The organism is Brevibacterium aurantiacum, assembly GCF_007558825.1.
In the GTDB taxonomy this organism is placed as follows: domain Bacteria; phylum Actinomycetota; class Actinomycetes; order Actinomycetales; family Brevibacteriaceae; genus Brevibacterium; species Brevibacterium aurantiacum_A.
In genome coordinates, this window is record NZ_VLTK01000011.1 from 1 (window position 1) to 115343 (window position 115343).

Sequence of the window (115343 nt, forward strand, 5' to 3'; positions counted from 1 at the left end):
CAGTTTCATGTTCGAGACTGGGCGTGTTTGTAGTCGACATGATTCTCTCCTCTGGGCGTCCGTCGCTTGCAGGAAAACTTCGTTGTTGCTTCCCGCTGTCCCTGGTTGCTCGGAGCGCCTTCATTTTGAGATTTTGTGCGATCTCAATCACATTGTCATTGCTTACTGTATACGGCTCGTATATTGCACGCAAGAGTTCTACGCGACTCACCGATAGTCCCGCGTAGCCAGTGGTCGCGCCTCACAGGGTCGCGCGGGACTACATTTTCTGTATTGAGGTCTTCGCGGAGCGCCACCCGTAAAGATTCCCTGCGCGGGATAGTATTGACCCATCACGACCGGTTCCGCCTACTTCGGTAGGTCCAGGACCGGTCCTCATTTTTCTCCGGTGGTGCACTTGGGAGTGGGATGTGTCCGCACCCCCAATTTGGCTCCGCCTCACTGTCGCAAATGCCCGATAGCACAGGGCCTATGTCAAAGTAGACGGTACTGATCTAAGTGAAGGGCTACTCAGGCCGTGGTGGCCGAGGCCTATATATCAGGACCGGATATCGCACAGTTCGACGAATATTGGCCAATGGAAGAATAGGCCATAGCGCCGATGTGCGCGCGAGGAGAGTGAGAGACGATGCAACGAGAGGGCGGCTGGAGCCGGATGCCCGACCCACCCCGAACCTAGGCCCAGCGGTGAGGCCCGGTCGACTGCCGGTGCGGAGTCCGAGCATCTAGAGCCGTTGTCGTCGTGCGCCCGATCCCACTGGAGGCCTTCGAGGCCGGAGCCAAAATCGCCGCTTCCATAGATGCACTTATGGACGAATTGGAAACGAAGCAAAGTCTCCCGTGCAATCATCCCGAGAAGCAGTAATACAGGGAGCGGGGAAACATCCCCGCATCGATACCCCATGCGCCCTCCTGAAGTAGTCGCGTTCCAGTCCACAAGATCCTCCGACTGGAACCCTAGGCATGCATGTACGAGAAGCTAAGGTAATTCCATGAGCGAAGAGGACCACCCCGACCACTACGAAGAGAGTCATGCCGCGGACGGCAAAGAGGCATCAAAAGTGGGAGCCGGGCCAAAGGGTTTCCACGTAGACGAGGTCCGAGCAGAAGCACGGAAGAAGATCGGGGCAGCGGCGAAGTCAGAAGGGATGTCCATTGAAAGATATGAGAATATCCAGAAGGCGATAAGGGACGGCCGAAGCGAGGATTACACCGACGACGAGTTTGATTCCGTAGGAAGAATCCAAGAAGATTTCAGAGCACAAACCCTGTCGCAAATTCAGAGCTTGTTTTCGAAACCATGGCTCCAGACTTCTGCAACTAGAGGTTTGTTAAAAACGGCTATTCGCAGCGACATCTCGGACACTACGAATAACTTTTCAAAGACTTTCGTCCCCCAATGGGATTTCGGAACACTCCAGTCTGCAATTGCTGCAGTGAATCCGCCTGAGGTAGCCATCAACCCCGAGACCATGAACGCATTCCGCAATGCCATGGCGCACAACCAACTCCCCGTTGATATGGAAGGCCTCAAGGTCCTGCAGGACGAGATACAAAAAGTTGCCCGTGCCGCACTAACGGCAGGGTTTGCCACTCGGACCCAGAGTTTCCTCTCCAACGATGACAAGCTTCGTTACCGGTGGAATCATCCGGTCTGGCACTACACTAACGGGCGTGCCTTGCTCTCTATTCTGGGAAACGGCGAACTGTGGGCCTCCAGTCCCGAGAATCTCAACGACTCTTCCGAATTGAAACACGGTTTTGAAATCATCCTAGGAGTCTTCGAAGAACGGGCGAGGGAAGCTGAATCCCACGACCACAAACAGGCTGATTGGCAATCCGTTCTGTCCAATGTTCTGAACAAGGACTATATCCAGAACATCATTAACGAGGTCTACATTATTTCTGCTTCCACGGAAAGGGACAGCCTGACGCTGTGGAGAAACTATGCCGATGGTGACGGATTCGCCTTAGGTATTGATGCCGGTATCGAATTGTCTGCAGACGGAATCGCTGTGGACGAAGCCGAAAACGCCGAGAGCATCCGCAGCGACGTACCTCTGATTAGCGGCTGGTACCGCGTCAGTTACAAGGACGCCGAGAAACTAAACCTTGCGCGTTCGTTCATACAGAACGCGGTGGAGGACATTCGCCGCACTTCCAAAAAGAGTTGGCCGGCATTGATAGCGGAGCTGCGGAAGCAGGTCGTGATTCTGGCATCAGTCATGAAAGATGTTGCCTTCCGTGATGAGAAGGAAGTTCGGTGGATAACCACGAACTTCACAACTTTCGATCCCGTGTATTACGAACATGGGCGCAGATCCATCGTGCCGGTGTTGCACATCAGAACTTCTGCGGAGGAGAACGAACTCCTGCCGCTGAAGGGGATCCGCTGTTCTCCAGTACCCGATATGAGCATCGTTCGAACATTGGAGGGGCTACTGAAGCAGCGGGGGTACGACCGTGCAGCCAACAACGTAGAGCAATCTCAACAACCATTCAAGGGCTAGATGGTATCCACAGAGGAACAATTTGAGATTGACAGGGTTGCCAAGACGGGCGGCATCTTCACCAATCCGGTTATGCGATCGCAATGCTAAAAAATGCTCCGCGAGCTAGAAGGCGAACTGGTCCCGAAAAGCGCCTGCGGTTGGCATAGTCCCGCAGAGTCATGGTCAGCTCCGAGAGCCCGAAGTCCGCACGGTAGCAATCAGCGTAATTCTCACATCCTCAACGCGAACCTCGACCGCGAACACTAGCGCAGTAATGCAGGCGTGGCCGCCGTTACGCTTCGACGCGCAGCCGAGGCTTGGTCGGGAGACCGAGACGTTGTCGGATGGCTCGATGCTCGCGCCGAGCTCATTGACACGATTGGCATGTTGGACAAAAAGAGGTGGCCATAAGCAATCAGAGAATGAGGTAAAAACGACTTGGAAGCATCACGGTGTCGATGCGTTGAAACATCAATAAAAAATCAAGCTGGTCAGACATTGTCAACTACGTTCGGATATGAAAATCTCGGGTACAAACCATTCGTGAGTGAATTCGCTCTCACCTTTAAGCACTCGGTCGAGACACAAACGGGCGATGGCCGCCCCAAATTCTTTCGCACGGATGTTTAGTGCCACGTCGCAGTCTATGAGTCTGGTTTCAATTTCATTCGTTGTCAGTACGGCTGTACGAGCTGATTCCAGGTCAATGAGTTCGGTGTATAGCTTCTGGGAGCGTGCCGCCATCGACAACAGTGTTCCTCCGTGAACAATCAGATCGTACGACTTTCGATCGATGATTCGTCGTGAGAAGTCTTCAGAGAATGACCATGAATTCGGGTCAGGAGAGACAGTGAGCACGTCTGGCTCCAACCCTCTCACGGTGCACCAATTGACGAATGAGCTGATGAGCATCTGAGACCACGAATACTTGTCCAGAGGTTCGAATGCAATGAGGAACGGTGATGTCACTGCACGCTGCTGTTCCAGTCCATCGAGTGCCTCCGTCAGCATCTTCCAATAGTCGATCTCGATCAGGCCGGCCAATCGACTGGTCGGCAGCCCCTCAATTCGGCCGGCCGTAAATACTGTTGATCCATTATCGAGATTCTCGCGAAGAGGGCCATCGCTCAGACACGCATCGACAACAATCACTGCAGCGAACTGCGTCCACCGACGCGGATCTTTAGCGTCGGAAATGATCGTCAGGTCATAACCGTATTGTCCCAACTCGTCCGCGACCGACATCGCAAACGCCATGTAGAACTCCATCCCGAGCACCCGCCTGGGAATGTAGATTCCGACGTTGAGGCTCGACCCGCTGCGAAGCGACTGCGCAGGTCGGTTCGGCGAGTAACCCAACTCGGCTGCACCCTCGAGAACCTTGGCACGCGTAGCCTCGGCAACTCTCCCCCGACGTCGCAACGCATCGGACACCGTTGTCACGGACAATCCGACGTGAGCAGCGAGATCATGCAGCGTGGGCGACGGTCGTTTCATACGGGAACAGTACCAGCCCGAATGAAAGGGACCGGGTCGAGGGTTCATTGCCCATTTAGTCGATTACGGAGGCCCGACCCCTTGACACGGAACCAACGTATATGGCTACACTCTTTCAATGCCGGAACGTTCCGGCATGACGCAATCCAACGTTTTGAAGGTTGTTGTTCATGTCAAAGAAGACAGGTACCACTCGAACAGTCAGAGCAATCATTGCGATTGCCGCCGTCCTCATACTATTCCCTCCCCTGCACTGGATCTTCGGCCAAGGCTGGTGGTCATTGGCCTACATCGTCGGCAGTTCCACACTCGTCGCGGCAATGATTCTCGCACTCAACAAGATTACGCTCACTGCCGAGGGAGGCGATTGAGCATGTGGATCACATTCGGCATGATCGCTGCCTTCTTCATCTTCGTCATCATCGTCATGGAACGCTCCACTGCCAAGGACGCTTCCTTTTCCGACTACGCGACCGGAGGCCGGTCGTTCAACTCCGTCTACGGGACAGCTGCGTTCATCAACACCTGGCTGCCAGGTACCGTCTTCATTTCGTTCGCAGGACTTACCGCCGGCAGTGGAGTGACTGGGTTCTATCTCGTCCAGTACAGCGTCTTCGCTGCCATCATCATGTTCCTGTTGGCCAAGCCAGCCTACCTCTGGGGCACACGGTACGATCTCCGCACCCAGGCTGACTTACTCGGTCTCCGCTACGGCTCGACAACAGTCCGCGTCATCGCAGCGATCATCGGGGTCATCGCATCGATCCCATGGGTCGTTCTGGGAATGCAGTCACTGGCGCTCATCTTCAGTTTCTCATCCGACGGGGCCATCGGACCCGTCTTTGCTGTCGTCCTCGGCGTCGTCGTCCTGACGATCCGACAAATCTGGACCGTGAAATTCGGTATGCGAGGAGTGATGATTTCGGATCTGATCCAAGGAATCGCTGCCTACTTGATCGGATTCCTCGTCATCTTCGGGCTTATTGTCTGGCTCATCGCCAACAACCATGGATTCGACCAAGTCGACCCGGCGCTCCTCATCCTGCCCGGGCCAGGAAGCGAGCTTGGTCCTCTCTATCTGTTTTCGCTGGTCCTCACCGGCGCATTGGGCGGCTGGTGCTGGCCGGACATCTTCGTCCGCCTCTTCACACAGAATGGTGTCAGCACCATCCGTCGCACCTCCGTCCAAGCAGTCCCGATCCTGCTCGTCTTCGCCACCGCACTCAACGTGCTGGCACTACTGGCATCATCAGTGCCAGAGGTCGCCGCGGCACCGGACACTGTGTGGTTCGTCCTGGCCTCATTCGGAGGCCCATTGCTCCTCGGCCTGGCCGGCATCTGCGTACTGTGCGGCTCCATGGGCAACGTCGGCGCGAACCTCCAGGCAATCGGAGCCATGACCGCCAATGACATCATCGGGCCGATGAAGAAGCAAGAGATTCAGAACGCACGAATCGGCAAGATTTCTGTCGCAGCTGTCACGATCATTTCGTCTCTCGGAGCGCTGGCAACGGCTACGACTACGTCAGGTCTCGTGCTGTGGGCACAAGTCTCATATCAAGGAATCTGCCAACTCGCACCGACGCTGTTCCTCGGCATCTTTTGGCGACGAACGACTGCGCTCAGCGCCATTCTAGGAATGATTCTCGGTTTCGGTACCGCCGCGATCGTGCAGATTTTCTACCCGATTTCAGTGCCATGGCTGGGCGGAATGACCTCAGGCATAGCGGGGCTGATCATCAACACTGCCGTTATGGTGGCCGTCAGCCTGCTCCTGCCCAATAGCGCAAAAGAACAGACCCGAGTCGACAACCTCTTTGCCGAACTCAACCAGAAGCAGAAGGACGAGAAACAAGCATCATGACCAACGCAGAACGCACAAATTCACGCAACACCGGTTACATCTGGCACGAACGATTCGGATGGCACGACACTTCTACCCACGTCGGCTTCCTCCCTGCAGGCGGTTTGCTCCAACCTCTCGAGCACTTTGAAAGCTCGGCGTCCAAGACACGAATGGCGAGTCTCATCGAAGTCAGCGGCCTGCGAAAAAGCCTGACCGACCTGGAATTCGCCCCTGCCACAAAAGAACAAATCCTTTCGGTGCACACGAACGATTACGTCGACCGGATCATCAAACAGAGCAGTTCCAGAGGCGGTGACGCCGGCGATGGCACTTCGCCCTTTGGCCCCGGCAGCTACGAAATCGCGCAGATGGCCGCTGGCGCAACGACATCGGCGCTGCTCAACGTGCTCGACGACACCGTCGACAACTCCTACGCACTGGTGCGTCCACCAGGCCACCACGCGGAACCTCAACAGGGTCGCGGGTTCTGCATATTCTCGAACGTCAGCATTGCGATCAACGAAGCAAGACGTCAGGAAAAGGCGCACCGAATAGCCATCGTCGACATCGATGTCCACCACGGAAACGGAGCACAGAAGATCTACTGGAACGATCCCGAGGTGCTGACGATCTCCGTCCACCAAGACCGTTTGTTCCCGCTTGACTCCGGCATGTTCGACGAAACCGGTGGAGAAGACAGCAATCGGACCAACATCAATCTTCCGCTTCCGGCAGGGTGCGGCAATGGAGCGTACGTCGCCACCGTTTCCGAGAACGTCGTTCCTGCTCTCGAAGCGTTTCGCCCCGAAGTGATCATCGTCAGTTGCGGCTTCGACGCATCGATGGCAGATCCATTGGGTCGTATGTGCGTCACAGCCGCGGGCTATGCGCAGATGACAAAGGTCCTGATGTCCGCGGCAGACTCACTGTGCGATGGAAGGCTTGTTTTCTCGCATGAGGGCGGGTACTCCCCTGCCTATGTTCCATTTTGCGGGCTTTCGGTGGTCGAAACTCTTGCTGGCATCGACGAGCTCACTCCCGACCCGTTCGTTTGGGCATTCGACGAGTACCCCGTACACGAGGTCACGCGTGATCAGCGCGAGGCCATTGATCGCGGATATGAAGTCGTCCGAAAGGCAGTCGGCACAATGCAGTGATTGTCATCTCAGCAGTCAAAAGCACCGTTTGTTCCTGTCGAAAACGGGCCACTCTCGGTCGTCCGAATAATGAGCGATGAAGTCATTCCTGCGAGAAGATGCCGGCTAGGTCGCAGGACTACGAAGCCCCCGTAGGCTAGACCTGTGTCGGAAAATCTACGCAGGGCCCGACAGAATGTTTCCGGCCCCCTGACGCCAAGACGAACATCCCTATGTGAATCTCCAGGAGCATGAGCAACATCGGCACTCAGTCCAGAATGAACAGCCGCGCGATCGGCACTACGCCGGACCCAGCACAGACGGAGACCGGGGGCGAGTACACGTTTGAGCGCGTCGATTGGTCAGTCTGTGATTGAGATCCATGTTTGGATAGTTGAGGCGGGACCGGGGTTCCGTCTCGAATATCCGGGCACTAGTCGGGTGGCGACATCATTTCCGGAGAATTTTTGTACTCATGTTTCAGAGCCAAGTCTCGCAATAGACTCTGGCCAAGAAAGGCCAAGGAGATCAAGCGTAGAAGCACCCTGGCGCAATTGCTCCCGTTGTCCTATCTCCTTCGCTTCTCTGGCTTCAGCGGACTTCAGCGCCGCCTGCCCTTCCACCCCCGGTACTCTGACCAGCCCATCAGCATCTCCAACGATGATGTCTTTTGGCACGACCTCGATGCCGCCGATCGTGACCGGGACGTTGATCGCTCCTATCTGCCGTTTCGTGGTGCGACGAATGCACACTCCGCGGGTAAAGACAGGGAACCCGGACTCGACAATGTCGCGGCTATCACGAACCGCCCCATCGATGACGAGGCCAGCAACCCCTCTTTCCTGTGCAGCCAATGTCAATACGTCTCCCCAAGGGCCAGCGTCCGTGTAGCCTCCGATGTCAACAACGAGGACATCACCGGGACCTGCGTGCATGAGTCCCACGTGGATAAACCAGTTATCGGCCGGATCGAGCTTGACGGTGACAGCTCGACCGGCGAGCACTGAGGTTGGATCAAGTGGTTTGATCGCCGGATCGATGGCCCCTTTCTGCCCGTGTGCTTCATAAACTGTCGCCGCGCCCAGTTCTCCCAATCGGGCGAAAACCTTCTCTTCGAGTGCCATTGCTATGTCCTCCCGTTGTGTACTACTGGTTTTCGTGATTGCCGAAGCGTCTATTCTTAATTCCGGTGCAACGGTCAGGCGGACAAGCCCTCAAGCACCTGGCCGAAGCGACGCAGTCCTTCTTCTATACTTGCCTCGTCAGCGGCAAAAGAGATGCGCACATGCCCTTCGCCTGAGGCTCCGTACTCGGAACCGGCGCGCACCAGTACTCCGCCTTTCGCGAACTCCTCGACCAACTGTTCCGAGGTCAGTGAGCTGTGAATCTTCGGAAATGCATAGAATGCCCCCCGGGGCGCATTGACTGACACTTTCGGCATGGACGACAGTGCATCGATGACCAGGTCCCTACGCCGTTGGTAGTCGTCGCGCATCTTGCTGAGCACATGTTGAGGAGTCTCCAGCGCTGTGATCGCGGCGTCTTGAACAAAGGTGTTAAGTGCACCGTTGATCGTTCGGTGCACGAGGTCGATCCGCTTCGCAATGTTCACGGGAGCTACGGAATAACCGAGTCGCCATCCGGTCATGGCGTACGTCTTCGAGAATGTGCCGATTATGATCGTCCGACCACGCAGCGAGGTCAGTGACAATGCAGAGACGAATTCCTCATCATCGAAGACCAGGCCGCTGTATGCTTCGTCGGCAACTAACACAGTTTCAGGGTTGTCGGTGAGAAGGGTTTCGAGGTGTGCCATGTCCTCGCCATCCATGACCGCCCCTGTCGGGTTCGATGGATTGCACAGGATGAGCATGCGTGCACCTCTGAGAGCTTCGCCGATGCTCGCGAGATCGTTCGATCCATCCTCGAGGGCAGGGACGTTCACTATCTCAGCACCTACCATCGCCAGTTGGTCAGCGTAGAGCGAATAGGTTGGTTCGGGAACGACGACTTTGTCCCCTGACTCGACCAATGCCAAGGTGACCGCGGCCAAAGCCGCACTGGCACCGTGAGTGAGTATCACTTCGTCGGCAGATGTGTTCCGACCTGTTGTCGCAGATATTCGTTCGGCTAGGGCGACTTTCAGATCGGGAAGTCCGCTGAGCGGGGCATAGTGAGTTCGCCCAGATTCCAAGGAAGCCACTGCGCTCGCGACGATTTCTGGAGCCGTGTCCGCGTTGGGCTCCCCCATCGCAAGAGAAACTACTCCGGGCATTAGTTGACCGAGATTGCTCGGGCGACGTGAGACCTGCGTGATTCTCTCCGTGAGAGCAGAGGACCCAGGAGGAGTGACCGGAATCGTAAATGCTGGCTGTTCCATGTTGCTCCTTACACCTTTACTGGAATCGAATTCGAGGAACGCACTTCTATGCGAGAGGCTTGCGGGCGGTTTCGGCGATGAAGAACGCGGTGAGACCAGTGCCAAGTGCTGTGAGCACCACGTAGTAGGCCGGGATCGAGGTCACACCGGTAGCGGCGATCAAGCTGGTCATGACCAGCGGTCCCGCTCCACCGAAGAGCGCCGTGGAGATGTTGTATCCCAGGGAATATGCTGTGCCTCGCACTCGGGTGGGGAACAGTTCAGCGAGGGTGAGATTTATGGTGGCGGAGTGTCCGCAGAAGGCAGCGGCCATGACCAACGCACCGATAACGGCCAGCCAGAAGCTGCCCTGCGCCAGCAGCCAGTAACTGGGGATGGCAAGCACGGCAGAGGCGACGGCCGACCCGATCAGAACTTTTCGCCGGCCGATTCGGTCTGAGAGCGCTCCCATCGTGGGGATACCTGCCAGCATCACCAGCACGGCAAGAGCCGTAACTCCGAGCCCGTCGCCGGTGCTGAAGTTCAGTTCCCGACTGAGATACGACGGCATGTAGTTGAACAGAACGTAGTAACCCGAGCTGTTGAGCAGAGCCAAGGTGATGGCAAAGAACACACGGCGCAGGGTCTCTTTGTCCTTTAGACTCTCGGATAGCGGATTGGAGACGGTATCCCCCTCTTGTTTCGCCTGTCGGAAGATCACGGTGTCGTGCAAAGTTCGGCGAATCCAGAAGCCGATGAGCCCAATCGGACCAGCGAGAAGGAACGGAATTCTCCATGCCCACTCCTGTAGCGAGTCTTCAGGCAGAAAGGCTGCCATCCCTACTCCCAGACTGGTTCCGCAAAGCATAGCCAAATAGGAACCGAACTGCGGCAGTGACGTCAGGAAGCCACGACGGTGGTCGGGCGAATTCTCGGCGACGAACGAAAAGGCACTAGCGACCTCTCCACCGGCAGAGAATCCCTGGACCAAACGGCAGACAAGAAGCAGGGCTGGAGCCAATAGCCCGACGGTTGCGTACCCGGGCAAGAGCCCGATCGCCACCGTAGAGCCGGTCATCAACATGAGCGAGAGAACAAGAGCAGAACGACGGCCGACTCGATCGGCGAATGCGCCGATCACCATACCGCCCAAGGGGCGAACCAGGAAGGTCAGTGCAAAGATCCCCCACGTCATGATCAGTCCGGCAGTCGGCGATTCAGGAGGGAAGAAGACAATAGCGATGGTTCCGGCGAGGAAGCCGTAGATGCCGTAGTCGAAGAATTCGACGAAGACTCCGGCACTTCCACCCAAAACTGCACGCCGTAGTTGTTTGGGCGAGAGCTCTTCTGGTTTTGATGATGTTGTTGTGGACATGTTCTCTCCTGTGTGGAGTTGAAGGTTTAGATCATGGACGTGGTGCGTGGGCTGAAAAGTCGAGAAGCGGCGAACGCCGTCGAACATTTCTTACGGAGTATGTCGAGCTCATCCCTTCGCCTCTGTGCGACGCATATTGATTGAGCGGGCGTAGTGGGAATGAGGGATACAGTGTCCCCGGGCCGTATCTGAGCTAGTTGTGAGTGCCAACCGCGGGCAACGACTGCTGGCACCGGATAGCCGGCGGTGAGGGGTCTCCCTCGGAGAAGTGCGATCATTCCTCCTGCCGGCGGTACCTCGATTGCGCCGACCGGCACTCCACGGGAGAGGATTTCCGAAGTGCGACTGCGTGGAGCATCCGTGCCTTCCAGTCGTATGCCAGCATGGTCGCTCTGCGCGCCCACTGTGCGCATTTGGCTCGAAATATTGTCGAAGAAGCCGGGGTACTCGTGCAGTTCCGGGCCAGGCATGATGCCTAGCGGAGTATGACGAGAGTAGAGCTCGCGTGGTGCTCTGATGGGAAAACAGGGAGTCATATGCGGAGGCGCTTGGACACAGTGGCCGTCGACTCGGAGCCTTTGGTCGTCGGCAAGCTTGCAGCCTCGGTTAATGAGCGAGTCATAGGCACACGAGCCCATGTACTCATCGCCCTCAATACGGCCGTGAATGGCGATATAGCCGCGCAGTCCCGCTTGGGCCGGCTCTATGCGTATGCAGGCATCTGGCCATGTCACGATCGGTGTACGTGAGGTGAAATTGATTCCATCAATGGTGATGTCTCCGGTCGAACCGGTAATGGAAAACAACACTGGTTCCGGTGTGCACATTTCGAATGGAAGGATCGAAGTAAGTTCGATCACCGGAGAACCTTCACCATTGCCGACAAGAATATTGGCAGCCATTGCCGAGAACTGATCTGCAGCCCCGTTGACCTGGAGGCCCTGATCGGTGAAGCCGTACCGTCCTAGATCAGTCACAACCGATACTCCCGCTTCGCGGATGTTGATCTCTACGGAAGTCATAACAGCTCTCCGATGAAGACGGGTTCGGTTCGGTGGAACTCATCGACAGAGATAGGAACGAATCGGAGTGTGTCGCCAGGGGTCAAAGCGACGAATGGTTGTCCTGAAGGATTGTTCATCCGCAATGGCGTAGTTCCGATGAGCCGCCATCCTCCAGGGGCAGGAATCGTGTAGATAGTGCCCTGGTGTCCCGACACCGCGACGGACCCAGCGGGAATTTTGACCCGAGGGTGGCTCATTCGCGGAATCGGCGTGCCGAAGGCGTCACCTTCGTGCATTGGAGCACCAGCAGGGGCACCATTGAAAGCCAGTCGCCACATGGTCGCGCAGTGCTTCTCGATTACGTCGTTTTCGCTGATTCCGAGGTGGCCAGCAACCGAAGTCAGGTCGGGGCCAAAGTCGCCTCCGTAGACGAGAGGTATCTCGACAAGACGCTCTTCGATCGCAATGTTGCCTGCGGTTGAGAGAGCCTCAGTGAGGCTTTCGCAGAGAGAGAAGACATCTAATCGCAACGGATCATATTCGATGGTCAAAGATTCAAATGTCGGCGTGATGCCTTCTACGCCGACGAGATTCGCCTTTCGAAGCGATGCTGCGAGAGCGTGGGCCATCCGCCATCGTGATTCCTTGTCATCGTCGCTGGGGTGGACGAGCAACGCTGAGTCACCGAACGGTCGCACGTGCACCGTGCGTGCTGCCGAGCCGGAGGGATCTGAAAGAACTATTTCCTTCATACGCTGTTCTTTTCCGAGAGGACTGTCGCCAGTGACGCGAACCCGACACCTGCCGCAGACAGAGCATCGCGAATTCGGCCTGCAGCTTCGACAGCTTCGGCGTTGTCGCCGTGAAGGAGGACCGTGTCGACGTCGATCTCCATCAGAGAACCGTCGTGAGCGACCACGGTTCCATCCGTGACCATACGTACTGCCCGCTCAACGACAACGTCTTCGTCGTGAATGACAGCTCCCTTTATTTTTCGTGAGACCAGTGAGCCGTCCGGGTTGTACGAGCGGACGGCCATCGCAGTGATTGCGACTCGAAGTCCCTCCGAGCGAGCGAGCTTCGAAAGCTGACCCTCTTGAGTGACAATCGGTAGATTTGGATCGAACGCTGCGACAGCTTCCGCTACTCCGCGTGCATAACCTTCATCGGTCACAGACAGATTTCCGAGGCTCCCATGTGGGGTGACGTGGGAGAGTTCCACAGCTTGAGCTTGAGCGATTCCCTGCAACGCGCCAAGTTGATAGAGAACGTCTGTGCGGACCTCATCTGTTGACATCGCGATTGCTCTCCGTCCGAATCCGCGGAGGTCGTTGAACCCTGGATGTGCACCCACCGCCACCCCTCGTGTTCGGCAGGCTGCCACGGTCTTAGTCATGATTTGCGGATCACCAGCGTGGAACCCGCAGGCCACGTTCGCTGAGGTGAGGAGATCGAGCAGGTGTTCGTCATCGCCAAGGCTATAGGGACCAAATGCCTCTCCGACGTCGGCTACTAGGTCAATTGTTCTCGTCATTGGGCTCACCCTTCGAATAGCGCTCCCTCGCGTTCGTTGGCTCACGGCGAAGGGAGTGATGCGCGTCACGTGTCGCTTTTCCAATACGCTAGTCACACCAGCAATAAAATGCAACACCAGTCGCACTTTATCTCCATACGAGCGAAGTACCGTCCAGCTCAGCAATGACTCAAATCGTCACAGTCGCTGGATTGAATTGCCCGTCTTCTTTGTGCTGGTCGGGCGACGGACCACATCCCAAGGCAGATCAGAGTCGACAGGGCTTGCGAAAAACTAGGAGCACTTTTGTGTTTCATGCGAAAATGGCGGCGAATGGGTACCATGAAAAGAAACAGAGGGGGCGTGAATGCTGCAAGTCCAACGCAAGGACGTCGTCAGAAATAACCGCGCGATTCTGCAGGCTGCTGGGGAGATCATGAGGGTCGACCCCGAAGGCGTTACTATTCCCGCCGTCGCTGAGCGTGCTGGGCTTTCTGCACCGACCGTTTATCGCTACTATCCTTCGACAGAGGCTCTTCTCGGAAGATACCTCACCGAAGTCGTCTCCCAAGTACGCGATTTTTCGCACGACTGCAACACACCCGGCACCGCGCTCTTCAACGACGTTCTCGGCGAGTGGGGCAGGGTCGTGGAAATCTATGGTCCGGGCCTTGTGCAGCTGCGCTCTCGACGCGGGTTCTTAGAGCGTTTGCGCTCGGGGGATGAGACCATGCAAGTGGTCCGAGAAGCTTGGGAGCGACCACTTCGACGTGTGATGAAGGCACACTGCATACGCGACGAGCACTTGGAGAATGCCCTCTTCCTATTTAACATGATGTTCGACCCACGAGAGCTTCTGGATCTCAACAAGCAAGGTCTGCCAATGCCATCGGTTCTGACCTTGCTCCAAGGTGCTTATGTGTCTGCGTTGCAAGGTTGGCAGGACGATAGCTCAACGGGCTAAGTCCATCGGAACTTCGCGGGGCAGGTTTATCTCTGGTCGCACAGGTCGGATTCTGCAGCCAGGAGCATACCCAGCAACTTTCCACGAAAGTATGGGGCTATGAGCGCGGGAAACAGGCACCCAAACTAGGGCATGTCTCCCTTATTCAAGAGTTCTGAACTGACACGCTGAATGAGTGACTACAGACCAACGACGCCACGTCTTCACCGACGAACAACGGTTCGACTTTCTCCCACTGCTCGTCCATGAAGACTTGATGGCGGTCGTGCGTAGTCACCCATCCACAGTGCCAGCCCTACAGCCTCGAATAAAGGAGACTTGCCCTAGCTCGCATCGCCGACGAAGAGAACCTTGCGAAGCATGCGGACGAGATAGCGCAGCCTGCTACCGCGTACCTTCGCACGATCGGCGCGACGTCCGCCACCATGCGATCCTCCGGCAAGCTCGTGTCCGACTTCCTAGCGTTCCATCGTTGCGGCACTTAGGGTGCATGCGTCCACCTGCATGCAGGGGCTTCGACCGGCGATTATGCACTGGCGGCACTCAAGGATGCCGGCACGGAGCTTGACAAGACTGTCTTGACGACTTGACTCCGGGCCGCCGAATTGTCGGAGCCGTAGCCGCAGCTACGACTACGACGCGGAGTGCCTCCGCGCGATTCTGCCCGAGCTTCAAAACAAGTATTACCCCGGCCTCGGAATTCAACGAGCATGGCCTCACCACCCATCGGAAACGAACGCTCTTCGCGGAAGCTCAAGCCGACCCTATCGGTGCCTGCCTATGCCCTAGAAAGCCTCCGCCGAGCAGGAGCAATCAAGGCCAAAGGCGCGCCAGCGCTGACATTGGCGCAAGTCGATCGGATCGTTGCCATTCTGCGGGTAGCGACCCTGACAAAGGAACGTCATGGTCGAACCGGCCCACCCAAAAAAACACTAACGCCCGCCACGAAATAACGTGACGGGCGCATGTGCGTGAGAAGCTAAAATCAGGACCGCAGCCTAATTCTCAGCGGCCAGATAGCCTCATATTCGAGCAAATCACTTACTACCGGCAAGTTGCCGAAGCACGTACTGCAGGATGCCGCCGTTTCGGTAGTAATCGGCTTCACCCGGGGTGTCGATGCGGACCACTGCATCGAAGTCGATGGTGGTTCCATCGTCCTTCGCGGCCGAGACCTTGACGGTCTTGGGGGTCTTGCCCTCGTTGAGCTCCGTGATGCCGGAGATCGAGAAGGTCTCCGTGCCGTCGAGGCCCAGCGAGTCTGCTGATTCGCCGACGGGGAACTGCAGAGGAACAACGCCCATGCCGATGAGGTTCGAGCGGTGGATGCGCTCGAAGCTCTCGGTGATGACGGCTTCGACGCCGAGCAGCTTCGTGCCCTTGGCAGCCCAGTCACGAGAGGATCCCGAACCGTATTCCTTGCCACCGAGGATGACCAGAGGGGTGCCGGCATTCGCGTAGTTCACGGATGCGTCGAAGATCGAGGTCTGCGGACCGCCCTCCTGAGTGAAGTCGCGGGTGAAGCCACCCTGGACTCCGTCGAGGAGCTGGTTCTGCAGGCGGATGTTCGCGAACGTGCCGCGGATCATCACCTCGTGGTTGCCGCGACGCGAACCGAAGGAGTTGAAGTCCTTGCGCTCGACACCATGCTCGATGAGGTACTTGCCGGCCGGGGTGTCGGCCTTGAAGGAACCTGCGGGCGAGATGTGGTCGGTGGTGACCGAGTCGCCGAGCTTCGCAAGCACGCGTGCACCCTTGATGTCGGAAACGGGTTCAGCTTCCAGACCCATTCCGTCGAAGAAGGTGGGTTTGCGCACGTAGGTCGACTGATCGTCCCACTCGAAGATTGCGCCTTCCGGTGTCTGCAGAGCCTTCCAGCGATCGTCGCCTTCGAAGATTCGGCCGTACTCCTCGTCGAACATATCTGTCGAGATCGACGAGGCGATGACCGACTCAACCTCTTCCGGCGATGGCCAGAGATCCTTGAGGTAGACGTCGACACCTTCCGAGTCCTGGCCCAAAGGCTGGTTGTCGAAGTCGAAGTCCATGGTTCCGGCCAGAGCATAGGCGATGACCAGTGGAGGCGAGGCGAGGTAGTTCATCTTCACATCGGGGCTGATGCGGCCCTCGAAGTTACGGTTGCCGGAGAGAACTGCACTGACTGCCAGGTCGTTGTCCTGGATGCTCTCCGAAATATGGGAATCGAGCGGTCCGGAGTTGCCGATGCAGGTGGTGCAGCCGTAGCCGACGACGAAGAAGTTCAGTGCCTCGAGGTCCTCAATGAGGTTGGCCTTCTTGTAGTACTCGGTGACGACCTTCGAACCAGGAGCGATGGAGGTCTTGACCCATGGCTTGGAGTTGAGTCCGCGTTTGCGAGCATTGCGGGCCAGGAGGCCTGCAGCCAGCATCACCGATGGGTTCGAGGTGTTGGTGCACGAAGTGATCGAAGCGATCGCCACAGCACCGTTGGCCAGTTCGAAGCTGGATCCGTCGCCGGTGGTGACGGGAGCCGACTTGTTCTCTTCGCCGGGCTTCGCGTAGTTGTGGATGTCCTTGGCGAACTGGTTCTTGGCATCCGTGAGTTCGATGCGGTCCTGCGGGCGCTTCGGTCCTGAGATCGAAGGCACGACGGTGGAGAGATCGAGCTCGATGTACTCCGAGTACTCAACTTCCTTGCTGGGGTCGTGCCACAGGCCCTGGGTTTTGGCATAGTCCTCAACCAGCTGGATTTGTTCGGCCGAACGACCGGTGAGCTTCAGGTAGTCGACGGTGACCTCGTCGATCGGGAAGATCGCAGCGGTCGAACCGAATTCGGGGCTCATGTTGCCGATCGTCGCGCGGTTGGCCAGAGGCACCGCGGAGACGCCCTCGCCGTAGAACTCGACGAACTTTCCGACTGCTCCGTGCTGACGCAGCATATCGGTGATCGTGAGCACGACGTCCGTTGCGGTCACACCGGAAGGGATTTCGCCGGTCAGCTTGCAGCCGACGACGCGAGGGATGAGCATCGAGACGGGCTGGCCGAGCATTGCTGCCTCGGCTTCGATTCCGCCGACGCCCCAGCCGAGCACTCCGAGTCCGTTGACCATCGTGGTGTGGGAGTCGGTGCCGACCAGGGTGTCAGGGTAGGCGCGGAGCACACCGTCGACCTCACGCGGCATGACGACGCGTGCGAGGTGCTCGATGTTGACCTGGTGGACGATGCCCATGCCTGGAGGAACGACCTTGAAGTCGTCGAAGGCCGTCTGGCCCCAGCGCAGGAACTGGTAGCGCTCACCGTTGCGCTTGTACTCCATGTCCATGTTGAGCTCGATCGCTTCGGCAGTACCGAAGTTGTCGATCTGAACCGAGTGGTCGATGACCAACTCGGCCGGAGCCAGCGGGTTGACCTGTTCCGGCTTTCCACCGAGTTCGACGACCTTCTCGCGCATTGTCGCGAGGTCGACGATGCAGGGCACGCCGGTGAAGTCCTGCATGACCACACGGGCGGGGGTGAACTGAATTTCCGTAGCCGGCTCAGCACTGGGATCCCAGCTGCCGAGGGCTTCGATATGCTCCGAAGTGATATTCGCACCATCTTCAGTGCGCAGCAGATTCTCCAACAGCACCTTGAGGCTGAATGGAAGCTTCTCTGATCCTGGGACCTGATCCAGGCGATAGATCTCGTAATCCGTTTCGCCTACGGTCAGGGTGCTCTTCGATTTGAACGTATCGACGTTGCTCATCGTGATTCTCCTGTTTCATCCGACACTCATCCAAGAAACCGGGCCAGCCCGTGAGCCGCGCACCGATTTACGCGACACAAATGTTTCCAAAAGTATCTTGACGTCAAGATAAATTCTATCTCATTTGGTCGCCCTTGACCACCTTCGGAGCATGGCCTGTCGGTGAACTGAGAATCGGGTTTTCCCCAAGTCAAAGTCCGGACAACTCCCGCGCGAAGCGGTGCCGCAAGTCCCTAATCTGGAGTCACATCAGCAGCTGCGAACTAGGAGCATTCATGGACCCGTTCACTCTCGGAGCCGGATTCGGATTCGGGGCACTCCTCGTCGGCATCATCTTCGCCGTCATCTGTCGAACCCTGGCCGATGAGAAGGGCCGCTCCTCGGGATGGTGGGGCCTCTGGGGTTTCCTCACCACCTTCATCGCGCTCATCGTCCTCGTCCTCCTCCCCCAGAGGGCGCGAACCTGAGATCCTCAGACGCCGAGGTGGACGCCGGTTGAGATCTCTCCCTCGCCGAGGTGGGCCTCAGTCCCGATGCGGTCACCGCCTGAGGACGGTGACCGATTCCAGGTGGGCCGTGAGTGGGAACAGATCGAAGCCGCGCAGGCTCTCGATTGAAAATCCCCCGTCGACCAGGACCGCCAGATCTCGAGCCAGCGTGGCTGCGTCGCAGGAGACATAGACGATCGTCTTCGCGCTCGACTCGAGCAGAGCTCGGGTGACTGCCTTCCCCGCTCCGGAACGCGGAGGATCGAGAACGATGACGTCAGAGTCAGGAATCGTCACTCGATCGGCCCGGGACGCGTCGAAGGCGGCGTTGAGGCCCTTTGCATTCACCTTCGCATTCTCGATGGCCGACTTCGCACCCTCGACCCCGTAGAGCCTGGCACCGGTGGCATCGGCGGCGCTGATTCCCAACAGCCCCACTCCGCAGAACAGATCTGTGATCATCTGTGTCTTCTCGCTCAGCACCGCATTGACCTGAGCGCTCAACAGCTTGGGAGCCTGTTCGTGGACCTGCCAGAACCCATCAGCCGCGACTCGGTAGTCACGCCCGGCGACCTTTTCGATCAGTTGGTCCTCTCCCCTGACCACGGAGAGCTTCGTGTGGCCGCCCTTGGTGCTGATCCTCTTCCGGCCGCTTCCGTTTCGCGTATCGGCGAGTACTGACCACTGCGCAGGCAGAGCCTGTGCCAGGTCGGTCAGCGCCGATGGATCACAGTCACCGCGTACGATCACGGCGCCGCGATCACCTGACCAGGCGAACTCGAGTCGATCGGCACCCGGCAGTCGCAGGGAAGTCAGGCCAACCTCGGCGATGGCAGATGTCGCCAACGGAGCCGAGACCAGGGGCACGACATCGTGGGATCGTGGAGCCAGCATACCCAGACGACCGTGTCCGTCGACGGCCAGCTGGACCCGGGTTCGCCAGTTCAGTCCGGTCGTCTCCCCCGGTGCGGCCGCGACATCGACGCTGCGGTCGATATGCCCGATGCGCGACAGCTGGTCGCGCAGGGCTTGAGCCTTGAGCTCACGGCTGTGGGCGAGGTCGACATGGGCGAATTCCATCCCACCGAACAGTCTCGGGTTCTGCGCGTCCTCGGCGAGGAACTGCTCGCGACGGTCTCGAACACGATGTTCGGAGACCTCGAGCACCTCGGTGACGTCGGCGCGGAGGAACTTCGCGGCCGATCCGGCCTCGGTGCGAGCACGCACGGTCTCCCCGGGGATGGCTCCGGTGACGAAGACGACCTGCCCTTCGTGGCGCGCAATGCTGCTGCCGCCGGCGGCCGGGCCCTCGATGTGCAGGGTCAGATCCATGGCCGGAATCGCTTCGGCTGAAGGTGCGCTCATCGGTGTTCAAGCCTGTCTGTACAGTGGATTGTCGTTTTCAGGTCCATCGCCGTCGTACTGCCGGGAGAAGGAACGCAACCGCCAGGGCACGGAGACCACGACGACGTTGGGGACCAGCAGGAGACGAGTGCGCAGCTTCAAGGCTACTTGGTTGTGCAGGATGTGTTCCCACCATCGTCCCACGATGAACTGCGGAATATAGACGATGACGAGGTCACGCGGTGATCGGCGGCGGATCGCGAGCACATGCGCCAACAGCGGCCTGAGGAGCTCCCGGTAGGGAGAGTCGAGGACCGTCAGCGGCACGGGCAGCGCCATCTCGTTCCACTGACGCTGCAGAGCTGCGGCAGAGTCTTCATCGACTGCGACGGTGATCGCCTCGAGTTGACTCGAGCGTGTCACCCGCGCATAGGACAGGGCACGCAGCGTCGGTTTGTTGATCTCATTGACGACGACGATCGCGTGGGTGTTCGACGGGATTGTGCGGGAGCCGCCGTCGGCCTCTGGAGCCAGTTCCCGTGCAACGCGTGAGTAGTGACGATGGATTGCGCCCATGACCAGGAACAGTCCGGCCATGGCCGCGACTGCAAGCCAGGCACCGGCGAGGAATTTGGAGACGATGACCACGAGCAGCACACCAGAGGCGATGATGCAGCCGGCCCCGTTGACGAGTCGGTTGAGGTGCATCCTCACTCGCGCCTTCGAGTCGATGACCAGTCGCAGGCGCTTGTTCCAGTGCAGGACCATGCCGGCTTGCCCGACGACGAAGCTGGCGAAGACTCCGACGAGATAGAGCTGAATCAGCGTCGTCGCCGAGGCCTGCGTCGCAATGACGAGCAGGATAGCGGCGAAGGCCAAGAGCAGGATTCCGTTCGAGAACGTCAGCCGATCGCCCTTCGTCGCTAGCTGTCTGGGCAGGAATCCGTCGCGTGCCAGTCGAGAGGCGAGGCCGGGGAATCCTTCGACCGCGGTGTTCGCGGCCACGATGAGAACGAGCGCTGCGACAAGCACAACGAGGTAGAACATCACGGGTGCATTGTCGAAGATGGCATGGGCCAGCTGCGCGAGCACCGGTTCCTGTTCGTATTCGGCACTGACCGCACTGCCGTCTGGTCGCATCAGGTAGAGGTGCGGATCGTCGACGTATTTGACCCCGGTCACCGACGCCAGATAGGTCAGACCGGTCAGCATCAGGGCCGCCAGCAGGCCGGAGAGCAGCAGGGTGTTGCCGGCGTTCTTGCCGCGCGGCTTCTTGAATGCGGGCACCGCTGTGGCCACCGTCTGCACACCGGCCAATGCCACTGAGCCCGAGGAGAAGGCGCGCAGGACGATGAGGACCGTCGCCAGCCCGAGGGTGGCTTCGTCGTTGACTCCGGTGTGGACAACGGTGTAGTCGGCCGTCTCCGCCTGCGGGAGGTCTCCGGCGCCGACCCGCAGCAGGCCCACGCACATGGTGAGGAATACAGCACCGAGGAACAGGTAGGTCGGTACGGCAAGCAGCACCGGTGTGGCGCGTGAACCACGCAGCCCGGCCAGGGTGATGAGCAGAATCCCGATGATCGCCACTGCGACACGATATGGCGCCAGAAGTGGGAAGGCCGTAGTGATGTAGGCGGCGAAGACCGTCATCGACACGGCCAAGGTCAGCACATAGTCAACCAGCAGGGCCGCGGCGACGACCAGGCCGGCACGTGGCCCGAGGTTCTTCGACGCGACCTCGTAGTCGCCGCCACCCGACGGGTAGGCCTTGACGTTGATGCGGTAGCAGGCGACGATGACCAAGATCACCGCGCCGACGGCTACACCGATCCAGGGCGCCACAGTCAGAGCGACAAGAGATGTCAGGGACAGCGCCAGTAAGATCTCGTCGGGGGCATAGGCCACGGACGAGAGCATGTCGGAAGCGAAGACAGGCATTGCGATGCGCTTCTTCAGCGCAGGCGCACGCCTGTCCTCACTGCGGAAGGGCCGTCCAACGAGTAGTCTTTTGACGGCATCAGAAAAACTGCTGGCCACGGGCACTAATGGTAGATCAATGCGGAGAGGATTACCCATGCACTTCGTGATTATGGGCTGCGGCCGAGTCGGAGCGTCCTTGGCCAAAGCCCTCGACGCCAATGGGCACTCGGTGGCTGTAGTCGATCGCAACCCCGATGCGTTCCTCAAGCTCGGCAGGGAATTCAGCGGTTCCACCATCACCGGCATCGGGTTCGATCGTGAGACCCTTTCCCAGGCGAAGACTGCAGACGCCTACGCCTTCGCTGCCGTGTCCAGCGGAGACAATTCCAATATCCTTGCCGCGCGTGTCGCCCGGGAGACCTTCGGCGTGGTCAACGTCGCGGCCAGAATCTACGACCCCAACCGTGCCCAGGTGTTCGAACGACTGGGCATTCCGACCGTTCCCACGGTGAGGTGGACGGCCGACCAGGTGATGCGCAAGCTCGTTCCGCAGGGATCCATCACCGAATTCCGCGAGCCTTCAGGCAGACTCGTACTCGCCGAAGTCCATCTCGATCCCGGCTGGGTGGCCAGGCCGATCAAGGAGATCGAGACCAGGACCAAGGCACGGGTCGCCTACGTCACCCGCCTGTCCGAGGGCATCCTCGCTCACGAGGATCTGCTCCTCCAGGACGGGGACCTGGTCCATTTGATGTGCCCGGTGGACCGCCTCGGCGAGATCGAGAAGATCCTGGACCAGCCGGTGCGAACAATGGAGGAAGAATGAGAGTCGTCATCGCAGGGGCCGGTTCCGTCGGTCGTTCAGTGGCTCGGGAGCTCATCGACAAGGAGCACGCCGTTCTGCTCATCGACCAGAGTAAGGAGGCTCTGGGCCATGAGCGCATACCGGGAGCCGAATGGCTGCTCTCGGATGCGTGCGAGCTGGCGGGATTGGGTGAGGCCAAACTTGAGGAGGCCGATGTCGTCGTGGCCGCGACCGGTGACGACAAGACCAATCTCGTTCTGTCCCTGCTGGCGAAGACGGAGTTCGGTGTGCCTCGCACCGTTTCGCGGGTGAACAACCCGAAGAACGAGTGGCTCTTCGACGAGAACTGGGGCGTCGACGTGGCAGTGTCGACACCACGACTGATGACCGCACTTGTCGAGGAGGCTGTCGAGGTCGGCGGCCTGGTGCATCTGATGAGCTTCGAACGCGGTCAGGCTGGTCTGATGGAGTTCACCGTTCATGAGTCGTCCGCGCTCGTCGCGTCACGGATCGGCGAAATCGCCTTCCCGCTGGACACGGTGCTCGTCGCGGTCATCCGCAACTCGCGGGCATTCGCGCCCAGCGCCGATGACGTGATCGAGGCCGGAGACGAGCTGTTCTTCCTCTCCTCACCGGATCAGGAAGGCGCGCTGCTCGAACTGCTGCAGGCTCCCGCTCGTTGAGCTCACTCGTGGTCGTCGCGGGTCACTCGAGGCCGGCTCAGTTCACTCGTGGTCGTCGCCGGTCTGAATCAGCTCGTAGACCGGGTTGTGGGACTTCAGCGCTCCGTCATGAGCACAGAAGCGTCCTTCGAGGACGATCAGTGCTCCTGGCCTGATGCCTCTGATCTCGCGGCGGCCCAGGAACTGTGCGTGGACCTCCCCGGTCCCATCGGCAACCGTGATGTGCAGACGGGGGCTGTCGCCGCTGCATGACTGGGTCACTGCGCTGACGACACCGGCGGTCCTCGACATCTTCCGAGGGGTCAGATCCTGCACGCTGATGACGCCGGGAATCTGGGATACCAGTCTCAGATCGGCCCGCGCCTCGGCGTCCCTGGAACCGAAGTCACGCACAAGGCGTGTGATGAGATCCAGCATGGAACTCAGCGGACCTCGGTGATTTCCGGACCGCGTTCGAACGGGTTGAGCTCGTCCTTGTCCTCGTCCGTGGTCTCAGAATCTCCGTCGACCTGTGGCGCGGTGAGCACGATGAGCTCACGCGGAGCCATCGCCTCGTGTCCTCTGTCGACGACGACGCCGCGGAAGAGTGCGCTGAGTTCGGACCGGATCTCTTCGTCGGTGACGGCCTTGCCGGAGAACACCGCGCGAACGAACCAGCGTGGACCGTCGACTCCTGCGAAGCGCATGGCACGCTTCCCCGGGCGGCCGTCCTCGGTCTTGGCAGGAACTTCGACAGCAAGCTCCCTGCCCAGCGAGGTGTGCAGCTCCGAGGCTTCGCCGCCCTGCGAAGTCACTCCGGTCGCCAACTGTTTGCGAACGGTATTCCACAGTCCTTCCGAGCGTGGGGTCGCGAAGGCCTGCAGCTGGATTCCCCCGCCTTCATGGATGAGTGTCACTGCCAGCACTCGCTGGGAATCGTCGTCGGTATCCAAGCGCACCTGCATGCCATCGACGACCGGCACCTTGAGAGCACCCAGATCGAGCCGGTTGAGCTCAGGGAATTCCTCCGCCGCGTCGAACGGGCCCTTCTCGGAACGGTCGAAGGGAGCGGACTTCTCGAGCAGGGCCTCCTCGTCAAGTTCGTCGACGTCTTCGTCATCTGGCGGGCCATCAGAGTCGTCGTCAGCAGTCGAGCCTTCAGGCATGCTCGAATCGGACTCGTCCGAATCGCCTTCGGTTGAGTCCTCGGCATCGGTGTCATCTGTCACAACGTCGTCGACGTCATGTTCCTCATCGACGGTGTCGTCGATCTTCTCAGCGGAGGATTTCTTGGAGAATCGGGAGAACAGTCCCATGGTCGTTCACACCTCTTTCTCGGTCAGACCTGATTGCACTCCACCTGTGGAGCCGAAGCCCCCTGCCCCGCGATCGCTGTCGTCCAACGATTCGACCAGAGTGAAGTCTGCTTGTTTGATTTCTTGGATGACGAGCTGGGCGATGCGGTCTCCGCGCGAGATGCGCAGAGGCGTCCGCGCATCGAGGTTGATCAGCGGCACCTTGATCTCACCCCGATAGCCGGCGTCGATCGTGCCGGGAGCATTGATGACGGTGACTCCGTGTTTGCTCGAGAGTCCCGATCGCGGATGGACGAATCCTGCGCAGCCGACCGGCAGGGCAATCGCGATCCCGGTGGGTACGACCTTCCGTTCGAACGGTTCGAGGACGAAGTCGATCGCCGAGCACAGGTCGGCGCCCGCATCGGTCGCGTGCGCGTAGGAGGGAGGAGTCATACCTGCATCAAGCAGTTTGAGGTCAATCTTCAGGATTTCTGCCACAAAGATGCACTCTAACGCCGAAGCCTGAGCGCTTCCAAAAAGTCCGTTATGGGAGAATGGCCTCATGGCAACGACTCAACCCGAAACACGCGTGGTCTACACGGAGAAACTCGGCCCCTCCATCGGCATGTGGATTCTCATTGTGATCGCGGCGGCTTCGACCGCCCTTATGGTCCTCCCTGTGTGGACGGCCGGCACCATCATCCTTCCGGTGGTCAGCTTCGTCCTGTTGGCGTGGTGGCTGCGTTCGCTCGGAATCTCAATCATCGTCACCGAACGACAGCTCTTCGTCGGTGATGCGCATATCGATCGCCGATACATCACCGATGCCACCGGCTACGACGACGAAGATGCACGGACTGCCCGAGGGACTGGTCTCGACGCTCGGGCGTTCCTCATGCTGCGTCCCTGGGCTAAGTCTGCTGTGCGGATCGACATCCACGATGAGAGCGACCCGACCCCCTACTGGCTGGTTTCGAGCAAACGTCCGCTAGAGCTCGCCGCGGCTCTCAAACCCTGACATTCGCGCCAGCCCTCACACTCACGCGTTATGCAATTTTCTCGACAGAGGAGCTCACGCAACTAAGGAGCTGACGCACCGGGACTGAAACGAGCCGAGACACAGAAACGCGCCCCGACAAGGGCGCGTTCTTGTATCGTTCGGCAGTCGCTTCAGCCAGCACAGTCCGTGCAGATCGGGACTCCACCCTCTTCGCTCGCCAGCTGCGAACGATGGCGAACCAGGAAGCATTCCATGCAGGTGAACTCGTCATTCTGCTTGGGCAGCACTCGAACGGAGAGCTCTTCGTTCGACAGGTCTGCGCCGGGCAGTTCGAACCCTTCGGCAACTGCTGTCTCATCTTCGTCAATCTTGCTTGCCTGCGCCTGCGAGCGTGAAGCCTTCAGCTGTTCAATCGAATCGCTTTTGATTTCATCGTCTTGCTTACGAGGTGCGTCGTAATCCGTTGCCATATGGCTCATCGCTCTCTGTCGGGTGTGCTGAAGAGGGTTTTCAACCCCTCTCGCCAAACGTGTCCCCAGCATTGTGCACTGTATGCTTGCGGTTGGCAAGATCAGATCGTCCATGTTCACAGTGATTCTCGTCACTGATGAGTCGCTTCGTGACGGTTCGCACATACGACTCTCGAAAAGCTCTGCGAGAATACATAAGTCGAATAGCGCCGATAGCATTTTTTCGGCGAATGAAACTGGGTTCGTCCCATGCGTGGGAGACGGCCCGAGGAAGGACGGATACACGATGAGTGAATTCGCAAATCAACTCGATACCAGGATCGACGATGTCCGTCATCGCATTCATGAAGCCCGGTCTGCGGGGGACGACTACCTCGTCGAGACCCTTATCGACGACCTGCAGAATCTCTTGGAGCTGGCCGATCGCAACGATGTCGACACCGGTCCGATCGCGGCGGTCATCACAGCAGAGACCGGTGCGATACCGGTCGTTCCCGCACCTGAAGAGTCCTGACTCCTCGGGACGACCGACACCGAGAATCCCTCCCCTGCGCAACTGGCAGAGGAGGGATTTCTGTTGTCTGAAGAGCGCTCTGGTTCCCGAAGAGCGCTCGGGATACTTGAGCTCAGGCTGGCCAGTTGGGCTCGGTAGCCCGTTCGATGCGTCCGCGGCAGCATTCGATGCTGCACGCACCGCTGCGGGGGACCAGCGCCGTGGAGCCGGTGATAGTCGGCGAAGCCGTCTGTTCGCCGCGCAGCTGTGCGATTCTCTCCTCGACCAGATCGACGAGCCCCGAAACGAACAGTGGGTGCGTCCCGACTGTCGCTGAACGGGTGAAGGCGAAGCCGAGTTCGGCCGCCGTCTCCCTTGCTTCGGTGTCGAGGTCGAAGGCGACCTCCATGTGATCGGAGATGAACCCGATCGGCACGAGAATGACTCCGGTGACGCCGTCTGCGGCGAGTTCCGTCATTCGATCGTTGACATCAGGTTCGAGCCATGGAACCTCTGGAGACCCCGAGCGGGAGCAGTACACCAGCTCTGCCGGAAGCGCTTCGGCCGCAGGCAGCCCATCCACGAGGTGGGCAATGAGCTCTTCGTGCTGTGCGCGATAGCCGCTGGTCGCCACGGCCGAAGCGTCCTGCATGACGTTGGGGATCGAATGTGTGACGAAGAGAATCCGATGCTTCGACGCGTCAAGGGCACCGACCTGCTTCGTGAAGTCGGCAATGCCCTCTCTCAGGAGGATTGCACACGCCTCCGCGTAGCCGGGGTGGTTGTAGAACTGCCGGATCTTATCGATCGTGACGTTCGCACCCTCCGCCGACAACTCCTCGATCGTCTTGGCGAAGTCCTCACGGTATTGACGGCAAGAGGAATACGACGAGTACGCCGAGGTGTCGATGGACAGGAATCGAGTTCGCCCAGCCTGCGCCTCGGCGCGCACCTCGTCGGTCAGGTACGGTTCCCAATTGCGGTTGCCCCAGATGAGAGGAATGCCGATGCCTCGACGCTCGAGCTCCTCGCGCAGAGCTTGCAGAAGTGCTTTGTTCTGATCATTGATGGGCGACTTTCCACCGAAACCGTAATAGTGCTCACCGACTTCTTCGAGTCGCTCCTCCGGTATTCCACGACCGGCGGTGACGTTTTTGAGGAACGGGACGACTTCTTCTGGCGCCTCCGGTCCCCCGAATGACATGAGGACGAGAGTGTCAATGGGTTCAGTGTTGTTCACAGTCACCGATTTTACAGCCTGTAGAGTCTCCGCGCCCGCTGTCCGCACAGTGAGTCAATTCCACTCAGCGTTCAGACTGACTGCCGCCGTCCAGTCCAGGTGCCCACCGAACCGACCCCACCGCTGACCGCACCGACCGACTGTTGACCTGTCAGAGCGGCCATTTCGCGACTCGCGCGCAAATCTGCCCAATGCGCGGCCCCGGACGTGACACGATGCAGGGAGACGCGATAAAGGAGCTTAAGGCATGCGTGAACTGATCTTGAACGGAGTCGACGCCGACGGCACTCATCTGCTGCTGAACGACGAAAACGGGCTGCAGTATCGATTGGCTCTCGACGAAGCTCTGTACGCCGCTGTCCGCAAGGACCGCACCACAGTCAAGCCCGAGACCCCTGTGCGCCCTCGCGACATCCAAGCGATGATCCGGGGCGGGATGAGCGCGGAGGAAGTCATTGCTTCCACGGGTGCCGATATCGAACAGGTCCGCACCTACGAGCGCCCTGCTCTTGCCGAACGCGCACACACCGCGTATACGGCCAGTCAGCATCCGATCTATTCCGATCATGACCCCAACGGCGACCCGACCCCCTTGGTGGAGCTGTGTCAGACCCGTCTGGCGATGCGCGACGTCGACATCGAGACGATGGACTGGGATGCGTGGAAGCAGCAGGACGGCAACTGGTACATCCAGCTCAGCTTCACCGCCGCGGATCGGACCCGCACTGCCGGATGGAGCTACTACCGCCGGTCGCTGACCCCCATCGATGACGAAGCGAAATGGCTCGCCGATTCGGGACCCACGGACACAGGACCGATTCCGAACTACGGAACCGGGGCCGAACGTCAGAAGAACACCGAGGAGATCGAAACCCCGATTGCTCCCCCAGCTCCGAACGATTCGACTCCGGCCGCCCGGGACCACCAGGCAGAGACCGGACGGATCTTGGAGAATCTGCGCAAGCGTCGTCGCCATGAGGACGAGGACGAGCCACGTGGCAGACTTCGCGCAGTCACCGAGGACCCGGAAACGCATCCTCAAGGTGCGCACACCGCGCCAGGACGGCCCGCAGACGCCACCGATGATGAGGTCTTCGCATTCGAGGACCCGGCAGCTGCCGATCAGACGGCCCTCGACCCGGACGAACCTCAGGAGCCGACCCAGGAGGTCGGCAGATTCGACGACGACAATCAGCTGTCCCTGCTCAACGAGCCGGGGGTCAGTGAAGATTCGAATCAGTTCAAGGACACAGAGTCGAAGGCGAAGGCGAAGAAGAACAGTCGCGCATCCATCCCCAGCTGGGACGAGATCATGTTCGGCTCGAAGCGCGACTGAGTTCGCCTCCCAGCTCGACCAGTCGATCGCTGTCTGCGATCAGACTGCGGTCGTGAGTGACCATCACAACGGCGTGTGAGTCCAGACTATCCCGCAGATCACTCACCAGCCGGTGAGCCATCTCATCATCCAGATGTGCTGTCGGCTCGTCGAGTACGAGCACTTCGGCTCCGCTCAGAAGCGTCCGGGCCACAGCCAGGCGCTGACGCTGGCCCCCGGAGATCTCAGCTCCGTGATCGCCGACCCAGAGGTCGAGTCCGGCCGGATCGGCCCATTCGCCTAAGCCCGCGCTGGTCAGAGCCGCGCACATCTCCTCACTGCTGGGTGTGTCTCTGCGCGCGATCGCCAGATTGCCCCTCACCGTCGACCGGAACACATGCGCCTCCTGCGGGCACCACGCGATTCGGCCGGCGAGGTCCTCCGGCGCCAGACCGAGCACGTCCGTCTCGCGTCCTGCATCGTCTTCTGCCCGATAGGAGCCGAACCACGGGTCGAGGAAACGCAGCAGCACACTCAGCGTCGTCGTCTTTCCGGTGCCGCTGTCGCCGTGCAGGACGGTCCACCTGCCCTTCTGAGCTCGCAGATCCACATCGGCGACTACTGGACCGTCGTCCCACCCGACGCTCATATCCTCGAGCTCGAGGACAGTGAACGTTTGCGCATCGGAGACCTTGCCCCTGTGATTATGGGTCGAGGGACTGGACTGGGCAGGTGACAGTGCAGGGATGCGGTCGAGGACAGCACCGAGGGTCGGCAGCGCACGGTATGCGAGCAGTGACTGTGAGAAGACATCTGCAGAGCCCAGTGCAATGAGAACGACGACTGCCCGGATCTCGGTCGGTGCCGACGACGACATCGCGATGAGCACAGCAGCGCCCACCGTACTCAGCTGCAGCCAGAGCTGCGCCAGACCGAAGCGGTTCGAGGAGCGACGCTGGACACTCTGCAGCTCCTGCTCTTCGCGAGCGAGCACTGTCAGCACAGTGGCGTCTGCTCGATTCGTGCGCAGATCCGTTTTGGCGTTCAACGCCCGAGCCAGGACGGAGAGTATCCGGCTGCGGAGCTTTCGGACTCGGCCAGCGAGGCCGCTTTCACTCCAGATCACTGCTGCTGGCACCACGAACAGGTTGATCGCTCCGAGCGCCAGGAACACCGGCAGCGTCGCCGGGTCAAGCGCCCAGGCCGCGATGAGCACGGCGAGAAAGACCAACGACGAGGCGACAGGCGGGAACAGAGTCCGCGGAATCAGGTCCCGAACATCATCGGCATCGGAGACCATGGTGCGCAGCGCGGCATCAGAGGTCAGCAGCTTCCGATCTCCCATGCCGACTGCTTCGAAGTGCTCCCAAAGACGAGAGCGCAGTCTGCCCAACGAAGCGAAGATCGCCGAGTGCAGTTTGAGCCGACTGAGGTAGAGAAGCACTGATCGGCTCAGCCCGAAGAACCGCACGCCGACGATGGCGACCATGAGAATCATGATGGGAGGCTGGTATGACGCTTCGACGATGAGCCAAGCGGAGACTGCAGTCAGCGCGATTGCCGCCAAGCTGGAGGCGCAGGACGAGATCAGAGCAATGATCATGTTCGGGGTGAAGAGAGGCATGCTCGACCGCAGGAGCGACCACCGCCGACGAAGAGCCGCTCCTCGACCTTCTTGTGCCCAGCCGTGGCCCTCGCCCGCTGCATCCGCGTTCTGTGTTCTGCCAGCCGCTGCGGATTCGGAGGGCAGCGCAGGCTCGGTGAGCCTCGTTGGGGCGGTGCGTACCACCGGGGCGGCGAGTGTTGCCGAGTCGGCGTGCGAGGCCGCTGGGACATGATTCCGCGGATCGGATTCCGGATCTGCGCACTGGTCGGCATCCCGATCAGCTTCCTGTGCGCGCGCCCGTGCTGACCGTGCTGCGGGCGTGCCCGGGATGGGTTTCCTGGGAATGATCTCGTCGTCGGCGAGTGCGACGACCCGGTCGTCATGGCTGGCCAGGATGACTCGCACACGAACTGCCGCCTCGGCGATCATGTCGATGATGATCTGCGCGTTGTCATCATCGAGGTGAGCAGTCGGTTCGTCGAGGACGAGGGTCTCCGCGTCGCCGTCAATCAGGTGGACCACCCGGACGAAGGCGAGTCGACGAAGTTGGCCAGGGCTCAGAGCAGATGTCGACAGAGTCGGATCCTCAGGCAGACGGGCTCCGCGCAGTGCAGTCCCCTGTTGTGAGTGTGGGAGACCGTAGACCTCGAGCTCGGCACCGCTCGTCGCACCGAAGATGCGTGGGGCCTGCGGGAGAAAGGCGACTCGGCGCGGTCTCATCGTGGTTCTAGCCTGTGCAGGCAGATGACCGGACAGGGCTGCCAGAATCGTCGACTTTCCTGCGCCCGAAGCTCCTCGAACCGCAGTGATGCCGGGAGAGGTCGGGAAGTCGCCGTTCCACTCGACCGTCGTTCCGTTCGGGTAGACGACGCGGTGTCGGGCGCCAGCATCTGCATCACTGGCAGCACCGACACCGGCTGCAGTGGAACCTGCCGCACCGACACCAGACATATCGTCGCCGTCGGGCCCTTCCGGTGTCGCACTGTTGGTGCCTGCAATCAGCGCGTGGGCACGATCCTGTGCCTCGCGGCCGTTCTCGCTGGCGTGGTATCCGGCGCCGAGTTCGCGCAGCGGAGTGAAGCACTCGGGAGCCAGGAGCAGGACGAAGAGGCCGGAGCTCAGGTCCATGGTTCCGGAGACGAGGCGCAGCCCGATGACGACGGCGACGAGAGCCACAGAGATCGTGGCGATGAGTTCGAGGGCGAGGCTCGAGAGGAACGCGATACGCAGCGTGGCGAGGTTCGCGCTGTGGTACTTCTTCCCTAAAGCACGCAGGGTGCGCGCGTGGTCCCTGGACCGCCCGAGCCCGATGAGCACGGGCAGGCCTTCGGCCAGCTCGGCGAGGTGGTCGGACAGACGTTCGAGTGCTGTGGTGCTGGCAGCTGTCGAAGCCTCCGTGAACCGGCCGATGAGGATCATGAAGACCGGCACCAATGGCAGGCACAGCGCGATGATGACCGCCGAGAGGACATCGGTGAAGACGATCCGTATCAGCAGCGTCAGCGGCACCACCGCTGCGGCGCTCAATGCCGGCACTACGGTCGTGAAGTAGTCGTCGAGGTCGTCGATGCCGCGCGTGACGGTGACTGCCGTGTTCATTCGCGGCTGCCCGCGCCCGGCGAGGAGTGATCGCAGGATCGAGAACCTCAGCCGCTGCTTGTTCGCAGCAGCCAGAGACGTCCCCAAACTATGATCCGTCCAGAGGCTCGCACCTCGCAGAGCCGCTCCCAGGAGCCCCAGCACCGCCCAGACTGCGACGGGGCTTGACCCGATGATCGATCGCACCAGAGCCTCGGCGATGAGCACGATGCCCACGGCCCGAGCCAGGGCGCTGAACAGGGAGAGGCAGAATCCGCGCTGACCGCCCGGCAGGTCGAGCAGAATCCGCAGTGGGGATCTCATGACCTGATCGCCACCGGCACACGGTGCGCTTCGGGGATGTGGGTCTCGGCGATACGGCCCAGGAACATGCGATAGCTGAAGATCTGGTAGCCGATGATGATCGGCAGGCAGATCACGGTCACGACCAGCATCACCGTGAGCGTGTAGTCCGATGAGGACGCCGAGGCGATTGTCAGCGAGTTCGCGGAGTCCGGTGTGGAGGGCAGCACGTTGGGATAGGCCCCGGCGAACACAGCGAAGAGTCCGAACACGAGGTAGAGCCCGTGCAGAGCGAAAGCTGCCTTCTCCGCCCCGGACCGCACAGCGAAGTACGTCGCACCCAGCGCGATCACCGTTGCGAGGACCACAGCAATGAGCCATGGGCGCTGGGTGATGGAGAGACCGAACCAGATGAGGAAGCCGATTGAGCACGGCAGCAGCATCCTCCGTGCCCATCGCTGAGCCTTGTCTCGGATGTCGCCCTGCGTCTTCAGACCCAGGAAGATGAGGCCGTGGACGAGGGCGAAGCCGACTCCGCCCACACCGCCGAAGACTGCGGGCCACCCCATCCAGGCGAATGCTCCGCCGACGATGTCACCGTTGCCATTCAGCGGCAGCCCGCTGGAGGTGATGGCGAGCATGGCACCGATGAAGAATGCGATTCCACCCGACCCCACGGCCATCGCCCAGGTCCAGAAGGACTTCCATGCCCGGCTGTGTCCCTTGCCGCGATATTCGATGGCGACGGCGCGGAAGATCAATGCCAGCAGGCACAACGTCAGCGGTATGTAGAGGGCGCTGAACAGGGAGGCATACCAATGTGGGAAGGCTGCGAACGTGGCCCCGGCCGCGGTGACCAGCCACACTTCGTTGCCATCCCATGTCGGACCGATCGTGTTGAGCAGCACCCGCTTCTGCCGTTCGGTACGGCTCAGCACCGGCATCAGCATGCCGACGCCGAGGTCGAAGCCGTCGAGGAACAGGTACCCCATCCACAGGACGATGATGAGGACGAACCAGATCGTGGCGAGAATTTCCATCGTGTCTTCTCCTCAGTACGCGAACGACAGGACGTCGTCTTCGTCGTTCGTGATCCGCGGGGTGTGGTTGGTCTTCGTGACCTCAGGCATCGCCGAGGCGACCCCTCCCCTGATGTAGACGATGAGCAGCCGCAGTTCGACCACCATCAGAACGCCGTAGACGAGGCTGAGGCTGATCAAGGAGAACAGCAGCATCGCCGGCGTGAGTTGGGGCGACAGTGCAGCCTGGGTGAACATGTACACAGCGTCTTGTCGTGCGGGATTCGGCGCGACCACGAACGGCTGACGTCCCATCTCCGTGAAGATCCAACCGGCAGAGTTCGCGATGAAGGGTGCTGTGATGGACAGGAGCGCCGCACGCATCAGCCAGGCCGAGGCGGGGACGGTGCCCTTGCGCGTCAGCCACAGCGCCAGGGCGCTGACTCCCGCTGCGATCATGCCGAATCCGATCATGAGACGAAAGCCCCAGTAGGTGACGATCATGATGGGCTGGTAGTCGATCTTCTCGCCGGAGTGCTGGCCGTAGCGTTCATCCTCGGGAAGATGGGTGCCGTACTTCTCCTGGTAGTCAGGAAGCAGAGTCGTCACACCGTGGACCGGGGTGTCGAAGTCGCCGTTGGCGAGGAAGGACAGCAGACCGGGGATCTCGAACACGTTCTCAACACCATCACAGTCGTTCGAGGAGGGGTCTCCGATCGTGAGCACCGAGAACTCCGTTCCATCGTGGCAGGCAGCCTCAGCCGAGGCCATCTTCATGGGCTGTTGTTCGAACATGAGCTTTGACTGGATGTCGCCGGTGATCGCCACACCGGCGAAGGCGACGATGCCGACGACCGCGCCGATCCGCAGGGAACGGATCCAGACCTGGTGATCGATGGCATCTCGTCCGGGCACATCGGGAGCGGAGCCGACGACGACCTTTCCGTCGGCTCCGATGGTGTCAATTCCGTCTTTGCGCCGGCGGTACAGGTGATACCAGGAGATTCCGAGCAGGAAGCTGCCGCCGACGGCCAGCGCCCCGCACAGCGCGTGGGTGTAGGCGGCGATCGCCGTGTTGTTCGTCAGCACTGCCCAGACATCGGTCATCACCGGTCTGCCGTCGACCATTTCGACCCCGACCGGATGCTGCATCCACGAGTTCGCGACGATGATGAAGTAGGCGGAGATCCACGACCCGATGACCGCACACCAGAGGCTGCCCAGATGGACAGCACGAGGGATTCTGCCCCAGCCGAAGATCCAGAGCCCAAGGAACGTCGACTCCAGGAAGAACGCGAGCAGCGCTTCCAGCGCGAGCGGCGCACCGAAGACGTCCCCGACGAAACGGGAATACTCGCTCCAGGCCATACCGAACTGAAACTCTTGGACCAGGCCGGTCGCCACACCCATGATGAAGTTGATGAGGAAGAGCTTCCCGAAGAACTTGGTGCTGCGCAGGTACATCTCATTGCCCGTGCGGTGGTACATGGTCTGCAGAATCGCGACCAGCATGCCGAGGCCGAGGGTGAGTGGGACCATCCAGAAGTGATAGACGGTGGTGATGCCGAATTGCCAGCGCCCGATGAGAACCGGATCCAGGTCCATGGGTACTCCGTTCGCGGAAGACCAAATTTCTACAACACGTAGAATTCTACAGCGCGTAGAAGCTATCGCGGCAACATTCCGCCATCTAAGATCTGCCGTCCCAGAACGTGCGTCAGTGCCGGTTTGAGTTCACCCCATTCCCCCGAGATGTGCAGGACACCGATTCGACCGAACAGCGCACCAGCAGCGGCGACGAAGCGAATTGCAGTCGATCTCACATGGAATTCGACAGCTTGTAGAGTTAGACTGAACTGGCAACAAGGACCATCACCTCGAAGGACAAGGACACCGTGGGAACACTGGGCGAACTCGAACGCAGCGTCATGGACGCCATCTGGGTACATGATGATGGGTTGAGCGCGGCCGAACTCCGCGACGTGCTGGCAGCACGCGATCTGGCACTGACCACCGTCCACACCGTCCTCACCCGGCTGGAGAAGAAGGGGTTCGTCACTCGCGACCGCAGCATCCGTCCGCATCGCTACCTCGCAGTTTCGACGCGGGAAGACCATGTTGCAGAGCTGATGACCGAAGTCCTGTCACAGGCCCCGGATCGCCAGGCCGTTCTTGCCCGATTCCTCGGCACCGTATCGGAGGCCGACACTAAGGCCCTGCGTAAGATGCTGGGACGCAATCACTCGACCAACTCCTGACGCAGGTCGTTCCCGAGCATGAGCGTCGTGGGATCCGTCCTCGCGGTACTTGCATTTCTCTTAGCGTGGCCGGTTCCGGCCGCGCTCTCCCGTTTTCGGGGAGATCCCATCTCGCAGGTCATTCTGTGGCAGGCCGTCGGCCTCTCCGGTGGCCTCTCACTTATCGGCACAGCACTGGCTTTTGCCGTTGCTCCGACTTCGCACAGTCTGCCTGAGGGACTCTGGCAGCTCGCCAGAGGACAGTCGCACGCTCATCTCACGGTCTTCGCCTGGATTTTCCTCATCATCGCAATGGCACTCATCGCCCGACTGCTGGGTTGTCTTGCCCTGACGTTCTACTCCGCGCGCAGAACTCGCATTCGCCATGATGAGATTCTGCATCTGCTCAGCGAACCATCCGCGACGTACCCTGATACGCGGATCATCACGACCGACGAAGCTGTCGCCTATTGCCTGCCACAGGGGCCGCGCAAAGGAACTGCAGTGCTCTCAACAGGACTGCTCGAAGTCCTCGGCGAGGACGAGCGCACAGCCGTCATCGCACATGAGAGAGCCCATCTGGACTTCCGCCACGACGTGCTGGTGATTCCCTTCGCCGCGTGGCACCGTGCTCTGCCGTTCTTCTCGGCTACCGCGATCGGCCTCAACTCAGTCAATGGTCTGATTGAACTCATGGCCGATGACCAGGCTCGCGAGCACGTCGACCCGGCGATTCTGGCGAAGGCAGTGCGAGAAGCGGCGGGCATCAGCCCAGAGCATCGCAGCGATCTCTCGACTCAGCGGATCGACCGTCTGTCCCGGCCTCTGGACCCTGCACGGGTACCGGTGCGCGTGACGTCGACGCTTGTGGCGCTGGGCCTGCTGCTGGTCCCCAGCTTGTTGCTCTTCGCCCCCGTCGCTCCCGGATTCTGACCCCTCGCGTCGCCCCGGCTCAGCTGTCGATGCGTTCAGCGTCGAGAACAGCGGCTCCCGAGACGATGAACTCTTTTCGCGGTCCGACAGATGACCCCATCAGAAGCTCGAAGGTGTTCTCTGCTGCCTCGGCGTCGGCCATGGTCACTCGGCGCAGTGTGCGCATGCTCGGATCCATCGTCGTCTCCGCCAGCTGGTCGGCATCCATCTCACCCAGTCCCTTGTAGCGCTGGATGGGTTCCTTGTATGCCTTCTTCGACTTCTCCAGCTTCTTCAGCAGAGCATGGAGTTCTGCCTCGCTGTAGGTGTAGATGACGTCGTTGGGCGTCCCGCGCTTCGTGACCACCTCCACACGGTGCAGGGGCGGCACAGCCGCGAACACTCGACCCTGTTCGACCAGTGGCTTCATATAGCGGAAGAACAGGGTCAGCAGCAGGGTCCGGATGTGAGCACCGTCGACGTCGGCGTCGGTCATGATGATGACACGTCCGTAGCGGGCCGCGTCAATGTCGAAGCTGCGGCCGGATCCGGCCCCGATGACCTGGATCAGTGCAGCACATTCGACGTTGGCCAACATGTCCGACAACGATGCCTTCTGCACGTTGAGGATCTTGCCGCGGATGGGAAACAGTGCCTGGTGGTCGGAGTTGCGAGCGGCTTTCGCCGTTCCCATCGCGGAGTCGCCCTCAACGATGAACAGCTCTGTGTTCTCCACTCCGTTGTCACGGCAGTCGTAGAGTTTGGCTGGCAGGGAGGATGCCTCGAGCGCCGTTTTGCGCCGCTGGTTCTCCTTGTGCGTGCGAGCCGAGATGCGCGACTTGAGCTCCGCGACGACCTTCTCCATGAGGACCGCGGCCTGCTGCTTCTCTGCGCGCTTGGTCGAGGACAGGATGTCGCCCAGTTGCTTCTCGACCGTCTTCGCCACGATCTGCCTGACCGCGGCCGTACCCAGTACTTCCTTGGTCTGCCCCTCGAACTGCGGCTCGGCCAACTGCACCGTGACCACCGCTGTCAGGCCGGCCAGCACGTCGTCCTTCTCGAGTTTGTCCTTGCCCAGCTTGAGCTTGCGGGCGTTGGCCTCGACAGCCTTGCGCATGGCCTTGAGGCTGGCCTGCTCGAAACCTGCCAGGTGGGTTCCGCCGTGCGGAGTGGACACGACGTTGACGAAGGACTTGACCTTCGTGTCGTAGCCGGTCCCCCACCTCAAGGCGATATCGACGCCCACTTCGCGCTCGACCTCTTTCGAGACCAGGTGACCCGAGGAGTCGAGCACTGGGACTGTCTCGCTGAATTTTCCGGTGTCCTGCAGACGCCAGGTGTCCGTCATCGGCGGGTCGATCGACAGATGGTCGACGAATTCGGTGATGCCGCCGTCGAAGCGGAAGACCTCGAGGCGTTCGGCGATGACCTCGCCGGTCTCGTCGCGGGCGACTCCACGGCGATCTTCGATGCGCAGTTCGAGCCCGGGGACGAGGAATGCCGTCTGGCGTGCACGCTCGACGAGGTGCTGGTAGTCGAACTGGGCCTTGGACAGGAATATCTGCGGGTCAGCCCAGTACTGGACTCGGGTACCCGTGACTCCCTTCTTCGCCTTGCGGACGACATCGAGCCCGGTCGGCTCCTGGAACTCCTCGAATGGGTTGTCAGGACCGGGCTGTCCGGAGGAATCGTCGAAGCGCCCCGGCACACCTCTGTGGAAGGACATCTTGTGAACCTTCGACCCACGCGTGACTTCGACATCGAGTCGAGCAGAGAGTGCATTGACGACGGAGGCGCCGACGCCGTGCAGACCGCCGGACGCGGCATAGGAACTGCCGCCGAACTTGCCTCCGGCGTGGAGCTTGGTCAGAACCACCTCGACGCCGGTCAGTCCCGTCTTGGGCTCGATGTCCACGGGGATGCCTCGGCCGCTGTCCGTGACCGCCACTGAGCCGTCCGGTTCGAGTTCGATGAGGATCGACTTGCCGAAGCCGCCCAGAGCCTCGTCGACGGCATTGTCGATGATCTCCCACAGGCAGTGCATCAGCCCACGGGAATCAGTGGTCCCGATGTACATACCCGGACGCTTGCGAACCGCTTCGAGACCCGACAACACTGACAGATGCCTGGCGCCGTAACTTTCCTCTTCCACACGTTTCCTCTCGTTCGATTAAATTCTAATCCCTCAACCGGCTCTGTCTCTGCCATTGCGGTCCGTGTCTCGTGTCGATTCCGCCGAAACCACCTGTTGCCGACATCTTTCCTGGAACAATGGCACTATGTCTCCTCGTCGCAGTGCCCTTGTCCCACTCTTGTGCGTGGTTCTCACCTTGCCGGGCCTCACGGGGTGCAATGCGAGGCCGCCGTCGCAACCCGCTGCGTCCACACCGGCAGAGCCCGAGGCAATGCCGAGTTCGACGAGCCCCGCCGCGCAGGATACCCCAACAACGGATCCTGCGGTCGACCTCAGCGGTCGCACGATCGCCATTGACCCTGGTCACAACGGAGGCAACGCCTCACACCCGAACAAGATCGCCCGCCCAGTTCCGGATGGACGAGGTGGGACCAAAGCCTGCAACACCACCGGAACCGCGACGGATACTGATTATCCCGAGACTGATTTCAACTGGGGCGTTGCACAGAAGCTCGAACGGGAACTCGAAGACGCGGGGGCCGAGGTGGTCATGAGTCGCGACGACAACACGGGCGTGGGCCCCTGCGTCGACGAGCGCGGCACGTTCGCCGATGACGCAGACCTCATGGTCAGCATCCACGCCAACGGCAGCGAATCGGCCACGCCCAAGGGCTTTCATGTCATCGTCGCGGAACCGGGCAGCTCCGAAGCTGTCGAAGACGACTCGAACCGCCTCGCCGATGCTATGAGTAAGGCATTGGCTGACCAGTTCACCCCTAACAGCGCCTACGGGAAGAACGCCATCAGTCGGCGCCCCGACCTTGCAGGACTCAACAACGCCTCGGTTCCTGCCGTCATCGTCGAATGCGGTGAGATGCGCAATCCCGACGAAGCCGAGACCATGGAATCGAAGTCCGGTCAGCAGAAGTATGCCGAGGCTCTGATGCAGGGCATCGTCGACTGGTACTGAACGGGCAGCGATCGAACCTGAACGACCCCGTCTGAGCAGGTCCTGCAACAGACAGATCGCCTGCGGACGCGAATATTCGCGTCCGCAGGCGATCGTCGTCACCGAGCTCATGCCGTGAGGCCGCAGCCATGGCAGGAGACAGCTGTGTCAGTCGAGGTAGTCCCGCAGAACCTGGGAGCGCGAGGGGTGCCGCAGCTTCGCCATCGTCTTCGACTCTATCTGGCGGATACGCTCACGCGTGACTCCGTAGACCTTGCCGATCTCATCCAGTGTCTTCGGTTGACCGTCGTTGAGGCCGAAGCGCATCGACACGACACCGGCTTCGCGTTCGGACAAGGTGTCGAGAACCGAGTGCAGCTGTTCCTGCAGCAGGGTGAAGCTGACCGAGTCAGACGGCACGACTGCTTCGGAGTCCTCGATGAGGTCACCGAACTCCGAGTCGCCGTCTTCGCCCAGCGGCGTGTGCAGAGAGATGGGCTCGCGGCCGTATTTCTGAACCTCGACGACACGCTCAGGCGTCATGTCGAGTTCCTTGGCGAGCTCTTCCGGGCTCGGTTCGCGTCCGAGGTCCTGCAGCATCTGACGCTGGACACGCGCAAGCTTGTTGATGACCTCGACCATGTGCACGGGAATGCGAATGGTGCGAGCCTGATCGGCCATGGCACGGGTGATGGCCTGACGGATCCACCACGTGGCGTAGGTCGAGAACTTGAACCCCTTCGTGTAGTCGAACTTCTCGACTGCACGGATGAGGCCCAGGTTGCCCTCCTGAATCAGGTCGAGGAAGAGCATTCCACGGCCGGTGTAGCGCTTGGCCAATGAGACGACGAGACGCAGGTTGGCCTCGAGGAGGTGGTTCTTCGCAATGCGACCATCGTGGATGATCCACTTGTAGTCCATGGACTCACGGGGTTCGGTGATGCCACCGGCATCGAGCAGGTGCTCGGCGTACATTCCGGCTTCGATGCGCTTGGCCAGATCGACCTCTTCGGCCGCGTTGAGCAGTGCGACCTTGCCGATCTGCTTGAGGTAGTCCTTGACCGGGTCCGCGGTCGCGCCCGCAGAGACGACCTGCTGTGCAGGTGCATCTTCTTCGTCGGCGTCGGAGACGATGAAGCCGCCGGCCTCTGTGACAGCGGCGTTCTTCTCCTTCTCTTCGGAGTTCTTCGTCTCGGTCGCCTCAGCTGGGCTCTGCTCAGTGCCGAGAGCATCAGTTGCCGGCTCGGCTGCCTCGCCCGCCTCGAGCACGTCGTCGGACTTCTTCTTCGCCCCCGCGGCCTTGGTGGGCTTCGTCACCGTCTTCTTAGCGGCGGCGGTCTTCGCCACCTTAGCTGCGGTCGATTTCGTCGCAGCGACTTTGGCGGTCGTGGTCTTTCGGGCCGCGGTGGTCTGCTTGGTCCCGGTCTCCGCTGCGGTCGCTGAAGCCGATGCCTTCGTCGTCTTGGCTCCCTTCGACGCCGCAGTGGTCTTGGATCCAACGGTGGAAGTGTTGGCGGCCGTTCCCTCCGACTCTTCCGTCACCGTCGTGGATTCCTTGTCGACTCTCGGCACGTGTTCACCTTTCGCGAGCGTTGAAACTTCTCGAATGCACCAGGACATTACTAAGACCCATGTCAAGAGGTCCAGATATCTGGCCCGTGGGGAACACAGAGTTCGCCCATGATGCTATGACAGGGTCAACACCCAATTTTCGCACGATATTCCCGGCTTTGCGAATTGGGCCCCGGACGGGGGTTCGGGGCCCTGCGCCAAGCTCTTCGTGAGAGCCGCCACCGTATCGTCGGACTCATCCGGGGCCTCGGCGTGCTGACATCAGCCACCGTGGGAGATACCCCTGTTCCACTGCGTTCAGGATCAGGGTGGCCATCGCATGGTCAGCATCGAGTTCGAGCCCTGCCTGGGCGTAGTGCTCTGCCATGGTCGAGCCTCCCAACGACCATTCGAACCATGCGATCACAGCATATGCGGTGGCCCGAACGTCGGGATGTCCAAAGGGTATATAGGCTTTGAGGAACTCAATGCCCAACTGAACATCACGGGGGCGAGGTGCGCGTGGGGAAAGCCCCACCATCTCCTGTGCGGCCTGCGGGGACCTCGCGTATCTCTGTGCGCGAAGGTGCAGCCGTCCGGGACCGCACTTTTCGATGTCGGCTGGTGCGAAATTCGGGTGATCGAAGCTGAGGATCATTTCTAGTGCGTCCCGGGACCATTTTTCGCTGAGGATCGCGTCGACGGCCATGGTCGTCTGCAGAGTCATCAGCTCTGCGAGGGCAGTCGGGTCGATGCTGTCCTCGACCTCGCTCAGGCGAGCGAGGCGAGGGTAGAGGATGGATAGGACGTCGAAGCCTTCGGCGATGCTCAGCCAGATGTCGCGTTGGCCGTTGCGACTGGCGGTGAATTCTGCTGCCGACACGGGCCTGACCACGAGTTCCCGCGGGGACGCCGCAGGAGAGGAACCCGCCGCGACGAGTTCCGTTGCACACGCCGAGGTCGAGGCGGCTTCGAGCAGCGTGCTGATCTGAGCATCGTCGTCGATGCGGCCGAATCGCTCCTCGCTGACCCACCATGCGCTCAGCGTATCGATGCCTCGGTCCCCCAACGACAGCGCGATCTCATCGATCACCGCCCGGATGAGGTCTCGGTGGACGCGTGGGTACTCGTCGCTGTGCCCGCTGGCTCCTGCCAGAGCCGCCACTGGCAATCCGCTCTGGTACTCCGAGTCGTAGAGGACGAGGAACACCCCTGTCGCCGTGCACGCTCCAGCGATGAGATCGCTGTACCACTGACCACCTTCGGCCACGAGATGGGCCGCTGTCTCCAGGTCGAAGTCGACGCGAAGCGTCGTCGCACATGTCTGGGCGCCGTGTTCGTCGGTGCCCACGATGACGGCCACGAGGCTCTCCCGTGGAATGTAACCGAGAGTGTGGGGCACGATTCCGATGATGTCTTCTGCTGTCTTCGCTGTGGTCTCCATGACAACACTTCAGCTCCTGCCCTGCCAGGTTGACCAGAGTGAGCTGTGCACATGTGGAAACGCTTGCGGCGTCCACACCCCGAACGCACATGAGTGTGGGCCGATCTCCCCAAGCGAAGTCGCACAGAATTGCCACCGCGGCTCAACTGGCATACAAGTGAGGGGTGGCAAAACGACGGATATACACAGCACCTGGCTCACAAGTCGTCGAAATCTCGACCGGCACCGCGCGCCTGGAGAAGGTCGACGGGGAGGTCGACAGCTATATCCTCCATGTCAACGGGGTGCCTTCCTCATCGATCACTCTGAGCGAGCCGACTCGGCTGGACTTCGAATATCTGGATTGGATGTCACGGATCATCGATGTCCAGTTCGCGGCCGGTCCGCTGCGAGCAGTCCACATCGGGGCTGCGGGATGTGCACTTGCCCGGGCCATTCATGCCCAGCGGCCCGGTTCGAAGCAGACAGCGATCGATATCGATCCCCTGCTCCTCGACTACTCACGCACCTGGTTCGATCTGCCGCGCGCACCTGGTCTGGCTCTGCGTGCCGGAGACGGCACGGTCGAAGCCGAAAAGTTCCGTCCCGACACCCTTGACGTGCTCATCCGTGATGCCTTCGATCATGACTCGGTGCCACCTGCACTGCAGACCTCGGTGTTCTTCACCACCTGTGCGCGCATCCTCAAGGACTCGGGTGTCTATATCGCCAACGTCCCCGATGCTGGTGACCACCGCGTCCTCAGAGCAGAACTGGAGCTGCTGAATTCTGCGTTCGACCATGTCGCTGCCGCCGCCGAGCCCGGAATCCTCAAGGGACGCAGACGTGGGAACGTGGTCGTCATCGCCTCCAATTCGCCGCTGCACGTGCACGAGCTCGATAGGAGTCTGCGCACTGCGGCGACAATGGCGACTTTCCTTACGGGGCAAGCGCTGAAGTCGCGACTGGGGCTGTGACGGAACACACCTGGCATGATTCATTGCTTCCAACTACTCCCGGTGAGAAAAGTTCGGCATAATGGAATGCCGATTGGGAAGGTGAGATGACCGAGACTTCAGAAATACGCGTCGAGCAGGTCAAGCTTGACGAGCTCTATGCACGACTCGACGAATTACGAGATGAGGCAACTGCCCGGCTGGGTACGGTGAGGATCTCCGAAGTCGGCGGCAATCATCAGCACCGGAGCGAACGGGATGCGTTCGCCACCCTGTATGAGGACCAGCTGATCCGGCTCAACAGCGCCGAAGACGGGCTGTGCTTCGGCCGTCTCGATTTCAGAACCGACGCCGAGCCCAGCTACATCGGACGGATCGGGCTCACCGACGCCAACCGTCAGCAGATCCTCATCGATTGGCGCGCACCGGCTTCGGAGCGCTTCTACCAGTCGACTGCTGCCAACCCGGCGGGAGTCGTGCGGCGCCGCCACCTGGTGACGAAGAACCGCACGGTCACAGACCTCGAGGACGATGTGCTCGACATCGAGGCTCTCGACGATGCCGACCGATCGAATCTGCAGGGCGAGGGTGCGCTGATCGCGGCACTCACGAATCACCGGACCGGTCGGATGGGCGATATCGTCGCGACCATTCAGGCCGAACAGGATGCCATCATCCGCCAACCCCTCCAGGGTGTGCTCGTGGTTCAAGGTGGGCCGGGAACCGGGAAGACGGCGGTGGCACTCCACCGCGCGGCCTTCCTCCTCTATCGGCACCGTGAGCGGATCGCCAAGTCGGGCGTGCTGCTCGTCGGCCCCTCCGCTGTGTTCCTCAAGTACATCGAGAAGGTCCTGCCCAGCCTCGGCGAGACCGGTGCGCTTCTGCTGACACCGGGCCAGCTCTATCCAGGTCTCGAGACCGAGCTGACCGATGACACGGATGTGGCAGTGATCAAGGGCCGCTCCGAGATGGCCGCGGTGCTGAAGAACCACATCGCGAACTACGAACGGATCCCCGAGCAGGACGAAGAGCTGCGCGTCGGCTCACACACCATCTGGCTGCGCCGCCGCGACGTGCGCGGAGCTCGCGATCGAGCCCGTCGCAGCGGGGATGCTCACAACGCCGCCCGGACCGGCTTCGTCTCAGGTCTGCTCAAGACACTCGCAGAAGATCTGGCCAGGGAGATGGGCCTCGACGGTGCAGGTGAGAGACTGCCGGAGCTGATGGACGAGCTGCGCTCGAGCGTGGATGTGCGCCGAGCTCTCAACCTCGCCTGGTTCCCGATCAGTCCTGCTGCGGCGCTCCGTGCCCTGCTGTCGAAACCGCACAAGCTGCAGGCCGCTGCCAGCCACCTGCTCTCGCCCGAAGATCAGCAGACGCTGATTCGCCCGCCCAATGCCGAGCTCACCGTTGAGGACGTTCCTCTCCTCGACGAACTCGCGGAACTGCTCGGCAGCAGTCCGCAGCAGACTGCTGCCCGCGACGAGTCCGCTCGTGAGTACGCCGAGGCGGTCCTCGATATGACCGACACCTCTGCCCTCATCGATGCCGAGACGCTTGCCGCCAGGTGGGAGGAAGAGGGACCGACTGTCACTCTGGCAGAGCGGGCGCTCGATGATCGCGAATGGACCTACGGCCACCTCGTCGTCGATGAGGCTCAGGAGCTTTCGCCAATGCAGTGGCGTGTGCTCTTCCGGCGAGTTCCGTCGAAGTCCGCGACTGTCGTGGGCGACCTGGCACAGTCCTCGCACGTGGACAACACCCGGACGTGGAATTCCATCCTGTCCGAGTTCGTCGGGGACCGTTACGCACTGCAGGTGCTGACCGTGTCCTACCGGACGCCCCAGTCGGTGATGGACCTGGCCAACCGCTACCTGCACCGTCATTTCCCGCAGCTCGAACTCGTCGAATCCGTCCGGCAGGGCGGCCCTGACCCGCACATGCAGTCGTTCGCTTCGACGCAGGACGCGGTCAATGCCCTCGTGCCCACCGTCACTGATGAGGTCGAATCCGTGGAAGGTGGGAAGATCGCCGTGATCGCGCCTGCCGATCTCATCGATTCCGTCGCCGAGGTGCTCGCCGGCTTCGACATCGGCCGCTCGGTCACCGGCCTCGACCATCAGATCGCAGTCATCACGGCGCAGCAGGCGAAGGGACTTGAATTCGATTCGGTCGTCATCGTCGAACCGGGGCTGATCGCCCCTGACGGTCACGAGGACGGGGTCGGCGCGCTCTATGTATCGCTGACGCGAACCACGGACCGACTCCGGATCCTGGCTGCGGCAGCGACCGAACTGAGCGAGCTCATGGCCGACTGATTTCAGCGCGGCATCTCACGCGTTTACCGGCACCTGCCGGACGCAGACAGAGGGCGCATCGGAGTCATCTCCGATGCGCCCTCTGTTTCAATCTGCGTTTCAATCTGCGTTTCAATCTGCGTTTCAATCTGCGCCGATGGTCGGCCTGCAACCAGGCTGTTGCCATCGTCATGGAGAAAGTAAAGGGCCGCTTAACGGTTCGGCTTCCCCTCCGAACCGCAAGCGGCCGCGCGCCAGAAGCGCGCACTGTCAATGTTACACAAGAATCGGTGCGCTGGACTACTCCGCTCACAGATTTATGGGGTGATTTTCTCAGTCGTGGAAATCTTCGGGCGTCGCCTGCCTGGCATCCCCCGATTTCAGAGCCGCATCCGCACGCAGTGAGTCGATCGCCGTCTCAAAGTCTTCCAGGGAGTCGAAGCCCTGGTAGACGCTGGCAAACCGCAGGTACGCGACCTGGTCGAGCTCACGCAGGGGCTCGAGAATGCTCAGCCCCACCTCATCGGCGTCGATCTCAGCAATCCCCTTGGAACGAATGTCCTCTTCGACCTTCTGTGCCAGTTTCGCCAGATCGTCATCGTTGACCGGTCGCCCCTGACAGGCTTTGCGCACACCAGACATGATCTTCTGACGGGAGAACTCTTCTGTCACACCGGAGCGCTTGATCACCGACAGGCTGGTCGCTTCCATGGTTGTGAAGCGGCGCCCGCAATGGCGGCACTGACGCCTGCGACGGATCGCGGCGCCGTCTTCGCTGGTGCGCGAATCGACGACTCGAGAATCTGATTCACGACAGAACGGACAACGCATATCTACTCCTCGAACCTGATGCTGACGGCTCGACCGTGAGCGGGGAGCTGTTCGCTGCCTGCCAGCACCTCGATGTGGTCGGCAACCTCGGCCAGAGCCGAACGGTCATAGTCGATGACCTGGCTGACCTTGATGAATGAGTGCACGCCCAGTCCGGATCCGTGTGCTGCCGTTCCCATCGTGGGCAGGACGTGATTCGATCCTGCGCAGTAGTCTCCCAGCGACACCGGTGTCCAGTCCCCGACGAACACCGCTCCCCCGTTGGTGATCCGCGCGGCAACCGAATGAGCGTCCGCGGTGTGGACCTCGACGTGCTCTCCGGCGTACCCGTTGACGACATCGATTCCTGCGTCCAGATCATCGACGAGGACGATAGCGGACTGCTTCCCTGCCAGGGCGATGCCGATCCGCTCCTTGTGGGTCGCGGCGGGGACCTGGGCTGCGAGTTGGGCCTGCACCCGTTCAACCAATTCGGTCGAGTCGGTCACAAGGACCGAAGCAGCGAGTTCGTCGTGTTCGGCCTGGCTGATGAGGTCGGCGGCGACGAACGCCGGATCTGCGCTCGCATCGGCGAGGATGATGATCTCGGTGGGTCCGGCGACCGCGTCGATGCCCACATGCGTTCGCATGAGTGATTTCGCGGCGGCGACGTAGGCGTTGCCCGGGCCCGTGATGAGGTCGACAGGTTCCAGCTGCTCCTCATCGTCAAGGCCGTAGGCAAGCGCACCGATAGCCTGGGCACCGCCCATGGCCCAGACTTCATCGACGCCGAGGATGTGGGCTGTGGCGAGCACTGTGGGGTGAGGCAGCCCATTGCTCTGGGGTGGACTGGCGATGGCCAGTGAGGCGGACCCTGCTGCCTGAGCCGGCACGACGTTCATCACGACGGTGGATGGATAGACGGCCAGTCCGCCGGGTACATAGAGGCCGACCCGTTCGATCGGCAGGTGCCGTGTGGTGACGTGGGCACCGGAGGCCAACTCTGTGCGGACATCGGTGGGGCGCTGGTCGTCAGCGACCTTCCTTGCCCGAGAGATCGATTCGACCAGGGCAGCTTTGACGGAAGCGTCCAGTTCGTCTTCGGCGCGTTTCAGCGCGGAGACGGGCACACGCAGAGCCTCGAGTTCGACGGAGTCGAATCTCGCGGTGAATTCCCTCACGGCACGAGTGCCCTCGGCCTGCACCCGGCTCAGCAGATCGGCCACTCGTCGTTCGATATCGGCATGTGTATCGGCGGCACGGGGCAGCCTCTGCTTGAGGAATCTCTTGCTCAGTCTCTCACCGCGGAAGTCCAGAATGTTCACTCGCACCATTCTAGTCCCCGTCCCTTCGCCGCTTGCCTCGGCCTCCGCTGCAGGCGCTCAGGCAATGCCTCAGGCGGTCAGGCAACGAGATCCCAACAGTGCCTTGAGGTCACCGTAGAGGCTGGGATTCGGGTCGACGCGGATGGCGCGGTCGAGCCGCATCACCGTCTGTCTGCCCGGCTGCGAGAGGACCAGGTGCACATCGGTCTGTCCCTTGTGTGATTCCAGGACCCGGAGCAGCTTGGATGCCATCTCCTCCGTCGCCTTCTCCATCGGCAGCATCAGGTTGAGCGGCCGGTCCTTCGGATCGGTGACGTCAGGGATCGTCATCGACATCGCCATCATCGAGGTCGGTCGATCATCGGAGAGCCGGATGCGTCCCGTCAGGCTGATGACGAGGTCGGTGGCCAGCAGGCTCGCAACGGGTTCGTAGGTGTCGCCGAAGAACATCACCTCGACCTCTGCTTCGAGGTCCTCCACGGTCACGATCGCATACGGTTTGCCCGAGTTCTTCGAGACCTTGCGCGCAACCTGGGTGATCATTCCACAGATCTTCACCTGGGAACCGTCGTGGCGATGAGTCTCCGGATCCACCACATCGGCGATGGAGGCCTCCGATTCAGCGGCGAGGACTCCCTCAAGACCGTTGAGGGGGTGGTCGGAGACATAGAGGCCGATCATGTCGCGTTCGAAGGCCAGCTTCTCCTTCTTCTCCCATTCGGGACGATCGGGAATCGCAACGGAGAAGCTCGGTTCATCATCGTCCCCGCCGAGGCCGGCGAACAGGTCGAACTGCCCATTGGCCTCTTGCCGTTTGACGCCGATGACCGAATCCACTGCTTCTTCGTGCACTTCGACGAGAGATCGCCGGGTCTGCCCCAGCGAGTCGAAGCCGCCTGCTTTGATGAGCGATTCGATCGTGCGCTTGTTGCACACATGGCTGGGCACCTTGTCGAGGAAGTCCGTGAACGAGGTGAATGCCCCCCTCTCTTCACGTGCCTCGACGATGCCATCGACGACGTTGGCACCGACGTTGCGCACTGCACCCATGCCGAAGCGGATGTCCTGACCGACTGGGGTGAAGTGCAGAGCCGAATCGTTGACGTCCGGAGGCAGCACGGTGATGCCCAACCGCCGGCACTCGTTGAGGTAGATGGCGAGCTTGTCCTTGTTGTCGCCCACCGAGGTGAGCAGGGCTGCCATGTACTCTGCCGTGTAGTGGGCTTTGAGGAACGCGGTCCAGTAGGACACGAGGCCGTAGGCAGCCGAGTGCGCCTTGTTGAACGCATAGTCGGAGAAGGGCAGCAGAATGTCCCACAGAGCCTGCGCTGCCGGCTCGGAGTAGCCGCGTTCCTTCATCCCTCCGAAGAAGCCCACCTGCTGTTTGTCCAGCTCGGACTTCTTCTTCTTGCCCATCGCTCGACGCAGGATGTCTGCTTGACCCAGCGAGTATCCGGCGACCTTCTGCGCGATCGCCATCACCTGCTCCTGGTAGATGATGAGTCCGTAGGTGGTGCCGAGGATGTCCTCTAGCGGCTCTTCGAGCTCCGGGTGGATCGGTGTGACTTCCTGCAGCCCGTTCTTGCGAAGTGCGAAGTTCGTGTGGGAGTCGGCACCCATCGGGCCAGGACGGTAGAGCGCAATCGTCGCGGAGATGTCTTCGAAGTTGTCCGGCTTCATCAGCCGCAGCAGGGCGCGCAGTCCGCCGCCGTCGAGCTGGAACACACCGAGGGTGTCGCCACGGGAGAGAAGATCGTAGGCCCCGCGATCATCAAGATCCAGGTGCTCCAGATCAAGATCGTAATCACGGTTCGCCTTGATGTTCTCCCCAGCGTCGGAGATGATCGTGAGGTTTCGCAGCCCCAGGAAGTCCATCTTGATCAGTCCGAGACCCTCAGAGGTGGGGTAGTCGAACTGCGTGATGACCTGGCCGTCCTGGAACCGGCGCATGATCGGAATGACATCGATGATCGGATCCGAGGACATGATGACACCGGCAGCGTGGACGCCCCACTGCCGTTTCAGCCCTTCGATGCCTTTAGCGGTTTCAAAGGTCTCACGTGCATCGGGGTCCGAGTCGACGAATGCTCGGAATTCCCCCGCCTCGTTGTAGCGCTTGGATTCTGTATTCTCGATATCGGCCAGCGGAATGTCCTTGGCCATCTCGGCCGGTGGCAGGGCCTTGGTCAGGCGCTCCCCCATCGAGAACGGCTTGCCGAGGACTCGAGCGGAGTCCTTGAGCGCCATCTTCGTCTTGATCGTGCCGTAGGTGACGATCATCGCGACACGTTCGTCGCCGTATTTTCTGGTCACATATTCGATGACCTCGCCACGGCGACGATCATCGAAGTCGACGTCGAAGTCGGGCATGGAGACACGGTCGGGATTGAGGAACCGCTCGAAGAACAGTCCGTGTTTGAGCGGGTCCAGATCGGTGATGCGCATTGCGTAGGCGACCATGGAACCGGCACCTGAGCCACGTCCAGGCCCGACCCGGATGCCGTTGTCCTTCGACCAGTTGATGAAGTCGGCGACGACGAGGAAGTAGCCGGGGAAGCCCATCGAGATGATGACGTCGAGTTCGTAGTCTGCCTGTTTGCGCACATCGTCGGGAATTCCTCCCGGGTACCGATATTCGAGCCCCGTCTGCACCTCTTTGACCAGCCAGGATGTCTCATCCTCTCCGGGCGGGCAGGGGAACTTCGGCATGTAGTTCGCCGAGGTGTCGAAGGAGACTTCGCATTTCTCGGCGATCTCAAGCGTGTTGTCGCAGGCTTCGGGGAACTCGGAGAACAGCGCCCGCATCTCCGCACCCGATTTGAGGTAGTAGCCGGAACCGGAGAAGGCGAAGCGCGAACCGCCCTGGTCGTAGGTGGGTTCGATGAGCTTCGACCCTGACTGAATGGCCAGCAGCGCCTCGTGCGCCTTGGCGTCAGACTCATGGGTGTAGTGCAGGTCGTTGGTCGCGACCAACGGAATGTCCATCTCCTTCGACAGACGGATCAGGTCCTTGGTCACTCGCTTTTCGATGGAGAGGCCGTGGTCCATGAGTTCGACGTAGTAGTTGTCCTTGCCGAACATCTCACGGTATTTGCCGGCCGCGGCCTTGGCCTCTTCGTATTGTCCCAGTCGCAGCCGAACCTGGATCTCCCCCGAAGGGCAGCCTGTGGTCGCGAGCAGCCCATCGGAATAGGTTTCCAGCAGCTCCTGGTCGATGCGCGGCCATTTGCTGAACACCGAATCGAGAGAGGCGAATGACGAGGCCTTGAACAGATTGCGCATGCCGGTGTTATTGCGGGAGAGCAGCGTCATGTGGGTATAGGCACCGCCGCCTGAGAGGTCATCGCGCTTCTGCGACTCATCCGTGCGCCATTTCACCCTCGTCTTGTCGCGCCGGTCCGTGCCCGGGGTGACATAGGCTTCGACTCCGATGATGGGTTTGATGCCGGCGGCGGTCGCCTGCGACCAGAAGTCGAAGGCACCGAACAGGTAGCCATGGTCCGTAGTCGCGATGGCCGACATTCCCGAGGCCTTCGTCGCGGCCATCAGGTCCGTGAGTCGGGCTGCTCCGTCCAACATGGAGTATTCGGTGTGGACGTGAAGATGGACGAAATCGTCTTTCGGCACTGGCAGCCTTCCCTCTGATATGACCTGTGTTGCGACCACCAGCTTAGACCATCCGGGACCCGCAGATCAGATCATTCGAGACTCGCCCGACGGTGCCTGCGCCACCGCCTCGGTGGCCGAAACAGAAACGGCCAGCGAGGAGATGATGCGGTGTTCGGTGCACTCACCTGGCTTGCGTTCAGGGTGTGCGGATGCGATCGATCGCATACTGCAGGTCATCGGGGTATCCGCTCTCGAATTCGACCCATTCGTTCGAGTCCGGGTGATGGAATCCGAGTTTGACGGCATGCAGCCACTGACGTTCCAGGCGCAGATCCTTGGCCAGGCCCGGATCGGCTCCGTAGGGAAGATCACCGACGCAGGGTCGCTTGAGGGCGGAGAAATGAACTCGGATCTGGTGGGTGCGTCCGGTTTCGAGGTGAACCTCCACCAGGGAGGCCCGACGGTGCGCTTCGAGGACCTCATAGTGGGTGATCGCGTTCTTGCCTCCGCTGTGGACGGCATAGAGGCCGTCGTGTCGCGGGTTGCGAGCGATGGGTGCGTCGATCGTGCCGAGCACCGGATCCGGCAGTCCCTGGACAACCGCGTGATAGGTCTTCTCCACGGTTCGTTCCTTGAACGCGCGCTTGAGCACGCTGTAGGCGTACTCGCTCTTCGCGATGACCATCAGGCCCGAGGTGCCCACGTCGAGACGCTGCACGATCCCCTGCCGCTCTGGCGCACCCGAAGTGGCAATCCTGAAACCGGCGGCCGCGAGCCCGCCGACGACGGTGCGCCCCTTCCACCCCAACGCTGGGTGTGCCGCGACGCCGACGGGTTTGTCGACGACGACGAAGGAATCCTCGTCATGGACGATCTTCATCCCCGGGACCGGATCTGGCACGACCTCCAAAGGGCGTGGAGGCTCGGGCATCATGATGTCCAGGCGTGCACCGGCTTCGACGCGGTCTGATTTAGCCACGATCTGTCCGGATAGCTGCACGCCCCCTTCTGCGCAGATGTCGGCGGCTGCTGTGCGGGAGAGCCCCAGCAGCTTCGACAGCGCCGAGTCCACCCGCTGGCCCTCTAGGCCCTCGGGTACCAGGATCGAGCGTTCAGCCATGTGTGTCCTCTCCGACCGTGCTCGGGTGCTTCGAGTCCGATCCGTCCAGTTCAATGCCTTTGAGGCTTGCCACCACAAGGGTGACTGCCGCTGCGGATATCGCAATGTCAGCGACATTGCAGATGAAAAACGATAGGTCGATGAAATCGACGACGGCTCCGTGGAGGAAGCCGGGCTGACGAAACAGCCGATCCACGAGGTTGCCGAACAATCCGCCCAGGAGCAGTCCCAGTCCGATAGCCCACGCCACCGAACCCAACTTCCTCGACAGCATGATGATGCCTGCGAACACAATGATCGCGATCAAGGGGAAGATCCAGGTCACTCCGGAGCCGAGGCCCAGCGCCGCACCAGGGTTCCGGTAGAAGTTGAAGCCCGCCAGTGTGCCGATGACCGAGATCGGCTCCTGACCTTCAAGGAAAGTGACTGCGAGGAGTTTGGTGAACTGGTCCACCGCGAGGACGAGAACGGCTATGCCGAACAACGTCCCGAGCATTCTGCGCCGCCGGGGTCTCGTCTCAGTGGCATCGTCGTTCATTTGGCTCATTCTAACTCACTGTCTGAGGGCACGAGGGCGCCGGCTCTGAAGCTTTGGTCCAACTCAAAAGGGCACGAACAAGGCCCGGGATCTCCTTGGAGTTCCCGGACCTTGCGTGTCTGCTGTGACGAATCAGAGTTTGTGATTCGACGACGAACCGAAGGAGTTCCCGTCCAGGGTCTCCGGTGCCAGACTGGTTGAGTTCTCGAGGTCGCGCAGCTGATCGTTGAGGTAGCTCTTCAGACGCGTACGGTACTGACGCTCGAAGTTCGATAGCTGGTCGATCGAACGCTCGAGAGTCGACTTCTGAGTTTCCAGAGTCGACAGGGTCTCGTCGCGCTTGGTCTCGGCCTTGCCGACGATGTCCTTGGCTTCGGTCTCGGCACTCCTGATGAGCTCGTCGCGACGGCGTTCGCCCTCTGCCACGTGCTCGTCGTGGACGCGTTGAGCAAGCGCAATGAGGCCATGCGCGTCGCCGTCTCCGTTGCCCAAGCTCGATCCGATGCCCAGCCCTGCGGCAGTGCCTGCCGCTGCAGGTGCAGCGCCGTTGGCGGCTGGAGCTGATTGGTTCGCAGGAGGGGTCTGCGAAGCGGGCGATGCTTCCCGGACTGCAGGTGCCGAAGACTGCTCGGTTTTCTCCGGAACAGCAGGTGCCGCAGGAGTCTGGCCCTGCTTCGGCGCATCGGCGTTGTTCCGCGAAGAGGGAGCCGGCACCGCAGCAGGCATAGCCTGAGTGGCATCGATGTCTTGAGCAGGTGCCGCAGCAGATGCCCCGCCGGCGTCGAGTTCCTTGACGCGCTGTTCGGCAGTGGAGAGCTTCTGACGAAGTTCGTCGTTCTCCTGGTAGAGACGGCGGATCTCTACGACAACCTCATCGAGGAAATCGTCGACTTCATCCTGGTCGTACCCGTCGCGGAACTTCACATGCTGGAACCGCTTGTTTACTACGTCTTCAGGCGTGAGCGCCATGAGGTCACCTTTGGTCGATCTACATTCATTACGCTGCCGCCATCAAGACGGCTTCAACGTCACATTAGCGTAACACCTGCAGTTTTGTCCTGCAGAAAAGCCGTGTCGCAATTTTCATATGACGAAGTTGTAATAATCGAGCCTAGCAACACTCGGAACTGTTCAGCGAACTGGGCACCATCTCACGATTCTCACAGTGACGTGTGCATCATTCACGTAACGAAGTGGTAACACGTCGCCTTGCGTCGTCCGAGCAGCTGATGTCAGGCGGTCACCCTCGAGAAGTTGAACAGCACCGATGCCAGTATCTGAATTCCGATCAGCAGCACGATGAAGCCCAGATCCAGTGAGATCTGTCCCAACCGCAAGGGTGGAATCACCTTGCGCAGCAGACGCAGCGGCGGATCGGTCAATGTGTACACGATCTCCGCCAGCACAAGGAAGAAGCCGGCGGGCTTCCACTCGCGCGAGAACACCTGAACGAGGTCGAGGACCACCCGTGCCAGGAGAACGTAGACGTAAAGACTGAGTGCCGTGCCGAGGATGTAGAAGATGATGGCCACGTGTTTCCTCGTGCCTTTCTTTGATGCTTAGCTGTCGATCCACAGCTTATACGTCGGAGCTGAGGATGAGATAAGAGCGTCGTCAACCGGAGGTCGAACAGCTCAACTCTGGTTGAAGAAACTCGCCTGAGTGTCCGGATCCGACTCGTTCTCTCCGCTGACCTCGATGTTCTCAGGCGTGAGAAGAAACACCTTGTTCGTCACGCGCTCGATGGAACCGTGCAGACCGAAGATCAGTCCAGCTGAGAAGTCGACGAGGCGCTTCGAGTTGTTCTCGTCCATCTCGGACAGGTTCATGATCACCGGTGTTCCCTCACGGAACGCGGCACCGATCACCATAGCGTCGTTATAGCTGCGGGGATGGATGGTCTTGATGCGATTCATGGAGATTCCTGGCGCGGGAGAGTCAACTGGACGTATCGGTGTCGGATGGATCGGCGTCACTTGGGCAGGGGGCCGTTCCTCGTCCTCGACATAGTCTTCGACGGGCTCTTCGTAGGTGTCGATGACCTCACGGTCCCGACGTTCGATGGGCTCGTCCTCTTCTTCGACGAAACCCAGGTATTCCAGCGTCTTCTTGATTGCTGACATTTTTCCACTCCTCGGCCTTCGGCACTTCCTCGCCTGCCGCCAAACTATCTCAACAGACCAGCCCGGCGGGTGAGTCTCATGGGTGTGTCGTGGGGTTTTCTTCCTGGAGCCAGACCACGCCTGCGAATCGGCCGGTACTGTGCTGTCTCCGGTAGGAGAACAGATCCTCGGATTCCCGTGTGCAGGTTCGTGAGAAATGGTCGATGCTCACACCTGCACGGCGCAGCTGTTCAGCCGCCGCCCCCGCGACGTCGATCGCCGGGGTTCCTGTGACAGACACGGAGGCGGCCACAGGTTCGACTGCGGCGACCTCGTCCCGCAGTGCGGCGGGAACTTCGTAGCAGCGTGGGCACACTGATGGTCCGATGATCGCGTGGATGTCCGTGGCACCCAGATCCTGCATTCGGGTGATCGTCTCCGGCACGACGCCTGATGTCATTCCGGGCCGGCCGGCATGAATCGCGCCGATGACACCAGCCTCGGTGTCTGCAAGCATGATCGGAGTGCAGTCTGCGACCATGATGGCCAGTCCGATACCGGCGCGGGTCGTGACCTGAGCGTCGGCTGTCACAGGATCCTCGCGCAGCTGTTCCGGCGAATTGATGATGTGCACATCGGTTCCATGAACCTGGGACACGAAGTTCAGCCGCTCGCCACTCAGCCCGAGCACCTGAGCCAGAGCGGCCCGGTTGGCGGCGACGAGCTCATCATCGTCCCCGACGTGGCGGGCGAGGTTGAACGATGACAGGTCGCCTCTCGAGTAGCCGCCGTGCCGGTCGGTGAACGCAACATGTGCCTTCAGCCTTCCGGGAACGACGAATCTCGAGTGCAACATCTTATTACTTCAGGAAATCTGGGATATCGAGGTCGTTGTCGAGGCTCGAGGTGCTGCGCTCATTGGGCAGGGACGCCGGAATCTTGTGCTCGTCGCTGCGAGGTTCAGGCTCGTCGTCCGGTGCCGGTTCAGCCTGTTCGGCTGGCGCTGGTTCGACTTCTGCCGGGCTCGTCGCCATCGGAATCGAGGCAGGCACAGCAGCCTCGGCTGGGGCCGAGTCCTGGCCTGCCACCGTGTTGTCGAAGCCGGCGGCGATCACGGTGACGCGGCATTCGTCGCCGATGTTGTCATCGATGACTGCACCGAAGATGATGTTGGCTTCGGGATGCGCGGCTTCCTGCACCAGTCGGGCTGCTTCGTTGACTTCGAACAGGCCGAGGTCGGCACCGCCCTGGATGCAGAACAGCACGCCATGGGCGCCGTCGATGCTGGCTTCGAGCAGAGGTGAGGCGATGGCGGACTCGGCCGCCTGAACGGCACGGTCATCCCCGGTGGCTGCTCCGATGCCCATGAGCGCCGTGCCAGCGTCCTGCATCACGGACTTCACGTCGGCGAAGTCGAGGTTGATCAGTCCGGGAACGGAGATGAGGTCGGTGATGCCCTGGACACCCGAGCGCAGCACCTCATCAGCCGAGCGGAATGCGTCGACGACGGAGACGCTGCGGTCCGAGATGGAGAGCAGTCGGTCGTTGGGGATGACGATGAGGGTGTCGACCTCTTCGCGAAGCGCGGCGATGCCGGCCTCGGCCTGCGCGGAACGACGTCGTCCCTCGAAGGTGAATGGGCGGGTGACGACGCCGATCGTCAGTGCGCCCAGGGAACGTGCGACACGGGCGACGACCGGAGCCGCACCTGTGCCTGTTCCTCCGCCCTCACCGGCGGTGACGAAGACCATGTCGGCACCCTCGAGTGCGTCGCGGATGGCTTCTTCGCTGGAGTCTGCGGCCTTGCGGCCGATCTCCGGATCAGCGCCGGCGCCGAGTCCGCGCGTCTGGTCGCGTCCGATCTCCAGCTTCACATCGGCGTCCGAGAGCACGAGCGCCTGGGCATCGGTGTTGATCGCGATGAACTCCACGCCGCGCAGTCCGACGTCGATCATCCTCTGAACAGCGTTGACACCGCCGCCGCCGGTACCGGCAACTTTGATATCCGCTCCGGATTGTGGGAATTCAGCCAAGTCGGTTCCTCTTTCGGCGCATCGTCCACGCATGATCTGCGTGCAAATTCGAAAAGTCTTCTTTGCCCTGAGGCTATTGTCCGGGGCAACACCACTGCAACCATTCTCTCCGGAGTGTCGGACATCGGCCAAACTTCAGACCCGGTGTGTCGGCGGCAATGCCGGTCAACTCGCGTGGTTTCTCGGGTTTTCAGTTGGTGACGGGCACCGAGGGGATAGAGACGTCGATTTCGGTGCGGCCATCGGCGGCCAGCTGCAGGGCGGTGCGCATCTTCAGGCTTGCGCTTGTGCTGTCGCCGAAGACTACTTTCGCCTTCGCATTTCCGGTGTCGATGACCCCTGCAAGGTTGTTCTCGTCCTTGGCGTGGATCGAGGCCAGGTCGGAGCGCAGCTGTGGTCGGAGTTCTGCCATGAAGCGGATCACTGCGGCCACGGTCTTCTGGTCTGGTGCGCCGTCGGACTCTTCGAGAACGGTCACGCTCTTGGGCGCCTTCTTGACGGTGCCCAGATTGACGGCTTCATCGTCGAAGAGCTTGAATCCGCCTGTCGTTGTGATCGCGAGAACCGGGTCCCTGTCGGTGATTTGGATGCTCAGGCTCCGTGGTCCCGAATAGTGCACCGAGGCTTGCTTGGCCCGGGGAAACGCCTTGAGGACCTTCTTCTCCACCGTGCCGGGTCTCACCCGTGGCAGCGGTGTGCCGCCCTCGGTGTCGAGCACTGATTCCGAGACCTGTTCGTGGTCGACCAGCTCGCTGCCTTTGACGCTGACCTTGTCGAGGGCCAACAGCGGCGAGAGCCAGAGCACGGCTGCGATGACGAGGACCGCCGCGACTGCCCCGATGAGCACGAGACGCTGGCGCCAGACCTGGTTCCGACGTGCACGGATGACCCCGGTGAGGTCCGCGGTCGAGTTGTCACCGGTGCGCGGTTCGGGAAGTGGCGCCACGGTGTTCAGGCTTCCAGAGCGGTGAGCAGCTCAGGACCGAGGATCGTCACATCCCCGGCACCGAGGGTGAGCACAAGGTCGCCGGGGCGAACACGCGCTGCGACGTACGGCACCGCTTCGTTGAATGATTCGACGAAGGTCACGTTCTCGTGTGGGACGCGATCGGCGATCAGCGCACCGGTGACACCCGGAACCGGGTCCTCCCTGGCGGGGAAGACGTCCAGGACGACGACTTCGTCGGCGAGCCCGAGGGCTTCGCCGAACTCGGCCCGGAACTCCATCGTGCGCGAGTAGAGATGCGGTTGGAAGATCGCCCACACCCTGCCCTCTCCGGTGACGACACCGCGAGCTGCGCTGAGCACCGCTCGCAGCTCAGTCGGATGGTGAGCGTAGTCGTCGATGACGCGGACACCGGCCGCGATTCCGCGTTCTTCGAAACGTCGCCGGGTGCCTCCGTAGTTTCCGAGTCCGCTGGCTGCCTTGGCCACATCGGCGCCGAGACTGTGGGCGACGGCGATAGCCGCCGTCGCGTTGAGTGCGTTGTGGGTACCCGGCTGCCTCAGCGCGACTGGCAATGGCTCTGCTTGTCCTGGAACATCGAGAACGAATTCGGAGACCAGACCTGATTGGAGTTCGCGGAGGCGGATATCCGCGGTTTCGGAGACGCCGTAGAGGATGACGGAAGTCCCCTGCGCCCGTGCCTGCTCGGCGACTTCGAGCGAACCTGGGTCATCGGCGCAGGCGATGACGGTGCCGCCGTCGGCACCGATGCCGGCACAGAATTCGACGAACGCTTCCCGTACCTTCTCCGGTGTCCCGTAGTAGTCCAGGTGATCCGCTTCGACGTTGGTGAGGATGCCGATCGTGGGTTCGTAGAGCAGGAACGAGCCGTCGGATTCGTCTGCTTCTGCGACGAAGACGTCTCCTGTGCCCAGATGGGCGTTGGTGCCTGTCGTGGACAGCACTCCCCCGATGACGAACGAGGGATCGAGCCCGCAGGCCTGCAGCGCCACGGTCGTCATGGATGTCGTGGTGGTCTTGCCATGGGTCCCGGCCACCGCCACAGCCCGTTTGTCGGCCATCAGGGATGCCAGTGCACCTGAGCGGTGGAGAATCCGCAGGCCCCTGTCTTCTGCTGCGACGAGCTCGGGATTGTCTTTGCGAATGGCTGAGGAGATGACGAGGGTATCTGCCTCGCCGAGATTGTCCGCCGAGTGTCCGATCTCGACTCTGGCACCCAGTGTCCGCAGCACGTCGACGACCGCCGATTCCTTCGCATCGGAACCGGAGACGGTGACGCCGTTCATGACCATGATCCGTGCGATCCCGGACATGCCCGAACCGCCGATTCCGATGAAGTGGACGGCTCCCAGCTCTGTGGCCGGGACGATTTCAGCTGTGCTCATGTTCAACCTCTCAGAGCGCGAGTGACGATGGTGGCCATGGTGCTGGCGGCAGTGGTCGGATAGTGCAGTTCTAGGGCTGCCTTGCTCATGGCGTCCAAGCGAGCTTGGTCGCTCACCAGGGGCAGGATCTGTTCGGTCACGGTTGACGGGGTGAAGTCCGCATTGTCGACGAGCAGTGAGGCGCCGGCCCTGACGCTGCCGGCGGCGTTGAGGCGCTGTTCACCGTTGCCGATGGCAAGAGGGACGTAGAGCGCGGGAACTCCGACGACGGTGGCTTCGGACACGGTCGCTGCGCCCGAACGTGCCACAAGCAGGTCCGCGACCGCGTAGGCCCTGTGCATTCCATCGACGTAGTCGACGACATGGTAGTCGGGCAGCTGAGCTGCTGCTTCCCGCAGAGCGTCATCCTTGCCAGCACCGGTGATGTGCAGGACCTGCACTCCGTTCTCCTGGCACATCGGTGCCGCTGCAAGGAAGGCATCGTTGATGCGCTGCGCCCCAGAGGATCCGCCGGTGACCACGAGGACGGGCTTGTCGTCGTTCAGACCGAGATCCTCTCGCCACGCCTGTCGCTGGACGGAGTCGCTGCGGTCAAGCATGGAGATCTCGGTCGGCATCGGCATGCCCACCAGTTCGGAATTGCGCAGCTTCGTATCGGGGAAGGTGACTCCGACCATGCCCTGTTTCGTCAGGGCGGCGCCGAGGCGGTTCGCCATTCCGGGCTTCGCATTCGCCTCGTGGACGAACAGAGGGATCTTCGCCTGTCTGGCTGCAATGAACGCGGGTGGGCAGACATAGCCGCCAACTCCGACGACGGCTTTCACTTCTCGTTCGGCAATGATCTGCTTGACGTGCGAGATGTTGGCGGCGAAACGTTTCGGGAACTTCAACGCGACTGGACTGATCGAACGCGGCATGGGTACCTTGTCGATGGTGAGGAGCTCGAAGCCGGCCTTCGGAACAATGTCAGCTTCGAGGCCATCGGCGGTGCCGAGTGCGAAGACGTCCCAATCGGGATGCACCTCACGCAGCTCACGGCCGATCGCCAACATGGGCGAAATATGGCCGGTGGTGCCTCCACCGGCAAGAAGAATGCTCGTCATCTCACTACTTTCTCTTTCTGGCCAGTACGGCGAACGACGATCTGACTCGATCCTTGTGCGCCTTGATCGCTGCCGCGGCGCCGTCTTCGGTCCTGGCGAAAGACAGAACCACCCCGATCGCCAGCAGACATGCGATGATCGACGACCCGCCGTAGGACACGAACGGCAACGGCACTCCGATGACCGGCAGCATCCCGGTCACCACAAAGATGTTGACGGCCCCCTGGCCGATCATCCACGCGAACAGCCCTGCCGTTGCGATTTGGACGAACCTGGATTTCGAACGCATGATGACTCTCACCAATCCGTAGGCCAGGGTCGCAAACAGGACAATGACGATCAATGACCCGAGGAGGCCGAGTTCTTCGCCGATGATGGCAAAGATGAAATCATTGTGCGCTTCCGGCAGCCAGGACCATTTCTCGCGGCTGGCACCGAGACCCACGCCCAGCCAGCCTCCAGATGCCAGAGAGAACAGACCGTGATTGGACTGCCAGGCTTGGCCGGTGATGTCGGAAGCTGTCTGGTCTGCGTGTCCGGTGAGGGACGCAGTGATTCGCTGGAGGCGGTTCTGAGAACTGAACACGAAGAACGTGGTCATCGCCGCAAGGAAGCCGAAGAGCAAGAGAAAGTATTTCCAGGGGAAGAATCCGATGAACAGGCAGACAAGCGCCATGACCATCAGAATCAGGGCCGTTCCCAGGTCATTGCCGGCGACTATGAGACCGACGGCGACTGCGATGCCAGGGACGACGGGGATCATGGCGTGGCCGAAGGTCGTCATCTTCCCGGCCTTCTTCGCCAGGACACAGCCAAGCCACACGGCCAGAGCGATCTTGAGGAATTCGGATGGCTGAAGCTGGATGCCACCGAATTGGATCCAGTTGGCATTGCCCTTCGTGGACTTTCCAAGACCGGGCAGGAAGACCAGAGCCTGCATGAGAATGCCGAGCCCCATGGCTGGCCAGGCGAGTTTTTCCCACCAGCGCAGGGGGAAGAAGGTGGCCGTGACCATGAGGACGATGCCCACCGCTACAAATCCGGCCTGCTTGTTGAAGTAGGCAAAGGATGATCCTTCCCCTCCATCGTAAGAAGTGATCGAGGACGCTGAGAGGACCATGACGAGTCCGAGGGACGTCAGTGCGAGGACTGAAACCAGAACCAGGTAATAGGTCGTCAGCGGGTAGGCAGAGACTCGGTCGAACTCACGGCGCACCGAAGACAGCATTGCCCGAACAGCTCCTGCCCGAGGATGATTCCGAGGGTGAGACGTCTTGGCGCTGCGCACGCTCGTAGTCTGTTTGCCGTTGCGAGCCGAACTCGTGCCGACGTTCTTCTTCGGTTTGGCCTCCTTTGCGGCAGCAGTGGCCATCTTCGGCCCTGTCCGCTTCGAGCCAGCTGTGGTCTTCGAAGACGACGCTTTCGCGGTCGCGGTGTTCTTCGCGGTCGCGGTGTTCTTCGCGGTCGCGGTGTTCGGCGACTTCGCGCTCGGCTTCGCTGCAGTCTTCTTCGCTGCGGCATTCGTATTCCCAGCAGGGCCCACGGCTGGCTCGGCCGACCTGGTCGATCGGAGACGGCGTGACTGAGATTTCGCGGTTGTCTGCCGTCCCATGTCAGTTCCCCAGGTGAGCGTGGACAGCCTGGGTGAAGAGTTCACCCCGAGTGTTGTAGTTGAGGAATTGGTCCATGCTGGCCGCCGCGGGAGCCAGCAGTACGGTATCGCCTGTGCGGGCGATGTCTGCGGCTGCATCCACTGCCGCAGCGACCACGGCTTCGCCCCGGCGTCGGGGTACGCCCGAGTCCACGGCGAGAGCTGGTTCGATTCTGATCACGTCGAGATCTGGAACTGTCGCCGCGATGGCATCCCGGAAGGCTGAGTCTTCGGCTCCGATGAGCACGAGTGCTCGGAGCCTGTGGCCGTGATCGGCGAAAAGTGAGGTGAAGTCCGCCCCTTTGGGCAGTCCCCCGGCGATCCAGACGATCGAATCGAAGCTGCCGAGCGAAGCATTGGCTGCGTGGGTGTTCGTCGCTTTCGAATCATCGACCCAGGTGATCCCGTTGCTCTCCGCGACGGTGACCATCCTGTGGGCTCCAAGCGAGTGGTTCCTCAGTCCCTCCGAGATCGCCTGACCCGGTACCCCGATGCTCCGTGCCAGGGCTGCGGCTGCGAGTGCGTTCGACACCTGGTGGTCTGCCGGCGCACGGCCGGGAACACCAGCCGCCGCTGCGACATCGTCTAAGGAGGCGAGTTCAGCGGCCGAGGAGTATCGCTGCGGGATGAAAGCGCGATCGACAAGCATATCCTCGACGACGCCCACCTCCCCCGGTCGTGGGATGCCCGTGGTGAAGCCGATGGCTTTGGCACCGTCGACGACATCGGCTTCTTCGACCATGTGCAGTGTCACCTCGTCGGCGACGTTGTAGATGCACGCGGTCTTGGCCTGGTGATAGATCTTGGCCTTATCGGCCTCATAGGCATCGGCGCTGCCGTGCCAGTCCAGATGATCGGGGGCGATGTTGAGCACAGCGGCAGCATCGGCGCTCAGCGAATACTGCCAGTGAAGCTGAAAACTCGAGAGTTCGATCGCCAGCACCTCGAGTCCGGGCTCGAGCACGGCTTCGAGAAGAGGTGCACCGATGTTGCCGCAGGCCTTGGCCTTGCGACCATCGGCCAGGAGCATGGATTCGAGCATCGTCGTGGTCGTCGTTTTGCCGTTGGTGCCGGTGATCGCCAGCCATTTGGCGTCGTTGGTGCCACGGATCCGCCAGGCCAACTCGACTTCACCGATCACGGGCACACCCGCCTCGGCGGCGGACAGAAGCAAGGGGTGGTCGGGACGCCAGCCAGGCGAAGTCACGACCAGATCGAGCGGCTCCTCCGGCAGGCGGGAGACGTGCTCTTCTCCGCGCCGGATATCGACGTCGAAGACCTCGAGGATCTGAGCCTTCTCGCTGACGTCTGCCTGATCATCGCCGTCGACGACGATCACATCGGCACCGCGTTCGCCGAGATGGACAGCAGCGGGAAACCCTGTCACACCGAGACCGGTGACGAGGATCCGCAACCCGTCCAAGGACGAGCTCGGCCCCACGAGTGCGGCTGGGATCGCCTCGGCGTTCGGATAATCGGTAAGGGGATTCTCAGCCAACGCGAGACACCCATTCGGCGTAGAAGAGACAGATTCCGGCGATGACGAAGAGTGCGGCGATGATCCAGAACCGGACCACGATCGTGACCTCTGCCCACCCCTTGAGTTCGAAGTGATGTTGGAGCGGAGCCATTCGGAAGACGCGTTTTCCGGTGGTCTTGAACGACACGACCTGGATGATCACGGAGAGTGTGATGATGACGAAGAGTCCGCCGAGGACGACGAGCAGAAGCTCAGTCCGCGACATGATCGCGAGACCGGCGATTGCGCCGCCGATGGCCAGGGAACCGGTGTCGCCCATGAAGATCTTCGCGGGTGAGGTGTTGAACCATAGGAAGCCGAAACACGCCGCTGCCATGGCACCGGCGACCATTGCGAGGTCACGTGGATCGCGCATGTAGTAACAGGCGTTCGTGGCATCCGTCATCAGATTGCAGTTCTGCGTCGACTGCCATGTCCCGATGACGACATAAGCGGCGAAGACGACGACCGAGGCGCCGGCGGCCAGTCCGTCGAGGCCGTCAGTCAAGTTCACCGCATTCGATACCGCGGTGACGATGAGGTTGGCCCAGATGACGAACAGGATGAGTCCGAGCACTGCGGATCCGAATGCCAGGTCGAGGTTGGTGTCGCGAATGAACGACACCTTCGTCGACGCCGGGGTTTCACCGAAGGAGTTCGGGAACTGCAGCGCCAACACGGCGAAGGAGATTCCGACGAAGGCCTGGCCCAGGAGCTTGGGCACCGGTCGCAGACCCAGGGAGCGCTGCTTCTTGATCTTGATGAAGTCGTCGAGGAAGCCGACAACGCCGAGTCCTGCGGCCAGCCAGAGGACGAGAAGTCCGGAAGCAGTGGGCACGGATCCTGTGAACAGGTGTCCGAGCAGGTAGGCCAGGACGGCGGCACCGATGATGACGACGCCGCCCATGGTCGGTGTGCCACGTTTCGTGGCGTGTGAGGTCGGACCGTCATCACGGACGAACTGGCCGTAGCCTCGCTTGACCAGAACACGGATGAACAGCGGCGTGCCGACCAGTGCCAGGATCAGTGCCAGGCAGGCGGCGAGCAGTACTGCGATCATTGGGCCCCCGATACACCGGCGATTTCATCTCCGAGATAGCGCAGACCGGCATCTCTGGAGGATTTGAACAGGACGATGTCCCCGGGTGCCAGTTCCGCACTCAGCAGGTCCTTCGCTTCGGCAGCGGTCGCGACCCAAGCCGCTTCGTTGCCCCAAGAACCTTCGAGGTTCGCTGCGTTGAAGATGGGCTTCGCTCCGTCACCGACGACGATCGTGCGGGTGATGTTGAGTCGCACGACGAGTTCGCCGATATCGGAGTGTGCAGAAACGGATTCGTCGCCGAGCTCCAGCATCTCGCCGAGGACGGCGAACGTCCGACGTGGTCGGCTGTCTTCGTCGCCGCGGCCCATCGACGCCAGCGTCTTCAAGGAGGCTCGCATGGATTCCGGGTTCGCGTTGTAGGCGTCGTTGAGCACGGTCACGCCCGACGGTGAGTCGATGAGCTCCATGCGCCAGCGGCTCGCGGCCGAGGAGGTTGAGAGCGTGGTCACGATGGACTTCACGCCCACCCCACAGGCGTGGGCGATGGCTGCCGAGGCAAGGGCATTGCCAACGTGATGTTCACCGATCAGAGCCAGACGAACGTCCTGCGGCTCCTCTCCTGGCAGGTTCAGCGCGAAAGCGGCGTGTCCTGAGGCGTCTGTCGTGACGCCTGTTCCACGGACGACGGAGTCCTCATCGGCAACCCACTCGGGCAGCGATTCCCGTTGTGAGAACCACAAGGTCTCAACCTCAGGTGAGAGGACCTCACGCATCCCGGCGACTCGTGAGTCGTCGGCGTTGAGGATCGCGACAGATCCTGCAGTGAGCGACTCCACGAGTTCGGCCTTGGCTCGGGCCGTGTTATCGATCGAACCGAAGACGCCCGAGTGGGCGGTGCCGACCGCGAGTTCGACAGCGATGTCGGGGCGGACAAGGCTGGTCAGGTAGGCGAGGTTGCCGATGGAACGGGCACCCATCTCCAGGACCAGGAACCGCGTGGTCTCCCCCGCCTGCAGTGCAGTCAAGGGCACGCCGACCTCGTTGTTGTAGGAGTTCGGCGGCCACACCGTCTCGGCTTCGCCGGCGAGCAGGTCGGCAGCGAGATCCTTCACTGTGGTTTTGCCGACAGAACCGGTGATCGCGATGACCGTGATCTCACCAACCTCGCGCAGTGCCTCGATGTTGGCCTTGGCCAGCTGGCCAAGCGCTTCCGTGGCATCGGAGACGTGAACGGTGGGCAGGGTCGCATCGTCGAGGGTGGGAACGGATTCGCCGATGATCAGCGCTGCGCCTGCCTCCACGGCCGCTGCTGCGAATTCGATGCCGTCGAAGGACTCACCTCGGCGGGCAACGTAGATATCGCCGGGTCCGACTTCTCTCGAATCGGTTACCACTCCGGCGGACAATTTGGTCTCGGGGTCTACGCCGTACAACTCGCCGGAGACGGCGGTTGCTATTTCGGCTGCACTCAGTCGCTTCATATCAACTGTGAACTTTACCTGTTTGTGCGCCGCCAAGTCGCGCGCTGAGCGCCGAGCGTGTCCTCGACCGGTCGTCGAAGTCGGTCACCACCCCGCCTGCGGACTGCCCGGTTTCGTGCCCCTTCCCTGCGATGAGCACGGTTGTGGAGGCTCCGGCAGCAGCGATCGCCTGGTCGATGGCGGCCCCTCTTTCTGCCACTTCAATGACTTTCTTCACACGTGCACCTCCGGTTGCGATCTCAGCATCGATGCCATCTTTGATGGCGGCCCGGATTGTTGCCGGGTCCTCGGTGCGCGGATTGTCGTCGGTGAGAACGATCACGTCGGCTCCCCGAGCGGCTGCCTGGCCCATTCCGAATCGCTTCCCTCTGTCCCGGTCACCCCCGGCCCCGAAGACGATCACCAGTTCGTCGCTGTCGGCGTGGAGTGACTCCAGGGCCTTCTCGATCGCATCGGGGGTGTGGGAGTAATCGACGATCGCGCGTGGGAGAAGTTGCGGATGAGACTGGCCCTCGGCGCGTGGTCCACTGACGTCGATGATCTCCATCCGCCCGGGGACAGATGCGACGAAGGTTCGACCGATTGCGTTGATGTCGCTGGCCGGAATTCCGGCTTCCAGCAGCATTGCTGCGGCCAGTGCAGTGTTCGTGACGTTGAAATCTCCCGGCAGAGGGGATCGCAGTGCGATGCCCTCATCACCGGGTCCGTCGAGGTGGAGGATGAAGCCTGATTCTCCTGGAGTGTGTTCGATCCGCCAGTCGCTGCGATCGTCGCGTCCCAGCGTGCGCACCGGCACCTGTGCCGCCTCGACCATCTTCTCGCCCCACCTGTCCTCGACGACGATGACGGCGGTGTCGGAGAAGGCGCGAGTGAACAGCTCGGCTTTGACGCCGAAGTATTCGTCCATTGAATTGTGAAAGTCGAGGTGGTCCTGGGAGAGGTTCGTGAAACCTGAGACAGCGAAGTGGGCACCGTCGACGCGGTGCTGGCTCAGCGCATGTGAGGACACTTCCATGGCACAGGTGTCGACATCAGCGGCGCGCATCTTCGCAAACAGGGCATGCAGTTCGGGAGCTTCCGGAGTCGTGCGCACGCTCGGCTCGGTGACACCGGCGATCAGCGTCGCCACTGTCCCGATGACACCGGTGCGATGACCGAGGGCCTCAAGCATGCCGTCGACCAGATAGGTCGTCGTCGTCTTTCCGTTGGTTCCGGTCACACCGATCAGCTGGGGGCGCCCCGAGGTGCCGTACACGGCGGCCGAGACATAGCCCAGAACGGCCCGCGGGTGCTCCACGATCAGCCCGGTCACCTCGGCGAGAGTCTGCGAGTCGATGCTGTGGGCGATCATGTCCCAGCCGGTCGCGTCGGTGAGGATCGCGGTGACCCCGCGAGCAATGAGATCCGGTGCGAACTTCGCTCCATGGACGTTCGCGCCCGGCAGCGCGGCATAGAGGTGGCCAGGCGCTACCGTGCGCGAATCGTGAGAGACTCCCCCGACCTCGCGATCGGGATCTCCATGAATGGTTCCAGGGGCTGCTGGCAGCAGCTGTGAGATGCGCATTATTTCCATTCTCGAGCAGGGAGCTGGGGATCTGCGGTCGACGGTGGGATCTTCAGGTGCCGCATGGCGAAGCCGGCGACATCGGAGAATACCGGAGCGGCGGCGCTTCCACCGTAATAGCCGTTTCGGGGCCGCTGCAACGTCACAGAGATCGCGATCTGCGGGTCCTCGGCGGGGAGGACGCCGACGAAGGAGGCTGTGTAGCCGTCGTAGCCGCCACCCTCGGCTGCCGGTGCCTGCGCGGTTCCTGTCTTTCCCGCCACCCTATAGCCGGAGACCTGCGCCGATTTGCCGGTGCCCTTGGCGACGACGCCTTCGAGCATGGACAGAGTCTGGTCAGCGGCCTTCTTGCTGATGACGCGTTGAGGTTCGCCTGCCTGATTCGGGATCGTCTTCCCTGATGGGGAGACCGTTCCATCGACGAGCTTCGAGGGGACGTGCACTCCGCCGTTGGCGATGGTCGCGATGACATCGGTGGTCTGTACGGCGTTCGCGGCCACGCCCTGGCCGAACATCACCGTGTATTTTGTACGGCCGTCCCACTCCGGGTACGGGTGGAGGATGCCAGATGTCTCGGCAGGGAACTCGATGCCTGTAGGCGAACCGAAGCCGAACTTCTTCAAGTAGCCGTATCGCTGTTCTTCTGAGAGTTCATTCCCGGCCAGAATGGTGCCGGTGTTCGAGGATTCGGCGAGGATTCCGGCGAAGGTGAGCTTCTCATCCGGGTGCGAGTGCGAGTCCCGGAATTCCTCTCCGTTGGGAGCCTTCCATTTGTCTGGGACCGTGAACTCCTGTTCAGGGGTGACCAGACCCTGGTCGAGCAGAGCTGCGGCAGTGACCATCTTTGCGGTCGAGCCGGGTTCGAAGACGTCGGTGAAGATGCGCGACCCACGGTCGGTGCCGCCCACTTTGCCCGGTGAATTGGGATCGACGCTGGGTGCGTCTGCTGCGGTGAGGATCTTGCCGGTCTTGATGTCCTTGATGACGATCGAGGCTGATTCGGCCTCATTTTCCTTCCGCTGCTCCTCGATCGCCTGCTGGGCGTAGTACTGCAGTGCCGGGTCGATCGTCGTCTGCAGGCCCTTTCCATCGATGGCATTGCGCGTGTTGTTGTCGCCGAGCGGGATGATCTCGCCTCGAGCCCCGCGTTCGTACTGCTGTTGACCGTCGCGACCGTTCAACTGGTCGTTGTAGGCCATCTCCAGGCCCGCCTGAGGCTGGCCGTCCGAACTGAGGAATCCCACGAGGTTCCCTGCCACTGCACCTGATGGATAGGAGCGCACGGCGTATTCCTCGGCGGAGAGGCCGAGGATGTTGAGCTTCTTCACGGCTCGCCAAGTCTCAGAGGTAAGTCCCTTGGCGACGGGATTCCACCGTTTGTCGCCGACAAGTTTCGGGTACAGCAGTCCGGGGTCGGTGTCGAGGGGCTTCGCCAGGGCCTCTGCTGCTCCCCAGGCACCGACCAGTTTTCCGTCAACCTTGTACTGGGCCACGTTCTGCTGGTCCACGACGAGCTGATATCGGGAGACGCTGTCGGCGAGGACCGTGCCGTCGGAGGCCAGAATCTGCCCCCGCGAGGCCGGCAGAGTCTTGGTGACGAGTCGGTTGGACAGTGCCTTCTCGGCCAGTTTCATCGAATCCATGCCCTGGATCGAGATCAGCCGTCCGGAGGTGACGAGGAGAACCAGGATGGACAGAGCCGCGATCAGTGCCATCCGCAGGCGAAGGTTGGGTTTGCCTCGTCCGCCTTTTTTCTTCACCCGAGTGGCTCGTGGGCCCATTGCACTGTCCTTGGTCCTTGCTTGTCGGCGAATGGCTGTCGGACTCTCCTTATTTCGGAGTTTCCTGTGCCGGTGGCGCGATGTCCTTGCTGGGACTGCCCCCGACTACTGGCAGCTTCTCATCCGATCGTAGATTGGGACGGAGGTCTTCGCGGGTATTGGCACGCGGTCCGGGGACAACTGTCGGCTTCTTTTCTCCGCTGACGTCGATCGGAGGTGCATCGATGATCTTTCCGGTCTCCGCATCGAGGAACTCGGGCGAGGAGTCGCGGACCAGTCCGAGCTCCTCGGCTGCGATCGAGATGTTCTGCGGAGATTCGCGGTACGAATTGTCTTCGACCAGTCGATCCTTCTGCTCGGCCAACTGTTCCTTCTCGGAATTCAGTTGGTCGATCTGATACGAGGTGTGGGAGATGAAGATGTTGAGCAGCAGCACTGCCACGAGGGTGGCAACGAGGATCGCCACGCAGAGCATAGAGAACGGGACCCTGGCCTTCGGCAGCTCGAACTTCAGGAGCTTGAGCCGAGGAGGTACCGGCCGACTGGCGGACTCTTCGAGGCGCCGCGTCCGTTCAGTGACGCGGGGTTGGCGGATGGCCGCTTGAGCGTTCCTCACGATCTTGCCTCCCTGATCTTCTGTACTGCACGCAATCGCACACTCTTGGCGCGAGGGTTCCTGTCTGCTTCGTCACTGTCGGCCAGTTCCGCACCGCGAATGATTTCGGACAGCCACGGTTGGAGTTCCTCGGGGACGACGGGCATGTCCGGCGGCGCCGAGGTGGTGGTTGCGGAACGGAATATCTTCTTCACGATCGTGTCCTCGAGGGACTGGTACGACTCGATGACCGCCACTCCCCCGATATGCAGTGCCCGCAGAGCCTCCGGCAGAGCTGTCCGCAGCACTCCGAGTTCGTCGTTGACTTCGATGCGCAGGGCTTGGAACGTTCGCTTCGCGGGGTGGGACTTCTTCTTCGTCTGGGGAAGAACCCGTCCCAACATCGCTGCGAGCTGCTCCGAGGTCTCCCAGGGCGCATCCTCACGGTCGGTGACGATGATCTTCGCGATCCGGCCGGCCATCTTCTCTTCGCCGTACTCACGGAGGATGCGCCGGAGTTCAGCTTCGGTGTAGGTGGCCAGCACCTCGGCGGCGGTCAGGCTCTGGGTTCGATCCATTCTCATGTCCAAGGGCGCCGGACGGGAGTAGGAGAACCCTCGCTCGTCCTCGTCGAGCTGCAGGGACGACACCCCGAGGTCGAGGAGAACGGCGCTGATGTGATCGACGCCGAGGTCGTCAAGTATCTCTGGGATCTCGTCATCGACGGCATGGACGATGTCGATGCGGTCGGAGAAGGGCGCAAGTCGCTTCGTGGCGATATCGATGGCCTGGGTATCGCGATCGACTCCGATGAGGTGAACATCGGGGAAGGCGGTGAGGACCGCTTCGGAGTGTCCGCCCATCCCCAGTGTTCCGTCCACGACGATCGGTGCGTGACCATTGTCTCTGGCGGCCTGGACTCCGACCCCGATGAGCTCGACCACGCGCTCCAGGAGCACTGGTACGTGCTGATCGTTCATAGGTGAGTCCTTCGTGGGTGGTGGTCGTGGGGGTGAACTGCTGGAGCCAGAACCTTGTCCGCCGCTGCCCTGGCACCGGGGAAGTGTGTCAGGACTGCCGAACTTCGGAAACGGGGAAGTTCCCCGAAACTCGAACACGGCGGGCAAGGATCAAACCCGAGCAGAATCAGATCACTCCTGGAATCACCTCGTTCTCACGTTCAGCGAATGCCTGCTGAGCGCCGACCAGGTAGTTATCCCATGTCGGTGAGTCCCAGATCTCGACGCGGTTGCCCATGCCGATCACCGCAACTTCCCGTTCAAGTGATGCGTACTGCCGCAATATGTTCGGGACCGTGATGCGCCCCTGTTTGTCCGGTTGATCCGCAAAGGCCGCCGACAGGAATACACGCTGGTAGTCGCGAGCTTCCTTATTCGTCTTCGGCGCGTTCTGGATTCGCTCATGCTCGGCTTCGAATTCCGTGGTGGGGAACAGGGTGAGGCAGTTCTCCTGTCCACGGGTCAATACGAGACCGGGCGAAAGCTCCTCCCGGAACTTTGCGGGCAGGATGAGCCGACCTTTGTCGTCGAGCTTCTGCAAATGAGTGCCCAAGAACATGTCGTCTCACCCCTTTCGAAACCCAATTGGCTCCGATAGCAACCACAGTACTCCACTTCCCTCCACCCAATCTAGTGGTTTGCCCCTACGACACCCTTGCGACCTATAAAACCCCAGGTCAGATTGGTGGAGGAAAGTGGGGAAAATTTGCGGTCGGCGAGTCGGAAGTGGTGCGCAGTGGGCCTTTTGCAGCGCATTTCGACCGCCAGGGCCTCCTCAACGCCGAGTCCACAAGGTGGCCAGATCCCTGATTTTCCGCGGGAGACCGAAGCCTCGAGCTCCCCGGGGAGGGAAGTGGGGAGGGAAGTGGGGGTCTCCGGTGGAGCGAAGTGGGGAGCGATGTGGGGAGCGAAGTGGGGAGCAATGTGGAGGGGGCTGGTGGAGCCAAGTAGGGAGCGAAGTTGGGGCCCGTTCTGCAGGGCAGGGAAAGGCAGCTGCGCAGTCCCCCGACACCGGCACCGTGGCTGAGACACCAGTATCAGACCCCCATGCCGGCGCGACCGGTGACGCAGAACGCGGCTGCCCGCACGGGCCGAATGGTGACCACCCGAAAGGTCGAGCGATGACTACCCGAACGGCCGAACGATGCCCGTGTGGATGCAGGAGACGGGATAGGGGACAATGGGATCATGTCGATCAGCCAAGAAGGTACTCAGGCCAATTCCGTGATCGGTGCCGAGCACATCGAATGGGTTCAGCAACTCACCTCACGGGCACGCACAGCAATGAACGCCGTCCTCGAAGGCAAGGATGAAGCAGTCGGACTGTCCCTGGTTGCGCTCCTTGCCGGGGGCCACGTCCTCCTCGAGGACGTGCCCGGAGTCGGGAAGACTCTGTTGGCACGAGCCATGGGCAAGGTCGTCGATGGTTCGGTCAGGCGCATCCAATTCACCCCCGACCTGCTGCCGACTGACGTAGTCGGCGTGAACCTGTTCAATCAGGAGACCCGGCACTTCGAGTTCCGGCAGGGCCCCGTGTTCGCCAATATCGTCATCGCCGATGAGATCAACCGCGCTTCCCCCAAAACTCAGTCCGCGATGCTTGAGTGCATGGCCGAAGGTCAGGCCACCATTGACGGCGAGACCTACCCGATGCCATCGCCTTTCATCGTCGTCGCCACTCAGAACCCGATCGACATGGAAGGTACATACGCGCTTCCCGAAGCACAGCGGGACCGCTTCATGACTCGAATCTCGCTGGGCTACCCCGAAACTGCTGACGAGATCGACCTCCTGGACAACCAGATCGAGCACGATCCGCTTTCCAGCGCAACTCCGGTGACCAGCCTCGAGCAGATCAACCAGGCCCGGGGAATCGTCCGACATGTCAGTGCAGCCAGAGAGCTGCGCGAATACATCGTCGCCATCCTCCATGCCAGCCGCAACGACGAGGCCATCCTTCTCGGCTGCTCGCCCCGAGGCGGTGTCCACCTTCTCCGCGCGGCCAAGGCTCGCGCCGCGCTCTCGGGACGGACCTTCGTGACTCCGGATGATATTCAGGCTCTGGCCCCCTACATCTTGGCTCACCGGATCATCCCGCGCGATGGTGACGATTCGGAGCTGGCAGCCGAACTGATCGGCCGTCTCCTGGCCCGCGTGCCCATTTCGACGGTTCAGTGACCACATGCGTCTGAGCACCTCAGGAATCATCTTCGTCCTCGCCGGAGTCGCACTGATCATCACCGCGTATCGGTTCGCACTCCCCGGGCTGCTGCCTGCTGGAATTCTGCTTCTCGCACTGGTCATCCTTTCGGCGCTGCTGATCACCTGGGGCGCCCGCCGCGTTTCGATCACACTGCGGACTGGACTGCCTACTGTGGCACTGCCTCAGTCAAGAGACCGCTACCCGCTTGCCCACGAGGGGAAAGAGGTCCAGGTCGAGGCACTGGTGACCAACACCGGACGTCTGGCCATCCCGTCCTCGACAATCAGCTTCGTGGCTGGCGAGGGCTTCGGCGATTCCACTGTCGGGCAAGTTCCACCTCTGGCACACGGAGCTTCTCAGACCGTCCTGACGTCCTTCACCCCGAATCGTCGTGGTCTCAGCGGAGTGGAAACTGTATTGATCACTGTCTCTGGCCCCTTCGGCCTTGTGACGAGGAAGAAGAAGGTCATCGCCGGCTACCCGGTAGCTGTCTCAGTGCCGATCCTTCCCGCACGGATTCCCACTGACTCGGCGATCAGACCGGCCCGCTTGGATGACGGCAAGGTCCGTGCCGGCCACACTGCTCGGGACTTCCACACGCGAGAATACGTTCCCGGAGACGATCTCCGACACGTCCATTGGCCGAGCACCGCGAAGTCCGGTGAGCTCATGGTCCGTCACGAAGCCGACGAGGAGACGCTCTACGCTCTCATCGTCGTCGATCTCGAGGGTGACGGTGACCGACCGGACGCCCTTGAAATCGAATTCCTCCTGGCCGCGGCGGCCGCAGCCGGCACGGCTTTCCTGCGTGCTGGCTACGAGGTCTTCGTCGTCACACCCGGCCATCAGATCAGGTTCAAAGGACAGCGCGATATCGACAGACTGCGATTGCTCACCGCCCTCGTCGAGGCCGGCCGAGTGCAACTGCCTTCCCATGACAACCCCAACCACATCGTCATCTGCGCCGTCGACGACGCTCGCGGGAAGGAGCTGGCGGCCCAATTCTCCCGGCGCGTTCCGGTGACCGTCCGAAGCCTCGACGACATCAATGACCTGACGATGGTGGGACTGAGCGAGGATCTGCCCGAATCATGGACCGCATTCGATTCGAAGCGGGTGAAGCGATGAACCCCGAAACATCAGAGAGTGCAGACAGACATTCCCCGGCTTGGCTCGAGGCCTGTGCAGTATTCGTAGCCATGGTCTTGGCCGCGATCGGACTCTCCGCCGTCTTCTCCGACTTCGCGTGGCTTCCCTCCGTGCTCATCTCGATTCTCCTGATCGTTCTGGTCGGCGCGATCTTCCGCAGTGTCCCGGTCCTTCGGGCCACCGGAGCTGCCGTCATCGCGCAGTGCGTGGTGGGTCTGATCGCAGTCCTCGTGCTATGTGCACCGAGCACGCTCATTCTCGGCGTCGTGCCCACCGGCAGCTCATTCACCACCGTGATCGATCTCCTGTCCTCGGGAGTCAGCGACCTGTACGCAACGACTCCCCCAGCGCCCAGCACTCCTGGCTTCACCACGATGCTCACGATCGCGTTCACTCTGATCACCATCCTCATCGACGGACTCGTCTCCGACCTCAGAGCTCCTAAGGTGAGCGGCGTTCTGCTCCTGGTGCTGTGGATGATCCCGGTCTTCTTCGCCCCCACCCAGGTGAGGTGGTGGCACGTCGTCGCCATCTTGGCGGCTTTCCTCATCCTCATACTCAGCCCCTACTTCCCTGCAGCGAAGTGGCGCGGCGGTCTGACCGCAACCGTGGCTGGAGCTGTGGCCGTTGCAATCGGCATCGGAGCTCCCGTGCTCCTGCCGGAGGTTCCGACCCTGCCTGATCGCGCAGCGAGCGACAAGGGCGATCTCACCGTGACGAACCCGTTCCTCGACCTGCGTGCCGATCTCGGTGACCGCGACGATTCGACCCTGTTCAACTACACCACTTCGGAATCCGAAGGGCAGCCGATCAGGCTGACCTCGATCAACTCCTTTGACGGCCAGTCGTGGGCACCGACCCCGTTCCCGCTCGACCCCTTTGCGATCGCGAACGAGGGATTGCCCTGGCCGCAGGGACTGCCACGTGAGAAGAACTACAACGAAGAGCGCATCGACGTCACAGTCTCTGACGAATACGATCAGCAGTATCTTCCCACCCCGTACGCCCCACAACAGCCAACTGGCTTGGACCGGCGCTGGATCTATGACGAGACGTCGCTGACAATCGTCGGCAATGGCGAGAAGTCGGGTGGACAGGACTACTCGATGGAGTATCTCTCCATCAATCCCGATGTCAACGATCTGCAGAGCGCGGCACCGGTGAACTCCAGCGATTTCGAGACGGAACTCGAAGTTCCCGACAGCCTGCCGGGCAGCGTGAAGGAAACCGCTGAGAAGATCACCGCGGACGCAGACAACCAATGGGAAGCCGCCGTCTTGCTCCAGGCCTACTTCCGAAGCGGCGACTTCGAATACTCGCTGGATGCTCCCGAAAAGGCCAGCGGAGATGCGATCTCTGACTTCCTCGTCGATAAGAAGGGGTACTGTGTTCAGTTCTCGTCGGCCATGACGATCATGGCTCGGACGATGGGAATTCCGGCACGCATCGGCGTCGGTTACGGCGAAGGCACCAAGAGCGGTCAAGGCTTCGAGGTCAGCATGCAGGATTCGCATGCGTGGCCGGAACTGTACTTCGAGGGAGCCGGATGGGTCCGCTTCGAACCCACTCCAGGCGGTCCAGCCGGCGAGCCGCCGAAATGGACGGTCGCCAGCGGCAGCACCGGAGGGGACTCCGAGGAGGATTCCGAAGAGACCTCGTCACCGTCTGAGGAGCCCACAAAGGGCTCTGAGGAATCGGAAGCGGCGGAATCCGAGAGCTCCAGCCCCGAAACAACAGCGGCTGGGGAACCAGCTGGTGCGAATCTCGGTACGTACCTGTGGGCGGGTCTCATCGTGCTTGCGATCGTGCTGCTTGCGGCGATTCCGGCTCTGTGGAGACTCATTCTGCGTCGTCGACGCACACGTGACCCTGACAAACTTGAGAAGGTCTGGACGGAGATACGGGCGCTGTCGACCGACTATGGTCAGAGCCTCGACCCCAGCCGAACGTTGCGATACAACGAACTCGTGTTGGCCAGCAGAGCCGGTGGAGGGACCGCTGAATCCGAGGACCCCACTGCGGAACCTGGTTCTTCGTCTTCTGACGCGCGTGGCGATTCCAGTGATGGATTCACCGCGCTGCGCAGCCCGGCCCCGCCGTCAGGGTCACGCAGCGCCGGCGATGACACTGCATTGTCAGCCTTCGTCGACGCTCTTGAAACCCAGCGCTACGGCGCGAGTGAGAAGAGCATCTCGTCAACAGAGGTCAGTGCCCTCATCGACGAGGTCAGGACCGACCTCGCAGAAAACGCGTCTCCCGGAAAAAAGATCACCGCCAGAATCTGGCCGGCAAGCATCTTCAATCCACCGCGCTGATTGCGATGCCCTGTTGCTGCCCCGGATGCCTTCCGCGTCCGGGGCAGCAACTATTCCATGACTGCGTCCGTTCGAGGCAGCGCATGTTCAAGGTGCCATCGTTGCAGCCCCCATTGGGCGCGGCTCTCCCGGCCGCCATCTGATGACCGCAGGTGTCCTCCGAGCGCATCGGAGTGCCCCTACCCGTGGACTGTACCTGCGGACGCCGACACAGGCCGAAGACGATGCGAGACGGCGCTGCCTATGCCGAAGCCAACGCGTCATGATTCCTGCTGATTCCGATGCACTATAGAGCACGAAAAAGCGCCCTCTCTGCAGAGGACGCTTCACTTGGGTGGATTGTGTACCAGGCCTTAATCGCAGGGTATCCGCGAACAATGACGATCGGCTCACAAGTCATCCGTCTGCCAATCAGTCTCGGCAGCCAGTCTCAGCGGCTCGACCGAGTGCCGCGAAAATCATTCGCCGCGCTGGCGCTTCTCCCACCGGTCTTCGATCCGATTCATGAAACCGGACGGCCCCTTCGCTTCAGACTGGGGACCTTTCGACGGCTGAGCTCGCTTGGCTTTGTCGCCCACCTGACGCGGACGGCTGAAAGCCCAGTACATTCCGGCAACCATCAGCCCGAAGCCGACGACACCGAGGATGATCCACCATGTGCTGTTCGTCACCATCGAAATGGCGAAGATCACTGCGGCGAGTCCTACAAGCGTGAGCAGAATACCCAGCACGAATCGCTTCGCGGAGAACCCCGGCCCATTAGCTGCTGCCTGGGTTTCTGAAATATTGCGTGCGAAACGTGGGTCTTCACTGCGCAGCTGCTTCTCCAACTGATCGAGCAGCTGCTGTTCGTGATCGGAGAGTGGCATCTCGAACCCCCGTTTCCTTACTATGGCCTGATGACACAATCATAGTCTCTGAACACTGAAAAAACATCTTGAGGACCGTTGCATCCCCTGGATTCTCACTGCGTCCTCAGACTATGAGGCACCTCACCTCCTAAACGTGGTCAGGACCCGTATTTTCGGGGTCAGGGTGCCTTCTGAGCAGAGACGCCTGCGAGATCGAAGCGGTCCCGAATTTTTTCCGCACATCGTCAAGAGCAACCTCTGCTTCCCTGCCTGAGTGCTCGGCCTCGTCAAGTTTCGCCTGTCTGCCGCTGGCTGCGAAGTCCATCAGACCGGCTGCGCGGATACCCAGCAGGCGCACTCCCTTGGATTTCTGCTCCCGCAGGTTCCTCATTGCCGGCCGCAAGGCCTCATAGATCTCACGGGCGAGGTCGGTGGGAGCATCAAGAGTGATCGATCGCGACAATGTGGTGAAATCACCGAGTCGATATTTCAGCCCCAAGGTGGTGGCGACCTTGCCTTCGGCCCGAACCCTGTGCGCAACTTTGTCAGACAGCCGCAGCAGCTCGTGCTCAAGCTGACTCAGATCCCAGACGTCGTCATTGAAGGTGTGCTCAGCGCTGATTGACCGGTCCTTCACCTGCCTGTCCATACCATGTGAGTCCAGTCCGTGGGCGCTGCGCCACAGATGATGGCCGTGGGCGCCGAATACCCGACCTGCCCACGCTTCGTCGACTGCGGCTAAGTCCCCGATCAGACGTATGCCGTACTTGAAGAACCCATCCTTCGTCTTCTCCCCCACTCCCGGAAGCGCTTCGATCGGCATCGGATCGAGGAACTCTTGAGTCGCCGACAGCGGGACGAGCAGTTGTCCGCGCGGTTTGGCACGGGTGGATGCGAGCTTCGCCACGACTCGACTGCCGGCGATCCCCACAGATGCGTTCAGCCCCGTCTGTGCTTCGATCTCGGCTCGAAGCTCGGAAGTGATCACCACCGGCGATCCCAATCTGCGCACCGCTGCTGACACGTCGATGTACGCTTCGTCGACACTCACCTGGTGAAAATCAGGTGTCACCTCGCCCACCAGGTCGAAGACCTTCTGGGAATACGAGGAGTACAGGCCATGCGAAGGAGGAATCACCTCGGCGAAGGGACAGAGACCCATCGCCCGACCCATGGGCATGGCCGCGTGCACGCCGAACTCACGAGCCTCATAGCTCGCCGAAACCACGACGCCCCGCCCGCTGCGACCGCCGACGATAACGGGTCGACCGAGAAGTTCCGGGCGGCTCAGAAGCTCCACCGACACGAAGAAAGAATCCATGTCCAGGTGGAGCATCGTGGCTCCGGCATCGTCCGTCCCGAGACGGCTGAGATCGCCACCGGATCGTGACAGCTGTTTACGACTCATCGAGCACTCATGTGTCTGCGTTGGCTCCTTTCGGCTCCCGTCGCCGAGTCCGGGTAGTCTGTAGTCATGGTAACGCGCGCCACTGTCATGACATTGCCCCTCGCCGCCGCTCTCCTCCTCGCAGGATGTTCTGGACCGGCCAACGAGGCGGCCGAAGGATCACCCACTCCGGAGAAGACCCAGTCTTCGGCCGCAGCCTCGACGTCCGAAGGTTCGGAGGCTGCGAGCAGCGATCAGCCGAGCAAGGAATCCGAGGCTGCCGACACCGACGTCGAAGATCTCCCGAAATACCTCAAGCCCTACCCGGACTCGACTGTGCTGTCGAGCGCCCGTGCGAAGGCCGAGAACGGAGCCGATTCAGGAAAGCTCGAAGAGGTCAGCCTAGTCATGAGCGCCAAGGCCGAGCCCAAGGACATCTTCACGTTCTATTCCAAGGCCCTGAAGAAGGCCGGATTCGAAACGTATGGCGACGAGATCAAGACGAAGAGCGCCCAGGTCGTGAACTTCCGACACAAGGACAATGAAGGACTGCTCGTCGTCACAATCGCCAAGGACCCCTCAGAGAAGGCGAATTCGATCGTGACGGTCGGCGGGAACATCGTTCCATGATGGGTGCCGATTCTCCGTCAGCGGTTAGGGCGGAGACCGCGGAGACACCAGAGGCTTCCGACCGGAACCGCACCATCGAAGCCCTCGAGTCACCCGAATCCATTGCGGCCGAGGTATCGACGAGAATCGAAGGATTCCTCGCATCGAAGGCGGCCGAGTTCCTCACGATCTCACCCGATGCGCACGACATCGGGCGTGCGCTCCTCGACTTCACACGGGGCGGGAAGATGATCCGTCCGGTCCTGCTGTGGTGGGGCTACCAGCTGGCAGCCGGAGACGATCCTTCAAGGGACAGGATGACCGGCGGCGTCGCCGAGGCCGCCGGATCACTCGAACTTCTCCACGCGGCCGCTCTCATCCATGACGACGTCATCGACCATTCCGATACGCGTCGCGGCAAGCCGGCACTGCATCGCCAATTCGAGTCCCATCACGCCGAACGCAGCTATCAAGGCGGAGCCGAGCCCTTCGGAATCGCGGCCGCCATCGTCGTCGGAGACATCTGCCTCGCCCTCAGCGAAGAGCTCTTCGAGAGGTCCCAGACAGTCCTGGGCATCACGCCCTTGGCACGAGATCTGCGTGCCACGCTCCGCAGGGACGTGATGGTCGGGCAGTACCTCGACGTCCTGGCCGAGGTGGTCCCGCTTGAGGACGAACGCATCGGAGAAAGGGCCTGGGAGGTTCTCAGCTACAAGTCCGCGAAGTATTCGGTCGAACAACCACTCCTTCTCGGCGCGGCCTTGGGAGGTGCCGACGAGGAACAGCTTGCGGAGATCTCCAAGTTCGGATTCCCGCTCGGGCAGGCATTCCAGCTTCGCGACGACGTGCTCGGCATCTTCGGCGATCCCGCTGCCACCGGGAAACCAGCCGGCGATGACATCCGTGAGGGCAAACGCACCGTGCTCATCGCCGAGAGCATGAAGAACCTTCGCCCTGAGCAGGTTCAGGTCATGGCCGAGCGTCTGGGAGACCCGCATCTCTCCGATGACGAGGTCGACGAGTGCGTGGTGATGCTCACCGAATCGGGCGGTCTCGACGCGGTCGAATCCTTCATTCGGACCAAGTACGACGAAGCACTGTCCGTCGTCCGCGAATGGGCGGATAGAGGTGCCCACGCTGACACAACACGGACAACGATCGGCGCCACGGCCCAGAGGCAGCTCGAGGGATTCGCCAAGTCTCTCAGCTATCGGACGAGCTGAGAGACCCTGCTGAGCGACTAGAAGGCTGAGGTATCAGAAGGCCAGGGCCTGGGCCCGCCGTCTGACCTCTTTGCGATTGCCCGCCCGCAGCAGATCGATGGGACGCCCTGGCAGAGAATCATCCGGGGTGAAGAGCCAGGCGATGGACTCGTGGTCGTCGAAGCCCGCATCCCGCAATGTGCTCAGCGTGCCCTTCAACGGGGTCAGCACCGAGCCGTCGACGAAGAACGCCGTCGGCACCTTCATCACTTTGGGTGTCCCGTGCTTATAGCCGCAGATCGCGCCGTCTTCCAAGAGCCTGCGCACCTGCATGATGCCAAGACCCGTCGACTCGGCGATATCTGGCAATGTGGCCCAATCCTGGACGAGTTCTTCCGTATTCACATCCTCAAGCCTAGCAATATTTGAGAGAAACACCCCGCCATGCGGAGTCGAATGCTCGGGTGCAGGCCGGGCACTCGATAGTCTGGAGTGTGAAACTTCCCCATCCGATATGAAGTCAACAGGTGACAGATGACACGTATGCGACGGAATCCTCAGGTGCCCGTTACCGCCGCTCCTGACATCCGTGCTGCTTCAAAGGTGAATTCCACCGGCCCAATTCCGGGACTCACCGACCCCATCCCCACGGATCATGACAACGCTGACCTCGACTTCGCCGAGGCGGCCCCCTCCCCCCGTACCGACGACCTTGAGAGCTCTCGCGGCACACCGAACGACGCCCCAGCGACGTCATCGGTGACTGCCCCGGGGCCGCAATGGACGTCTGGAACAAGCGGCGAGACCATTCCAGTGACTCACGGCGGTCGCACCTACAAAACCAGAGAAGGCGACACTCTGTACGGAGTCGCCAGCAAACATGGCGTTTCCGTGCCCGCTCTGGCTGAGCTCAATCGCATCTCGCCGCGTCAGAATCTCCATCAGGGTCAGGTGCTGTCCCTGCCTGAGAAGAACGACCTGCCCGATACCGACCCTTCGCATGTCGTCGCGCCGGGCGAAACTCTGCCCGGAATCGCCGCCAGACATCAGATGTCGCCCGGCAGCCTGCGTCGTGCGAATTCGATGGGCGACGACTCGTTCCTCCAGGTCGGCGAGCTGCTGCTGCTCAGAGATTCGACGGCTCGACGGCATCGCACACCGCCCCAACCACCGACCGATATTCCGCGCGTCGCCACGAGCGCACAGGTCGAGGGCATCAGGCCCACTGTGCTCGCAGCCGCACGACTGAACAAATTCACTCTCCTGCAGAGAACACATCCGGCACCAGCCCAGGCCCGATTCATCATTGCATCCATCGCCGAAGAACTCGGAGCCGACCCGGCACTGATGCAGGCGGTTGCCGCGCAGGAATCAGGTTTCCAGCACACCACGGTCTCGGCTGGGAATGCCATCGGCATCATGCAGGTCACTCCTCGATCGGGCAGGTGGGCCAGTGACATCGTCGGCCGCAGTCTCAATCTCCTTGATCTCGGCGACAACATCGTTGCGGGCACCGTCATCCTGGGGTGGCTGATCGAAACTGCAGAATCGGAGAACGAGGCGCTGGCCGGCTACTATCAGGATCTTCGCTCCGTGAGGTCCGAGGGATTGCTGCCCGAGACGAAAGCCTTCGTCCGCGCCGTTCAAATGCAGCGACAGCGAATGCAGGAGGCGCTATGAGTGCCCGCACGGATCCGCTCATCGGCACCATTCTCAATGACCGGTACAGCATCGACGCGAAGATCGCGCGCGGTGGAATGGCCATGGTCTACCGCGGCACAGATCTGCGCCTTGACCGTGAGATCGCAATCAAGGTCATGCATGACCACCTCATCAGCGACGACACCTTCGTCGAAAGGTTCCGACGCGAGGCCATCAACGCCGGACGGCTGACCCACCCGAATCTCGTGGCTATCCATGACCAGGCCCGCGACGGCGACACGGTCTATCTTGTGATGGAGTACCTGCCGTCGGTGACTCTGCGCCGCGAGCTCAAGCACCGGGGCACCTTCACTCCGCGTCAGGCGATCGTCGTCCTCGATGCGATCCTCGCCGCACTCGAAGCAGTCCATTCCACGGGAATCATCCATCGCGATCTCAAACCCGACAACGTACTCCTCGGCACCGATGGTCAGGTCAAGCTCGCGGACTTCGGCTTGGCGCGCGCCGTCACCACCGCGACGACGACCAAGACTCTGATCGGCACCGTCGGATATGTGGCGCCTGAGCTCGTCACGCGTACTGGTGCGGATATCCGCACCGACCTCTACACGGTCGGCATCATGTTCTACGAGATGCTCACCGGGATGCAGCCGTATACGGATGAAGTCCCCATCCAAGTCGCCTACCGCCACGTACATGATTCCGTACCGCCTCCGTCAGACCAGGTCGCCGGACTGAGTCCGCGCCTCGACGCCCTGGTGCTGTGGGCGACGTCGAAGGATCCCGCCGACCGTCCCGATGACGCCGCGCAGTTCCGTCATGCCCTTGCCGAGGCCCGCTCCGAGATGAGCGAGAGCGAACTCGACCTCGGCGATCCCAATGTCGTACCCGGTGAGCACTCCCCCGCACTGACAGCGAGCATCGATCTCGGAGCTGAAGCTCCGAAGGAGAAGAGATCGCGCACCGACGAGATCCCCTACCTCGAGAACGACGAAGACAACGAGAACGCCGAGGCGAACCACTCCGATACTGACACCGACCAAGAGTCTGGTGCGGCGGGCACAAACGCAGCGGCTGGTGCCGCAGGCATCGGTGCCGCTGGTGTGGGTGCGGCTGGTGTGGGTGCGGCTGGTGCCGCTGCCGTATCAGAGGCAGACGATACGGGGAGCTCCTCCGACGGTGCGTCCCAGGAGAACACCGATCACGGTGACGAGAACGAACCCGAGCACGGCGAAGACAAGGCCGATGAGAAGACCACAGTCGCGGCGGCTGCAGGCACAGCCTCGGCAACTGCAGCACCGGCCCGTCGACGCAGACGACGACTGGCTGCAACCGTCGGCGCGGCGTTGCTCGTGCTCGCCCTTGTGGCCTGGCTGGTCATCGCAAACCTTCCCGCGCCCACCTCGATCGTGCCTGCCCAGCTGGCGGGCAAGGACCTTGACAAGGTGACCACGCAGATCGAGGACACCGGTCTCGACGCTCAGCCGAAGGAAGTCTTCGATGACAGCGTCCCAGCTGGTGTCGTCATCGGGACCGACCCGGTGGGCGGATCCGAACTTGCCCCGGACTCGACCGTCACGGTCGTCGTGTCCAAGGGCGAAGAGATGTTCGCCGTTCCCAAGCTTGAAGGTCTCAGCGCCGACGAGGCCGAGGCCGCACTGAAGAAGGCCGAGTTGAAGCTCGGCAAGGTGGACGAAGAGTACAGCGATTCGGTCGACAACGACGATGTCATCAAAGCGTCGAAGAAACCAGGCGAGGATCTGTCCAAGGGCACCGAGGTCGATCTCGTCGTGTCCAAGGGTGTCGAGCCGACTCCCGTGCCCAATGTCGAGGGCCTGACCTTCGAAGCCGCATATGCGACCTTGGCCAAACGCGGATTCCGTGTGGGCAAGGACGAGGTCTTCTCCGACGACATCCCCAAGGGCAAAGTGGTCTCACAGTGGCCGAAGAGCTCTGAGGCGAAACCCTATGACTCTCTCATCATCGTCCGCGTCTCCAAGGGCAAGGAGAAGAAGGAAGAGTCCAAGGACGACAAGAAGGACGAAAAGAAGGACGAAAAGAAGAAGGACGACGCCAAGGACAGCAAAAAGGACGAAGATAAGAAGAAGGACGACTGATCTGGTCGATCAGGACCCTTCCCCGCTGCAAGTCTTTTCCAGAAGCCGAATGAAATAGCAGGTGGCCGTGCGATTCGTTCGCACGGCCACATGTTTAGCTGTTGTCTGAGAAGACGAGTCGACGCCTGTCAGCCGACACCCGGATCAGTTGCGACGAGTCAGGTACTCCGCGACCTGGAAGGCCATCTCGAGAGACTGGTCGTGATTGAGACGAGGATCGACGAGTGTCTCATAGCGACGGCGCAGCCCCTCGTCGTCGATCTCGGTCGCTCCGCCCATGATCTCTGTGACGTCGTCACCGGTGAGTTCGATGTGCAGTCCGCCCGGAATGGTCCCAGCTTCCTGGTGGGCGCTGAAGAATCCTTCGACTTCGGCCATGACATCTTCGAATCGGCGGGTCTTGTACCCGGTATTCGAGGTGATGGTGTTGCCGTGCATTGGATCGCAGACCCAGGTCACGTGCGGCAGGCGGTCACCGACTCCGGCAAGCAGCTTCGGCAGCGCCTCGGTGATCTTCCCTGCGCCCATGCGAGTCACGAAAGTCAGCCGGCCGGGCTCGGCACTCGGGTCGAGCTTCTCAGCTAGTGCCAGTGCTTCGTCCGCGGTGGCCGTCGGACCGAGCTTGACGCCGATAGGATTGCGGACCTTCGACAGGAAGTCCACGTGGGCTCCGTCGACGTCACGGGTGCGTTCGCCGATCCACAGGAAATGTCCGGACACGTCGTATGCTTCGCCTGTCCGCGAGTCGATCCGCGTCAGTGCACGTTCGTATTCGAGCAGAAGAGCCTCATGAGCGGCGTAGAACTCGGTAGTCCTCAACGCATCGAAGTCAGCGCCGCAAGCGTCCATGAAGCGGATGGCACGATCGATCTCGCGCGCAGTCTGCTCATAGCGCTGGTAGCCCGGGTTCGATGTCAGGAATCCGCGATTCCACTCGTGGACGAGGCGCAGGTCTGCGAAACCACCCTGAGTGAAGGCACGGATGAGATTGAGCGTGGACGCAGAGACATGGTATCCCTGCAGCAGTCTCGCTGGATCGTGACGGCGTGACTCCTCGGTGAACTCATAGCCGTTGACGATGTCGCCGCGGTATGAGGGAAGCGTGACGCCGTCGCGCGTCTCCATATCCGCGGACCGGGGTTTGGCAAACTGGCCGGCCATGCGACCGATCTTGACGACCGGCATCGAACCGCCGTAGGTGAGCACCGCCGCCATCTGCAGCACAGTCTGCACTCGGGCGCGGATCTTGTCAGCTTGAGCGCCGGCAAAGGACTCGGCGCAGTCGCCACCGGCTAGGACGAAGGCCTCGCCACGAGAAGCAGCTGCAATTCGCTGTTTGAGGACGTCGGCCTCGCCCGCGAAGACCAGCGGAGGAGAGCTGCGCAGACTGGTCAGCGAATCGTCGAGGGCCTGGCCATCGAGATAGGTCGGCTGCTGCTGCGGATTCATCTCACGCCAGTCGTCTAGACCGCTGAGATCGTTCGTGCCCGCTGGGGCGCTGTCCCTGTTGGCGAATACCGGATCGATATGGAGGCTCACAATCGTTCTTTCATGGTGTTTCGGTACCGGTTTCGAAGTCCTCGGCAGAGACGTTGTCGAGGAAGTCCCGGAACTGGGCCACTTCCTCTTCGTCAGCCGCTGGTGCTTCGATTCCGGACTCTTCGAGAAGTTCTGAATCGACGTAGACGGGACACTGTGCCGTGAGAGCCAGTGTCACCGCGTCAGATGGTCGTGCCGAGATCGACTTTCCATCGTTCGTATGAAGTTCGGCCAGGAATATCTGCCCATCGCGGCCGGTGATTGTCACGTCGGACAATGATGCCTCATATGCTTCGAGCGTGTCGAGCAGCAGCGCATGTGCCATCGGTCGCGGCGGGGTCAGGCCCCGCTGCGCGATCGAGAGTGCATTTGCTTCGATGGCTCCGACCCATATCGGCAGATAGTAGGCCGGTTCAGTTGCTTTGAGCAAAAGGATCGGCTGGTTGGCTGGCATCTCGATGCGAACACCAACAACCTCAACTTCGATGTTTGACATTATCCCCCGGTCAGGAGCGCGGACGCTGCTGGAAAATCATCCGGAACTTGCCGATCTGCACATCGGCTCCGTTCTGCAGTTCAATGGAATCGATGAGCTGACGGCCCACATAGGTTCCGTTGAGCGACCCGGTGTCGCGAAGCGTGAATCCGCTTGGAGTTCGAATGAACTCGGCGTGCTTGCGCGAGACTGTGACATCGTCAAGGAAGATGTCCGCATTCGGGCTGCGACCCACCGTCACCACATCTGTGTCGAGCAGAATCTGCGAACCCGAGTCCGGGCCCGAGACGACGACGAGCAGCGCATCTGTGTCCTGTAGACCTTCAAGGTCGGGCACTGGGTGAATCTCGCCGGTATGCGGATCCAGAATTCCATGGAACTGCTGGCTGCCGGAATCGTTGGAGACCGGCGCGTCGTTGCCGTACTGCTGGCCCTGACCGTTCCCGTTGTACGGGTTCTGGCCCCGGCTGCCATACTGCGGCTGGCTGCCATACTGCGGCTGATTGCCCTGACCGTTTGGATCCTGTGGAATATAGCCACCGCCCTGGGGCTGATTGCCCTGAGGAGGGTACTGACCCTGATCCTGCTGGTGCTGAGGCTGTCGATATGAAGGCTGCTGGCCCTGTTGATATGGAGGCTGCTGACCGTTGTTGTACTGACCCGGCTGCCCCTGGTTCTGCTGGGCACCATACTGACCGTAGCCTGGCTGCTGCGCGCTGTTCTGCTGCGGAGCATTGCCGTACTGCGGTGCCTGCGATCCGTTGTTCACGGGCTGCTGACCGTAGGGAGGTGTCTCCTGCGAAGCCGGTCCGCCCTGCGGCTGTGACTGGGCATAGTTCTGGGCGTTGCCCTGGCTGCCGCCGCCGTTCTGACCGTGTGGGTCGACCAGCGGGTTGTGACGCGTCTCGGGGTCCCTGCTCTCATCGCCATTGCCGGCGCCGAACGGAAACTTCTTCGATTGCGGCACTTGACCGTTGTCATACCAGGTCTGCGAGGGGTTGGGACGACCTTGATCGTTATTCTGCGACATTACGCCTCCTCGCTCTTAATGAGCTCTTGGTACTGCTCGCTGTCCAACAGCGCGTCGACCTGCTCTGGATCACTGAGTTCGACGAGATACATCCAACCGTCCTGGAATGGGGATGAATTCACGGTCTCGGGAGCGTCGTCGAGTCCTTCGTTGACTTCCGTGACCGAACCGGACACGGGTGCGATGAGATCGGACACGCTCTTCGTGCTCTCAACCTCACCACAGGATTCTCCAGCAGTGGTCTTATCGCCGACATCAGGAAGATCGACATACACGACATCACCCAGCTGTTCCTGGGCAAAATCGGTGATACCCACCCGCACAACTGCACTGTTGTCCGTGGTCTCGACCCATTCGTGGTCGCGCGAGTATCGCAAGGACACTGGATAATCCAGGTTTGCCATGTCGACTCCTCTTAGCTTGTTGGTCCTCCAAGCATAGCCGCCTGAGGTGGTTTCATAACAATCACGAAACAGAAATGTTACCGATCCTCGGGACCAGCCCAGGCTCGCACCCGCCTCTCACGTGACTACCTGGGATGATACCCGTTTTTTCGAGGTCACGAAACGCGGTTTTGGCACTTGGCCGGGGATCGTTATAGGCTGGGTCTCGTTGCTTTCCGAAGCAGCACGGAAACGGGCTATAGCGCAGCTTGGTAGCGCGCTTCACTGGGGGTGAAGAGGTCGTGGGTTCAAATCCCGCTAGCCCGACCGTGTGATGTGTCGCGACATCGTTCCTACGATGTCGCGGCACATTTCTCATTTCTGGCCCGGGTCTGTCTCGCGTCATCGTGCCGGTCATGTCCTACGTCATGGTTCCGACTGCTCCTGCTTTCCTCCGAGCCGGCCGGCGAAGATCATTGTGACTGCGCCGATGACGATCAGCACTGACAAGCCCCAGCGCAGCGTACCGAGGCTGGCGATGATACCGACCAGCGGGCTGGTGCCCAGGAATCCGACCCTCATGATCCAGTTGACCAGCGTCACTCCTCCGGCTCTCCCCACACCTGGAATGTGAGCAGCAGCGCCGAGCGCTCCTGGAACCAGAGTCGCCGATCCGTACCCCATGAGTGCCAGTCCGACCAACAGCTGAAATGGCTCGAAGGCAGTGACGACACCGATCCCACCCAGGGCGATGAGGCCTCCCCCGAGGCGAGCTATCCGGCTGGCGCCGAAGCGCTGGACCAAGAAGTCCCCACTGAAACGGCCCAGACACTGACTGCCGATGACCACGCTGAAGGCGATACCGGCGGTCGCGGCAGGCACCCCGCTGAACTCGACCGCTGCTATCGCGGACCAGTTGTTCGCAATGTCCTCAACAGCCGTTCCGCAGATTGCTACGACTGCCAGGGGCAGCGCCACCAGCAGAACCGCACGCTTCGAACTTGGTCGATCACCACCTGAAGGCTCGCTGACGTCGGCTGCGGCCTCAGCGTCAGCGCCCGTTGCTGCCCGTCGTCTGCTCAGACCGACGTCCCCGATCAGCCTGCGGGCCGACATGATCACGATGAAAGACACTACCGCGATCACGGCCAGATGAACCCTCATGTCCACGCCGTTGCCTGCGGCAATGGTGGCAGCTGCACCGCTGGCGAGACCCCCGAGGCTCCACAGCGCGTGCATCGAAGAGAGAATGACGCGGGACAGGCTCTCCTGCACCCCGATGCCGACGACGTTCTGCGCCACATCCACAATGGCATCGAAGAAGCCGACGAAGAACAGGCAGGCGGCCATCATCCAGCCATTGACGGACCACGCTGTGGCGGCCGCGGAGAGCCCCAGGAGAAGAGTGCCGCCAACGACGACAGCGTTGGCTCCGAACCGTGAGATGAGGTGAGCCGGGACGACAGAGGAGACGATGGCACCGAGGGCGAAGGAGGCGACGACGAGCCCGAACTCCCAGGAGCTCAGTCCAAGTCGCTCGACCAACAGCGGGTACCACGGCAGCAGTGCCGCGAACACGAGGCCGTTGCAGCTGAAGTAGAGACCGACGCCGGCTATCGCACGGGCTCCGGAGCTGGGCCGATATCTCATTCGCCGGACTCGCTCGCCCGGCCGATCGAGCCGGGTCCTTCCTTCGCTTCACGTCGGCCTGCTCGCACATTCAGCCCGGCTCTCCCGAGCACGAGCAGAGTCAGCACGACGCCGAGGAGGTTCCACCACACGCCATCGGTCATGAACAGCAGCAACAATGCGGCCAGGATCGGGACCAGGTGGGACATCGACCACCCGACATAGCCTCCGAAACTCGGCATCGCCACGTTCGCCGAGTCCGCAACGGATTTCACCATGAAGTTCGGCCCATTGCCGATGTAGGTGATCGCCCCACCCATGACTGCGCCCAGGGACACCGCGATCAGCAGTGTCTCTGCAATACCAGCCACCCGGGGCTCCCCCGGCACCTGAGAGGCCATTTCGAAGAAGGTCACATATGCCGGAGCATTGTCGAGCACCGAGGAGAGGCCACCGCTGAAGACGAACAGGTTGACGATCAGAACGACGAATTGGAAGTATTCCACCAAGGCATGGGAAACGGTGGAACCGGCTCCGCCGATGAAGAACCACACAGCGATCGGCATGCCGAGGACCAAGGCCACTGAGAGTTTGACGAGATTGCGGTCCCAGATCTTCTCAGTGGCCGGGAAGAGCGGCAGGACCGCGATGCAGCCCAACAGCAGAACGAACGGCAGGATACTCCACCAGGCAACAGCCATCCGGCGGTCCCTTTCTCATAACGGTGATGACGAGTTCCACCGATCTCGTCGACGACGACGTGGCACCACTCTACTGACGTTTGGGCCCAATCCCCGCAGTGGCCCACCTCACGGACAGTCGCGTGCTCAACGGCATGTCGGTGGCATACCCTGGGGTGCAGCTCATCGACGTCACATTCGCGCCGCGTGCCGAATGTCATCCTCAGGAGGAGACTCGCTTGTCTCAGAACGCCCCATCCCCCGATGGCAGACTGCACGGTCGAGATCGGGTGAACTCCCGTATCGTCGGAATCTCATTGGCCGCCGCGCTGGGCGGCTTCCTCTTCGGCTTCGACACAGCTGTCATCAACGGAGCCGTTGACGCCCTGGCAGAGGAGTTCGCCCTCAGCGCTGGCCTGAAGGGCTTCGCCGTCTCCTCGGCGCTGCTGGCGTGCGCACTCGGAGCGTGGTTCGCCGGCTCTCTGGCCAATCGCTACGGCAGACTCCCCGTCATGGTCGTCGCGGCGGTCCTGTTCCTCCTCTCTGCCGTCGGCTCGGGCTTGGCCTTCGGCGTCACGGATCTCATCATCTGGCGCATGGTCGGCGGACTCGGCGTGGGCGCTGCGTCAGTCATCGCTCCTGCCTACATCGCCGAGGTGTCCCCCGCGCGTGTGCGTGGGCGCCTCGGTTCGCTGCAGCAGCTGGCGATCGTGACCGGCATCTTCGCGGCACTCCTGTCGAATGCGCTTCTGGCATCGCTGTCCGGCGGAGCCGCCGATCCGCTGTGGTTCGGAATCGAGACCTGGCGCTGGATGTTCATGGTCGAGGCACTCCCCGCTCTGGTCTACGGACTCATGGCATTGGGGCTTCCGGAATCTCCGCGGTTCCTGGTGGCCCGTGGCAGAGAGGACGAAGCCGCACGAGTTCTGCGAGTCTTCACAGGGGTCACCGACACCGATTCCCTCATCGAACGGATCCGCGACTCGATCCGACGGGAGGACAAAGAGTCCTTCAAGGACCTCATCGGCAAACGTTTCGGCCTCAAGCCGATCGTCTGGATCGGAATACTGCTGTCCGTGTTCCAGCAGTTCGTCGGCATCAACGTCATCTTCTACTACTCGACGACGCTGTGGAAATCGGTCGGATTCGACGAGTCCAGTGCCCTTCTGACTTCGGTCATCACCTCGGTGACGAACATCGTCGTGACGATCGTGGCGATTCTCCTCGTCGACAAGGTCGGACGTCGGAAGATGCTGCTGGCCGGATCGTTCCTGATGGGTATCGCCTTGGCGATGATGGCGGTGTCATTCTCGTTCGCCGAACTCGCAACCGCGGCCGATGGCACCACCAGTGCCCAGTTGGATGCGCCGTGGTCGATCATCGCGCTGATCTCCGCGAATGTGTTCGTCGTCGGATTCGGTGCCACATGGGGCCCTCTGGTGTGGGTGCTCCTGGGCGAGATGTTCCCCAATCGGATCCGTGCCGGTGCCCTGGCTGTGGCTGCTGCGGCACAGTGGATCGCGAACTTCGCCATTTCGACGACGTTCCCGATCTTCTCCGGCATCAGCCTGACCTTCGCCTACGGCTTCTACGCCTTCTTCGCGATACTCTCGTTCTTCTTCGTCTGGTGGAAGGTTCCCGAAACGAAGGGAATGGAGCTGGAGGACATGACCGAAGAGCTCACGGTGCGTCCACACGACTGACTCCGCCGAGGTTGTGGTCACGCCGAGGCTGTCCCCGGCAGGGCCGGTCACGCCGAGGTTGTTCCGAGCAGGACCGGTCAGGCCGTGCCGTTAGCGGCGGGCTCGGTCTGCTCGTCCTTCTTCTTCAGCCCGATGAACAGGCCGAGGATGGCCAGGCCGAAGACGGCGCCGAGCCCGATCGTCAGTCCGGGCTCCGCCTGGTAGGCCGTGGCCAGGGCCTTGAATCCGATGAGGCCGACGGTCGAATAGATCAGGGCCCACAGAGACCCGCCGACGACGAGAGCGGGAAGATAGCGGCGGTAGCTCATGCCGCTGGTTCCAGCCGCCAGATTGAGCACGGTCTGGACCCCGATCATGAGGAAGCTCACGGCGATCACCGGTGCACCGAAACGCTCGATCATCGCTTCGGCCTTTCGGTACTTGGGACCGGACATGATCGTGTCGATGCGTTCGATCCTGCGAATGCCCTTGCGTGCCAACCGCCCCAGGAGGAAGGTTCCTCCCGCGCGGGCCAGGATGATGCCGAACAGGATGAGCCACGTCACGGCGATGGGAAACGACCAGTTCAGTGGGTTCATCGTGAATCGTCGGCCCTGCACCCTGCTGCGTCTAGGTCTCCGCTTTCGGCACTGGCGCTGCGGTTTGCCTTGGCACCGCGGTACGCCCTCGCACTGCACGGATGGTTTCGATTGCTCACGCCACGATTGTACGCCAGGTGAGGTTAGTCTCCCCTCACCTGGCGAACTCTCGCGCTGTCGTGCTCAGCCGTTCGGCCCGGCTCCTCAGATGAGTTCGCCGCCCAAATGCACTGAGCTCACTCGCGACTCAATTCCCCTGACATCTTCGGTGCTGAGGTCGCCGTCGACCACCACGAGGTCGGCGAGCGCCCCCTCAGCGATCCGACCGACGTTGTCATGTCCCAGCAGTTCGGCCGCGACGGAAGTCCCCGCTGCCAGTGCCTCGGTGGTGGAGAGGCCGGCGCCGGCGAGGAGGCTGATCTCTTCGAGGTTCTCACCGTGCGGGCCGACACCGGCATCGGTGCCCATCGCGATCTTCACCCCCGCCTCGTGGGCCTTCGTGATCGACTCCTGGTGCGCCTCGATCACCGAGTGGGCTTTGTCGACCACGGACTGAGGCAGAGCCGATCCGGCCTCGGCGGCTTTGATCACTGCCTGCGGAGCCTGCAGGGTCGGGACCAGGAAGGTGCCGTTTTCGAGCATGAGATCGATGGCTTCGTCATCTAGGTAGATGCCGTGTTCGATGGAGCGCACTCCCGCACGGACAGCATTCTTGATTCCTGGTGCGCCCTGCGCATGAGACATGACGTGCGCGCCCTGGGCAGCCGCCTCGGCGACGATGACTGCGATCTCAGCCTCGGTGAACTGGGAGTGCCGGGGATCATCACGCGGCGAGAGCACGCCTCCTGTCGAGCAGATCTTGATGTGATCGGCTCCGGCCCGCAGCAGCTCACGAGTCTTGCGCTGCACCCCTTCGAGACCGTCGGCAACACCCGAGGGCCGGCCGGGGTGTGGGGCCAGGAACGGTGAATCGGCGCCCGACACCAGGTGGAAGTCACCGTGCCCGCCCGTCTGGGACATGATGTTCACCGCAATCGACAGACGTGGCCCGCGAACGATGCCCGTCTCGACGGCGACCTTCGCACCGAGGTCGGTGCCACCGGCATCGCGCACGGTGGTCACTCCGCCCTTGAGCGTCTTCTCCATATTGTCGACGGAGTTGTAGAACTGCAGCGAGAACGGATCATGGAATGACGAGGTGTTGCTGGCCCCCGTGCTCATCAGGTGCACGTGGCAGTCGATGACGCCGGGAATGATCGTCTTGCCGGCACAATCGACATAGGTGTCTCCGGCATCGTGTGAACCCTGTCCACCCTCGGTGACCGAAGAGATCGATCCCCCGTCGACGACGATGTCTCGCCGCCCAGGAAGGAACCTGGTTCCATCGAAGACCTTGGCGTTCTTGAAGACTGTGACCATTGGCGTTCTCCTCATCATTGAAAATAGTGCGGGTGGATTAAGGATAATGAAGTGCCAGCATCATAGTGAAGAGGCTCACGGTCCGAGATGTGATCACCGCCGTGTTCACGTTCGAGACACCTTGTCGATATATAGTCTTGGTCGGTGACTGGCGGCACGCACGCCGTCGTCCATCTCCAGCCCCGACCCGGAAGTCCTGTGACCATACATTCGGCTCAATTCCCCGCGACTTCGCGACCACGCGAGGACCGCACACTCATCGACGTCCTCCTCGAAGTTGCAGGAGCACATGGTGATCAGCCCGCAATCGATGACGGGCGCGGCGTCCTCAGCTATTCCGAATTGATCGTCGAGATCCGTGATCTCGCTCTCGAATTGGCCGCTGTCGGCATCGGGCCGGGAGACAAGGTCGGCATCCGAGTGCCTTCCGGCTCCGCCGACCTCTACGTCTCCATCCTGGCCACGATGATGCTCGGCGCTGCGTACGTTCCCGTCGACGTCGACGATCCCGATGAGCGTGCGCACACCGTCTTCACCGAGGCGGCTGTCACCGGCATCATCACCGCCGACCGAGCAATCGAGTCGCGAACCGATCGAGGTCCGCTCGCACGTTCCGAGCTGCGCCGCCCGACCCCCGACGATGACTGCTGGGTCATCTTCACCTCCGGGTCGACGGGAAAGCCTAAGGGCGTGGCAGTCTCCCACCGCAGTGCGGCCGCATTCGTCGACGCCGAGGCGGCGATGTTCTGTCAGGAGGAGCCGCTGGGGCCTGGAGATCGAGTGCTGGCCGGCCTGTCCGTGGCCTTCGACGCCAGCTGTGAGGAGATGTGGCTGGCTTGGCGACACGGCGCCTGTCTGGTCCCAGCGCCCCGCGCCCTTGTGAAGTCCGGGATGGACCTGGGGCCGTGGCTGTCCTCACGTGGCATCACCGTCGTCTCGACCGTTCCCACCCTCGCAGCGCTGTGGCCCGCCGACAGTCTCGATGCCGTGCGTCTCCTCATCTTCGGCGGCGAGGCATGTCCGCCCGAACTCGGGCGCAGGCTCAGCGATGAGAGTCGCGAAGTCTGGAACACCTATGGCCCCACCGAGGCGACCGTGGTGGCCTGCGGGGCACAACTCGATGGCTCCGAGCCTGTTCGGATCGGACTGCCCCTGGACGGCTGGTCCCTGGCCGTCGTCGATGCGGCAGGTATCCCGGTCGCTGACGGCCAGACCGGTGAGCTCATCATCGGCGGGATCGGTCTGGCCCGCTACCTGGACCCGGCCAAGGACGCCGAGAAGTACGCTCCGATGCCGACCCTCGGCTGGGATCGGGCCTATCGTTCGGGCGACCTCGTCATCAGCGACCCCGAGGGATTGATCTTCGTCGGCCGAGCCGATGAGCAGATCAAGCTCGCTGGCCGTCGCATCGAGCTCGGTGAGATCGACGCCGCTCTCCAGGCCCTGCCCGATGTCGAAGGTGCTGCGGCCGCAGTGAAGCAGACTCCGGCGGGCTCGGACATCCTCGTCGGCTACATCGCGTCGGGCACGGCAAATCCCGGGGACCGCATCTCCGAATGGGAACAGGCACTGCGTGCCGAGCTGCCTGCGGCTCTTGTGCCGCGACTGACGCTCATCGACGAACTTCCGACGAAGACCTCCGGCAAGGTCGATCGCAACGCACTGCCTTGGCCGATGGGCGACAGCGCCGAGATCGAAGACAGCTCCGAGACCTTCGAGCCCGAGGTCGAGTGGATCGCCGAGCAGTGGTCGGCAGTGCTCGGATCACGGCCAGGGTCGGACAGCGACTTCTTCACCTCGGGTGGCGGCTCACTGGCGGCTGCCCAGATGGTCTCCCGGCTGAGGACCCAGCATCCCAGCGTCACCGTCGGCGACATCTATGCCCATCCGCGCTTCGGCGCACTCGCGAATCTGTGCAGCGCCGACGACGGAGCCGCGGCGGGCGCCGGGCGTCCAAAGCGCACGATCACACGGACTTCGAGGGGGATGCAGGCCTTCCAGACTCTGCTCGCGGTACCGGTCCACATCCTCGGCGGGGTCAGGTGGGTCGTCATTGCGATGGTGCTCGCGAATCTCGGCAGCAGCCTCGGCGCGGATCTCCCGGTCACGCCCTGGCCTGTGGTCATCACCCTGTTCCTCGTCTTCGTCACCGCGTGGGGCCGTATGCTCATCTCCGCGGGTGCCGCGCGCGCACTCATGCTCGGTATTCGTCCGGGTGACTATCCTCGGTCGGGGTGGGTGCATAAGCGCCTGTGGCTGGCCGAGCACATCGCCGATCTCGCTGCGGCCGTCTCGGTGGCCAGCGCCCCCTGGGTGACCTGGTACGCGAAGCTCCTGGGCAACCGAATCGGCTCCGATGCCGATCTGCACTCTGCTCCCCCGGTGACCGGTTTCCTGACCGTGGGCGAGGGCGCCGCAATCGAGCCAGAGGTCGATCTCAAGGGCTGGTGGGTCGACGGCGACCTGCTGCGCATCGGCACGATCAACGTGGGCTCCAACGTGACGATCGGAGCTCGCTCCACCTTGATGCCGGGCACCCGAATCGGGGAAGGCGCACTGGTCGAAGCCGGATCGGCTGTGACCGGCAAGGTGCGCCGGAACCAGATCTACTCCGGTTCCCCCGCTGTCCGGATCGGCAAGGCCAAGAAGAGCTGGCCCGCTCCACCGCCTCGCCGGCGACTGCCCTTCCTGCTCTATGCTGTGGGCTCTCAGCTCAACGCGGCTCTGCCCTATCTGGCTGCTGTGCCGGGCATTGCACTGATGATTGCGGTCTCAGGCATCGGCGTCGTCGAGTCCCCGTTGCTCGTTCTCGCCTGGTCCCCTCTCATCGCCTGCATCTGGTTCGTCTGCACGGCCCTGTTCATCCTCGTGTCGGTGCGGCTGCTGTCCATCGGAATGGAGGAGGGAGAGTTCCCGGTCCGCTCTGCTCACGGCTACCGTGTCTGGGCCACGGAGCGCCTCCTCGACTTGGCCCGTGATCTCCTCTTCCCTCTCTATGCCTCGATGCTCACCCCGTGGTGGCTGCGACTGCTCGGAGCGAAGGTGGGCCCGGGCACCGAGATCTCAACGGTGGTGTTCGTCCCCAAGATGACGACCATCGCCGCAGGTGCGTTCCTGGCCGATGACACCATGGTGGCCAGTTACGAACTCGGTCACGGGTGGATGCGAGCCGGCAAGGCGAAGGTCGGCAAGCGCGCCTTCCTCGGCAACTCGGGCATCGCCTCCCCTGGACGGCGAGTGCCCAAGAACGCACTGGTTGCCGTGCTGTCGGCAGCCCCGGCGAAGGCGAAGAAGGGCTCGTCGTGGCTCGGCTCTCCCCCTGTGCAGCTGCGCAGGGCAGCGGTCGATGCCGATGAGGCGCTGACCTATGCCCCGAAGCTCGGCGTCAGATCGGCCCGGGCGTTCTTCGAGACTCTGCGGATCACCTCGGTGATGGTCGCCGGTGCACTCGTCGCCTCGGTCCTCCTCACGATCGAGTTCCTCCTCGGACTGCCAGGGGCAGGGTCGTCTGCGGCCGGTACGGGCGCGATGGGCACAACTGGTGGCGCGGCTGGCGATGGCGGATCGTTCCTGGCCTCTGTCGGGCTCGCCCTGCTAACCTCGGGCATCGTGATGATGGCCGCTGGTGCGGTGGCGGCGGGGCTGGCCATCGCGGCCAAGTGGATCTGCGCCGGTCCCATCAGAGCCGGCGAACATCCCCTGTGGTCATCGTTCATCTGGCGCAACGAGGTCGCGGACTGCTTCGTCGAGCTCATCGCCGCACCATGGTTCGCCCGGAATGCCGTGGGGACTCCCGCCATCGTGTGGTATCTGCGAGCCATGGGAGCGAAGATCGGCCACGGAGTGTGGTGCGAAAGCTATTGGCTGCCCGAAGCCGACCTGGTCAGCCTGGGCGACAACTCCACGATCAACCGCGGCTGCGTGGTCCAGACCCATCTCTTCCACGACCGGGTTATGAGCTTGGACACCGTCGAATTGGAGCAGGGATCGACTCTCGGGCCCAACAGCGTGATACTGCCCGCCTCCAGCTTGGGCACGAATTCCACGGTGGGTGCGACCTCGCTGGTGATGCGCGGAGAGTTCGTGCCGGCCCACGCCTATTTCAGCGGCAATCCTGTCATACCCTGGGTGGATGCACCAGAACTTCCTGAGGGCGGATCCAGCGAGCCCGAAGCAACCCCAAGGCGGCACCACGATGCTTGATCCCTACACCCCGAACGTCGGTAACGCCGAGCTCACCATCGACCACTACGATCTCGACCTCGACTACCGGATCGGGCCCAACCGCCTCTCCGCACATGCGAGCCTGACGGGTCGTGTGCTGCAGGAGACGAAGACGATCCTCCTCGACCTCACAGGTCTGCGAGTCACGAAGGCCGCCGTCAACGGCAAGAAGGCTCGGTACTCCACACGGGGCAAGAAGCTGCACCTGACGACAGATCCCCTGCCGAAGAACCAGCCGGTGCGCATCGACGTCTCCTATGTCGGAAACCCGCAGCCCGCGATCGGAACCTGGGGTGACGTGGGCTGGGAGGAGCTCGAGGATGGCGTCCTCGTGGCCGGGCAGCCCGTCGGCGCCTCAACCTGGTTCCCCTGCAACGACCACCCCTCGGACAAGTCGAAGTACCGCATCCGCGTGCTCACGGAATCCGAATATACGGTCGTGTCCAACGGAGAACTCGTCGACAAGGTCCGCAAGGCCGGCCGCACGGCATGGACGTACGAGTCACGGACCCCTCTGGCGACATATCTGGCCACGGTGCAGATCGGCCGCTACCGACACGCCCAGATCGACGCCGAGGATGGTGCTGAGCCTTCTCCTGTCTCTCTGGGTCTCTACGCCGGTGAGCATTGGAGAGCTGCGTCCACGCGTCTGCAGATCCAGCACGCCATGATGAACGAGTTCATCGAACGGTTCGGTCCCTACCCCTTCGATCGCTACGACGTGGTCGTGACCGACGACGAACTCGAGATCCCCCTTGAGTCACAGCCTCTGTCCGTGCTCGGCCCCAACCATCTCGGCGAGGAGTGGGAGGCCGAGCGACTCGTCGCCCATGAGATGGCCCATCAGTGGTTCGGGAACTCGCTGACGCCTCGGCGCTGGTCAGACATCTGGCTCAATGAGGGCTTCGCCTGCTATTCGGAGTGGCTGTGGTCGGAGGCATCGGGCCGCAGCAGCGCGCATGAGTGTGCGCAGACCTGGCGGGAGGCTCTGGCCGACGAGCCGCAGGACTTCGTGCTCAGCGACCCGGGCGGTCCCGATATGTTCGATGACCGTGTGTACAAGCGCGGTGCACTCTGCTTGCACGCACTGAGGCTCGAGATCGGCGACGAGGACTTCTTCGCTGCGATCTCCGAGTGGACGACGAAGCATCGTCATTCTTCGGTCGATACCTCGGATTTCCTCGAGTGCGTCTCTGGTGTAGTCGGCCGCGACCTCGCCGAGGTTGTCCGGCCGTGGCTGTTCGACAAAGAGCTGCCCGAGCTGGCCTAGTTGGTCCGGCTAGTTCGGCTGGCTGGTTCCTGATGTCATGGCTGACTTCGCCTCAGTCACTTGAGCCGGCGGACGAGAATGTCGGCGTCTCCATTGCGCCCGACCGTGACGAAACCGCGGTCGTGGTAGAGACGAGCCGCGCCGTTTCCGTCCTCGACGGACAGGCTGACGGCCGGGAAACCGCTCATCTTCGCCAAGGTGCACACCACATCGAGGAGCATGCCGCCGATTCCTTGGGACTGATGATCAGGCAGAACAGCCAATGACAGCTCGGGGATGTCCCCGGCCACCCAGCCGTACCCGGTGAAGCGCGAACCCGCCTCGGCGGTGGTGTCGGTCGACTTTTCGATCACTGCATCGAACGCGGCCAGACGCAGCCATGCGAGTCCGATGATCTCCGGTTCTGAATCCGCGGCACCGGCGTGTCCGTCGGCGGACTGGTCGTCGGCGGACTGGTCGTCGGCGGACTGGTCGTCGGCAGGCTGGTCGTCGGCGGACTGCTCATCGGCGGCGTCTCCACCGTTCGGGCCCTTCGCATAGGCGGCCACCGCAATGTCGCCCTCGCGCCCCCAGTCCTTGAAGTAGAAGGCCGCATCGTCGCGCTCGAGGAGCTCATCGACGTCGATCCTCGGCTTGTCCAAAGACCAGTTGAAGCACAGATCGAGGAAAGGTAAGAATGCCTCATCTGGGGTCTCTGGACCCAGCGGGCGGATCCGTGACCTGAGTTCGGTCCGGCGAGCCGCCTCGGCGGAATCCTGGTTCTGACGTTCGTTCATGAGGTTCCTTTCTCGACCGCACGAGCGATCCAACTGCGATTGCGCACCCGCCATCCCAACGTCAGCGCCCGAAGGCCGACGAAGCCGATGCAGAACGCGGCCCACAGGCCCAGAGCACCGGGCCAATAGAGGACGATCGGAATCAGCAGGATCGCATATCCGCCCACAGCAACCAATTGTGCCAGAGCCAGATATCTGGCGTCCTCGGCACCCATGAGGACGCCGTCGAGGACGAATACATAGCCGGCGATGGGCATACTCAGGGCCAGCACGGGAAGGAGACTCGTCATCAGTGCGACTACTGCCGGGTCCGAAGAGAAGCCGCGGGGGATGATTCCGGCACCTGCTAACAGGATGAGACCGACGATGACCCCGAAGACGATGCCCCACAGACACAGCCTGCGGTTGATCGCGGCCACCGCGTCGACGTTCCGTGCGCCCAGCTGCAGTCCGATCAGGGCCTGACCGGCGATCGCCAGTGAGTCAAGGGCGAGTGCGAGAGCGAAGAAGATGCTCTGTGCGACTTGGATCGCGGCGAGCTCGGTCGTTCCCATAGCGGTGGCGAGGAAGACGAGGATGATGAGAGCCGCGCGCAGGGATGCATTGCGCACCAGCAGCCAGCCGGAGGTCTTCGCCGAGGAGAGCACTCCGGACCAGTCTGGTCGGAACGTGGCGTGGAATCGTCGTGCCGCCCTGATCGAGATCGCTACATAGACGGAGCACATCCCCGCTTGCGCGATGACGGTGCCCAGCGCGGAGCCGGCAACTCCCATATCGAGGCCGTAGATGAAGATCGCGTTCAACCCGATGTTGGCGATGCATCCGGCCGCTGCCACGATGAGTGGTGTGCGCGTGTCCTGCAGCCCGCGCAGGAGTCCTGTGGCGGCGATGACGACGAGCATGAACGGCAGGCCCCACCAGGAGATGGCGAGATAGGAGTGCGCCCCCTCGGCTATTTCAGCGCCGGGTTCGAAAGCAGCGATCACCGGCTTGAGCAGAGGCAGCCCGATCGCCAGCAGCAGCACTGAGGTGCACAGGGCAAGCCAGATTCCGTCGAAACCCGCGTTGATGGCACCGGAGCGGTCTCCGGCACCCATTCGCCTGGCGACCCGAGGGGTGGTGGCATAGGCGAGGAAGATCATCAGTCCGAGGACGGTCTGCAGAATCGTCGACGCGATCGCCAGCGATCCCAGTGAACCGGCGCCGAGGTGGCCGACCATGGCCGTGTCAGAGAGCAGGAAGATGGGTTCGGCAATCAGTGCTCCGAGGGCCGGAAGTGCCAAACGGAGAATGTCTTTGTCGATCGCTGCCACGGATTGAGTCTAGCGAATCGGTGACGCAGCTTCTCAACACGGTTGCGCAGGCTCTCGTGTCGGTGGCGCTCGTTCCTGTGTCGGTGGCGCAGCTTCTCGCGTCAGTGGCGAATGGGATCATTTAACAACAAACAGGACTTTTTCTCCAGTAATTGCCGAAGAATCCTCATATGAGTCTCAAGGCGACATTTTTACGCACTATATCTATAATTTTCCCCTTTACTGTTCGTCTATTATTCGAATCTTCCTGGCTTTACGTTCTATTGTTGGTTATACTGTGACTAGACGCCAAATTATCAGCGGACTCCACATCGCAGTGGAGAGGAAGCGACGCGATGAAGCACATGGACGATGACAGCTCTCACTTCGGTGTGCACTCGGATGATTCCAGCTCATCAGCCTTCAGCGGCCGCAGCCTTGATATCGATGAAGATTCGCCATTCAGCGACCTGTCGGCTGTCTACGCCTGCAGCGACCAGGCACAGTTTGCGGCACTGGACGCAACCAGCAGCATCTTCGTCCGAGAGGTTGCGCACTACCTTGGCCTCGCGGGTCCTGACCTAACGAATCCATACGACTTCGCGCCGCTCGCGGAGACCGTCAGTCGACACAGCTGCCGCAAACGCCCCAGCGGCCGTTCCACGAAGAGCACGAAGGCGAGCGCCAAATCGGGCAACACGGGTGAGGCGGGTGACGCGGGCACGGCTGACGCCGCCGGCGGGTCAAGCAGAAAGAAGGACCGTGGAGCGGGGCGAAGGAAGCGTCGTGAACAGAGGGAAGCCCGAGAACATCCTGAACCGCTTCCCGACTTCCCTGCGTACAGATCCACGTCGACGTTCAACGGATGGACGCATCAATACGCTTGTGCCGAAGACATCAGCGAATACTCGGCACTGCTCGGCGCGACTACGTCCGGAGCCTATAAACACATCACCTCTGCGATGACCTTGGTGCACGGGCTCCCGAAGTTCCACCAGCGTTGCGTCGACGGCGATTTCACCATTGAACATGTTGCTTTCGTGACGCGTCGTTGCCGGGACGTCGCATTCAGATACCTCCCGAGCATTGATGACTATTTGGCCGACAGGCGTGCGGATATCACAATCGAAACGTTCAAACGCTCTCTCGCGCTGAAGATCGCGGCGACCCAACCAGCACAGGAGACCCTTGAGCAGGTCGCAGTTCGCCGCCGAGTCGATATCAGCACGGGTGATGACGGCACCGCCTACCTCACTCTCACCGGGCCAGCCCCTGAGCTCCACGCCTGCTATAGAAGAGTCGAAGCATTCGCTCGCTCCGTCTACAAGGGAAACACTTCCGCGTTCGGCGACCAGCTGAGCCCCGGAGACTCATTCGAAGACGACCGCGGCATCGATGCGCTCATGCTCGACATATTCACTCGTACCCGGCCGCAGCTGAAACTGCGGATCACCAGCAACAACACCACAACTGGCGAGACGACGAGTACCGACTTCCCGATCGACGGTCTGTTCGTGGGACCAGACGGTGTCCCCATGTCTCCTGAGGAATCCCTACTCGATTACATCGAGCGGACCTTCGGCAAGATGGACGACGAGGTTTCAGCGCCGGCCGACGCCGAAAAGGAAGATCAGGGGCAAGCATCGTCCGACTGCTGGCTGCGCGACCCACGGTTCTTCGAAGCGCTGAAGAACAGCCGACCAGCACCCGGTACCTCATTTTGGCCGACGGGGTTCGACCCTGATACGGCATTCGGCTCTGGTTCCTCGTCCGAACCTGACGGATCAACGTGCGAAGTCAGCTACGAGGTTCTCCTCGACTTGCCCACCCATGAGTATTGGCTCTCCCACCAGGCGCGGACGACGATCACCGTTCCTATGTTCACGCTGCTCAGCCAGTTCCTGGCTACCTCCGACGACGCAGCGAACGCAGCAGAAACCGCAGCCGCAGAAGGAACAGAGGCAGCCACGGCGACAACGTCTGCTTCGACCGACACCGCTGCCGAGCAACGGACGGATACAGATGTATGTGATTTGGCCGGAATGCTTCCAGACGGCTCTCCCCTTCCAGCCGACATGGCGCGCCGGCTCGCGGGATGTGCATCGATATGGACGCGGATCCTCACAGACCCAGCGACCGGCACGCCACTCGATGCAAAGGCCACCAGTTACACGATCCCCAACAGCATTCGACAGCCTCTCGCCGCACAATGGATGAACTGCACCGTGCCCGGTTGCACTCGTCGTGCCGAGCTCACCGAGGTCGATCACATCATTCCCTTCGACCACGACAGTCCACAGACCGGCGGTCTAACTCGATTCGGCAATCTCCACAATCTGTGCAAGCTCCATCACCAAGCGAAGACAGACCGGAAGTTCTCAGTCAGAATGACAGAACCTGGGCGGCTCGAATACATCTTCAGGCACGGAATCACCACCGAAGTCATGCCGCCCGACAATCCGATCAACGTCGAGCACGCGAGACTCTTCCTCAAGTATTTCGCCACCGCCCCGCCCCAGGCGACTGTTCCACCACCGGCTGCGTCTTCGACAGCCGCGCCTCGAACAGCTACGTCCTCGACGGGATCTGCACCTCCGACGGGATCTGCACCTCCGACGGGATCTGCACCTCCGACGGAATCTGCACCTCAGAGGGAACCTGCACCCGCTGACACAGAGAATCCGCCCAGGAAGAAGAACCGACGCCAGAGATCAGAGACGGCAGAAGAAAAGCCGTCGACCATGCAGTCCAAAACTGCACAGGCGACGGCTGGTCCCGCCGAGGGACTCCAGTCCCCCGGCCGGGCCGAATACATCGATCCCTTCTCCCACCTACCCGAACAGAACGCGAAGCAGTGGTTCTGGGACTCGGGTGAACAGCCACCGTTCTGATTACTCGGTATGTTCTGATGACTCAGTATGTTCCGATGACTGAGTTTGCTCTGATGGCTCAACCAGCCCTGATGTATCAGCTGGCTCTGGTGTTTCTCTCGGTGATGTTGACTCAGCAGACTTCGAAGAGTCCCGCAGCACCCTGTCCGCCGCCGATGCACATCGTGACGACGACATACTTGACTCCGCGACGACGCCCCTCGATGAGAGCATGGCCGACAAGGCGACTACCGGTCATTCCGTATGGGTGACCGACTGAAATACCGCCACCGTCGACGTTGTACTTCTCAGGATCAATCCCCAACCGGTCACGGCAGTAGAGAGCCTGCACCGCAAATGCTTCGTTGAGCTCCCACAGTCCGATGTCATCGATCGACAGCCCCTGCGCCTTGAGCAGCTTCGGCACTGCGAAGACGGGCCCGATCCCCATTTCGTCGGGATCACAGCCGGCCACTGCCATACCTCGATAGATGCCCAGTGGCTCCAGGCCTCGCCGACTCGCTTCATCGCCCGACATCAGCACCGAAGCAGAAGCGCCGTCGGAAAGCTGCGAGGCGTTGCCCGCTGTGATGCTCGGAACCTTGGACGCATCGCCGGGCTTGAGCACGGGATTCAACCCTGCCAAACTCTCCAATGTCGTCGATGGGCGGTTCCCCTCGTCGCGCTCAAGCGTCACCTGCTGTGTCGACGATTCCTTCGTCTCCTTGTCGACGACGATCTTCGTCGACGGCAACGGTACGATCTCATCATCGAACCGGCCGGCCTCCTGAGCGGCGGCAGTCCGCTGCTGCGAGGACAGCGAGTATTCGTCCTGCGCTTCACGACTGATTCCATACCGCTCGGCAACCACCTCGGCGGTGGCGAGCATGGGGTAGTAGATTCCGGGAACATGTTCGACCAGCCACGGGTCCTGCGCCCGGTACATGTTCATCTTGTCGTTCTGCACCAGCGACACCGACTCAACGCCGCCGCCGACTGCGATCTCCTGGCCGTCGAAGAGAATCTGCTTCGCTGCCGTCGCAATGCCCATCAGACCGGAGGAACACTGACGATCGATCGTCATTCCGGGGACTGTTGTGGGGAGTCCTGCTCGGAGTGCCGCTTGGCGCGCGACGTTGGTGGACTGGCTGCCCTGCTGGAGGGCCGCACCGAGGACGACGTCATCGACTTCGCCCCCTTCCAGACCAGCCCGAGAGACAGCGTGAGAAATGGCGTGGCCAGCAAGTTCCTGGGCCTGAGTGTCGTTGAACGCTCCTTTGTAGGCCTTTCCGATCGGAGTTCTTGCGGTGGAGACGATAACTGCTTCGCGCATGATGTGCCTTTCTTCAGTGTGGTGCGCCGGACCTGAGTTCGCCGCGATGATCGTGGAACCAGAATTCGCTGCGGGTCAGTCCTTCGGCCCTCCGGCCACATAGATAACCTGACCGGAGACGAACCCGGCGCCTTCGGAAGCGAGGAATGAGGCGGTGTGGGCAATGTCTTCGGGTTTTCCCGTGCGCGCCACCGGAATCTGGCTGACTCCCGCTGCGATGAAGTCGTCATAGTTCACGCCCATCCGCTCAGCGGTGGCTTTGGTCATATCTGTTTCGATGAGGCCGGGCGCAATCGCGTTTGCCGTGACCCCGAACTTGCCGAGTTCGATCGACCACGTCTTCGTCATCCCCTGGATCCCTGCCTTGGCAGCAGAGTAGTTCGTCTGCCCGCGGTTGCCCTGCGCCGATGTCGACGACATCGATACGATGCGTCCGAATTTCGCTTCCACCATGTATGACTGAACGGCCTTGGTCATCAGAAATGCCCCGCCGAGGTGAACGGAGAGGACCTTTTGGAATTCCTCGTGAGTCATCTTGAACAGCAGGTTGTCCCTAAGAATGCCGGCATTGTTGACGAGGACGGTCGGAGCACCGAGAGTCTCCGCGACAGTCTTCACAGCGGACTCGACGGAGGCTTCGTCAGAGACATCGGTGTCGACTCCCAGCCCCTTCATACCTGCGGATTCGACAGCCTTGACCGAGTCTTCGGTGGGGCCCATGTCGAGGATCGCGACGTTCATTCCGTCCGAGGCCAGGCGCTGGGCGATGGCGGCTCCGATGCCGCGGCCGCCACCAGTGACGATTGCTGTCCGAGTCATGACGATTTTCCTCCGAGATGATAGTTCGTAATTGATGACGAGGAGGGTGACCTGGATCTCACCTCTCGCAGTTTCCACCATAGACCACAAAAGTAACTGAACGATTGTTTGCTCAAACATTGGACCGCGGATTTCACCCGCCTTTGCCAGATGCCCACGTAAGTGCGAACCAGGCGCAAGCCACGGGTGAGCCAGGCGCAAGCCACGGGTGAGCCAGGCGCAAGCCACGCCGCACAAGCACGAAGGACAGGTGACAAGTAAGCACGAAGGGCAGATGACAAGTAAGAAGGACAGATGTCAGGGATTTCGAAAATGCGATTGACATCACATTTGATGATGTATAGGTTCCTATCTAAGCCTCAATCGAATATTCGTTCAGATTGGCTTCGGGCTTCCGCTCAGGCATCCCGACAACCTTGAGGAGCGTTGTTGCTCCGTCTCACTTTTCAAAGGAGAAAAGATGACCTCAATCCCGCGAAGGGCGAGCCGTCCTGTGCTTGCGGCGGCCGTGATCAGCACATTCGCACTGACCCTCGGAGCCTGCGGTGGGGGCGGTGGAAGCGGTGACTCCGGTGGCGATGACTCGGTCGTCATCGGCTATACCGGCCCCCTGAGCGGCGGCGGCGCGGCCTATGGAGAGAACGTCCAGACGGGCCTCCAGATGGCTGTCGATGACCTCAACAAGGATGGGCTCGAAGTCGACGGGAAGAAGGTCACTATCGAGCTCAAATCCCTTGATGACAAGTACGCACCCTCCACCGCGGCTAGCAACGCCCAGCGTCTGGCAGACCAGGACAAAGCACCTGTCGTCGTCTCCCCCAATGCCGGCGCGATCAAAGCGATTCAGCAGATCAACGACGGCCGATCCAAGTTCATGATCTCCGCGTACACCTCGGATCCCGCCATCGTGCAGTCTGACAATCCGCTGACGATGATGATTCCGCCGAACTTCGAATCCTACGCCAAGCCGTTCACCGAACAGGGAATGAAGAATGGTGGCAAGAAGCTCGCGCTGCTCGGCACACAGAGCGAATACGGTCAGCAGTGGACGAAGGCAATCACGGACGAGTGGAAGAAGGCGGACGGCAAGATCGGCGCAGACAACAGCATTGACTACGCCACCGTGTCGGACTTCGCGGGCCCAGTCTCAAAGGCCCTGTCCGAGAAGCCGGACAGCATCTTCGTCGGTGGCCCCTCACAGCCGACTGCGCTGATCATGGAAGAAGCGAAGAAGCAGGGCTTCAAGGGCAGCTTCCTCGTCATGGACCAGGCGAAACTCGACGAGATGGCAACCGTGACGAAGCCCAAGAACCTGACGAATTCGGTCGGAGTGCTGCCCGTCAAGGAATACGAAGATCCGGGCACGAAGGACTTCCTGAAGAAGTTCGCGGAGGTTGCCGGTGAGAAGAAGGTGGCGACCAGCGAGACGGCGCTGAACTATCAGAGCATCGCCATCATCGCCAAGGCGATGGAGGTCGCAGGGACCACCAGCGATCCCGAGAAGATCCGGGCGGCAGTGCCGGATGCGCTGAGCGAGGTCGACGACAAGTACAAGGTCAACGGCTTCCCGACGAAAATCACCGATCAGGGGCATTTGATGAATCCTGAATTGGAGGTCACCTACCTGAACAAGGACGAGAAGTACACGAAGGTACCCGTCGAACAGGTTTCCGACGCCAAGTAGTCACCATCGTCGGCGCTTCCCACAGCGGGGTATGAGCTTCATGCCCCGCTGTCGCGCCGTCTGACGTCCTGTGAGGATTCGCTTCATGACACTTTTCACCCAACAGCTCTTCAACGGCGTTGCACTCGGCGGTGTGTACTGCCTTGCCGCAATCGGTCTGACCCTGGTCTTCGGCGTCCTGCGCATTCCCAACCTCGCGCACGGTTCGCTGTACATGCTCGGCGCCTACGTCACGTACTTCTTTCTGACCACTGTCGGCGTGCCCTACGTGGCTGCCATCGGCATTGCAGCACTCATCCTGTTCGTCCTCGGTGTACTGCTCGAACGCTTGGTCTTCCACCCTCTGCGCAACTCACCGCACACTCATCACATGATTGCCGCCATCGGCGCCATGTTCTTCTTCCAGGCCGTCGCGCAGGCGATCTGGGGTGCTGATTTCCGGAGGATGGAGACACCGATCTCCGGAAGCCTGAAGATTCTGGGCGCAGAGATCTCCACGCAGCGCATCGTGATCATCGTGACTGCGGTCGTTGTGCTCTCCCTGCTGACATGGTTCATCAAACGGTCCATTCACGGCCAGACGATCGAGGCCATCGAGCAGGATCGGACCGGAGCCGCTCTGGTCGGAATCAACCCCGCGATGGTCTCGATGCTCACCTTGGGCCTATCGGCACTTCTGGTGACAATCGCCGCCGGCCTCGTGTCTCCCATCAACCTCCTCTCCCCCACTATGGGTGATTCGCTCAACCTGAAGGTGTTCGCGATCATCATCCTCGGCGGGCTCGGTTCACTGCCGGGCGCCATCGTCGGCAGCTTCGCGCTTGCGATCACCGAGACGATGACATCGACGTACATCTCCTCGGCTGTCGGCGAAGCCGTGGCCTTCATCGTTCTGGTGGCGGTCCTGGCGATCAAACCCACGGGCCTGTTCGCAAAGGCGGTGCAGCGATGAGTGCACTGAAGAATCCTCGAATCATCGGAACCTTGGCCGTTCTGCTCATCATTGCCCTGACACCGATGGCATTCGGCGATGAGAATTACATCATGCGCGTGATCACCGTCGGCCTGTGCTCGGCGATCGCGGTCTACGGGATGAACATCATCCTCGGCTTCACGGGGCAGCTATCACTGGCCCAAGGCGGGTTCTTCGGAATCGGAGCTTATACAGTCGGCTTGCTGACGACCGATTTCGACTGGTCGTTCTGGCAGGCTTTCCTCGTCGGAGTGGTCGGCACTTCTGCCATCGGGTACCTGTCCGGACTGATCGCACTGCGTACGAAGGACGAGTACTTCGCCATCTTCACGATGGCCATCGGCTTCATCATCTACCTGACCATCAGCCGGTGGGAGGCGGTGACTCACGCCCATTCCGGCGTCAACAATGTGAAGTTTCCCGAGGCTGGAGACATCGTGGACTTCAGCAATCCGACAGCGATGTTCTACCTCGTCTTCATCATCCTGCTGATCTGCGTCTACATCACCTACGCGATTCGACGCTCAAGCGTTGGACGCACGCTGCTGACGATTCGCACAAGCGAAGACCTTGCCGATGCGATCGGCGTCAATGTGGGGCTGAGCAAGCAGCTCGCCTTCGCCGCCTCGGCGTTCTTCGGCGGGATCGGCGGAGGTCTCTACGCCTCCGTGGTCGGTTTCATAGGCCCCGATGCGGCGACCGTGGACAAGACCTTCGAGTTCCTGATGTTCATCCTTGTCGGAGGAATGGGCACTGTCGCGGGGCCACTGGTGGGCACAATGATTGTGACTTTCCTCTTCGAGCTCTTCCAGGACTTCCAGGCCTACCGTTTCATCGTGCTCGGACCCGTCATCATCGCTCTTGTGATCTTCGCACCTCGCGGAATCGTGGGGTATCTGGGAGGGTTCATCGACAAACGAGCTCGGAGACGACGGATCGGCTCGGCCCACAAGGATGGGGCTGCCCGGTCACACGGCAACGCACAGGCAGACGGCACTGCCACGACGGACGACTCTGTTCGGGCCGCCAAGTCTGCCGACTCAGACGGCTCCACTCGTGCCGGCGCCGCTGAGCGCAGGGAAACGGCTGCCGACACCATCACCACCGAGGAGGAGGAGAAGTGATGCTGCTCGAAATTCGAGGGCTCGGGAAGCGCTTCGGCGGCCTCGATGCCGTGAAGAACGTCGATCTCGATGTGCAGGAAGGACAGATCACCGCTGTGATCGGCCCGAACGGTGCCGGCAAGTCAACGCTGTTCAATCTCATCCACGGGTTCTATCGCCCCACCGCCGGAACCGTGTTCTTCAACGGTCGTGATATCACCCAGTCGTCTCCGCACAACTCGGTCAACGGAGGTATTGCGCGAACCTTCCAGACGACGCACCTCTTCGACGATTCCACGCTGTTGGAGAACGTGTTGGCCGGTCGCATCGTGCGTTCCAGGTCCAATGTGTTCGACGCGATCTTCCACACTCCACGGCATCGACGCGAATCGGCGCTCAACCACGACAAGGCGCTCGAGGCACTCGAATTCTGCGGTGTCGCCGAGTTCCGCCACGATCTTGCTTCAAATGTGCCGCAAGAAGTGCAGAAGCGCACGGCCGTGGCCATGGCGTTGGCGACCGAACCGGAGCTGATACTCCTCGACGAGCCGGCAGGAGGCATTCCCGAAGAGGAGACGACGGACTTCGGCAATCTCATCCGTTCGCTGCCCAGTCGCGGGGTGTCGGTGCTGTTGGTCGAACACAAGATGTCGATGATCATGGACCTGGCGGACACGATCCTCGTCCTCGATCACGGCCAGAAACTGGCGATCGGCTCTCCAGCGGAGATCCAGAGCAATCCAGACGTGATTCGTGCCTACCTGGGATCGACCAAGGATGAGGAGAACTGATGCTCTCTCTGGAGAACATAAGCGTCGGCTATGACGCGACTGATGTGCTGCACGGGGTGAGCATCACCGCTCGGCCCGGTGAACTGACGGTGATCCTTGGGGCGAACGGGTCTGGGAAGACCACCTTGTTCAAAACCATCAGCGGACTTCTGCGAACTCGCTCGGGAACGATCGAATACGACGGGCAGACGATCCAACGAACGCGCCCCAACAGCATCGTCAAGCGCGGCATCGCACATTGCCCCGAGGGGCGGCATCTCTTCGGGAAGATGTCAGTGGAGAAGAATCTTCGGCTGGGCACGTACCCGCACAGGGACCGTACCCGCACCGAGGAGATCCTGAGCGAAGTGCTCGAGCTGTTTCCCATCCTGAAGGAGAAGTCAGCCCAGCCGGCAGGTTCGTTGTCAGGCGGGCAGCAGCAGATGGTGGCGATCGGTCGCGCACTGATGTCGGATCCCAGTCTGCTGATCTTAGACGAGCCGTCTATGGGGTTGGCTCCCCTCGTTGTCGAACAGGTGCTCGAATCGATCGCCCAGATCAACAGGAACGGGATCGGTGTGCTGCTCAGTGAGCAGAATGCGAAGGCTTCATTGGCGATCGCTCACCGCGGTTATGTGCTGGCAGAAGGACGCGTAGTGCTCGCCGATGATGCCGAGAAACTGCTCGACAATCCCCAGGTGCAGGCAGCCTACCTGGGGTTGTGAGCGAGCTCGTCGGAACCGCCGACGCTCATTCGAAGCGTGAGACGTCTCCGGCCCCGACGCGTGCGACCTCGGGTTCCCGACCGGTGAAGTCGATGACGGAGGTGGGAACTGTTCCCGGCACTCCCGACTCGATGACCACATCCACATCGTGTCCGATCTGATCGACGACATCGTCGGCCTGGGTCAGCGGGTCCTCTGCGCCAGGCAGCAGCAGCGTCGATGACAGAATGGGTTCGCCCATCGCCTCAACAAGTGCCAGAGCAGTGACATTCTCCGGGATCCGCGCACCGACCGAGTGCTTTTTGGCGTGCATCATACGACGTGGGACTTCCTTCGTCGCCTTCATGATGAACGTGTAGGGTCCCGGGGTCATCGACTTGATGACCCTGAAATCAGAGTTGTCGACGATGACGAACTGTCCCAACTGCGCGAAGTCGCGGCACATCAGAGTGAAGTGATGTTTCGAGTCCAACTGTCGGATGCGGGTGATCCGCTCGATCCCAGCCTTGTTGTCTAAGGCACAGCCCAACGCATAGCACGAGTCTGTGGGGTAGGCGATCAGTCCGCCGTCCCGCAGAGTCTGCACGGCCTTTTCGATCATTCGGTTCTGTGGATTCTCAGGATGGATCTTCAGTAGCGTCGCCATACTTCATGCTAACCATTCACAGCGCACGAGGCGAGAGGCAAGGCGCAATCGCTCGGACAATTCTTCGTCCGTCGACCCAAGGGGTCAATTCGTCGGCGACTCGTCTGCCCGCGTGACAGGTGACTTGCCTGAGGTCGACACGTGAGCTTGCTCAACAGGTGACTCAGGAGGCTCAGGTGATTCAGGAGTCTCGCCGTCTGCATCAGACGCTGAGGCATCTTCCCCAGAGTCCTCCTCAGCCGTCCCGAGAGGCGACACCGGTGGGTCCTGCGCCGACGAATTCGCAGTCCCCGGGTCGGAGGCGATGAGGATGTTCACCCATTTCGCCTTCGGGTCCGCATCGACGAGCAGCGCCTTCAACAGCAGTGTCGCAGGCAGCGCGAGCAGGGCGCCGAGCCATCCGAACACCCACACCCAGAACAGCAGCGACAGGAAGGACACCAACGGTGTGACTCCGACAGACTCGCCTGTGAACTTCGGTTGGATGATCGATTGGATGACGAAGTTGAGCACGCTGTAGGCGATGACGACCCACAGGCCCGACTGCCACCCGCCGTCGACGAGTGCGAGCAGCGCGGGAGGAATGAGACCGATGACGAAACCGATGTTCGGAATGTAGTTCGTCAGGAATGCCAGCACACCCCAGACCCAGATCAGCGGCACATCGATGATCGCCAAGGCGATGACGTCGAGGAGAGCGACGATGAGGCCGAAGATCGTCGCCACGATCCAATAGCGTCGCACCCCACTGGCGAAGCCGCTCAGCGAGGCCGAAAACGCGGGTTTGGCGTCGTGCAGCATCAGCATGCGCTTATTGATGCCCATTGAGTCCATGGCGACGAAGAACACCGCCATCACCACGGTGGTGAGCAGGCCGGCGACCATCGAGACATTGGTCAGCAGCGGGTAGATGGCATCGAAGATGGATCTGACATCGAACTGTTTGAACTGCTCTTCGAGCACCGTGGACGTCACACCGATGTCGGATAGGAAGGCCAAGGCGTTCTGGTAGTTGGCGACCAGCTGCTCGCCGTAGCTGGGAATGAGGATCACGAGCTCTGCGACAGACCATGCCGTGAGCCCGAAGAAGCCGAAGATCATGACCAGCACGAGGATCACTGAGATACAGGCACCGATTGCCCGTGGGACCTTCAGCTTGGTCAGATAGTTCTGCAGCGGATAGACGACGATGTAGAAGTTCAGAGCCAGGAACACTGGAGCGGCGATGTCCTGAAGTCCCCTGAAGAACATCAGAGCATACGCGAGGCCGGCAAGAGTCAGCGCGATTACCAGCACCCTGGCAGGCTGACTCGTATGCCAAGGACGATGCTCCCGAGTCAGCCCCTGCGGCTGCTCGCGGATCTGACCGTCATCGCTCACTCAGCGCCCTTTCCGCTTCTCCCTGATCCGCATCGACACCTCAATGGGAGTTCCCTTGAATCCGAACGTCTCACGCAGACGCCTGATGATGAAACGACGATACCCCGGATCGAGGAAGCCGGAGGTGAAGAGCACGAATTTCGGCGGGCGAGATTGTGCCTGGGTACCGAACAGGATCCTCGGCTGCTTGCCTCCGCGCACCGGGTGGGGGTTCGCTGCGACCAGTTCCCCGAGAAATGCGTTGAGTCGTCCGGTCGGGATGCGCGTGTCCCACCCCTCCAGAGCCGCTTCCATCGCTGGGACCAGTTTGTCGGCGTGGCGTCCTGTCTTCGCTGAGATGTTCACTCGCGGTGCCCAGGCCACATGTGCCAGGTCCCGTTCGATCTCACGTTCGAGGTAGTAGCGACGTTCGTCGTCGAGCAGATCCCACTTATTGAACGCCAGCACCACGGCACGACCGGCTTCGGCGGCTGTCGTGACGATGCGGACGTCCTGCTCACTCAGCGGTTCCTGGACCTCGAGGAGGACCAGGGCCAGCTCAGCGCGTTCCAGAGCGGTCTGGGTGCGCAGCGCCGCATAGAAGTCAGCACCGCTGGCCTGATGTGCTCGACGGCGGATGCCGGCGGTGTCGACGAAACGCCACTGCTTGTCACCGAGCTCGATGAGTTCGTCGACCGGGTCACGGGTGGTGCCGGCGACGTTGTCGACGAGCACACGGTCGGAGCCGATGAGCTGGTTGAGCAGGGAGGACTTTCCGACATTCGGTCGGCCCACCAGAGCGATCCGGCGCGGTCCGCCGTCTTCGATGCGGGTTTCGACGGCGGAGACCTCAGGCAGGATGTTCAGCACTTCATCGAGGAGGTCAGCGACCCCGCGACCGTGGAGTCCGGACACCGTCCATGGCTGTCCCAGGCCCAGGCCCCAGAGCTCGGCGGCCATGAGCTCGCCGCGTTCGTCATCGACCTTGTTCG

At 61.4% G+C, this 115343-nt stretch carries 94 protein-coding genes and 1 tRNA gene (1 of these 95 running past the window's edge); 34 read left to right on the top strand and 61 right to left on the bottom strand.

Annotated features, from left to right (window positions below; genetic code table 11):
* Positions 1-992: 992 nt before the first annotated feature.
* Positions 993-2510 carry a DUF2971 domain-containing protein gene (locus tag FO013_RS16910; protein ID WP_143923739.1) on the top strand — a complete coding sequence of 506 codons (1518 nt, stop codon included), beginning with the start codon at positions 993-995 and terminating at the stop codon, positions 2508-2510.
* A gap of 483 nt (positions 2511-2993) precedes the next feature.
* On the opposite strand, the gene FO013_RS16915 is transcribed toward FO013_RS16910, so the two are convergent.
* Entirely contained in the window at positions 2994-3989 is a 996-nt protein-coding gene (locus tag FO013_RS16915; RefSeq protein ID WP_186293176.1) for a LacI family DNA-binding transcriptional regulator, read from the bottom strand.
* A 170-nt stretch (positions 3990-4159) separates the two neighbouring features.
* On the opposite strand from FO013_RS16915, the gene FO013_RS16920 reads away from it, so the two are divergent.
* The 3 genes from FO013_RS16920 to FO013_RS16930 are packed head-to-tail and all read left to right on the top strand — an operon-like array spanning position 4160 to position 6992.
* Positions 4160-4360 carry a hypothetical protein gene (locus tag FO013_RS16920; RefSeq protein WP_092107752.1) on the top strand — a complete coding sequence of 67 codons (201 nt, stop codon included), beginning with the start codon at positions 4160-4162 and terminating at the stop codon, positions 4358-4360.
* A gap of 2 nt (positions 4361-4362) precedes the next feature.
* Positions 4363-5853: a sodium:solute symporter family protein gene (locus tag FO013_RS16925; protein ID WP_143923741.1), complete on the top strand. Its 1491-nt coding sequence runs from the start codon at positions 4363-4365 to the stop codon at positions 5851-5853.
* A complete protein-coding gene (locus tag FO013_RS16930; protein ID WP_143923742.1) occupies positions 5850-6992 on the top strand; it encodes a class II histone deacetylase in 1143 nt (380 codons plus the stop codon). Before FO013_RS16925 ends, FO013_RS16930 begins: the two co-directional genes overlap by 4 nt.
* Positions 6993-7444: 452 nt before the next feature.
* Here the strand turns inward: FO013_RS16930 and FO013_RS16935 are convergent, their stop codons facing one another.
* From FO013_RS16935 to FO013_RS16960, 6 genes are all read right to left on the bottom strand, one after another.
* Positions 7445-8095 carry a 4-carboxy-4-hydroxy-2-oxoadipate aldolase/oxaloacetate decarboxylase gene (locus FO013_RS16935; protein ID WP_092107746.1) on the bottom strand — a complete coding sequence of 217 codons (651 nt, stop codon included), beginning with the start codon at positions 8093-8095 and terminating at the stop codon, positions 7445-7447.
* Positions 8096-8169: 74 nt separating this feature from the next.
* The gene (locus tag FO013_RS16940; protein ID WP_143923743.1) at positions 8170-9351 is read right to left on the bottom strand and encodes a pyridoxal phosphate-dependent aminotransferase; all 1182 of its coding nucleotides are present in this window, start codon (positions 9349-9351) and stop codon (positions 8170-8172) included.
* A gap of 46 nt (positions 9352-9397) precedes the next feature.
* On the bottom strand, positions 9398-10705 hold the full coding sequence (locus FO013_RS16945; protein WP_143923744.1) for an MFS transporter: 1308 nt from the start codon (positions 10703-10705) through the stop codon (positions 9398-9400).
* A 26-nt stretch (positions 10706-10731) separates the two neighbouring features.
* A complete protein-coding gene (locus FO013_RS16950; RefSeq protein ID WP_143923745.1) occupies positions 10732-11727 on the bottom strand; it encodes a 5-oxoprolinase subunit C family protein in 996 nt (331 codons plus the stop codon).
* Entirely contained in the window at positions 11724-12461 is a 738-nt protein-coding gene (locus FO013_RS16955; RefSeq protein ID WP_092107738.1) for a 5-oxoprolinase subunit B family protein, read from the bottom strand. Before FO013_RS16955 ends, FO013_RS16950 begins: the two co-directional genes overlap by 4 nt.
* The gene (locus FO013_RS16960) at positions 12458-13243 is read right to left on the bottom strand and encodes a LamB/YcsF family protein (protein WP_143923746.1); all 786 of its coding nucleotides are present in this window, start codon (positions 13241-13243) and stop codon (positions 12458-12460) included. The genes FO013_RS16955 and FO013_RS16960 overlap by 4 nt, the downstream gene beginning before the upstream one ends.
* 346 nt (positions 13244-13589) lie before the next feature.
* Here FO013_RS16960 and FO013_RS16965 point away from each other — a divergent pair, with 346 nt between their 5' ends.
* Complete coding sequence (locus tag FO013_RS16965; RefSeq protein WP_092107734.1) at positions 13590-14186, top strand: TetR/AcrR family transcriptional regulator; 597 nt, start codon at positions 13590-13592, stop codon at positions 14184-14186.
* A gap of 1037 nt (positions 14187-15223) precedes the next feature.
* Here FO013_RS16965 and acnA read toward each other — a convergent pair.
* Entirely contained in the window at positions 15224-17911 is a 2688-nt protein-coding gene (gene acnA, locus FO013_RS16970; protein ID WP_143923747.1) for an aconitate hydratase AcnA, read from the bottom strand.
* Positions 17912-18186: 275 nt separating this feature from the next.
* Here acnA and FO013_RS16975 point away from each other — a divergent pair, with 275 nt between their 5' ends.
* The gene (locus FO013_RS16975) at positions 18187-18378 is read left to right on the top strand and encodes a hypothetical protein (protein ID WP_143923748.1); all 192 of its coding nucleotides are present in this window, start codon (positions 18187-18189) and stop codon (positions 18376-18378) included.
* A gap of 72 nt (positions 18379-18450) precedes the next feature.
* Here the strand turns inward: FO013_RS16975 and FO013_RS16980 are convergent, their stop codons facing one another.
* Positions 18451-19764, bottom strand: a complete 1314-nt coding sequence (locus tag FO013_RS16980) for a class I SAM-dependent RNA methyltransferase (protein ID WP_260848227.1) — start codon at positions 19762-19764, stop codon at positions 18451-18453.
* A 6-nt stretch (positions 19765-19770) separates the two neighbouring features.
* Positions 19771-21681 (bottom strand): APC family permease, encoded by a 1911-nt coding sequence (locus FO013_RS16985; protein ID WP_143923749.1) that lies wholly within the window; start codon positions 21679-21681, stop codon positions 19771-19773.
* Positions 21682-21817: 136 nt separating this feature from the next.
* Between FO013_RS16985 and FO013_RS16990 the strand changes: the two genes are divergently transcribed.
* Together FO013_RS16990 and FO013_RS16995 are read left to right on the top strand one after the other, a co-directional pair.
* Positions 21818-22489 carry a potassium channel family protein gene (locus FO013_RS16990; RefSeq protein ID WP_143923750.1) on the top strand — a complete coding sequence of 224 codons (672 nt, stop codon included), beginning with the start codon at positions 21818-21820 and terminating at the stop codon, positions 22487-22489.
* Positions 22486-23151 carry a potassium channel family protein gene (locus tag FO013_RS16995; protein ID WP_143923751.1) on the top strand — a complete coding sequence of 222 codons (666 nt, stop codon included), beginning with the start codon at positions 22486-22488 and terminating at the stop codon, positions 23149-23151. Before FO013_RS16990 ends, FO013_RS16995 begins: the two co-directional genes overlap by 4 nt.
* Before the next feature lie 42 nt (positions 23152-23193).
* Here FO013_RS16995 and FO013_RS17000 read toward each other — a convergent pair whose 3' ends face one another.
* Genes FO013_RS17000 through dut form a run of 3 tightly spaced genes read right to left on the bottom strand, consistent with a single transcriptional unit; the run spans position 23194 to position 24926 of the window.
* Positions 23194-23568: an OB-fold nucleic acid binding domain-containing protein gene (locus FO013_RS17000; protein ID WP_143923752.1), complete on the bottom strand. Its 375-nt coding sequence runs from the start codon at positions 23566-23568 to the stop codon at positions 23194-23196.
* A 5-nt stretch (positions 23569-23573) separates the two neighbouring features.
* Positions 23574-24446 (bottom strand): DUF3710 domain-containing protein, encoded by an 873-nt coding sequence (locus tag FO013_RS17005; RefSeq protein ID WP_143923753.1) that lies wholly within the window; start codon positions 24444-24446, stop codon positions 23574-23576.
* A gap of 6 nt (positions 24447-24452) precedes the next feature.
* Positions 24453-24926 (bottom strand): dUTP diphosphatase, encoded by a 474-nt coding sequence (gene dut / locus FO013_RS17010; protein ID WP_186293177.1) that lies wholly within the window; start codon positions 24924-24926, stop codon positions 24453-24455.
* 64 nt (positions 24927-24990) lie between these two features.
* Between dut and FO013_RS17015 the strand changes: the two genes are divergently transcribed.
* Positions 24991-25446, top strand: coding sequence for a DUF3093 domain-containing protein (locus FO013_RS17015; protein WP_143923754.1), 456 nt, complete (start codon positions 24991-24993; stop codon positions 25444-25446).
* A 152-nt stretch (positions 25447-25598) separates the two neighbouring features.
* On the opposite strand, the gene FO013_RS17020 is transcribed toward FO013_RS17015, so the two are convergent.
* Positions 25599-25898: a DUF4193 domain-containing protein gene (locus tag FO013_RS17020; protein WP_092107696.1), complete on the bottom strand. Its 300-nt coding sequence runs from the start codon at positions 25896-25898 to the stop codon at positions 25599-25601.
* Positions 25899-26184: 286 nt separating this feature from the next.
* Between FO013_RS17020 and FO013_RS17025 the strand changes: the two genes are divergently transcribed.
* A complete protein-coding gene (locus tag FO013_RS17025) occupies positions 26185-26412 on the top strand; it encodes a hypothetical protein (RefSeq protein ID WP_143923755.1) in 228 nt (75 codons plus the stop codon).
* A 112-nt stretch (positions 26413-26524) separates the two neighbouring features.
* On the opposite strand, the gene FO013_RS17030 is transcribed toward FO013_RS17025, so the two are convergent.
* Positions 26525-27631: a ferrochelatase gene (locus tag FO013_RS17030; protein ID WP_143923756.1), complete on the bottom strand. Its 1107-nt coding sequence runs from the start codon at positions 27629-27631 to the stop codon at positions 26525-26527.
* 247 nt (positions 27632-27878) lie between these two features.
* Between FO013_RS17030 and sepH the strand changes: the two genes are divergently transcribed.
* Positions 27879-28967 carry a septation protein SepH gene (sepH, locus tag FO013_RS17035; protein WP_143923757.1) on the top strand — a complete coding sequence of 363 codons (1089 nt, stop codon included), beginning with the start codon at positions 27879-27881 and terminating at the stop codon, positions 28965-28967.
* Here the strand turns inward: sepH and cydC are convergent.
* From cydC to FO013_RS17050, 3 genes are read right to left on the bottom strand one after another with little or no spacing between them, the layout of a single operon-like run.
* Positions 28942-32454 carry a thiol reductant ABC exporter subunit CydC gene (cydC, locus tag FO013_RS17040; RefSeq protein ID WP_143923758.1) on the bottom strand — a complete coding sequence of 1171 codons (3513 nt, stop codon included), beginning with the start codon at positions 32452-32454 and terminating at the stop codon, positions 28942-28944. The genes sepH and cydC overlap by 26 nt on opposite strands.
* The gene (cydB, locus tag FO013_RS17045) at positions 32451-33473 is read right to left on the bottom strand and encodes a cytochrome d ubiquinol oxidase subunit II (RefSeq protein WP_143923759.1); all 1023 of its coding nucleotides are present in this window, start codon (positions 33471-33473) and stop codon (positions 32451-32453) included. Before cydB ends, cydC begins: the two co-directional genes overlap by 4 nt.
* Before the next feature lie 12 nt (positions 33474-33485).
* Positions 33486-35051, bottom strand: a complete 1566-nt coding sequence (locus tag FO013_RS17050) for a cytochrome ubiquinol oxidase subunit I (protein ID WP_395949937.1) — start codon at positions 35049-35051, stop codon at positions 33486-33488.
* 296 nt (positions 35052-35347) lie between these two features.
* On the opposite strand from FO013_RS17050, the gene FO013_RS17055 reads away from it, so the two are divergent.
* Together FO013_RS17055 and FO013_RS17060 are read left to right on the top strand one after the other, a co-directional pair.
* A complete protein-coding gene (locus FO013_RS17055) occupies positions 35348-35710 on the top strand; it encodes a BlaI/MecI/CopY family transcriptional regulator (protein WP_143923761.1) in 363 nt (120 codons plus the stop codon).
* 18 nt (positions 35711-35728) lie between these two features.
* Complete coding sequence (locus FO013_RS17060; protein WP_143923762.1) at positions 35729-36622, top strand: M56 family metallopeptidase; 894 nt, start codon at positions 35729-35731, stop codon at positions 36620-36622.
* 19 nt (positions 36623-36641) lie between these two features.
* Here FO013_RS17060 and FO013_RS17065 read toward each other — a convergent pair whose 3' ends face one another.
* Positions 36642-38753 carry a DNA gyrase/topoisomerase IV subunit B gene (locus FO013_RS17065; RefSeq protein WP_143923763.1) on the bottom strand — a complete coding sequence of 704 codons (2112 nt, stop codon included), beginning with the start codon at positions 38751-38753 and terminating at the stop codon, positions 36642-36644.
* A 253-nt stretch (positions 38754-39006) separates the two neighbouring features.
* Between FO013_RS17065 and FO013_RS17070 the strand changes: the two genes are divergently transcribed.
* On the top strand, positions 39007-39705 hold the full coding sequence (locus FO013_RS17070; RefSeq protein ID WP_260848228.1) for an N-acetylmuramoyl-L-alanine amidase: 699 nt from the start codon (positions 39007-39009) through the stop codon (positions 39703-39705).
* 147 nt (positions 39706-39852) lie between these two features.
* Here FO013_RS17070 and FO013_RS17075 read toward each other — a convergent pair whose 3' ends face one another.
* Together FO013_RS17075 and FO013_RS17080 are read right to left on the bottom strand one after the other, a co-directional pair.
* Positions 39853-41304 carry an RNA polymerase sigma factor gene (locus tag FO013_RS17075; RefSeq protein ID WP_395949916.1) on the bottom strand — a complete coding sequence of 484 codons (1452 nt, stop codon included), beginning with the start codon at positions 41302-41304 and terminating at the stop codon, positions 39853-39855.
* Between the two features lie 187 nt (positions 41305-41491).
* Positions 41492-42679, bottom strand: a complete 1188-nt coding sequence (locus FO013_RS17080; RefSeq protein WP_143923766.1) for a DUF4192 family protein — start codon at positions 42677-42679, stop codon at positions 41492-41494.
* Between the two features lie 164 nt (positions 42680-42843).
* Between FO013_RS17080 and FO013_RS17085 the strand changes: the two genes are divergently transcribed.
* Positions 42844-43635: a spermidine synthase gene (locus tag FO013_RS17085; RefSeq protein WP_143923767.1), complete on the top strand. Its 792-nt coding sequence runs from the start codon at positions 42844-42846 to the stop codon at positions 43633-43635.
* 86 nt (positions 43636-43721) lie between these two features.
* Positions 43722-45932 carry a HelD family protein gene (locus FO013_RS17090; protein WP_143923768.1) on the top strand — a complete coding sequence of 737 codons (2211 nt, stop codon included), beginning with the start codon at positions 43722-43724 and terminating at the stop codon, positions 45930-45932.
* A 312-nt stretch (positions 45933-46244) separates the two neighbouring features.
* Here the strand turns inward: FO013_RS17090 and nrdR are convergent, their stop codons facing one another.
* From nrdR to ftsW, 14 genes are all read right to left on the bottom strand, one after another.
* Positions 46245-46742: a transcriptional regulator NrdR gene (gene nrdR / locus FO013_RS17095; protein WP_143923769.1), complete on the bottom strand. Its 498-nt coding sequence runs from the start codon at positions 46740-46742 to the stop codon at positions 46245-46247.
* A gap of 2 nt (positions 46743-46744) precedes the next feature.
* Positions 46745-48055, bottom strand: a complete 1311-nt coding sequence (hisD, locus tag FO013_RS17100; RefSeq protein WP_143923770.1) for a histidinol dehydrogenase — start codon at positions 48053-48055, stop codon at positions 46745-46747.
* Between the two features lie 60 nt (positions 48056-48115).
* Complete coding sequence (dnaE, locus tag FO013_RS17105) at positions 48116-51625, bottom strand: DNA polymerase III subunit alpha (RefSeq protein ID WP_395949939.1); 3510 nt, start codon at positions 51623-51625, stop codon at positions 48116-48118.
* A 226-nt stretch (positions 51626-51851) separates the two neighbouring features.
* The gene (locus FO013_RS17110; RefSeq protein ID WP_143923772.1) at positions 51852-52775 is read right to left on the bottom strand and encodes an RluA family pseudouridine synthase; all 924 of its coding nucleotides are present in this window, start codon (positions 52773-52775) and stop codon (positions 51852-51854) included.
* The gene (locus FO013_RS17115; protein WP_143923773.1) at positions 52768-53313 is read right to left on the bottom strand and encodes a signal peptidase II; all 546 of its coding nucleotides are present in this window, start codon (positions 53311-53313) and stop codon (positions 52768-52770) included. Before FO013_RS17115 ends, FO013_RS17110 begins: the two co-directional genes overlap by 8 nt.
* Before the next feature lie 132 nt (positions 53314-53445).
* Positions 53446-54282 (bottom strand): DivIVA domain-containing protein, encoded by an 837-nt coding sequence (locus FO013_RS17120; RefSeq protein ID WP_143923774.1) that lies wholly within the window; start codon positions 54280-54282, stop codon positions 53446-53448.
* Between the two features lie 263 nt (positions 54283-54545).
* Complete coding sequence (locus FO013_RS17125; RefSeq protein ID WP_143923775.1) at positions 54546-54845, bottom strand: YggT family protein; 300 nt, start codon at positions 54843-54845, stop codon at positions 54546-54548.
* A 102-nt stretch (positions 54846-54947) separates the two neighbouring features.
* The gene (locus FO013_RS17130) at positions 54948-55436 is read right to left on the bottom strand and encodes a cell division protein SepF (RefSeq protein ID WP_143923776.1); all 489 of its coding nucleotides are present in this window, start codon (positions 55434-55436) and stop codon (positions 54948-54950) included.
* 76 nt (positions 55437-55512) lie between these two features.
* Complete coding sequence (gene pgeF, locus FO013_RS17135) at positions 55513-56271, bottom strand: peptidoglycan editing factor PgeF (RefSeq protein ID WP_143923777.1); 759 nt, start codon at positions 56269-56271, stop codon at positions 55513-55515.
* Positions 56272-56275: 4 nt separating this feature from the next.
* On the bottom strand, positions 56276-57448 hold the full coding sequence (ftsZ, locus tag FO013_RS17140; RefSeq protein WP_186293178.1) for a cell division protein FtsZ: 1173 nt from the start codon (positions 57446-57448) through the stop codon (positions 56276-56278).
* 190 nt (positions 57449-57638) lie between these two features.
* Complete coding sequence (locus tag FO013_RS17145; protein WP_143923779.1) at positions 57639-58394, bottom strand: cell division protein FtsQ/DivIB; 756 nt, start codon at positions 58392-58394, stop codon at positions 57639-57641.
* Between the two features lie 5 nt (positions 58395-58399).
* Positions 58400-59800, bottom strand: coding sequence for a UDP-N-acetylmuramate--L-alanine ligase (gene murC, locus FO013_RS17150; RefSeq protein ID WP_143923780.1), 1401 nt, complete (start codon positions 59798-59800; stop codon positions 58400-58402).
* A 2-nt stretch (positions 59801-59802) separates the two neighbouring features.
* Entirely contained in the window at positions 59803-60903 is a 1101-nt protein-coding gene (locus FO013_RS17155) for a UDP-N-acetylglucosamine--N-acetylmuramyl-(pentapeptide) pyrophosphoryl-undecaprenol N-acetylglucosamine transferase (RefSeq protein ID WP_143923781.1), read from the bottom strand.
* Positions 60904-60907: 4 nt separating this feature from the next.
* Complete coding sequence (gene ftsW / locus FO013_RS17160) at positions 60908-62131, bottom strand: putative lipid II flippase FtsW (RefSeq protein ID WP_260848229.1); 1224 nt, start codon at positions 62129-62131, stop codon at positions 60908-60910.
* A 79-nt stretch (positions 62132-62210) separates the two neighbouring features.
* Between ftsW and FO013_RS22950 the strand changes: the two genes are divergently transcribed.
* Complete coding sequence (locus FO013_RS22950) at positions 62211-62489, top strand: hypothetical protein (protein WP_260848230.1); 279 nt, start codon at positions 62211-62213, stop codon at positions 62487-62489.
* A gap of 27 nt (positions 62490-62516) precedes the next feature.
* On the opposite strand, the gene murD is transcribed toward FO013_RS22950, so the two are convergent.
* From murD to mraZ, 8 genes are all read right to left on the bottom strand, one after another.
* The gene (gene murD, locus FO013_RS17165) at positions 62517-64052 is read right to left on the bottom strand and encodes a UDP-N-acetylmuramoyl-L-alanine--D-glutamate ligase (RefSeq protein WP_143923783.1); all 1536 of its coding nucleotides are present in this window, start codon (positions 64050-64052) and stop codon (positions 62517-62519) included.
* Complete coding sequence (gene mraY, locus FO013_RS17170; RefSeq protein WP_143923784.1) at positions 64045-65133, bottom strand: phospho-N-acetylmuramoyl-pentapeptide-transferase; 1089 nt, start codon at positions 65131-65133, stop codon at positions 64045-64047. Before mraY ends, murD begins: the two co-directional genes overlap by 8 nt.
* Positions 65130-66596: a UDP-N-acetylmuramoyl-tripeptide--D-alanyl-D-alanine ligase gene (locus tag FO013_RS17175; RefSeq protein WP_143923785.1), complete on the bottom strand. Its 1467-nt coding sequence runs from the start codon at positions 66594-66596 to the stop codon at positions 65130-65132. The genes mraY and FO013_RS17175 overlap by 4 nt, the downstream gene beginning before the upstream one ends.
* A gap of 1 nt (position 66597) precedes the next feature.
* Positions 66598-68160 (bottom strand): UDP-N-acetylmuramoyl-L-alanyl-D-glutamate--2,6-diaminopimelate ligase, encoded by a 1563-nt coding sequence (locus FO013_RS17180; protein WP_143923786.1) that lies wholly within the window; start codon positions 68158-68160, stop codon positions 66598-66600.
* Positions 68160-69941, bottom strand: a complete 1782-nt coding sequence (locus FO013_RS17185; protein ID WP_143923787.1) for a peptidoglycan D,D-transpeptidase FtsI family protein — start codon at positions 69939-69941, stop codon at positions 68160-68162. The genes FO013_RS17180 and FO013_RS17185 overlap by 1 nt, the downstream gene beginning before the upstream one ends.
* A gap of 49 nt (positions 69942-69990) precedes the next feature.
* Entirely contained in the window at positions 69991-70557 is a 567-nt protein-coding gene (ftsL, locus tag FO013_RS17190; RefSeq protein WP_143923788.1) for a cell division protein FtsL, read from the bottom strand.
* Entirely contained in the window at positions 70554-71516 is a 963-nt protein-coding gene (gene rsmH, locus FO013_RS17195; protein ID WP_143923789.1) for a 16S rRNA (cytosine(1402)-N(4))-methyltransferase RsmH, read from the bottom strand. The genes ftsL and rsmH overlap by 4 nt, the downstream gene beginning before the upstream one ends.
* A 166-nt stretch (positions 71517-71682) precedes the next feature.
* Positions 71683-72114 (bottom strand): division/cell wall cluster transcriptional repressor MraZ, encoded by a 432-nt coding sequence (gene mraZ, locus FO013_RS17200; protein ID WP_143923790.1) that lies wholly within the window; start codon positions 72112-72114, stop codon positions 71683-71685.
* Positions 72115-72743: 629 nt separating this feature from the next.
* Between mraZ and FO013_RS17205 the strand changes: the two genes are divergently transcribed.
* The 3 genes from FO013_RS17205 to FO013_RS17215 are packed head-to-tail and all read left to right on the top strand — an operon-like array spanning position 72744 to position 77222.
* A complete protein-coding gene (locus tag FO013_RS17205) occupies positions 72744-73733 on the top strand; it encodes an AAA family ATPase (RefSeq protein WP_143923791.1) in 990 nt (329 codons plus the stop codon).
* Positions 73734-73737: 4 nt separating this feature from the next.
* A complete protein-coding gene (locus tag FO013_RS17210; protein WP_143923792.1) occupies positions 73738-74886 on the top strand; it encodes a DUF58 domain-containing protein in 1149 nt (382 codons plus the stop codon).
* Positions 74850-77222, top strand: a complete 2373-nt coding sequence (locus FO013_RS17215; protein ID WP_143923793.1) for a transglutaminase TgpA family protein — start codon at positions 74850-74852, stop codon at positions 77220-77222. The genes FO013_RS17210 and FO013_RS17215 overlap by 37 nt, the downstream gene beginning before the upstream one ends.
* Positions 77223-77680: 458 nt before the next feature.
* Here the strand turns inward: FO013_RS17215 and FO013_RS17220 are convergent, their stop codons facing one another.
* Both FO013_RS17220 and dinB read right to left on the bottom strand, forming a co-directional pair.
* Positions 77681-78091 carry a DUF3040 domain-containing protein gene (locus tag FO013_RS17220; RefSeq protein ID WP_143923794.1) on the bottom strand — a complete coding sequence of 137 codons (411 nt, stop codon included), beginning with the start codon at positions 78089-78091 and terminating at the stop codon, positions 77681-77683.
* Between the two features lie 130 nt (positions 78092-78221).
* Positions 78222-79481 carry a DNA polymerase IV gene (dinB, locus tag FO013_RS17225; RefSeq protein WP_143923795.1) on the bottom strand — a complete coding sequence of 420 codons (1260 nt, stop codon included), beginning with the start codon at positions 79479-79481 and terminating at the stop codon, positions 78222-78224.
* A 66-nt stretch (positions 79482-79547) separates the two neighbouring features.
* Between dinB and FO013_RS17230 the strand changes: the two genes are divergently transcribed.
* On the top strand, positions 79548-80090 hold the full coding sequence (locus tag FO013_RS17230; RefSeq protein WP_260848231.1) for a hypothetical protein: 543 nt from the start codon (positions 79548-79550) through the stop codon (positions 80088-80090).
* Positions 80087-81292, top strand: coding sequence for a polyprenyl synthetase family protein (locus FO013_RS17235; protein WP_143923796.1), 1206 nt, complete (start codon positions 80087-80089; stop codon positions 81290-81292). The genes FO013_RS17230 and FO013_RS17235 overlap by 4 nt, the downstream gene beginning before the upstream one ends.
* Before the next feature lie 33 nt (positions 81293-81325).
* On the opposite strand, the gene FO013_RS17240 is transcribed toward FO013_RS17235, so the two are convergent.
* Positions 81326-81676: an Rv2175c family DNA-binding protein gene (locus FO013_RS17240; RefSeq protein ID WP_143923797.1), complete on the bottom strand. Its 351-nt coding sequence runs from the start codon at positions 81674-81676 to the stop codon at positions 81326-81328.
* A 129-nt stretch (positions 81677-81805) separates the two neighbouring features.
* On the opposite strand from FO013_RS17240, the gene FO013_RS17245 reads away from it, so the two are divergent.
* Positions 81806-82951: a lytic transglycosylase gene (locus tag FO013_RS17245; protein ID WP_260848232.1), complete on the top strand. Its 1146-nt coding sequence runs from the start codon at positions 81806-81808 to the stop codon at positions 82949-82951.
* Positions 82948-85050, top strand: coding sequence for a protein kinase domain-containing protein (locus FO013_RS17250; protein WP_143923798.1), 2103 nt, complete (start codon positions 82948-82950; stop codon positions 85048-85050). Before FO013_RS17245 ends, FO013_RS17250 begins: the two co-directional genes overlap by 4 nt.
* A 144-nt stretch (positions 85051-85194) precedes the next feature.
* On the opposite strand, the gene FO013_RS17255 is transcribed toward FO013_RS17250, so the two are convergent.
* Genes FO013_RS17255 through gcvH form a run of 4 tightly spaced genes read right to left on the bottom strand, consistent with a single transcriptional unit; the run spans position 85195 to position 88519 of the window.
* Positions 85195-86589: a class II 3-deoxy-7-phosphoheptulonate synthase gene (locus FO013_RS17255; RefSeq protein WP_143923799.1), complete on the bottom strand. Its 1395-nt coding sequence runs from the start codon at positions 86587-86589 to the stop codon at positions 85195-85197.
* Between the two features lie 10 nt (positions 86590-86599).
* Entirely contained in the window at positions 86600-87085 is a 486-nt protein-coding gene (locus FO013_RS17260) for a bifunctional nuclease family protein (protein ID WP_143923800.1), read from the bottom strand.
* A 10-nt stretch (positions 87086-87095) separates the two neighbouring features.
* Positions 87096-88115, bottom strand: coding sequence for an FHA domain-containing protein (locus tag FO013_RS23330; protein ID WP_186293179.1), 1020 nt, complete (start codon positions 88113-88115; stop codon positions 87096-87098).
* Positions 88115-88519 carry a glycine cleavage system protein GcvH gene (gene gcvH, locus FO013_RS17270; protein WP_143923801.1) on the bottom strand — a complete coding sequence of 135 codons (405 nt, stop codon included), beginning with the start codon at positions 88517-88519 and terminating at the stop codon, positions 88115-88117. Before gcvH ends, FO013_RS23330 begins: the two co-directional genes overlap by 1 nt.
* A 232-nt stretch (positions 88520-88751) precedes the next feature.
* Here gcvH and FO013_RS17275 point away from each other — a divergent pair.
* Positions 88752-88825: transfer RNA gene (locus tag FO013_RS17275), tRNA-Pro, on the top strand.
* 99 nt (positions 88826-88924) lie between these two features.
* Here FO013_RS17275 and FO013_RS17280 read toward each other — a convergent pair.
* Entirely contained in the window at positions 88925-90148 is a 1224-nt protein-coding gene (locus FO013_RS17280; protein ID WP_143923802.1) for an MFS transporter, read from the bottom strand.
* A complete protein-coding gene (locus FO013_RS17285) occupies positions 90145-90828 on the bottom strand; it encodes a sodium:proton antiporter (protein WP_143923803.1) in 684 nt (227 codons plus the stop codon). The genes FO013_RS17280 and FO013_RS17285 overlap by 4 nt, the downstream gene beginning before the upstream one ends.
* Positions 90829-90962: 134 nt before the next feature.
* Here FO013_RS17285 and FO013_RS17290 point away from each other — a divergent pair, with 134 nt between their 5' ends.
* Positions 90963-92510: a sugar porter family MFS transporter gene (locus FO013_RS17290; protein ID WP_260848238.1), complete on the top strand. Its 1548-nt coding sequence runs from the start codon at positions 90963-90965 to the stop codon at positions 92508-92510.
* 77 nt (positions 92511-92587) lie between these two features.
* Here the strand turns inward: FO013_RS17290 and FO013_RS17295 are convergent, their stop codons facing one another.
* Both FO013_RS17295 and FO013_RS17300 read right to left on the bottom strand, forming a co-directional pair.
* Entirely contained in the window at positions 92588-93088 is a 501-nt protein-coding gene (locus FO013_RS17295; RefSeq protein ID WP_143923804.1) for a DedA family protein, read from the bottom strand.
* Positions 93089-93292: 204 nt separating this feature from the next.
* Entirely contained in the window at positions 93293-94507 is a 1215-nt protein-coding gene (locus FO013_RS17300; protein ID WP_143923805.1) for a metal-dependent hydrolase family protein, read from the bottom strand.
* 198 nt (positions 94508-94705) lie between these two features.
* Here FO013_RS17300 and FO013_RS17305 point away from each other — a divergent pair, with 198 nt between their 5' ends.
* Both FO013_RS17305 and FO013_RS17310 read left to right on the top strand, forming a co-directional pair.
* The gene (locus FO013_RS17305) at positions 94706-98710 is read left to right on the top strand and encodes a non-ribosomal peptide synthetase (RefSeq protein ID WP_143923806.1); all 4005 of its coding nucleotides are present in this window, start codon (positions 94706-94708) and stop codon (positions 98708-98710) included.
* Complete coding sequence (locus tag FO013_RS17310; RefSeq protein WP_260848233.1) at positions 98640-100001, top strand: M1 family metallopeptidase; 1362 nt, start codon at positions 98640-98642, stop codon at positions 99999-100001. The genes FO013_RS17305 and FO013_RS17310 overlap by 71 nt, the downstream gene beginning before the upstream one ends.
* 56 nt (positions 100002-100057) lie before the next feature.
* Here the strand turns inward: FO013_RS17310 and FO013_RS17315 are convergent, their stop codons facing one another.
* Together FO013_RS17315 and FO013_RS17320 are read right to left on the bottom strand one after the other, a co-directional pair.
* Positions 100058-100777, bottom strand: a complete 720-nt coding sequence (locus FO013_RS17315; RefSeq protein ID WP_186293180.1) for a GNAT family N-acetyltransferase — start codon at positions 100775-100777, stop codon at positions 100058-100060.
* The gene (locus FO013_RS17320) at positions 100774-102090 is read right to left on the bottom strand and encodes an MATE family efflux transporter (protein WP_143923808.1); all 1317 of its coding nucleotides are present in this window, start codon (positions 102088-102090) and stop codon (positions 100774-100776) included. The genes FO013_RS17315 and FO013_RS17320 overlap by 4 nt, the downstream gene beginning before the upstream one ends.
* Positions 102091-102425: 335 nt before the next feature.
* Between FO013_RS17320 and FO013_RS17325 the strand changes: the two genes are divergently transcribed.
* Positions 102426-104960 carry an HNH endonuclease signature motif containing protein gene (locus FO013_RS17325; protein ID WP_260848234.1) on the top strand — a complete coding sequence of 845 codons (2535 nt, stop codon included), beginning with the start codon at positions 102426-102428 and terminating at the stop codon, positions 104958-104960.
* Positions 104961-105072: 112 nt separating this feature from the next.
* On the opposite strand, the gene FO013_RS17330 is transcribed toward FO013_RS17325, so the two are convergent.
* The gene (locus FO013_RS17330; RefSeq protein ID WP_143923809.1) at positions 105073-106272 is read right to left on the bottom strand and encodes an acetyl-CoA C-acyltransferase; all 1200 of its coding nucleotides are present in this window, start codon (positions 106270-106272) and stop codon (positions 105073-105075) included.
* A gap of 75 nt (positions 106273-106347) precedes the next feature.
* Complete coding sequence (locus FO013_RS17335) at positions 106348-107091, bottom strand: SDR family oxidoreductase (RefSeq protein WP_143923810.1); 744 nt, start codon at positions 107089-107091, stop codon at positions 106348-106350.
* A 460-nt stretch (positions 107092-107551) separates the two neighbouring features.
* On the opposite strand from FO013_RS17335, the gene FO013_RS17340 reads away from it, so the two are divergent.
* The 5 genes from FO013_RS17340 to FO013_RS17360 all read left to right on the top strand — a co-directional run bounded on the left by FO013_RS17340 (position 107552) and on the right by FO013_RS17360 (position 112346).
* Entirely contained in the window at positions 107552-108775 is a 1224-nt protein-coding gene (locus tag FO013_RS17340) for an ABC transporter substrate-binding protein (protein ID WP_143923811.1), read from the top strand.
* Positions 108776-108860: 85 nt separating this feature from the next.
* The gene (locus tag FO013_RS17345) at positions 108861-109727 is read left to right on the top strand and encodes a branched-chain amino acid ABC transporter permease (protein ID WP_143923812.1); all 867 of its coding nucleotides are present in this window, start codon (positions 108861-108863) and stop codon (positions 109725-109727) included.
* Complete coding sequence (locus tag FO013_RS17350; protein WP_260848235.1) at positions 109724-110872, top strand: branched-chain amino acid ABC transporter permease; 1149 nt, start codon at positions 109724-109726, stop codon at positions 110870-110872. Before FO013_RS17345 ends, FO013_RS17350 begins: the two co-directional genes overlap by 4 nt.
* Entirely contained in the window at positions 110872-111642 is a 771-nt protein-coding gene (locus FO013_RS17355; protein WP_143923813.1) for an ABC transporter ATP-binding protein, read from the top strand. The genes FO013_RS17350 and FO013_RS17355 overlap by 1 nt, the downstream gene beginning before the upstream one ends.
* Positions 111642-112346 carry an ABC transporter ATP-binding protein gene (locus FO013_RS17360; RefSeq protein ID WP_143923814.1) on the top strand — a complete coding sequence of 235 codons (705 nt, stop codon included), beginning with the start codon at positions 111642-111644 and terminating at the stop codon, positions 112344-112346. The genes FO013_RS17355 and FO013_RS17360 overlap by 1 nt, the downstream gene beginning before the upstream one ends.
* A gap of 25 nt (positions 112347-112371) precedes the next feature.
* Here FO013_RS17360 and FO013_RS17365 read toward each other — a convergent pair whose 3' ends face one another.
* The 3 genes from FO013_RS17365 to der all read right to left on the bottom strand — a co-directional run.
* The gene (locus FO013_RS17365) at positions 112372-112992 is read right to left on the bottom strand and encodes an L-threonylcarbamoyladenylate synthase (protein WP_143923815.1); all 621 of its coding nucleotides are present in this window, start codon (positions 112990-112992) and stop codon (positions 112372-112374) included.
* A gap of 84 nt (positions 112993-113076) precedes the next feature.
* Positions 113077-114372, bottom strand: coding sequence for an AI-2E family transporter (locus FO013_RS17370; RefSeq protein ID WP_143923816.1), 1296 nt, complete (start codon positions 114370-114372; stop codon positions 113077-113079).
* Positions 114373-115343, bottom strand: the 3' portion of a protein-coding gene (gene der / locus FO013_RS17375) for a ribosome biogenesis GTPase Der (protein ID WP_143923817.1). The gene runs 541 nt beyond the window's last position; 971 of the gene's 1512 nt are visible here — the last part of the coding sequence; the start codon falls outside the window, past its right edge; the stop codon is at positions 114373-114375.

What these genes read in the sequence shown, in the direction of transcription:
- ftsW (WP_260848229.1), bottom strand. Translation starts at nt 62,131, where the DNA reads ATGCTGTCTTCGGTGCGCCGTGAGTTCGACCGAGTCTCTGCCTACCCG.
- FO013_RS17075 (WP_395949916.1), bottom strand. Translation starts at nt 41,304, where the DNA reads ATGTCCTGGTGCATTCGAGAAGTTTCAACGCTCGCGAAAGGTGAACAC.
- dinB (WP_143923795.1), bottom strand. Translation starts at nt 79,481, where the DNA reads ATGAGTCGTAAACAGCTGTCACGATCCGGTGGCGATCTCAGCCGTCTC.
- FO013_RS17245 (WP_260848232.1), top strand. Translation starts at nt 81,806, where the DNA reads ATGACACGTATGCGACGGAATCCTCAGGTGCCCGTTACCGCCGCTCCT.
- FO013_RS17345 (WP_143923812.1), top strand. Translation starts at nt 108,861, where the DNA reads ATGACACTTTTCACCCAACAGCTCTTCAACGGCGTTGCACTCGGCGGT.
- FO013_RS17015 (WP_143923754.1), top strand. Translation starts at nt 24,991, where the DNA reads ATGGCAACGACTCAACCCGAAACACGCGTGGTCTACACGGAGAAACTC.
- FO013_RS16960 (WP_143923746.1), bottom strand. Translation starts at nt 13,243, where the DNA reads ATGACGAGAACAATTGACCTAGTAGCCGACGTCGGAGAGGCATTTGGT.
- FO013_RS16950 (WP_143923745.1), bottom strand. Translation starts at nt 11,727, where the DNA reads ATGACTTCCGTAGAGATCAACATCCGCGAAGCGGGAGTATCGGTTGTG.
- FO013_RS17090 (WP_143923768.1), top strand. Translation starts at nt 43,722, where the DNA reads ATGACCGAGACTTCAGAAATACGCGTCGAGCAGGTCAAGCTTGACGAG.
- hisD (WP_143923770.1), bottom strand. Translation starts at nt 48,055, where the DNA reads ATGGTGCGAGTGAACATTCTGGACTTCCGCGGTGAGAGACTGAGCAAG.
- FO013_RS17115 (WP_143923773.1), bottom strand. Translation starts at nt 53,313, where the DNA reads ATGAACGACGATGCCACTGAGACGAGACCCCGGCGGCGCAGAATGCTC.
- FO013_RS16935 (WP_092107746.1), bottom strand. Translation starts at nt 8,095, where the DNA reads ATGGCACTCGAAGAGAAGGTTTTCGCCCGATTGGGAGAACTGGGCGCG.
- FO013_RS17360 (WP_143923814.1), top strand. Translation starts at nt 111,642, where the DNA reads ATGCTCTCTCTGGAGAACATAAGCGTCGGCTATGACGCGACTGATGTG.
- FO013_RS17175 (WP_143923785.1), bottom strand. Translation starts at nt 66,596, where the DNA reads ATGAAGCGACTGAGTGCAGCCGAAATAGCAACCGCCGTCTCCGGCGAG.
- FO013_RS17335 (WP_143923810.1), bottom strand. Translation starts at nt 107,091, where the DNA reads ATGACTCGGACAGCAATCGTCACTGGTGGCGGCCGCGGCATCGGAGCC.
- FO013_RS16920 (WP_092107752.1), top strand. Translation starts at nt 4,160, where the DNA reads ATGTCAAAGAAGACAGGTACCACTCGAACAGTCAGAGCAATCATTGCG.
- FO013_RS16995 (WP_143923751.1), top strand. Translation starts at nt 22,486, where the DNA reads ATGAGAGTCGTCATCGCAGGGGCCGGTTCCGTCGGTCGTTCAGTGGCT.
- FO013_RS17260 (WP_143923800.1), bottom strand. Translation starts at nt 87,085, where the DNA reads ATGTCAAACATCGAAGTTGAGGTTGTTGGTGTTCGCATCGAGATGCCA.
- FO013_RS17295 (WP_143923804.1), bottom strand. Translation starts at nt 93,088, where the DNA reads ATGAACCCACTGAACTGGTCGTTTCCCATCGCCGTGACGTGGCTCATC.
- sepH (WP_143923757.1), top strand. Translation starts at nt 27,879, where the DNA reads ATGCGTGAACTGATCTTGAACGGAGTCGACGCCGACGGCACTCATCTG.
- FO013_RS17220 (WP_143923794.1), bottom strand. Translation starts at nt 78,091, where the DNA reads ATGCCACTCTCCGATCACGAACAGCAGCTGCTCGATCAGTTGGAGAAG.
- FO013_RS17110 (WP_143923772.1), bottom strand. Translation starts at nt 52,775, where the DNA reads ATGGCTGAACGCTCGATCCTGGTACCCGAGGGCCTAGAGGGCCAGCGG.
- FO013_RS16945 (WP_143923744.1), bottom strand. Translation starts at nt 10,705, where the DNA reads ATGTCCACAACAACATCATCAAAACCAGAAGAGCTCTCGCCCAAACAA.
- FO013_RS17210 (WP_143923792.1), top strand. Translation starts at nt 73,738, where the DNA reads ATGCGTCTGAGCACCTCAGGAATCATCTTCGTCCTCGCCGGAGTCGCA.
- FO013_RS16990 (WP_143923750.1), top strand. Translation starts at nt 21,818, where the DNA reads ATGCACTTCGTGATTATGGGCTGCGGCCGAGTCGGAGCGTCCTTGGCC.
- FO013_RS17205 (WP_143923791.1), top strand. Translation starts at nt 72,744, where the DNA reads ATGTCGATCAGCCAAGAAGGTACTCAGGCCAATTCCGTGATCGGTGCC.
- rsmH (WP_143923789.1), bottom strand. Translation starts at nt 71,516, where the DNA reads ATGAACGATCAGCACGTACCAGTGCTCCTGGAGCGCGTGGTCGAGCTC.
- FO013_RS17330 (WP_143923809.1), bottom strand. Translation starts at nt 106,272, where the DNA reads ATGCGCGAAGCAGTTATCGTCTCCACCGCAAGAACTCCGATCGGAAAG.
- FO013_RS17000 (WP_143923752.1), bottom strand. Translation starts at nt 23,568, where the DNA reads ATGCTGGATCTCATCACACGCCTTGTGCGTGACTTCGGTTCCAGGGAC.
- FO013_RS17180 (WP_143923786.1), bottom strand. Translation starts at nt 68,160, where the DNA reads ATGCGCATCTCACAGCTGCTGCCAGCAGCCCCTGGAACCATTCATGGA.
- FO013_RS17080 (WP_143923766.1), bottom strand. Translation starts at nt 42,679, where the DNA reads ATGGAGACCACAGCGAAGACAGCAGAAGACATCATCGGAATCGTGCCC.
- FO013_RS16955 (WP_092107738.1), bottom strand. Translation starts at nt 12,461, where the DNA reads ATGAAGGAAATAGTTCTTTCAGATCCCTCCGGCTCGGCAGCACGCACG.
- FO013_RS17230 (WP_260848231.1), top strand. Translation starts at nt 79,548, where the DNA reads ATGGTAACGCGCGCCACTGTCATGACATTGCCCCTCGCCGCCGCTCTC.
- acnA (WP_143923747.1), bottom strand. Translation starts at nt 17,911, where the DNA reads ATGAGCAACGTCGATACGTTCAAATCGAAGAGCACCCTGACCGTAGGC.
- FO013_RS17350 (WP_260848235.1), top strand. Translation starts at nt 109,724, where the DNA reads ATGAGTGCACTGAAGAATCCTCGAATCATCGGAACCTTGGCCGTTCTG.
- nrdR (WP_143923769.1), bottom strand. Translation starts at nt 46,742, where the DNA reads ATGCGTTGTCCGTTCTGTCGTGAATCAGATTCTCGAGTCGTCGATTCG.
- FO013_RS17300 (WP_143923805.1), bottom strand. Translation starts at nt 94,507, where the DNA reads ATGGTCACAGTCTTCAAGAACGCCAAGGTCTTCGATGGAACCAGGTTC.
- FO013_RS17215 (WP_143923793.1), top strand. Translation starts at nt 74,850, where the DNA reads ATGGACCGCATTCGATTCGAAGCGGGTGAAGCGATGAACCCCGAAACA.
- FO013_RS17280 (WP_143923802.1), bottom strand. Translation starts at nt 90,148, where the DNA reads ATGAGATATCGGCCCAGCTCCGGAGCCCGTGCGATAGCCGGCGTCGGT.
- FO013_RS17365 (WP_143923815.1), bottom strand. Translation starts at nt 112,992, where the DNA reads ATGGCGACGCTACTGAAGATCCATCCTGAGAATCCACAGAACCGAATG.
- FO013_RS17315 (WP_186293180.1), bottom strand. Translation starts at nt 100,777, where the DNA reads ATGAACGAACGTCAGAACCAGGATTCCGCCGAGGCGGCTCGCCGGACC.
- FO013_RS17060 (WP_143923762.1), top strand. Translation starts at nt 35,729, where the DNA reads ATGAGCGTCGTGGGATCCGTCCTCGCGGTACTTGCATTTCTCTTAGCG.
- FO013_RS16915 (WP_186293176.1), bottom strand. Translation starts at nt 3,989, where the DNA reads ATGAAACGACCGTCGCCCACGCTGCATGATCTCGCTGCTCACGTCGGA.
- FO013_RS17235 (WP_143923796.1), top strand. Translation starts at nt 80,087, where the DNA reads ATGATGGGTGCCGATTCTCCGTCAGCGGTTAGGGCGGAGACCGCGGAG.
- FO013_RS17250 (WP_143923798.1), top strand. Translation starts at nt 82,948, where the DNA reads ATGAGTGCCCGCACGGATCCGCTCATCGGCACCATTCTCAATGACCGG.
- pgeF (WP_143923777.1), bottom strand. Translation starts at nt 56,271, where the DNA reads ATGTTGCACTCGAGATTCGTCGTTCCCGGAAGGCTGAAGGCACATGTT.
- FO013_RS17025 (WP_143923755.1), top strand. Translation starts at nt 26,185, where the DNA reads ATGAGTGAATTCGCAAATCAACTCGATACCAGGATCGACGATGTCCGT.
- cydC (WP_143923758.1), bottom strand. Translation starts at nt 32,454, where the DNA reads ATGAGATCCCCACTGCGGATTCTGCTCGACCTGCCGGGCGGTCAGCGC.
- FO013_RS17005 (WP_143923753.1), bottom strand. Translation starts at nt 24,446, where the DNA reads ATGGGACTGTTCTCCCGATTCTCCAAGAAATCCTCCGCTGAGAAGATC.
- FO013_RS17155 (WP_143923781.1), bottom strand. Translation starts at nt 60,903, where the DNA reads ATGACGAGCATTCTTCTTGCCGGTGGAGGCACCACCGGCCATATTTCG.
- FO013_RS16965 (WP_092107734.1), top strand. Translation starts at nt 13,590, where the DNA reads ATGCTGCAAGTCCAACGCAAGGACGTCGTCAGAAATAACCGCGCGATT.
- FO013_RS17285 (WP_143923803.1), bottom strand. Translation starts at nt 90,828, where the DNA reads ATGGCTGTTGCCTGGTGGAGTATCCTGCCGTTCGTTCTGCTGTTGGGC.
- FO013_RS17130 (WP_143923776.1), bottom strand. Translation starts at nt 55,436, where the DNA reads ATGTCAGCAATCAAGAAGACGCTGGAATACCTGGGTTTCGTCGAAGAA.
- murC (WP_143923780.1), bottom strand. Translation starts at nt 59,800, where the DNA reads ATGAGCACAGCTGAAATCGTCCCGGCCACAGAGCTGGGAGCCGTCCAC.
- dnaE (WP_395949939.1), bottom strand. Translation starts at nt 51,625, where the DNA reads ATGTTGGACGGAGCAGCCCGACTCACGGACCTGATGGCCGCGACGAAG.
- mraZ (WP_143923790.1), bottom strand. Translation starts at nt 72,114, where the DNA reads ATGTTCTTGGGCACTCATTTGCAGAAGCTCGACGACAAAGGTCGGCTC.
- FO013_RS17185 (WP_143923787.1), bottom strand. Translation starts at nt 69,941, where the DNA reads ATGGGCCCACGAGCCACTCGGGTGAAGAAAAAAGGCGGACGAGGCAAA.
- FO013_RS16980 (WP_260848227.1), bottom strand. Translation starts at nt 19,764, where the DNA reads ATGAGCGCACCTTCAGCCGAAGCGATTCCGGCCATGGATCTGACCCTG.
- mraY (WP_143923784.1), bottom strand. Translation starts at nt 65,133, where the DNA reads ATGATCGCAGTACTGCTCGCCGCCTGCCTGGCACTGATCCTGGCACTG.
- FO013_RS17070 (WP_260848228.1), top strand. Translation starts at nt 39,007, where the DNA reads ATGCCGAGTTCGACGAGCCCCGCCGCGCAGGATACCCCAACAACGGAT.
- cydB (WP_143923759.1), bottom strand. Translation starts at nt 33,473, where the DNA reads ATGGAAATTCTCGCCACGATCTGGTTCGTCCTCATCATCGTCCTGTGG.
- FO013_RS16930 (WP_143923742.1), top strand. Translation starts at nt 5,850, where the DNA reads ATGACCAACGCAGAACGCACAAATTCACGCAACACCGGTTACATCTGG.
- FO013_RS17355 (WP_143923813.1), top strand. Translation starts at nt 110,872, where the DNA reads ATGCTGCTCGAAATTCGAGGGCTCGGGAAGCGCTTCGGCGGCCTCGAT.
- FO013_RS16975 (WP_143923748.1), top strand. Translation starts at nt 18,187, where the DNA reads ATGGACCCGTTCACTCTCGGAGCCGGATTCGGATTCGGGGCACTCCTC.
- FO013_RS16925 (WP_143923741.1), top strand. Translation starts at nt 4,363, where the DNA reads ATGTGGATCACATTCGGCATGATCGCTGCCTTCTTCATCTTCGTCATC.
- FO013_RS23330 (WP_186293179.1), bottom strand. Translation starts at nt 88,115, where the DNA reads ATGTCGCAGAATAACGATCAAGGTCGTCCCAACCCCTCGCAGACCTGG.
- FO013_RS16940 (WP_143923743.1), bottom strand. Translation starts at nt 9,351, where the DNA reads ATGGAACAGCCAGCATTTACGATTCCGGTCACTCCTCCTGGGTCCTCT.
- gcvH (WP_143923801.1), bottom strand. Translation starts at nt 88,519, where the DNA reads ATGGCAAACCTGGATTATCCAGTGTCCTTGCGATACTCGCGCGACCAC.
- FO013_RS17310 (WP_260848233.1), top strand. Translation starts at nt 98,640, where the DNA reads ATGCACCAGAACTTCCTGAGGGCGGATCCAGCGAGCCCGAAGCAACCC.
- FO013_RS17340 (WP_143923811.1), top strand. Translation starts at nt 107,552, where the DNA reads ATGACCTCAATCCCGCGAAGGGCGAGCCGTCCTGTGCTTGCGGCGGCC.
- FO013_RS17020 (WP_092107696.1), bottom strand. Translation starts at nt 25,898, where the DNA reads ATGGCAACGGATTACGACGCACCTCGTAAGCAAGACGATGAAATCAAA.
- FO013_RS17120 (WP_143923774.1), bottom strand. Translation starts at nt 54,282, where the DNA reads ATGGCGCTCACGCCTGAAGACGTAGTAAACAAGCGGTTCCAGCATGTG.
- FO013_RS16910 (WP_143923739.1), top strand. Translation starts at nt 993, where the DNA reads ATGAGCGAAGAGGACCACCCCGACCACTACGAAGAGAGTCATGCCGCG.
- FO013_RS17290 (WP_260848238.1), top strand. Translation starts at nt 90,963, where the DNA reads ATGTCGGTGGCATACCCTGGGGTGCAGCTCATCGACGTCACATTCGCG.
- FO013_RS16985 (WP_143923749.1), bottom strand. Translation starts at nt 21,681, where the DNA reads ATGCCTGTCTTCGCTTCCGACATGCTCTCGTCCGTGGCCTATGCCCCC.
- FO013_RS17325 (WP_260848234.1), top strand. Translation starts at nt 102,426, where the DNA reads ATGAAGCACATGGACGATGACAGCTCTCACTTCGGTGTGCACTCGGAT.